Source organism: Streptomyces sp. NPDC058198, assembly GCF_042882605.1.
GTDB lineage: Bacteria > Actinomycetota > Actinomycetes > Streptomycetales > Streptomycetaceae > Streptomyces.
Genome location: NZ_JBHVVP010000001.1, coordinates 1,634,546 through 1,749,888, shown reverse-complemented (window position 1 = coordinate 1,749,888; position 115,343 = coordinate 1,634,546). Strand labels below are relative to the sequence as shown.

94 protein-coding genes and 2 pseudogenes (2 of these 96 running past the window's edge) are annotated in these 115,343 nt (G+C 68.7%); 47 read left to right on the top strand and 49 right to left on the bottom strand.

The genetic code is table 11. The annotated features are described in order from the left end of the window. On the top strand, positions 1-587 hold the 3' portion of the coding sequence (kdpC, locus tag ACFVWW_RS07695) for a potassium-transporting ATPase subunit KdpC (RefSeq protein WP_386876522.1). 43 nt of this gene lie to the left of the window's left edge; only the last 587 of its 630 coding nucleotides appear in the window; its start codon lies beyond the left edge, outside the window; its stop codon occupies positions 585-587. A 50-nt stretch (positions 588-637) separates the two neighbouring features. Here the strand turns inward: kdpC and ACFVWW_RS07690 are convergent, their stop codons facing one another. Then, complete coding sequence (locus tag ACFVWW_RS07690) at positions 638-1,285, bottom strand: ScbR family autoregulator-binding transcription factor (RefSeq protein ID WP_384329638.1); 648 nt, start codon at positions 1,283-1,285, stop codon at positions 638-640. 109 nt (positions 1,286-1,394) lie between these two features. Here ACFVWW_RS07690 and ACFVWW_RS07685 point away from each other — a divergent pair, with 109 nt between their 5' ends. From ACFVWW_RS07685 to ACFVWW_RS07675, 3 genes are all read left to right on the top strand, one after another. Continuing rightward, positions 1,395-2,315 (top strand): ScbA/BarX family gamma-butyrolactone biosynthesis protein, encoded by a 921-nt coding sequence (locus ACFVWW_RS07685; RefSeq protein ID WP_386876520.1) that lies wholly within the window; start codon positions 1,395-1,397, stop codon positions 2,313-2,315. A 226-nt stretch (positions 2,316-2,541) separates the two neighbouring features. Next, positions 2,542-3,234: an HAD family hydrolase gene (locus tag ACFVWW_RS07680; protein ID WP_384183253.1), complete on the top strand. Its 693-nt coding sequence runs from the start codon at positions 2,542-2,544 to the stop codon at positions 3,232-3,234. 103 nt (positions 3,235-3,337) lie between these two features. Then, on the top strand, positions 3,338-3,766 hold the full coding sequence (locus ACFVWW_RS07675; protein ID WP_384183250.1) for a hypothetical protein: 429 nt from the start codon (positions 3,338-3,340) through the stop codon (positions 3,764-3,766). A 34-nt stretch (positions 3,767-3,800) separates the two neighbouring features. Here the strand turns inward: ACFVWW_RS07675 and ACFVWW_RS07670 are convergent, their stop codons facing one another. From ACFVWW_RS07670 to ACFVWW_RS07640, 7 genes are all read right to left on the bottom strand, one after another. Further along, complete coding sequence (locus tag ACFVWW_RS07670; protein ID WP_386876518.1) at positions 3,801-4,667, bottom strand: endo alpha-1,4 polygalactosaminidase; 867 nt, start codon at positions 4,665-4,667, stop codon at positions 3,801-3,803. A gap of 137 nt (positions 4,668-4,804) precedes the next feature. Further along, positions 4,805-5,662: a ferritin-like domain-containing protein gene (locus ACFVWW_RS07665; RefSeq protein ID WP_386876516.1), complete on the bottom strand. Its 858-nt coding sequence runs from the start codon at positions 5,660-5,662 to the stop codon at positions 4,805-4,807. Next, positions 5,659-6,444 (bottom strand): ferritin-like domain-containing protein, encoded by a 786-nt coding sequence (locus ACFVWW_RS07660; protein WP_386876514.1) that lies wholly within the window; start codon positions 6,442-6,444, stop codon positions 5,659-5,661. The genes ACFVWW_RS07665 and ACFVWW_RS07660 overlap by 4 nt, the downstream gene beginning before the upstream one ends. Before the next feature lie 248 nt (positions 6,445-6,692). Further along, entirely contained in the window at positions 6,693-7,631 is a 939-nt protein-coding gene (locus ACFVWW_RS07655) for a carbohydrate ABC transporter permease (RefSeq protein WP_384183239.1), read from the bottom strand. Next, positions 7,628-8,776: a carbohydrate ABC transporter permease gene (locus ACFVWW_RS07650; protein ID WP_384329651.1), complete on the bottom strand. Its 1,149-nt coding sequence runs from the start codon at positions 8,774-8,776 to the stop codon at positions 7,628-7,630. The genes ACFVWW_RS07655 and ACFVWW_RS07650 overlap by 4 nt, the downstream gene beginning before the upstream one ends. A 5-nt stretch (positions 8,777-8,781) precedes the next feature. Next, a complete protein-coding gene (locus ACFVWW_RS07645) occupies positions 8,782-10,026 on the bottom strand; it encodes an extracellular solute-binding protein (RefSeq protein ID WP_384183234.1) in 1,245 nt (414 codons plus the stop codon). Between the two features lie 106 nt (positions 10,027-10,132). Continuing rightward, entirely contained in the window at positions 10,133-11,182 is a 1,050-nt protein-coding gene (locus ACFVWW_RS07640; protein WP_384183231.1) for a LacI family DNA-binding transcriptional regulator, read from the bottom strand. Positions 11,183-11,307: 125 nt separating this feature from the next. Here ACFVWW_RS07640 and ACFVWW_RS07635 point away from each other — a divergent pair, with 125 nt between their 5' ends. From ACFVWW_RS07635 to mmuM, 7 genes are all read left to right on the top strand, one after another. Next, on the top strand, positions 11,308-13,431 hold the full coding sequence (locus tag ACFVWW_RS07635; RefSeq protein ID WP_384329654.1) for a glycogen debranching N-terminal domain-containing protein: 2,124 nt from the start codon (positions 11,308-11,310) through the stop codon (positions 13,429-13,431). Between the two features lie 245 nt (positions 13,432-13,676). Beyond that, a complete protein-coding gene (locus tag ACFVWW_RS07630) occupies positions 13,677-14,072 on the top strand; it encodes a cell division protein SepF (RefSeq protein WP_384183226.1) in 396 nt (131 codons plus the stop codon). Positions 14,073-14,127: 55 nt separating this feature from the next. Beyond that, entirely contained in the window at positions 14,128-15,261 is a 1,134-nt protein-coding gene (locus tag ACFVWW_RS07625) for an ATP-binding protein (RefSeq protein ID WP_384183224.1), read from the top strand. Next, the gene (locus ACFVWW_RS07620; RefSeq protein WP_384183221.1) at positions 15,258-15,608 is read left to right on the top strand and encodes a nucleotide pyrophosphohydrolase; all 351 of its coding nucleotides are present in this window, start codon (positions 15,258-15,260) and stop codon (positions 15,606-15,608) included. Before ACFVWW_RS07625 ends, ACFVWW_RS07620 begins: the two co-directional genes overlap by 4 nt. A gap of 144 nt (positions 15,609-15,752) precedes the next feature. Next, positions 15,753-16,217, top strand: coding sequence for a DUF6099 family protein (locus ACFVWW_RS07615; RefSeq protein ID WP_384183219.1), 465 nt, complete (start codon positions 15,753-15,755; stop codon positions 16,215-16,217). 34 nt (positions 16,218-16,251) lie between these two features. Beyond that, positions 16,252-17,175, top strand: a complete 924-nt coding sequence (locus tag ACFVWW_RS07610; protein WP_386876509.1) for an LLM class F420-dependent oxidoreductase — start codon at positions 16,252-16,254, stop codon at positions 17,173-17,175. 9 nt (positions 17,176-17,184) lie between these two features. Next, positions 17,185-18,093, top strand: a complete 909-nt coding sequence (mmuM, locus tag ACFVWW_RS07605; RefSeq protein ID WP_386876508.1) for a homocysteine S-methyltransferase — start codon at positions 17,185-17,187, stop codon at positions 18,091-18,093. A gap of 67 nt (positions 18,094-18,160) precedes the next feature. Here mmuM and ACFVWW_RS07600 read toward each other — a convergent pair whose 3' ends face one another. From ACFVWW_RS07600 to ACFVWW_RS07585, 4 genes are all read right to left on the bottom strand, one after another. Next, positions 18,161-18,496, bottom strand: a complete 336-nt coding sequence (locus ACFVWW_RS07600; protein ID WP_384183210.1) for a DUF4333 domain-containing protein — start codon at positions 18,494-18,496, stop codon at positions 18,161-18,163. A 362-nt stretch (positions 18,497-18,858) separates the two neighbouring features. Beyond that, positions 18,859-19,029, bottom strand: coding sequence for a hypothetical protein (locus tag ACFVWW_RS07595; RefSeq protein ID WP_386876506.1), 171 nt, complete (start codon positions 19,027-19,029; stop codon positions 18,859-18,861). 17 nt (positions 19,030-19,046) lie between these two features. Then, positions 19,047-19,490: an ATP-binding protein gene (locus ACFVWW_RS07590; RefSeq protein WP_386876504.1), complete on the bottom strand. Its 444-nt coding sequence runs from the start codon at positions 19,488-19,490 to the stop codon at positions 19,047-19,049. After that, entirely contained in the window at positions 19,487-19,633 is a 147-nt protein-coding gene (locus tag ACFVWW_RS07585) for a hypothetical protein (RefSeq protein ID WP_386876502.1), read from the bottom strand. Before ACFVWW_RS07585 ends, ACFVWW_RS07590 begins: the two co-directional genes overlap by 4 nt. Positions 19,634-19,827: 194 nt before the next feature. On the opposite strand from ACFVWW_RS07585, the gene ACFVWW_RS07580 reads away from it, so the two are divergent. Together ACFVWW_RS07580 and ACFVWW_RS07575 are read left to right on the top strand one after the other, a co-directional pair. Further along, a complete protein-coding gene (locus ACFVWW_RS07580; RefSeq protein WP_386876501.1) occupies positions 19,828-21,183 on the top strand; it encodes a tetratricopeptide repeat protein in 1,356 nt (451 codons plus the stop codon). Position 21,184: 1 nt separating this feature from the next. After that, entirely contained in the window at positions 21,185-21,715 is a 531-nt protein-coding gene (locus ACFVWW_RS07575; protein ID WP_386876499.1) for an NUDIX domain-containing protein, read from the top strand. Here the strand turns inward: ACFVWW_RS07575 and ACFVWW_RS07570 are convergent. From ACFVWW_RS07570 to ACFVWW_RS07560, 3 genes are all read right to left on the bottom strand, one after another. Then, a complete protein-coding gene (locus tag ACFVWW_RS07570) occupies positions 21,675-21,935 on the bottom strand; it encodes a helix-turn-helix domain-containing protein (RefSeq protein WP_386876790.1) in 261 nt (86 codons plus the stop codon). The two genes, ACFVWW_RS07575 and ACFVWW_RS07570, sit on opposite strands and share 41 nt — an antisense overlap. Continuing rightward, positions 21,886-22,323, bottom strand: a complete 438-nt coding sequence (locus ACFVWW_RS07565; RefSeq protein WP_386876497.1) for an FAD-dependent oxidoreductase — start codon at positions 22,321-22,323, stop codon at positions 21,886-21,888. The genes ACFVWW_RS07570 and ACFVWW_RS07565 overlap by 50 nt, the downstream gene beginning before the upstream one ends. A 212-nt stretch (positions 22,324-22,535) precedes the next feature. Then, positions 22,536-23,216, bottom strand: a complete 681-nt coding sequence (locus ACFVWW_RS07560; protein WP_384329684.1) for a hypothetical protein — start codon at positions 23,214-23,216, stop codon at positions 22,536-22,538. A gap of 487 nt (positions 23,217-23,703) precedes the next feature. Here ACFVWW_RS07560 and ACFVWW_RS07555 point away from each other — a divergent pair, with 487 nt between their 5' ends. From ACFVWW_RS07555 to argF, 4 genes are all read left to right on the top strand, one after another. Next, positions 23,704-25,179: a 3' terminal RNA ribose 2'-O-methyltransferase Hen1 gene (locus tag ACFVWW_RS07555; protein ID WP_386876495.1), complete on the top strand. Its 1,476-nt coding sequence runs from the start codon at positions 23,704-23,706 to the stop codon at positions 25,177-25,179. Further along, positions 25,176-27,815, top strand: coding sequence for a polynucleotide kinase-phosphatase (locus ACFVWW_RS07550; protein ID WP_386876493.1), 2,640 nt, complete (start codon positions 25,176-25,178; stop codon positions 27,813-27,815). Before ACFVWW_RS07555 ends, ACFVWW_RS07550 begins: the two co-directional genes overlap by 4 nt. Positions 27,816-27,942: 127 nt before the next feature. Then, positions 27,943-29,175 (top strand): arginine deiminase, encoded by a 1,233-nt coding sequence (locus ACFVWW_RS07545; protein WP_384183184.1) that lies wholly within the window; start codon positions 27,943-27,945, stop codon positions 29,173-29,175. 135 nt (positions 29,176-29,310) lie between these two features. Further along, positions 29,311-30,327, top strand: a complete 1,017-nt coding sequence (gene argF / locus ACFVWW_RS07540; RefSeq protein ID WP_386876491.1) for an ornithine carbamoyltransferase — start codon at positions 29,311-29,313, stop codon at positions 30,325-30,327. Positions 30,328-30,366: 39 nt separating this feature from the next. On the opposite strand, the gene ACFVWW_RS07535 is transcribed toward argF, so the two are convergent. Then, positions 30,367-30,798 (bottom strand): ATP-binding protein, encoded by a 432-nt coding sequence (locus tag ACFVWW_RS07535; RefSeq protein ID WP_384183373.1) that lies wholly within the window; start codon positions 30,796-30,798, stop codon positions 30,367-30,369. A gap of 237 nt (positions 30,799-31,035) precedes the next feature. On the opposite strand from ACFVWW_RS07535, the gene ACFVWW_RS07530 reads away from it, so the two are divergent. Further along, positions 31,036-31,863: an enoyl-CoA hydratase family protein gene (locus tag ACFVWW_RS07530; protein ID WP_384183178.1), complete on the top strand. Its 828-nt coding sequence runs from the start codon at positions 31,036-31,038 to the stop codon at positions 31,861-31,863. Next, complete coding sequence (locus tag ACFVWW_RS07525; RefSeq protein ID WP_386876489.1) at positions 31,848-34,223, top strand: oxidoreductase; 2,376 nt, start codon at positions 31,848-31,850, stop codon at positions 34,221-34,223. Before ACFVWW_RS07530 ends, ACFVWW_RS07525 begins: the two co-directional genes overlap by 16 nt. Here the strand turns inward: ACFVWW_RS07525 and ACFVWW_RS07520 are convergent. Next, positions 34,210-35,034 (bottom strand): PaaX family transcriptional regulator C-terminal domain-containing protein, encoded by an 825-nt coding sequence (locus tag ACFVWW_RS07520; protein WP_384183173.1) that lies wholly within the window; start codon positions 35,032-35,034, stop codon positions 34,210-34,212. The genes ACFVWW_RS07525 and ACFVWW_RS07520 overlap by 14 nt on opposite strands. A 152-nt stretch (positions 35,035-35,186) precedes the next feature. Continuing rightward, entirely contained in the window at positions 35,187-36,842 is a 1,656-nt protein-coding gene (locus ACFVWW_RS07515) for an AMP-binding protein (protein WP_384329699.1), read from the bottom strand. Positions 36,843-36,941: 99 nt separating this feature from the next. On the opposite strand from ACFVWW_RS07515, the gene ACFVWW_RS07510 reads away from it, so the two are divergent. Together ACFVWW_RS07510 and ACFVWW_RS07505 are read left to right on the top strand one after the other, a co-directional pair. Next, entirely contained in the window at positions 36,942-38,105 is a 1,164-nt protein-coding gene (locus ACFVWW_RS07510) for an acyl-CoA dehydrogenase family protein (RefSeq protein WP_386876486.1), read from the top strand. After that, positions 38,102-38,500 (top strand): RidA family protein, encoded by a 399-nt coding sequence (locus tag ACFVWW_RS07505; RefSeq protein WP_384183165.1) that lies wholly within the window; start codon positions 38,102-38,104, stop codon positions 38,498-38,500. Before ACFVWW_RS07510 ends, ACFVWW_RS07505 begins: the two co-directional genes overlap by 4 nt. Positions 38,501-38,579: 79 nt before the next feature. Here the strand turns inward: ACFVWW_RS07505 and ACFVWW_RS07500 are convergent, their stop codons facing one another. Then, entirely contained in the window at positions 38,580-38,972 is a 393-nt protein-coding gene (locus tag ACFVWW_RS07500) for a hypothetical protein (RefSeq protein WP_384183161.1), read from the bottom strand. A 578-nt stretch (positions 38,973-39,550) separates the two neighbouring features. On the opposite strand from ACFVWW_RS07500, the gene ACFVWW_RS07495 reads away from it, so the two are divergent. The 10 genes from ACFVWW_RS07495 to ACFVWW_RS07450 all read left to right on the top strand — a co-directional run bounded on the left by ACFVWW_RS07495 (position 39,551) and on the right by ACFVWW_RS07450 (position 50,784). Beyond that, the gene (locus tag ACFVWW_RS07495) at positions 39,551-40,972 is read left to right on the top strand and encodes an ATP-binding protein (RefSeq protein ID WP_384183159.1); all 1,422 of its coding nucleotides are present in this window, start codon (positions 39,551-39,553) and stop codon (positions 40,970-40,972) included. Further along, positions 40,969-41,394, top strand: a complete 426-nt coding sequence (locus tag ACFVWW_RS07490; protein WP_384183156.1) for a roadblock/LC7 domain-containing protein — start codon at positions 40,969-40,971, stop codon at positions 41,392-41,394. The genes ACFVWW_RS07495 and ACFVWW_RS07490 overlap by 4 nt, the downstream gene beginning before the upstream one ends. Further along, positions 41,391-41,771, top strand: coding sequence for a DUF742 domain-containing protein (locus ACFVWW_RS07485; protein ID WP_384329708.1), 381 nt, complete (start codon positions 41,391-41,393; stop codon positions 41,769-41,771). The genes ACFVWW_RS07490 and ACFVWW_RS07485 overlap by 4 nt, the downstream gene beginning before the upstream one ends. Beyond that, the gene (locus ACFVWW_RS07480) at positions 41,743-42,369 is read left to right on the top strand and encodes an ATP/GTP-binding protein (protein ID WP_384329711.1); all 627 of its coding nucleotides are present in this window, start codon (positions 41,743-41,745) and stop codon (positions 42,367-42,369) included. The genes ACFVWW_RS07485 and ACFVWW_RS07480 overlap by 29 nt, the downstream gene beginning before the upstream one ends. Beyond that, complete coding sequence (locus ACFVWW_RS07475) at positions 42,366-43,658, top strand: cytochrome P450 (RefSeq protein WP_386876482.1); 1,293 nt, start codon at positions 42,366-42,368, stop codon at positions 43,656-43,658. Before ACFVWW_RS07480 ends, ACFVWW_RS07475 begins: the two co-directional genes overlap by 4 nt. A gap of 164 nt (positions 43,659-43,822) precedes the next feature. Then, positions 43,823-44,905 carry a polyprenyl synthetase family protein gene (locus ACFVWW_RS07470; protein ID WP_384183146.1) on the top strand — a complete coding sequence of 361 codons (1,083 nt, stop codon included), beginning with the start codon at positions 43,823-43,825 and terminating at the stop codon, positions 44,903-44,905. A gap of 63 nt (positions 44,906-44,968) precedes the next feature. Next, positions 44,969-46,597 (top strand): prenyltransferase/squalene oxidase repeat-containing protein, encoded by a 1,629-nt coding sequence (locus ACFVWW_RS07465; protein ID WP_386876479.1) that lies wholly within the window; start codon positions 44,969-44,971, stop codon positions 46,595-46,597. Next, complete coding sequence (locus tag ACFVWW_RS07460) at positions 46,587-47,948, top strand: cytochrome P450 (protein ID WP_386876477.1); 1,362 nt, start codon at positions 46,587-46,589, stop codon at positions 47,946-47,948. The genes ACFVWW_RS07465 and ACFVWW_RS07460 overlap by 11 nt, the downstream gene beginning before the upstream one ends. A gap of 44 nt (positions 47,949-47,992) precedes the next feature. Next, a complete protein-coding gene (locus ACFVWW_RS07455; protein WP_386876475.1) occupies positions 47,993-48,934 on the top strand; it encodes a terpene synthase family protein in 942 nt (313 codons plus the stop codon). A gap of 203 nt (positions 48,935-49,137) precedes the next feature. Beyond that, positions 49,138-50,784 carry a thiamine pyrophosphate-binding protein gene (locus tag ACFVWW_RS07450; RefSeq protein ID WP_386876473.1) on the top strand — a complete coding sequence of 549 codons (1,647 nt, stop codon included), beginning with the start codon at positions 49,138-49,140 and terminating at the stop codon, positions 50,782-50,784. A 170-nt stretch (positions 50,785-50,954) separates the two neighbouring features. Here ACFVWW_RS07450 and ACFVWW_RS07445 read toward each other — a convergent pair whose 3' ends face one another. Further along, positions 50,955-51,620 carry a maleylpyruvate isomerase family mycothiol-dependent enzyme gene (locus tag ACFVWW_RS07445; RefSeq protein WP_386876471.1) on the bottom strand — a complete coding sequence of 222 codons (666 nt, stop codon included), beginning with the start codon at positions 51,618-51,620 and terminating at the stop codon, positions 50,955-50,957. Positions 51,621-51,901: 281 nt separating this feature from the next. Here ACFVWW_RS07445 and ACFVWW_RS07440 point away from each other — a divergent pair, with 281 nt between their 5' ends. After that, positions 51,902-53,437, top strand: coding sequence for a carboxylesterase/lipase family protein (locus tag ACFVWW_RS07440; protein ID WP_386876469.1), 1,536 nt, complete (start codon positions 51,902-51,904; stop codon positions 53,435-53,437). 107 nt (positions 53,438-53,544) lie between these two features. Here ACFVWW_RS07440 and ACFVWW_RS07435 read toward each other — a convergent pair whose 3' ends face one another. The 3 genes from ACFVWW_RS07435 to ACFVWW_RS07425 form a co-directional block, all read right to left on the bottom strand. Then, on the bottom strand, positions 53,545-53,934 hold the full coding sequence (locus tag ACFVWW_RS07435; RefSeq protein WP_386876467.1) for a PPOX class F420-dependent oxidoreductase: 390 nt from the start codon (positions 53,932-53,934) through the stop codon (positions 53,545-53,547). A 61-nt stretch (positions 53,935-53,995) separates the two neighbouring features. Next, positions 53,996-54,250, bottom strand: a complete 255-nt coding sequence (locus ACFVWW_RS07430; protein ID WP_386876465.1) for a hypothetical protein — start codon at positions 54,248-54,250, stop codon at positions 53,996-53,998. Between the two features lie 111 nt (positions 54,251-54,361). Next, positions 54,362-54,757, bottom strand: a complete 396-nt coding sequence (locus ACFVWW_RS07425) for a hypothetical protein (protein WP_386876463.1) — start codon at positions 54,755-54,757, stop codon at positions 54,362-54,364. A 586-nt stretch (positions 54,758-55,343) separates the two neighbouring features. On the opposite strand from ACFVWW_RS07425, the gene ACFVWW_RS07420 reads away from it, so the two are divergent. Continuing rightward, positions 55,344-56,273 (top strand): endo-beta-N-acetylglucosaminidase H, encoded by a 930-nt coding sequence (locus ACFVWW_RS07420; protein ID WP_386876461.1) that lies wholly within the window; start codon positions 55,344-55,346, stop codon positions 56,271-56,273. A 536-nt stretch (positions 56,274-56,809) separates the two neighbouring features. Here the strand turns inward: ACFVWW_RS07420 and ACFVWW_RS07415 are convergent. Beyond that, positions 56,810-58,390, bottom strand: coding sequence for a S8 family serine peptidase (locus ACFVWW_RS07415; RefSeq protein ID WP_386876457.1), 1,581 nt, complete (start codon positions 58,388-58,390; stop codon positions 56,810-56,812). Positions 58,391-58,951: 561 nt separating this feature from the next. On the opposite strand from ACFVWW_RS07415, the gene ACFVWW_RS07410 reads away from it, so the two are divergent. Continuing rightward, positions 58,952-59,458, top strand: coding sequence for a hypothetical protein (locus tag ACFVWW_RS07410; protein WP_386876455.1), 507 nt, complete (start codon positions 58,952-58,954; stop codon positions 59,456-59,458). A gap of 67 nt (positions 59,459-59,525) precedes the next feature. On the opposite strand, the gene ACFVWW_RS07405 is transcribed toward ACFVWW_RS07410, so the two are convergent. Beyond that, the gene (locus ACFVWW_RS07405; RefSeq protein WP_386876453.1) at positions 59,526-60,800 is read right to left on the bottom strand and encodes a tyrosine-type recombinase/integrase; all 1,275 of its coding nucleotides are present in this window, start codon (positions 60,798-60,800) and stop codon (positions 59,526-59,528) included. A gap of 419 nt (positions 60,801-61,219) precedes the next feature. Between ACFVWW_RS07405 and ACFVWW_RS07400 the strand changes: the two genes are divergently transcribed. After that, positions 61,220-61,453 (top strand): helix-turn-helix transcriptional regulator, encoded by a 234-nt coding sequence (locus tag ACFVWW_RS07400; RefSeq protein WP_386876451.1) that lies wholly within the window; start codon positions 61,220-61,222, stop codon positions 61,451-61,453. Between the two features lie 159 nt (positions 61,454-61,612). Here ACFVWW_RS07400 and ACFVWW_RS07395 read toward each other — a convergent pair whose 3' ends face one another. From ACFVWW_RS07395 to ACFVWW_RS07375, 5 genes are all read right to left on the bottom strand, one after another. Beyond that, positions 61,613-62,413, bottom strand: coding sequence for a hypothetical protein (locus ACFVWW_RS07395; protein ID WP_386876449.1), 801 nt, complete (start codon positions 62,411-62,413; stop codon positions 61,613-61,615). A gap of 155 nt (positions 62,414-62,568) precedes the next feature. Further along, a complete protein-coding gene (locus ACFVWW_RS07390; RefSeq protein ID WP_386876447.1) occupies positions 62,569-63,222 on the bottom strand; it encodes a hypothetical protein in 654 nt (217 codons plus the stop codon). Between the two features lie 56 nt (positions 63,223-63,278). Continuing rightward, positions 63,279-64,406 carry a PD-(D/E)XK nuclease family protein gene (locus ACFVWW_RS07385; RefSeq protein WP_386876445.1) on the bottom strand — a complete coding sequence of 376 codons (1,128 nt, stop codon included), beginning with the start codon at positions 64,404-64,406 and terminating at the stop codon, positions 63,279-63,281. Between the two features lie 8 nt (positions 64,407-64,414). Beyond that, positions 64,415-65,176, bottom strand: a complete 762-nt coding sequence (locus ACFVWW_RS07380; RefSeq protein WP_386876443.1) for a hypothetical protein — start codon at positions 65,174-65,176, stop codon at positions 64,415-64,417. Between the two features lie 298 nt (positions 65,177-65,474). After that, positions 65,475-66,170 carry a transposase gene (locus ACFVWW_RS07375; protein ID WP_386876441.1) on the bottom strand — a complete coding sequence of 232 codons (696 nt, stop codon included), beginning with the start codon at positions 66,168-66,170 and terminating at the stop codon, positions 65,475-65,477. Positions 66,171-66,311: 141 nt separating this feature from the next. Here ACFVWW_RS07375 and ACFVWW_RS07370 point away from each other — a divergent pair, with 141 nt between their 5' ends. Together ACFVWW_RS07370 and cutA are read left to right on the top strand one after the other, a co-directional pair. Beyond that, positions 66,312-66,992 (top strand): hypothetical protein, encoded by a 681-nt coding sequence (locus tag ACFVWW_RS07370; protein ID WP_386876439.1) that lies wholly within the window; start codon positions 66,312-66,314, stop codon positions 66,990-66,992. Between the two features lie 279 nt (positions 66,993-67,271). Then, positions 67,272-67,598 carry a divalent-cation tolerance protein CutA gene (gene cutA / locus ACFVWW_RS07365; protein ID WP_386876437.1) on the top strand — a complete coding sequence of 109 codons (327 nt, stop codon included), beginning with the start codon at positions 67,272-67,274 and terminating at the stop codon, positions 67,596-67,598. 51 nt (positions 67,599-67,649) lie between these two features. Here the strand turns inward: cutA and ACFVWW_RS07360 are convergent. Next, positions 67,650-68,897, bottom strand: a pseudogene (locus tag ACFVWW_RS07360) (helix-turn-helix domain-containing protein). Positions 68,898-69,139: 242 nt separating this feature from the next. Between ACFVWW_RS07360 and ACFVWW_RS07355 the strand changes: the two are divergent. The 5 genes from ACFVWW_RS07355 (at position 69,140) to ACFVWW_RS07335 (ending at position 71,334) form a co-directional block, all read left to right on the top strand. After that, positions 69,140-69,547, top strand: a complete 408-nt coding sequence (locus ACFVWW_RS07355; RefSeq protein ID WP_386876788.1) for an ATP-binding protein — start codon at positions 69,140-69,142, stop codon at positions 69,545-69,547. Further along, a complete protein-coding gene (locus ACFVWW_RS07350) occupies positions 69,505-70,110 on the top strand; it encodes a hypothetical protein (RefSeq protein ID WP_386876435.1) in 606 nt (201 codons plus the stop codon). Before ACFVWW_RS07355 ends, ACFVWW_RS07350 begins: the two co-directional genes overlap by 43 nt. Positions 70,111-70,240: 130 nt before the next feature. Then, complete coding sequence (locus ACFVWW_RS07345; RefSeq protein ID WP_386876433.1) at positions 70,241-70,495, top strand: hypothetical protein; 255 nt, start codon at positions 70,241-70,243, stop codon at positions 70,493-70,495. A gap of 96 nt (positions 70,496-70,591) precedes the next feature. Next, entirely contained in the window at positions 70,592-70,840 is a 249-nt protein-coding gene (locus tag ACFVWW_RS07340; RefSeq protein ID WP_386876431.1) for a hypothetical protein, read from the top strand. Further along, positions 70,816-71,334, top strand: coding sequence for a hypothetical protein (locus ACFVWW_RS07335; protein ID WP_386876429.1), 519 nt, complete (start codon positions 70,816-70,818; stop codon positions 71,332-71,334). The genes ACFVWW_RS07340 and ACFVWW_RS07335 overlap by 25 nt, the downstream gene beginning before the upstream one ends. A 498-nt stretch (positions 71,335-71,832) precedes the next feature. Here the strand turns inward: ACFVWW_RS07335 and ACFVWW_RS07330 are convergent, their stop codons facing one another. From ACFVWW_RS07330 to ACFVWW_RS07275, 12 genes and pseudogenes are all read right to left on the bottom strand, one after another. After that, positions 71,833-74,160 (bottom strand): UvrD-helicase domain-containing protein, encoded by a 2,328-nt coding sequence (locus tag ACFVWW_RS07330; protein ID WP_386876427.1) that lies wholly within the window; start codon positions 74,158-74,160, stop codon positions 71,833-71,835. Beyond that, positions 74,160-81,008 (bottom strand): DEAD/DEAH box helicase, encoded by a 6,849-nt coding sequence (locus tag ACFVWW_RS07325; protein ID WP_386876425.1) that lies wholly within the window; start codon positions 81,006-81,008, stop codon positions 74,160-74,162. Before ACFVWW_RS07325 ends, ACFVWW_RS07330 begins: the two co-directional genes overlap by 1 nt. After that, positions 81,005-86,464 (bottom strand): hypothetical protein, encoded by a 5,460-nt coding sequence (locus tag ACFVWW_RS07320; protein WP_386876423.1) that lies wholly within the window; start codon positions 86,462-86,464, stop codon positions 81,005-81,007. Before ACFVWW_RS07320 ends, ACFVWW_RS07325 begins: the two co-directional genes overlap by 4 nt. Next, the gene (locus ACFVWW_RS07315; RefSeq protein ID WP_386876421.1) at positions 86,464-89,634 is read right to left on the bottom strand and encodes an SNF2-related protein; all 3,171 of its coding nucleotides are present in this window, start codon (positions 89,632-89,634) and stop codon (positions 86,464-86,466) included. The genes ACFVWW_RS07320 and ACFVWW_RS07315 overlap by 1 nt, the downstream gene beginning before the upstream one ends. A 143-nt stretch (positions 89,635-89,777) precedes the next feature. Then, a complete protein-coding gene (locus ACFVWW_RS07310; RefSeq protein WP_386876419.1) occupies positions 89,778-90,965 on the bottom strand; it encodes a protein kinase in 1,188 nt (395 codons plus the stop codon). Between the two features lie 495 nt (positions 90,966-91,460). Continuing rightward, the gene (locus ACFVWW_RS07305; RefSeq protein WP_386876417.1) at positions 91,461-91,913 is read right to left on the bottom strand and encodes a hypothetical protein; all 453 of its coding nucleotides are present in this window, start codon (positions 91,911-91,913) and stop codon (positions 91,461-91,463) included. 191 nt (positions 91,914-92,104) lie between these two features. Continuing rightward, positions 92,105-93,070 carry a DUF4238 domain-containing protein gene (locus ACFVWW_RS07300; protein WP_386876415.1) on the bottom strand — a complete coding sequence of 322 codons (966 nt, stop codon included), beginning with the start codon at positions 93,068-93,070 and terminating at the stop codon, positions 92,105-92,107. Between the two features lie 143 nt (positions 93,071-93,213). Then, positions 93,214-93,852, bottom strand: coding sequence for a hypothetical protein (locus ACFVWW_RS07295; RefSeq protein WP_386876413.1), 639 nt, complete (start codon positions 93,850-93,852; stop codon positions 93,214-93,216). A 2-nt stretch (positions 93,853-93,854) separates the two neighbouring features. Further along, a complete protein-coding gene (locus ACFVWW_RS07290) occupies positions 93,855-94,754 on the bottom strand; it encodes a hypothetical protein (RefSeq protein ID WP_386876411.1) in 900 nt (299 codons plus the stop codon). Positions 94,755-95,033: 279 nt separating this feature from the next. Further along, positions 95,034-96,375 (bottom strand): annotated as a pseudogene (locus ACFVWW_RS07285) (IS1380 family transposase). 784 nt (positions 96,376-97,159) lie between these two features. Continuing rightward, positions 97,160-98,689 (bottom strand): helix-turn-helix domain-containing protein, encoded by a 1,530-nt coding sequence (locus ACFVWW_RS07280; protein WP_384190224.1) that lies wholly within the window; start codon positions 98,687-98,689, stop codon positions 97,160-97,162. Between the two features lie 214 nt (positions 98,690-98,903). After that, on the bottom strand, positions 98,904-99,107 hold the full coding sequence (locus tag ACFVWW_RS07275) for a DUF4236 domain-containing protein (RefSeq protein WP_384329435.1): 204 nt from the start codon (positions 99,105-99,107) through the stop codon (positions 98,904-98,906). A 159-nt stretch (positions 99,108-99,266) separates the two neighbouring features. Between ACFVWW_RS07275 and ACFVWW_RS07270 the strand changes: the two genes are divergently transcribed. Further along, positions 99,267-100,802: a PLP-dependent aminotransferase family protein gene (locus ACFVWW_RS07270; RefSeq protein WP_386876408.1), complete on the top strand. Its 1,536-nt coding sequence runs from the start codon at positions 99,267-99,269 to the stop codon at positions 100,800-100,802. Positions 100,803-100,833: 31 nt separating this feature from the next. Here ACFVWW_RS07270 and ACFVWW_RS07265 read toward each other — a convergent pair whose 3' ends face one another. The 4 genes from ACFVWW_RS07265 to ACFVWW_RS07250 all read right to left on the bottom strand — a co-directional run bounded on the left by ACFVWW_RS07265 (position 100,834) and on the right by ACFVWW_RS07250 (position 104,268). After that, a complete protein-coding gene (locus ACFVWW_RS07265; RefSeq protein ID WP_384190217.1) occupies positions 100,834-101,829 on the bottom strand; it encodes an aldo/keto reductase in 996 nt (331 codons plus the stop codon). Between the two features lie 149 nt (positions 101,830-101,978). Continuing rightward, on the bottom strand, positions 101,979-102,284 hold the full coding sequence (locus tag ACFVWW_RS07260; protein ID WP_384329429.1) for a hypothetical protein: 306 nt from the start codon (positions 102,282-102,284) through the stop codon (positions 101,979-101,981). 108 nt (positions 102,285-102,392) lie between these two features. Continuing rightward, positions 102,393-103,532 (bottom strand): DUF4037 domain-containing protein, encoded by a 1,140-nt coding sequence (locus ACFVWW_RS07255; RefSeq protein ID WP_386876406.1) that lies wholly within the window; start codon positions 103,530-103,532, stop codon positions 102,393-102,395. Between the two features lie 109 nt (positions 103,533-103,641). Continuing rightward, positions 103,642-104,268 carry a TMEM175 family protein gene (locus ACFVWW_RS07250; protein ID WP_386876404.1) on the bottom strand — a complete coding sequence of 209 codons (627 nt, stop codon included), beginning with the start codon at positions 104,266-104,268 and terminating at the stop codon, positions 103,642-103,644. A gap of 215 nt (positions 104,269-104,483) precedes the next feature. On the opposite strand from ACFVWW_RS07250, the gene ACFVWW_RS07245 reads away from it, so the two are divergent. Further along, positions 104,484-104,825 carry a DUF1330 domain-containing protein gene (locus ACFVWW_RS07245; protein WP_386876402.1) on the top strand — a complete coding sequence of 114 codons (342 nt, stop codon included), beginning with the start codon at positions 104,484-104,486 and terminating at the stop codon, positions 104,823-104,825. Between the two features lie 122 nt (positions 104,826-104,947). On the opposite strand, the gene ACFVWW_RS07240 is transcribed toward ACFVWW_RS07245, so the two are convergent. Beyond that, positions 104,948-106,084: a PQQ-dependent sugar dehydrogenase gene (locus ACFVWW_RS07240; protein WP_386876400.1), complete on the bottom strand. Its 1,137-nt coding sequence runs from the start codon at positions 106,082-106,084 to the stop codon at positions 104,948-104,950. Positions 106,085-106,621: 537 nt separating this feature from the next. Between ACFVWW_RS07240 and acnA the strand changes: the two genes are divergently transcribed. Next, a complete protein-coding gene (acnA, locus tag ACFVWW_RS07235; protein WP_384190204.1) occupies positions 106,622-109,336 on the top strand; it encodes an aconitate hydratase AcnA in 2,715 nt (904 codons plus the stop codon). A gap of 113 nt (positions 109,337-109,449) precedes the next feature. Here acnA and ACFVWW_RS07230 read toward each other — a convergent pair whose 3' ends face one another. After that, on the bottom strand, positions 109,450-113,289 hold the full coding sequence (locus ACFVWW_RS07230; protein WP_386876398.1) for a GH92 family glycosyl hydrolase: 3,840 nt from the start codon (positions 113,287-113,289) through the stop codon (positions 109,450-109,452). 514 nt (positions 113,290-113,803) lie between these two features. Here ACFVWW_RS07230 and ngcE point away from each other — a divergent pair. Together ngcE and ACFVWW_RS07220 are read left to right on the top strand one after the other, a co-directional pair. Continuing rightward, positions 113,804-115,249: an N-acetylglucosamine/diacetylchitobiose ABC transporter substrate-binding protein gene (gene ngcE, locus ACFVWW_RS07225; protein WP_384193103.1), complete on the top strand. Its 1,446-nt coding sequence runs from the start codon at positions 113,804-113,806 to the stop codon at positions 115,247-115,249. Between the two features lie 88 nt (positions 115,250-115,337). Beyond that, positions 115,338-115,343 carry the start of a carbohydrate ABC transporter permease gene (locus tag ACFVWW_RS07220; protein WP_384193106.1) on the top strand. 918 nt of this gene lie beyond the right edge of the window, so the window shows 6 of its 924 coding nt (coding positions 1-6); its start codon is at positions 115,338-115,340; its stop codon lies off the right edge, out of view.

Sequence of the window (115,343 nt, the reverse complement as noted above, 5' to 3'; positions counted from 1 at the left end):
CGCTGCGCATGCTGTTGGTGTTCACCGTGATCACCGGCATCGGCTATCCGCTGCTGATCACCGGTATCGCCGCTGCCGCGTTCCCGCACCAGGCCAACGGCTCGCTGATCAAGGACAACGGCCGGCCGGTGGCGTCCAGCCTGATCGGCCAGGACTTCACCCTGCCGGGGGGGAAGGGCCGGGCCACGGCCCCGCCGGACCCCAAGTGGTTCCAGCCCCGCCCCTCGGCCGCGGGCACCACGGGGTACGACCCGACCGGCTCGGCCGCCTCCAACCTGGGCCCCAACAACCCGGTCCTGGTGAAGGCCGTCAAGGAGCGCAGGGCCGCGGTGGCCGCCTTCGACGGGGTCCGGCCGGACAGCGTGCCGGTGGACGCGGTCACCGCCTCGGGCTCCGGGCTCGACCCCGACATCTCGCGGGCGTACGCGGACGAACAGGTCAACCGGGTGGCCAGGGCCCGTGGGCTGAGCGCGGCAACGGTACGTGGACTCGTCGCCGGCCATGTCACGGGCCGTGACCTCGGTTTCCTGGGGCAGGACGCCGTCAACGTCGTTGAGCTGAACCATGATCTCGCCACATTGAGGTGATCACGGATCCGATCCGATCCGATCCGCAGCTCAGCTCAGCTCAGCTCGGCTCAGCGGGCGGTGTCACGGTCGTGCACCCGGGCGAGCAGAGCCGCCGGGCCGGGGTCGGCCTGCAGAGCTCTCAGGAGCAGCAGCCACAGGTCGTGCAGCCCCTCTTCGATCTGCCGCCGCCCCTCCAGGGCGTCGGAGACGGTGTGCAGCCCGAAGAACGCGGACACGAGGCCGTGCGCGGCCATTTCGGGTGTGACGCCGACGGCGAGGTCTCCCTCCCGGTCGGCCTCTTCGAGCAGTTCGGTGACGGTCTCGATCCAGCCGACGAAGGGGCGCGGCAGGGTGACGTCGATGGCCTTGCGCTCGGCCCAGAGCCGGGATCCGGCCCGGATGACGACATCGTCGCGGAAGGCCCTGGCCACGGCGAAACTCAGGCCGACCAGCCTTTCGAGTGCCGGAACTCCGGTCGACCGGTACTGATCGATCAGCTGCGGCCAGGTGGCGAAATGCGCCTCGACAATGGCCAGGGCGAGTTTCTCCTTACTGGCGTAATGGAAGTAGATGGCCCCGCTGGTACGGCCGGACCGTGCGCTGATATCACTGATGCTGGTGCCGGCATAACCCCGTTCATCGAACAGGTGTGCCGCCGCCTCCAAGAGAAACCTCCGCGTCGTTTCCGCCCGTACCTGCTTCGCCCGAACCTGCACGTGTACCCCGGATTCCCGTTCCGTCGATGACAGCACGCAATGTAGTGCTTTCCCAGCCGGGGTCAGCGGACAGGGTGCACTTTCATAAGAATTACGATTCTCTTATCGCATGGATACATCGGTTGGCCACCTCACCGAGGAAATCCGGCCACTCACCTGGTCGCGCACCGTCGCGCGTGAGCTGGTGCACCGGAGCTCCGTGGCGGAAGTACTTCTCACCGACGTACGGATGCTCGAAAGCGGCGACTACGAGGCCGCCGCTTCCTGGCCCCGGTCCCATCCGACCTTCCCGCGTGACGGCGCCGATCTGCACAGTCCGCTGATGCTCGTCGAGACGCTGCGGCAGCTCGGTATCTACATTCCCCTGCGGTATTTCGCGGTCCCCGAGTCGGCGCGTTCGGTCATCAGTGATCTGTTCTTCGAGACCGACCCGTCGGCGGAGCCCCGGGCCCTCACCGGCGCGACCGGCGTCACCTGTCTGGCGCGGGCGAGCGACGTACGCCGCGGGCCGGACGGCACCGTCACCGGCCTGCGGCTTCATGTCGGCTTCAGTGCCCACGGCGTGCCGTTCGCCCAGGCCGGAGGCGGTGCGCGCTTCCTGGACGGCGAGCGGTACGCCGAAGTGCGCGAGGGGCGTACGGAGTCCACCGCCCCGCACGCGGCGCCGACGGCCGAGGGAGACCGCCCCGACCCCCGGAGCCTGGGGCTGACCAGCGCGCACGACGTCGTGATCGGACGCGACGACGGCGGCCTCCTGGTGGCGCCGGCCGATCCGCGGCATCCGTTCTTCTTCGACCACGCCACGGACCATGTGCCGGGCATGGTCCTGCTGGAGGCCGCCCGTCAGGCCGTGGCCGTGGAAAGCCGGGGCGCGCTGCTGCGCCCCGTGGCCGGACGGCTGAAAGCGGCACGCTTCATCGAATTCAGCCCGCCCGCCCGCGTCCGGTGCGTGTCACACCACGAGACATGCGTCTTTCGATTTCTCCAGGACGGCGAACAGAAGGCTTTCGGCATCCTCCGCTACAGGTAAATCCTGAGAATACTCTGCGAAGCCACTTGACTACCGAGAGTTTACCTCTCTAGCGTAGCGATCGTTATGTTCTTCGGCGGACGCCGAAAACAGCCTTCTTCTTCAGGCTGCGCCCGCCTGGGACCGCACCCGCCCGAGAGTGGCTGACCAACGCGCCCACGGTGTTTCGTGCCGTCGCGGCGGCGAGCAGTGCCGCTTTCAGGGCTCTCCTGAACGGAACAATGGGATGACATTCCATCGCATCCATTCCTGGACTCCCTCGGCTGTCGTCTTCGACTGTGACGGCACGCTCATGGACACCGAATGCCACTGGCAGGACGCGCGAATTCTCGTACTGCGCGAGTATGAGTTCGAGCCGGCCCCGGGGTTCGCGGAGCGCGCCAAGGGGCTGCACTACACCGAATGCGGACGCCTCATGGCCGACGAGGCCGGGCGCCCGGAACTCGCCGCGGAGATGACCGGCCTGCTTCTCGCGCATTTCCGCGCCCTGGTCGACGAGAAGCCCATGACCATGCCCGGCGCCCGTCAACTGGTCGAGTCCTGCGCGAAGTTCGCGCCGCTGGCCGTGGCCAGCAACTGCCCGAGAGAAGTCGTCGAGTCCTCCCTCGGCAGAGCCGGCCTCCTCGATTCCTTCGAGCACATCGTGGTGCCCGACGACGAGATCCGGCCCAAGCCGCACCCGGACGTGTACCTCACCGCGGCCCGGCTCTGCGGGGCCGAGCCGGCCGACACGCTGGCGGTCGAGGACTCCCTCACCGGCATCCGGTCCGCGGTGCAGGCGGGGATGCGGGTCCTGGGGGTCGGCCCCTGGCCGGGCGAGCAGGTCGCGGCACTGGTCGACCTGTGGGTCCGCTCGCTGGACGAGCCGGAGCTGTCCGTCTGGGCCGGCGGGCGCGGCACCGCCAACGGGCCACGCTGATGGTCACCCCGCGACGCCGTTGGTCGGTCGGGCGCTGTCCGCCTACCATGACCGCATGGAACATATCCGTCCATAAACCTCAGCGCAGGGAGATGGCCATCGGATGGACGAGGAACGTGCCGGCCGTCTCGTGTCGTCGCTGCGCGCCCGCGGTGTCATGGCTCACCTGGCCCACCTGGGCGTCTACGAGTTCGGGGTGCAGGTCGTGCTCGCCGAGGGAGGTGAGGCGATCTGGGACGCCGACGAGGTGGTGGGCCTGAGAGCGGAAGTCGTCGAGGACGGCGTGCTCATGGGCTACGTCCCTCATGTGCCGGGCTCCGAGACCTTCACCGAGGAGCAGCTCATGCGGGTGATCGCCACCACCCGGTACGCCAAGGACGGGCTGCATCCTCCCTCGGACGAGCGCGCCGGCCCGAGCGCCGACGCCACGCCCCGGCACCAAGGTCCGGTCCCCGGCCCCGTCACCCCGCCGCGACGCGCGCATCACGGCCGCAGATTCCCCTGGCGCCCCCGACGCCCGGACAGCCCCTAGTTCCCGGTCGCGGCACTAGGAGCCAACGTGCGCTTCAGCAGCGCGCGTTGGCATGGCCCGACTGTCCTGCGGGCACGACGTCGCGGTCCCGCAGGACGATCGCCAGCCGGTCGCCCCACTCCCGGCAGGCGGTGGTGAAGTCCGCCCGCCGGTACTCGACCACGAACACCTTGTCGTCGTAGGCATCGGCGTACGCCGCGCATTCGTCGTAGCGCGCGCACTCCTCCGCGACGGCGAAGTCAAAACCGATGCCGGCCCGCAGCCCCGTCATCTCGGCCGCGTTCTTCTGGCCGATCGCCAGGCCCGCCCGGTGGGCCCGTTCGGCCAGCAGCCGGGCGAAGCCGGCCGCGTGTGTCCGGTCGAGCAGCCCGTCCGACCGCAGATAGGAGTCCAGATTGTCCGCCTCGACGGCGTCGAATCCGCTGTCGGCGCAGCCCTCGATCCAGCCGCCGATGACGCCCGCCAGCCGCTCGCGCCGGTCGGCGGTGGAGATGTCCAGCAGCGGTTCCCGCCAGTCCTCGTCGACGACGGACCCGCCGTCCGCGTCGCGCAGCAGCAGGTCCGGATGCTCCTTCTCCCACCACCGCACGGCGTCCGGCTGTGCCTGGTACGCGTTGATGTAGCAGATGTTGTACGAGCCGGGGGCCGGGTCCGCCGTACGGTCTCTGATGACCGTACGTACGCCGGCGGGCGGCTCGTACGGACCGCCGAGCTGGTAGTCGAAGGGCTCGTCCGCCGACGGCTGCCGCACCTGGCGGCCGGTGGGGGAGTCTCCGGTGCCGCCGCATCCGGAGAGGACGAGCAAGAGGACGAGCGACAGGGCGGGCAACGGCGCCGCCGACGCACGGACGGCGGACCGGCCGGCCCGGGAGCCGGACCGGGAGGCGGGAGCGTGCGGCAAAGCGGCGCCTCGGTTTCTGAGCAGGCGAAGGACGCGGCCAGTCTCGCACCGGCCCCGCCGGGGCAGGCGCCCGGGGGAAGCCGGTGCGTGCCCGCTCTCCGCAGATCCGGGACTCGCTCCCGGGCACGCACCAGCTCTCACACCGTCAGAAGGCTCGGCTTGGCCGCCAGGTCGACGGGCAGGAAGGCCTCGGGAACCGGGGTCTCACCGAGGAAGAAGTTCAGGATGGTGGCATGCATCGCCTCCACCGGCGCGATGGTGGCCGCGGTCCGGATCCCGGCCGCGCTTTTGACGTTGTAGGTCGCGAAGAGATAGGTCTGCGCGGCCTGGTCCTCCAGCTGGAGGGCGAGCTTGGAGACGGCCCCGACATTGGTGGCCTTGCCCAGAGCGGTGGTGACCTTCTTCTGGTTGGACAGCGGTACACCGGTGATCGCGGGCTTGCGCGCGCCGGTCAGTACGGCGTTCCACGCCTTGGCATGGTCGGCGTGCTGGGCCATCGCCGTGGTGACGAAGGTCGTCACCGCGGGTGGCACGGTGCCGAGCTTGCCCGCCTTGGCCGCGGCCAGCGTCCCCTTGTAGACGCCCACGGCCTGATTCTCCAGCGCGACCGCCAGCGCGACGATCTTCAGGTCGCCGGTGTACACGCTCTTGTCCACGACGGGCGAGGCCGATTTGGCGGCCGGCGGCGCGGCGGAACCCTTGTCGCTGGAGCAGGCCGCGAGCAGGAAGGCGGCCCCGGCGCCCGCGGCGCCCAGCAGGAAGCGGCGGCGCCCGGGACCGGCCGGGTCGTCCTGCGCCGGGTCGTCCTGCGCCGAGCCGTCCTGCGCCGCGTGGTCCCGCGCCGCGCCACCGGCCGTGATCTGTTCCGTGAGTTCGGCGGCGCTCGCGCGCATCGCGGAGAGCGTTCCGAGGTGGGCCTCCGCCATGCCGGCGGTGAGGCGGGTGAGTTCGTCCTCGCTGATGGGCAGCTCCCAGCCGCCACGGGCAGTACTCACTTGACGGCCCCTTCGGAGATCGGGGAAGCGTTGTCGGTCGGGTAGAAGGCATCGGGGAACCCGGCGCTTCCGACCTCGGCGGGCAGATTGGCGAGATCCGGCGACATCGCGAGCAGGTTGGTGTTGCCCACGTTGAGCAGGTCCTGCATGGCCAGCAGGATCGCGCGGTGCTGCGCCTCGACCGGGGCGACGGACGCGAAGAGCCGGCGCAGACGCGCGTCGCTGACCTGGCCGACGTTCTTGGTGTAGGTCTGCGAGGCCACGTCCTCCAGGGAGAGGATCAGCGAGACCACCTCCGCCGGGGTGGTCATGGACGGCACTTCCTCCTGGACCATGGCCTCGTACTTCGGGTCGGGACCGGGCTGCGCCTTACCGCCGGCCCGGGTGGCGGCGGCGTTGAACGCCTTGGCGTGCTCCTCGTGCTGCTGGGCGGTTCTGGTGACGAACTGCGAGATCAGCTTGTTGCCGTGCTTGATGAACGCCATACCGGCGGCGGTCCGGTAGACGCTCACCGCCAGATTCTCGATGGACGCGGCCGTCTGCAACGCCATGATGTCGTCGCGCGACGTGGCCGCCACCGCGCGGGTGGAGCCGAGGAGGGCCGCCGCGCCGGCCGCACCGGCGAGCACCCCGCCCCGTCGCCACCACCGGCCCGGTGGCTCCGCGGCCTCGGCGAAGTCTGCCAGCGCGCTGCCCGTCATCCTCAGGGCGTCGCTGTTCAGATCGTATGACTGCTCGGTGAGTTCTTTCAGCAGTCGGGTGTCGATGCGCTCCGCGCCCATCACGCCCCATCTCTCTCGGCGCCCGCGCCACCGCGGGTACTCTCACCGACACACTCGCGAGGCTGACCCGTGCCTCCTGCCGACCTCACCGGCATGGCGTGTTGTTTCACTCCATCAGCCGAACGGGCGCACCACCGGGTCGTACGAACGACCGGGCCCGGCCGCCCGCATCAGAAGAAGGGGCGGCCGGGCCAGGACCGGCGTTCGCGTCGCACTCCGGCGCCGTCAGCTCTCGACGGTGCCCGGCCTCACTCCTTGACCGCGCCCGCGTTGGCGCCGTTGACGAAGTAGCGCTGGAAGCAGAAGAACATCGCGGCCACCGGCACGGTGGAGAGCAGGGCCGCGGCCAGCTTCAGCGGATACTGCGTACCACCGCCGAGGCCACCCGAGACGAAGCGGGCCAGGCCCGTGGTGAGCGTCTCGTACTGGCCGGACTGGGTGGCGACGAGGAAGTGCGTGAACTCGTTCCACGACCCCTGGAACGACAGGATCGTCAGGGTGATCAGCGCGGGCCTGGCCATCGGCAGGACGACCGACCAGAAGATCCGGAACACGCCCGCGCCGTCGACCCGCGCGGCCTCCTCGACCTCGGGCGGCACCGATTCGAAGAACTGCTTCATGATGAAGATGCCCGCCGCGTCCACCAGCAGCGGCAGGATCATGCCGGTGTAGGTGTCGAAGATCCCGAAGGTGTTGAGCACCAGGAACTTCGGGATGAGCAGCGCCACGCCGGGCACCGCCATCACCGCGAGCACGAACGCGAACAGCACCGAGCGGCCCCGGAAGCGCAGCCGCGCCAGCGCGTACCCCGCCATCGAGTCGAACAGCACCCGGCCCGCGGTGACGACGACCGCCACCACCGCCGAGTTGCTGAGCCAGCGCAGGAAGGGCACCCCGTCCGCGGCCTCGCTCAGCCCGAACAGCCGCTGATACGCCGCTGTCGTCGGGGTGGTGGGCAGCAGGGCCAGCGGATGCGCGGCGGCATCCGGGTCCGTCTTGAAGCCGGTCACCAACTGGAGGAGGAACGGCAGCAGATAGAGCAGCGCCATCCCGATCACCAGGGCGTAGCCCAGCGCCCGCACCGGGACGGGGAAACGGCCCAGGACGGGTTGTGCCCGGTCGCGCGAGGCGCGACGGAGACGGGCCCGCTCGGCCCGGTCCCGTACGGCCGTACCTGCGGCGCTCATCGGTTCCTCCTCTTGCGTACGCCACGCTCCCGCAGCGCCCAGCGCTGGAGCGCGGTCAGGACGAGGATCAGGGCGAGCAGGATGAACGCGATGGCCGACCCTTGGCCGAAGTCCGCGTTGTCGAAGCCCGCGGAGTACGACAGGAAGGCGGGCGTGAGCGTCGTATTGCCCGGGGCGCCCTGGCCCATCACGTACACCTGGTCGAAGACCTGCCAGGTGGAGATCAGCCCCAGGGTGAGGACCAGGAACAGCACGGGACGCAGCGCGGGCAGCGTCACGTACCGCAGCAGCTGACGGCGGTTGACCCCTTCCAGGGCCGCCGACTCCTCCAGCTCCCGCGGGATGTTCTGGAGCGCCGCGAGGAAGATCAGCATGAAGGTGCCCGAGGTGGTCCACACCGCCAGCAGGATGATCGTGCACATCGCGACCGAGGGGCCCGAGAGCCACTCGAACCACGACAGTCCCATGACGGAGTGTTCGGCCAGCATCCCGGTGGGCCGCTCGGGATCGACGATCCCCAGACCGCCCAGGATCAGCGAGAGCACCCCGCGCGGGTCCGCGAACCAGTTCGGTCCCTTCACCCCGATCCAGGACAGCAGGGCGTTGACGGCTCCGCTGCCCTGGAAGAGGAAGAGGAAGACCGTGGAGACGGCGATGGAGCTGGTGACCGACGGGAAGAAGAACGTCGTACGCAGCGCGCCCCGCCCCCGCAGCAGCCGCTGATTGACGATCAGGGCCAGGACCAGCGCCAGCACGGTCTGCAGGGGCACGGTCAGCAGCACGTAATAGGCGTTGTTGCGCAGGGCGGTCGCGAACAGCGTGCGGTCGAGACCGTCCTGCGTGAACAGCGTCCGGTAGTTCTCCAGACCGACGAAATCGGTCTCACCGGAGAACGGGTTGGACTGTCCGTCCCAGTGCAGCAGGCTCACCCAGAGCGCCATGAGGATGGGCAGCACCAGGAACAGGCCGAGGATCAGCACCATGGGGCTGACGAACAGCCAGCCCCAGGCACCCTCCCCGCGACGGCCCGCGCGCAGGGCGCGGGCCGTCGCGGTCGAACCGGATCGGCCGGGTGCGCCGTCAGGGGCGCCAGGCGTACCGGTCGTACGGGGGGTACCGCTCGTGCGCATCGTGCGGATGGGCATGCGGCTCAGTTGCCCTTCGCGATGGCCTGTTCGCCGTTGCGCTGGAGGTCGGCGAGGATCTTCTTCGGGTCGGCGGTGCGCAGCGACTGGAGATCGGTGTTGAACTGGCTCAGCACCTTGTCGAAGCCGGCGATGGTCACCGGACCCTGTGCGTACGCGCTGCCGTCGACCCACGCCTTGGCGGCCGGCTGCTGCTCGGCGTACGTCGTCAGCGCGCTCGTACGCGACGGCATGACACCGAATCCTTCGGCGAACTTGATCTGCTGGTCAGCGGTGGTCAGGGACTTGACCAGGTCGACACTGGCCTCGCGGTGGGCGCTGTCGGCGGCGACGCCCCAGCAGGTGCTGAAGGCGAGGGTGCCCTGACCGGCAGGACCCGCGGGCAGCGGGGCGATGGCGTACTTCACATCCGGGTAGTCGAGCTTCATGCCGCCGTCGAGCCAGTTGCCCTCGATGGTCATGGCGGCCTTGCCCTTGCCGAGCGCCTCGCCGCCCCAGCTGGTGTCCACCTGCTTGGCGAACTTCATCGAGCCCGACTTGAGCAGGGACTGGACGAAGGTGAGCCCCTCGGCGTTCTCCGGGGTGTCGGCGGTCATCTTCTTCTGGTCGGCGTCGGTGACCCAGCCGCCGGCCTGCTTCATGAAGACGCCGAGCCGCTGGTACTCGTCGCTGGTGACCAGGCCGGTGACGCCGTCGCCCGTGAGCTTGTCCGCGACGGTCTCCAGGTCCTTCCAGGTCTTCGGGTAGTCCTTCTCCGTCAGCCCGGCCTTCTCCCACAGGTCGGAGTTGATGGCGAGGCCGAGGGTGGAGGTGTCCTTGGGCAGGCACACCAGCTTCCCGTCGTACGAGAAGGAGGTGCGCAGCTGCTCGGAGAAGTCGCCGGCGTCGGATATCTGGTCCCCGTACGGGTACAGGGATCCGCCCTTGGCGTAGTTGGCGAACTGGTCGGAGTTGACGTAGAAGACGTCCGGCGGCTTGTGCCCGGCGAAGGACTGGGCCAGCTGCTGGTTCATGTCCTTGGCGACCTCGACGGTGACCGTGTTGCCGGACTTCTTCGCGTACGCGGCGGCAGCGGTCTTGACGGCCTGGGTCTCGGCGTCCCCCGAGGTGGCGATCAGCACCGTCAGTTTCTGCTTGCCGGTCTTGGCCTGCTCGGGCTCCTTGTCGTTGCCGAAGCTTGATGAGCAGCCGGTGGCGGTCAGCAGCGCCGCGCAGGTGGCGAGGGCGGCGACGGCCGTACGGGTGACCATGAATTCCTCCAGAAGGGGTAAAACAAGCGGCTCAGCTGCCCGGGAGGGGCGTGCTGTGGATCGGTGGCCCGAGGGCCGTGGTGGCCCTTGGCAGGGCGCGGATGGTTCAGTCGCCGGACACGGGCGTGCTGTCGCGGACGACGAGGGATGGTTCGAGCAGGACCCGCTCGGGCGGAGCGTCGGGCTCCGACATCCGGGCGAGCAGGAGACGGACGCACTCGCGGCCGACGGCCTCCAGTGGCTGGGCGATGGTGGACAGGCCGGGCGAGAGGAGCGCCGCCGTGGGTGAGTCGTCGAAACCGACGACGGCGACGTCCGTGCCCGGCACGGCTTTTCGCTCGCGCAGCGCGTGGTAGCAGCCCAGCGCGAGCATGTCACTTGCGGCGATCACGGCCGTCGCGCCCGCTGCGAGCAGCGGTCCTGCGGCGGCCTGCGCCGAGGCGGTGTCGTCGACGCTCTGCGCCCGCCGGCCGCGCACCGGAAGGCCGTGCCGGCGCATGGCGCGCTTCCAGCCCTCGGCGCGGTCGTCACCGACCCCGGAGCCGCGCGGCCAGCCGAGAAAAGCGATCTTGCGGTGCCCCAGGCCCACCAGATGTTCGACCGCCGCGTCCGTGCCAGAGGCGCCGTCGACGTCCGCCCAGTCGCCTATCTGCCGGCCCGACCACATCCGGCCGAAGCCGACGAACGGCACGCCGCGCTTCTCCAGCCAGGCCTGACGCTGGTCGCCCCGGTCGGTGCCGCTGAGCACGAAACCGTCGACGCTGTGCAGGTCGAGGAGCTCCTCGTACCCGTCGAGACCGGTGGTGCCCGGGGGTGAGGCGAAGAGCAGGATCCGGTAGCCGGCCTCGTCGGCGGTCTGGGACAGGGCGTGCAGAAAGCGGTCCATGACCGGCGCCGAGGTGCCGGGGGCGGTGGGACGTATGCCGTAACCGATGAGTTTGCTGGAGCGGGTACGCAGGGTCTGAGCGGCCCGGTGCGGGCGGTAGCCCATCTCGTCGATGGTGCGGGTGACCCGTTCCAAGGTTTCGGGGCGGAGCAGTTCGGGAGAGTTAAGGGCATTTGAGACTGTTTGTGGAGATACCCCGGCCCGCCGCGCGACCATGGCCAAGGTCACAGGACCGGCCTTGGACGCAGGGGTGTTGGGCGAGCGGGGCATGACTGTCTCCGGAACGGGTTGTACGAATGGACGAGTTCATTGGAGCGTTCCAATACCGTTGTCAACGTCCTGAAGTCGTCGTTAGGCTTCTTGGAACGCTCCAATGCCTGAGAGGTTCTGCTCTGTTGGATACAACTGTCAAGACCGAAGACATAACGAACTCCGTCACGGAGGCCGGCCCCTCTGCCGAAGGCCTCCAGCCGTTCCTGCACGACGCCTGTGTGACGCTGTACGCGCCGAGTTTTGCGATCTCGCACGCGGACGGACAGATCGACGGCGGCGCCGACGGCTTCTACCACGGCGACAGCAGGGCGCTGGCCCGGCTGACCGTCGAGGCCGACGGCATCGTGATCGCTCCGGTCCGCGGAGCCTTCGACGGAGCGGACCGGGCAGCCTTCCGCGGTGTCCTGCGCGGCCTCGGCGAGGAGACGCCCGACCCGGCCGTCACCCTGCACCGGCGCCGCCGGCTGACCCCAGGGCGGCTGGAGGAGACCCTCGAAGTCGGCAACGCGGGACGGCAGCACGTCCGCGTACGGCTGATCGTCACCGCCGTCACCGACCTGGCCCCGATGGAGCGCGTCAAGTCGGGACAGGCGCAGCGCCCGGTCCCCGCAACCGCCACCGAGGGCGGACTCGACTGGGCCCGGGACGCGTTCGCCGTACGCCTCACCAGCACGCCGGAGCCCGCGGCCGTCGACCCGGCCGCCGGGCGGCTGGAGTACGACATCGAGCTGGCGCCCGGCTCGGCGTGGACCGCCGTGCTGCACTGTGACGCGGCTCATGAGGACGGCGACCAGTTCCCCGCGCCCGCGTCGGACAGCGTGCCCTGGCGCACCCCGGTCCTGCGCAGCGCCGACCGGCGCTTCGACCACTGGCTGAGCCAGTCCACCGCCGACCTCGACCGGCTGCGGCTGACCGATCCCGAGGAGCCCGCCGACCAGTTCCTGGCCGCGGGAGCCCCGTGGTTCCTCACCCTCTTCGGCCGCGACTCCCTGTGGGCCGCGCGGATGCTGCTGCCGCTGGGCACCGATCTCGCCGCCGGTACGCTCCGTACTCTCGGCCGCCGTCAGGGCACGAAGTCCGACCAGGACACCGAGGAGCAGCCCGGCAAGATCCTGCACGAAGTGCGCCGCGCCGCACAGCACTTCGACGACTCCTTCGCCCTGCCGCCCAGCTACTACGGCACGGTCGACGCCACCCCGTTGTGGATCACCCTGCTGCACGACTCGTGGCGCTGGGGCCTTGCTCCCGAGCAGGTCGAACAGCTGCTGCCGCGCGCCGAGTCCGCGCTCGCCTGGATGCGTGACCACGGCGACGCCGACGGCGACGGCTTCCTGAAGTACATCGACCACACCGGGCGCGGCCTGGCCAACCAGGGCTGGAAGGACTCGGGAGACTCCATCCGGCACCGCGACGGACGGCTGGCCACGTCACCGATCGCGCTCTGTGAGGTCCAGGCGTACGCGTACGAGGCGGCCCGCGGCGGCGCCGCCCTGCTCCGTGCCTTCGGACGGCCGGACGCCGACCGGTGGGAGGAGTGGGCCGAGCGGCTGCGCGACCGCTTCCGGAGCCAGTTCTGGGTGGAGGACGAGCGCGGACCGTACCCGGCGGTCGCCCTCGACCGGGACAAGAAGCCGGTGGACTCGGTCACTTCGGGCTTCGGCCATCTGCTGGGCACGGGTCTTCTTGACCATGACGAGAGCGCTCTGCTGGCCGCCCGGCTCAGCGCGCCCGACCTCGACTCGGGTCATGGTCTGCGCACCCTGAGCAGCGACTCCGTGGGCTACAACCCGTACGGCTATCACATCGGTTCCATCTGGCCGCACGACACCGCCATCGCCGTCCACGGGCTGGTCAGGGCCGGGTTCCCGGAGGCGGCCGCGCCGCTGGCCGCGGGCCTGCTGACCGCCTCCGCGGGCTTCGACGCGCGGCTTCCCGAGCTGTTCGCCGGCCATGGCTCGGCGACCGACGAGTGGCCCTCGCCCTATCCGGCGTCCTGCCGTCCGCAGGCCTGGGCGGCGGCTTCGTCCGTCATGGTCCTCCAGTCCGTCCTGGGACTCTCCGCCGATGTCCCGGGCGGAACGATCACGGTCGCGCCCGCCTTCGCGGAGGCGTACCGGCCGCTGAAGGTCGAGGGTCTCGACGTCGCGGGCGGGCGGCTGGACATCGCCGTCGACGCCGACGGCACGGCGCACATCGAGGCGCCGAAGGGCCTGGAGGTGAAGAGGGAGCACGCCACGCCCCGTTGACGGGGAGTGGCCGATCTCACGGTGGGGCCCCGGCGGGAGTGGGCGATCTCACGGGGCCCGGCGGGAGCGGCCGATCTCACGGGGCCCCGGCGACCGGCCGGCCGGGGTCTTTCGGCCCACGAAGGCCGCGCCCGGTCACGTTCGGTGAAGTCCGTCCCTGACTGAGCCGTGTCGCTGATGGGCCGAACGGGTGAGGGGCGGGAGGATGGCCGGATGGAGAAACAGCGCGCGACCGGGGTGGTCCGGTGAGCAGATACGACAGGTACGACGTCACCGACGAGCAGTGGGAGGGCCTGGCCCAGGTCGTCCCGCTGCGCGGCCGCAACGAGTGGCCCTCCCAGGTGGACCACCGGAGCTTCCCCCGGGAGTACGAGGCGGAGCACCGCCGCTTCATCGTCCTGCGGGTCCAGGTGTTCGCGGACGCGCGGGAGGTCGCCGACCATCTGATCGCCCGGATCCCGGTCCTGCTGGACCTGACCGGCGCCGAGGCCGATGTGGCCAAGCGCATCCTGGACTTCAGCAGCGGTATCGTTTTCGGCCTCGGCAGCGGGATGCACCGGGTCGACACGAACGTCTTCCTGCTGGCACCCGTCGGCACGGAGGTCGAGGGAGTCGCGGCGGACGTCGTCCCCCGATCGTAGGAAGGTCACCCAGGCGGAACGGTTCGGCACCTTTTGTGCCGCATACATTCCGGCCATGGAAGCAATCCGCACCCGCCCCGCCGTCACCGAACTGCGGCTCTCCGCCTTCACGTCGCACCGGGGAGCGGCCTTCCCGCTGGGCCCCATAACGCTGTTCACCGGGGCGAGCGGCAGCGGAAAGACAACGGCGCTGCGCGCGTACGAGTCGCTCGCCAGGCTCGGCGCCGGCGCCTCGCTCCGCGATGTCTTCCCGGATCCGGTGGCCTGCGTTCCGGAACGGGCCGCGGCCGACGCGCAGGGGCGGCGCGGATTCCGGATCGGCTGCACCGTCGACGGCCCCGCCGGTCCCGTACAGCTCGATATCGCCGTCCAGGCCGAACCCGAACTCCGGATCGTCGGCGAACGGCTGACCAGCGGCGGACAGACCCTGCTGACCACCGCACTGCGCGACCCGGGACGCCGTACGGTGCAGGCGGCCTGGCACACGGCGGGCGCGGTGCCCGTGACCCGCGCGCCGCTGCCCGACGACCGGCTGAGCACGGCGCTGCTGCCGTTGCGCGTCGCGGGCAGGACCGAGGGGCAGTTGCGGGTCCTCGCCGCCGCCGAACAGACCGTGGTGGCCCTGCGGTCCGTCTTCGTCTGCGATCCGCAGCCGCAGCTCATGCGGCAGCCGGTGGCCGTGGGGAAGGGGCGGCTGCGCCGTGGCTGCGAGAATCTGGCGGCGGTGCTCGACCGCACCCGGGACCAGTCCGTGGCACGGCACGACCGGCTGGCCGCCGCGGCCAGAGCGGGGTGCGCGGGGCCGGTGACGGAGCTGGCGGTCGAGCGGCTCGCCGACGGTACGGTACGGGCGCTGCTCGCCCGGGACACGTCGGGCGCCAGGGCGGCCACCCCCGTCGAGCGGCTCGGCGAGGGCGAACTGCGCTATCTGGCGCTGGCGCTCGTGCTGCTCACCGGTCCCGGGGTGCTGGCCATGGACCAGGCCGTGGAACTGCCCCCCGAGCTGCGCTCGCTCACCGTCCTCGCGGACGGATTCGACCGGAGCCTGGACCGGCGGCAGGCGCGGGAACTGCTCTCGCTGGCGGCGGCGGTCTGCGCGGAGGGACACCTCAGACTGGTGGGGGCGGTCGGCGATGCCTCGTACGCCCGTGGGGCGGCCGGGGTGACGGTGGTAGACCTGGACCCGTGACGGAACAGGATGTAGCGGGACTGCAGCGCAGGCTGGCCGAGTTCGCGGCGGCACGGGACTGGGAGCAGTTCCACACCCCCAAGAATCTGGTGGCGGCGCTGAGCGTCGAGGCGGCGGAACTGCAAGAGATCTTCCAGTGGCTGACGCCGGAGCAGTCGGCGCGGGTGATGGAGGACCCGGAGTCGGCGCACCGGGTGGCGGACGAGGTCGCGGACGTGCTGGCGTATCTGCTGCAGTTCTGCGAGGTGCTGGGGATCGACGCACTGGCGGCGCTCGCCGCGAAGATTGACCGGAATGAGGTCCGTTATCCGCCCAAGAAGCCCTCGGACGGGCCCGATTCCGCATGATCGTCACTCTGCGGAGTGAGTGAGTTATACACAACAAGCTCGCTGTCCCCAGATTTCCGCATTCCTCTGGCTTTTCTGTCGTCGCTCACTCACTCTGGGTAGTGGAGCGAGTGGGCAGGATGGGCGTACGAACGGGGGCGGCGGATGGATGCGGAACGACTCATCGGAGTGAGCCGGCATGCCCTGGCCGGGAGCGCGGACGCGCTGGATGTCATCGCGGAGGCCTGGCAGGCGCAGGCCCTCGCCCAGGCCATCGGAACCCACCTGGCGCTGGGTGGTCCGCAGGAGCTGAGAGGCGAGGCGCGCGAGCTGGGTGAGGCGGGCGGACGCGGCTGCGGCTTACCGGACCAGGCGGGGCTGCGCACCGGCGGGATACGGGCCGGGCGGCTCTCCGGAGTGCCGGACGCCCGCGGGGCCCTGACCGGGCTCGGCATGCTGCTGGGCGAGGTGGGGATCGCGCTGGTCGCGGTGGCGTGTGCCACGGACGAGGAGGGGCTGTACTGGCAGTGCATAGAGGCGATCGACGCCGCCGACGAGTCCAACGACCGGGTGGGCGGGATGCTGCGCCGGCTGATGGCGCGGGAGGAGGCGGGCGGGGTGGGACGGTGAGGGCGACGGCCTCGCGAAGGTGCAGGATGGATGCATGGATCTTCGAATCTTCACCGAGCCCCAGCAAGGGGCGAGCTACGAGACGCTGCTGACCGTGGCCAAGGCCACCGAGGACCTGGGGTTCGACGCCTTCTTCCGCTCGGACCACTATCTGCGCATGGGAGCGGCCGACGGGCTCCCCGGGCCGACCGACGCCTGGATCACCCTGGCCGGTCTCGCGCGCGAGACCAAGCGGATCCGGCTCGGCACCCTGATGACTGCCGGTACGTTCCGGCTGCCGGGGGTGCTGGCCATCCAGGTCGCCCAGGTGGACCAGATGTCCGGCGGCCGGATCGAACTGGGCCTGGGCGCGGGCTGGTTCGAGGAGGAGCACACGGCGTACGGCATTCCGTTCCCCAAGGAGAAGTTCGCCCGGTTCGAGGAGCAGCTGGCCATCGTGACCGGTCTGTGGGGCACAGAGGTCGGCGGGACCTTCTCCTACGACGGCACGTACTACCAGCTGACCGACTCGCCCGCGCTGCCCAAGCCCACGCAGAGCAAGGTGCCGATCCTGATCGGCGGGCACGGCGCGACACGCACCCCGCGGCTCACCGCTCAGTACGCCGACGAGTTCAATATGCCGTTCGCCTCGATCGAGGACACCGAGCAGCAGTTCGGCCGGGTGCGGGCCGCCGCCGAGAAGGCCGGGCGAAAGGCGGACGATCTCGTGTACTCGAACGCGCTGATCGTCTGTGTGGGCAAGGACGACGCGGAGGTGGCCCGCCGGGCCGACGCCCTGGGACGGGAGGTGGCGGAGCTGAAGGAGAACGGGCTCGCGGGCACGCCCGCCGAGGTGGTCGACAAGATCGGACGGTACGGCGCGGTGGGCTCCTCGCGGATCTATCTCCAGGTCATGGACCTGGACGATCTCGACCATCTGGAGCTGATCTCCGCCCAGGTCCAGTCCCAGCTGAACTGAGACCGGACAGTGAAGCCCGCCCGCACACTCGCCGCCGCCCTCGACGGGGGAACCGTCGTGCTCGACGGAGGTCTCTCCAATCAGCTGAAGGAACAGGGCTGCGATCTGTCCGACGCCCTCTGGTCGGCGCGGCTCCTCGTCGACGGTCCCCAGCAGATCGAGGCGGCCCACGCCGCGTATGTACGGGCGGGCGCACAGGTCCTCATCACCTCCAGCTATCAGGCGACATACGAGGGCTTCGCGCGGCGGGGTGTGCCACGCGACGAGGCGTCGGCCCTGCTGGCCCGCAGCGTGGAGCTGGCACGCCGCGCGGGTGAGGCGGGGGACCGCGAGGTCTGGGTGGCCGCCTCGGTCGGTCCGTACGGCGCGATGCTCGCGGACGGCAGCGAGTACCGCGGCCGGTACGGACGGTCGGTGGCCGAGCTGGAACGGTTCCACCGGCCGAGGATCGAGACCCTCGCCGCGGCCGGTCCCGATGTGCTCGCGCTGGAGACCGTGCCCGACGCCGACGAGGCGGAGGCGCTGCTGCGCGCGGCCGACGGCTGCGGGGTGCCGGTCTGGCTCTCGTACTCCATCGCGGGAGAGCGCACCCGCGCCGGACAACCGCTCGCCGACGCCTTCGCCCTGGCGGCGGACGAGGACCAGGTGATCGCCGTGGGGATCAACTGCTGCGACCCGGCGGACACGGACCGGGCCGTCGAGATCGCCGCGACGGCGACGGGCAAGCCGGTCGTCGTCTACCCGAACAGCGGCGAGCAATGGGACGCGGCAGCGCGTCGCTGGCACGGGGACGCCACCTTCGACCCGTCCAGAGTCCGAGCCTGGCAGACGGCAGGGGCGCGCCTGGTCGGCGGCTGCTGCCGAGTCACCCCCACCGCCATCGCCGAGCTCACCACGCTGACGACGGCGAGCCCGTGACGAAACCCGCTCGTCGTGACGGATCGGACACTCATGGACGCGCCGCCCCTCAGAACGAGCACGTCCGCTAGCCGATGAATCGCGCTGAGACTTCGCCCTGGTCGCTGACGACCTTGACCTCCACGAACTTCGAGTTATCGCCGTCCCGGAACCGACATTCGAACTTGTTGCCCACCTCGACCACGACGGAAGCGGGGCAGGACAGCCGGCCATCAGTGGGCTCCGGTCGGCCTTGGATGTCGCTGATCACCTGCTGCTCCAACGCTGCTTGGTCCATCACCCTCGGCTGTTCGACCTCGATGCCGGTGCTCATCGCCTTGATCGTCACTGCCACCGCGCAGCCGGCGACCACGATCGAGGAGAACGCCATGACGGTACGCGCGAAGTTCCGTTGATCAGCCACACGGACAGTCCTACCTATCGGACGGCGGACTGACAAGGCCTCACTTGATCCGGACCAGTCGTCAGAGGACCACGGTCAGCACGATGCGGGCCAAGCACCCGGTGCGCGGCTGTGTGCGCGTCGCCGACCTCCCGGCAGCGTGCTGGTGCGCCCGGCGGCGTCGGCGGCCGACTGCGACACACGGCCTAGGGCGTGTTGCGAAAGTAGCGCCGTCCGCCCGCAGGGCGGGGCTCGCGGCGTCCGGTGCGTGCGATCGCAAGGCGGAGGATCGTCCTCGTACTGGACGTACTTGGACGACTCCGACAACGCGGCGAGCGTGCGTGCCGGGCGTCGCGAGCCAGGCGGGACTTTCACAACACGGCCTAGAACCAGTCCCGGTCGCTGAGGGGCACGGTCACCGTCAGGCGGTCAACGTTCCTGTTCTCCCACTGCCCCGGGCCGTACAGGGGGCGGAGGATGTACACGGTGCCGCGCCGGACGTCCGTGACGATTCCCTCCCGCTCGGTGTCCTCGTCACGGATCTGGTCACCCACCCACGCTTTTCCGTTCTTCACGAGGCGTCACCGCTCTTGATCTCGCCCCAGACCTGCTTGCCCCACCGGTACAGGTCGGTGCCCCAGCGGTCGGTGAGCGCCTCGACCAGGAGGAGTCCACGGCCCCGGATCTGATCGCCGTTGGAGTCCGTCCGCATCATCGGGATGGCACGAGACCGGTCCACGACGCCGAGCCGGACGAACCTCTCGGTGGGCCGGGCCACGATGACTCTGATCGAATGCGACTCGGAGTGTTCGGCGGCGTTGGAGACCAGCTCGGTCATGACGAGCGTCGCGTCCTCGATCAGTTCCTCCAGGCCCCAGGCGGAGAGGGCGGTACGGACGAGCCCGCGGGCGACGGCCGCGCTTTGCGGCTCGCGCGGGAGAGTCTCGGAGTAGCCGGGGTGCCCCGTGGGGCGCGGGGTACCCAGGCCGGGTTGGCCGACGCGATGAACGCTCATGTGCGGTCACCCGGCCACGAGGGAACGGTGAGCGACCGGACGGTCCACAACTGGACGACGGGGAAGACCCGCAGGCGGCTCCAGCGCGGGTCGAAGGCGTCGGACAGCTCGACCGTGGTGGTCGCGATGTCGATGGTGGTCACCGTTTCTCCGTCTCTGATCGTCCGGGCCGGGGCACAGGAATGCCCGAGCCCGGTAGGGCGTAGGGAACTTGAGGGCCGCCCGGCCCGAGAGTGGGGCGGCTGTCGATAAGTGAACCGCCCGCTACACAGAGTGGGTACTGTGTGACCGATACCAAGCGGTATACGCGGTTTACAGCTCCGAAGCGGAAGAGATCGTGCCAGCGCCGACCCACCCCAACTCCCGCCTGCGCGACACGATCAACGCCGCCGGGTGCACGTACGAGGCATTGGCCAAGGACGTACGCCGTATCGCCGCCGAGAACGGCGACCTGCTCCAGACCAACAAATCGGCCATCTCGCACTGGGCGAACGGAACCCGCGCCCCGTCCGGCCGCACGGGTCAGTACCTCGCCGAAGCCCTCTCCCGTCGGCTGGGGCGCGTCGTGACCCGAACCGAACTTGGTCTCCACTCACCCGGCACGGAGTCGCCACCGGACACCGACCCCGTCACCACGGTCACGGACCTCGGCCGCGCGGATGTCGAACGCCGCCGCTTTCTCGCCATCGCCGCCTTCACCACGGCCGGCGTGGCCATGCCCCTCCTGCACGACCACGAAGCCACCTCCCGAATGCTCCGCGCCCGCACCGCACGCTCCCTTGTCGGCGGTGAGGACATCGACGTCGTACGAGAGATCACCGCGGCCTTCAGCGCCGCCGACGAACGCCTCGGCGGCGGCCACGGCCTGACCACCGTCACCGCCTACCTTGCCGACACCGCAGCGCCCATGCTGCGCGGACGCTTCCCCTCAGAACCCGCACGCCAGGCCGCCTTCGGCGCCGTCGCCGAACTCGCCTATCTCGCCGGCTGGAAGCACCACGATCTCGGCCACGAAGGCGCCGCTCAGCGCTACTACCAGGTCGGCTACCAGCTCGCCTGCGAAGCCGACCCCCACGGCCACGCCGCCTGGATGATGCGCGCCCTCGCCCACCAGTCCCTCAGCCTCAAGCAACCCCGTCACTGCGTTGACCTCGTCGAAGGCGCCCTCACCCGCGGTCTCGGCCACGTCGACGGCCAGACCGAAGCTCTCCTCCACATCACCCACGCCCGCGCCTACGCAGCCGTCGGCGAGAACCCCTCGGCCGCACGTGCCCTCCTCGCCGCCGAAGAAGCCCTCATACGGGAGGACTGGCCCCAGCCGAGCTTCTCCCGCGTCAGCGGCCCCGCTGCCGGCACCGTGGCCAGCCATACCGCACGCACTCTGACCGACCTCGCCGACCACCCGGGCACCGAGCAACAGCACCGCGACGCCCTCACCCGCTGGGATCCGGAGAAGTACAAGCGCGTCCACGCCCTCACGCACGCCGACCTCGGCGACAGTCTCGCCGCCCAGGCCCGCGCCGACGAAGCGGTCGCCGCCTGGACCCAGGCCCTCGTCCTCATGGAGGGCATGACATCCGACCGCACCCGCAAGGCGATCTCCTCGATCCGTTCCACCCTCGTGGTCTACCAGCGCCGCCGCGTCCCCGGCGCCGCCGAGCTCGCCCGTCGCGCCCGTGAGGCCCTCGCCTAGCATGCCCATCAACCCGGCCGACGAAGGGAACCCCGTGGCTCAGCAGACCGACGACCGCTCCCCAGCCCTCAAGCCGGCGCTCGACTCGATGACCCTCCTGGTCGCGGCTGTCATCGTCCATGACAAGGCCACCAACCGAGTCGTGCTCCTCCAGCGCAGCGAGAACGCCAAGTTCGCCCAGGGCCTGTGGGACCTGCCCGTCGGCAAGAGCGAACCGGGCGAGCCCATCACCGAAACCGCAGTCCGTGAGCTCTACGAAGAGACCGGCCTCACCGTGAAGCCGGAGTCCCTCAAAGTCGCCCACATCATTCACGGGGCCTGGGGCGTCGAGGCGCCCAACGGCTTCCTCACGGTCGTCTTCGCCGCCCAGGAATGGACGGGCGAACCCGAAAACCGCGAACCCCGCAAGCACTCCCAGGTCCGCTGGGTGGATACCGACGCCATCCCCAAGGAGTTCGTACCAACGACGGCCAGTGCCCTCAGCCGTTACTTCACCGGCGGCCCCCAGGTATCTGCTCATGGGTGGAGATAACTCGCGCCCTGACATCACGGGGGTCCTGAGAACTCCGCGAGCAGGGGCCCTCAAACGCAGTTGATCCAGTGGCGGGCCGCCCCGGGCGCTTGCGGTCGGCCAGTCCCGGCAGGCCCAGGTCGGCGTACCGGCCCCGCCACGTGCGCACGGTGTCCACGTGCACTCCCACCTCAACAGCGGTACGCGCGTGGGACCTGCCCCGAGCCGCCCGGAGGACGATCTGCGCCCGCAGCCTGACCCACGCCGGGAACGGCGACGGTGTCCGCGACGCTGCCCAGGCCGTAGACCAAGGTGTCGTAGCGCAGGACCCGGTCGTCGTCGATCCGGACGGTCTTCGCCTCGGGGTCGACGGCGGTGACCCAGCCGCGGACGAAGCCGGCCCCGGTGCCGTCCAACAGCTCCGGGATGTTCATCTCGGCCGTCTCCTGGCCGGTGGCGGTCATGTGCAGTCGGAGCCGCTCGGTGAAGGTGTCGTACGGGTTGACCAGCGTCACTCGCAGGTCACCACGCTTCCTGGTGCGGGCCGCGAGCTGGATCGCGGCGGAGAGGCCGGCGTAACCGGCGCCCAGGACCAGGACCTCGTGCTGTTGCGCTGCTGTCGCGTTCATCGCTCTGCTGCCTCTTTCGCGTCGGTCGTTCCCGCCGTGCGGACGACCACCAGACGCAAGCTGTCCTTCCGTCCGTGACATGAGGCTGATGTGACCCGCGTCACATTACGAAGGGAGAACGGGCGCGCAGCGTCAGCACCCCGAGCGCCGCGACGCGGCCTGTCGAACGGGGAGACCTCCTCCCTCCTGCCTGAACAGCCAGGCCCGTTGGCTCAGTTGCCGAGGTCGAGGCCGACGCAGACGACAAGCACGCAGATTCCCGACGAGTCCTTCTCCGGCTCCTCCGCGGTCGGGGGCGGCGGCGGGGGTGGCTGCGTGGGTGAAGTGGGCTCGTTCGACTGAGGGGGCGGTTCTTCGGCGGTGGCCGCGTTGTCGGGCGCGGCGGGGGCGATGGGCGACTGCGACTGTGCCTCCGCGGGGGGACGTGCGCCGCCCCTGCTGGTCTGCGGCGAGGTATTCCGCTGCGCGGGGGCGTCCACGGGGGTGGTCGCGGTGGCGCTCCCCGGAGCGTTGGCGGTCCCGGACGGGCGCGTACCGCTGCCGGAGGTCCGGGGATCGCGGGAACGGGGACGCTCGGTCTCCGGGCCCGTGTCGGCGCTGTCCGCCGACGGCGAGGCCGGGGCCGTCGACGGGTCCGGCGTCGGGGACGCCTGAGCCTCGCTGACGGAGGGCCGCGAGGACGGCATGAAGGCGAGGGTGAGACCGCCGCCGACGAGCGCGACGGTCGACGCGACCACGGCCCGGCGCCGCTGCTTCTTCCAGTCCGCCAGTCGGCGCCGACGGGCGGCGCGGCCCGTCGCCGAGGGAGTGGCGGGACCGATCGGCGCTTCGGCCTCCGGCTCCGGGAATTCTGGGAACGCGTCGAACTCGCGCGTATACGATATCTCCGACATCGACGCGACCATCGACGGAGTGTGGTGGGCAGGTGAGCCGTCGGGTGCGATGTCGGGGGCGTAGGCGCCACAACCGGGGCATACGAAAACCCCGTTGAGGATCCGCCGGCATGTCGAGCAGTAGTCCATCCGCGATCTTTCTGTGCTGACTGCGCCGCTGGGAAGCCGACGACCTGTCGGATTTCGCACTCGGGATCGAGCGCGAACAACGTAGCGACCTCCGCGGGAGGTCGTGCGGACCCCCTGTGACGCTCCTGCGAAGATCGCGCCTCACTCGTCCGCCGAGCAGGAGTAGCGGGTTCAGCGGACGGGCGGCGCCGACCGCCTCGGTCGGCCCTGCGGCCCATACCGGGTCCTGCGCCGGGCGTGGCCGAGCGGCTGTCGCGGGCGCTCTTCGAACTCCCCCTGCGCTGAACCCGGAACGCGGAGAAGCGGGCCTGACGAAAACCGCTCGTCGTGGCGGGGACGGCGGGCGATACTCGGGCGGGTGTTCTTGACGATCAGTACGACCGGCACCCCAGAGCGTCCCGCGACCGACCTCGGATATCTGCTGCACAAGCATCCCGACCGGGCCCAGACGTTCTCCACGTCCCATGGCACCGCCCATGTGGTCTACCCCGAGGCGTCCGTCGAGCGCTGCACGGCCGCGCTGCTGCTGGAGGTCGATCCGGTGGCCCTGGTCCGGCGGGGCAAGGGGAAGGGCAGGGGCGGCGCCCCCGACGCGGCCCTTGCGCAGTACGTCAACGACCGCCCCTACGCTGCCTCCTCGCTGCTCGCGGTGGCGCTGAGCACGGTCTTCAAGAGCGCGCTGCGCGGTGTCTGCGCGGCGCTGCCCGAGCGCGCCGAGAGCCCGCTGCCGCTGCGGATCGAGGTGCCCGCCGTGCCCGCGCGCGGCGGCGCCGAGCTGGTCGGCAAGCTCTTCGGGCCACTGGGCTGGACGTCCGTGGACGCACAGCCCGTGGCGCTGGACGAGCAGTTCCCGCAGTGGGGCGACTCGCGCTATGTGCAGCTCGTCCTGGAGGGCGAGCTGCGGCTCGCCGACGCGCTGCGGCAGCTGTACGTCCTGCTGCCGGTGCTCGATGACGCCAAGCACTACTGGGTCGCGCCCGACGAGGTGGACAAGCTGCTGCGGGCGGGTGAGGGCTGGCTGGCCGAGCACCCCGAACAGAAGCTGATCACCAGCCGCTATCTGGCCCGCCGCTGGAGCCTGACCCGGCAGGCCATGGAGCGGCTCGAACTGGTGCGGCTCGCCGAGGCCGACGACATCGAGGTCGAGGCGATCGACAACGCCGTCGAGGAGATCCCCGCCGAGTCCGACGAGAGCCCGAAGAAGGAGCCCTCGCTCGCCGACCAGCGGCGCGAGGCGATCCTCAGGGCCCTGCGGGACGCGGGCGCGAGCACCGTGCTCGACCTGGGCTGCGGGCAGGGGCAGCTGGTGCAGGCGCTGCTGAAGGATGTGCGCTTCACCCACATCGTGGGCGTGGATGTGTCGGTACGGGCGCTGACGATCGCCTCGCGCCGGCTCAAGCTGGACCGGATGAGCGAGCGCCAGGCCGCCCGCGTCACCTTGACGCAGGGAGCCCTCACCTACACCGACAAGCGGCTCAAGGGGTACGACGCCGCCGTGCTGAGCGAGGTCGTCGAACATCTCGACCTGCCACGCCTGCCCGCCCTGGAGTACGCGGTGTTCGGCACGGCACGGCCCAGGACCGTCATCGTGACCACACCGAATGTCGAGTACAACGTGCGCTGGGAGACGCTGCCCGCCGGGCATGTGCGCCACGGCGACCACCGCTTCGAGTGGACCCGCGAGGAGTTCCGCGCCTGGGCGGAGCGGGTGGGACAGCGCCACGGCTACGGGATCGCGTATGTCCCCGTGGGACCGGACGACCCCGAGGTGGGCCCGCCGACCCAGATGGCCGTCTTCACCGACAACACCACGAAGGAGGGAAAGACCGCATGACCGGCAACGACGAGACCAGTACCGCGACCACCACCGACCGGGCCGGCACCGCCGACCGCACCGCGACCACCGACACCCGCACCGCGACCAGCAACACCGGCGCCGGCGGCAACCGGCGCACCCTCCCGGTGCCCGATCTCTCCCTCGTGGTGCTGATCGGCGCCTCCGGCTCCGGCAAGTCCACCTTCGCCAGGAGCCGCTTCAAGCCCACCGAGATCATCTCCTCGGACTTCTGCCGCGGCCTGGTCGCCGACGACGAGAACGACCAGAGCGCGAGCGGCGACGCCTTCGACGTACTCCACTACATCGTCGGCAAGCGGCTCGCCGCCGGCCGGCTCACCGTCGTGGACGCCACCAGCGTGCAGGCCGAGAGCCGCAGGCAGCTCGTACGGCTCGCCCGCCAGTACGACGTGCTGCCCGTCGCGATCGTCCTCGACCTGCCCGAAGAGGTGTGTGCCGCACGCAACGCCGGCCGCCCCGACCGGGCCGGGATGCCCCGCCACGTGATCAAGCGGCACCGCGGCGAACTGCGCCGCTCCCTGCGCGGCCTGGAGCGCGAGGGCTTCCGCAAGGTGCACATCCTGCGCAGCGAGGCCGAGGTCGAGGACGCCGAGGTCGTTCTCGAACGCCGCTACAACGACCTCACCCACCTCACCGGACCGTTCGACATCATCGGTGACATCCATGGCTGCCGCTCCGAGCTGGAGACCCTGCTCGCCACGCTCGGATACGCCGACGGCGTCCACCCCGAGGGGCGTACCGCCGTCTTCGTCGGCGACCTGGTCGACCGCGGCCCCGACAGCCCTGGTGTGCTGCGCCTGGTGATGAGCATGGTCGCGTCCGGCAACGCCCTGTGCGTACCGGGAAACCACGAGAACAAGCTCGGCCGCTGGCTCAAGGGCAAAAAGGTCCAGCACACGCACGGACTCGCCGAGACCATCGAGCAGCTGGAGAAGGAGGACGACGGATTCCGGGCGCGGGTAGGGGAGTTCATCGACGGTCTGGTCAGCCACTACGTCCTGGACGGCGGCAAGCTGGTCGTCTGTCACGCCGGTCTGCCCGAGAAGTACCACGGCCGTACCTCCGGCCGGGTCCGCGCGCATGCCCTGTATGGCGACACCACAGGAGAGACCGATGAGTTCGGTCTGCCCGTGCGCTATCCGTGGGCCGAGGAGTACCGCGGCCAGGCCGCTGTGGTGTACGGCCACACACCCGTACCGAACACCTCCTGGATCAACAACACCATCTGCCTGGACACGGGAGCGGTCTTCGGCGGCAAGATGACCGCGCTGCGCTGGCCGGAGCGTGAACTCGTCGACGTACCGGCCGAGCGGGTCTGGTACGAGCCGGCCAGGCCGCTGGCCACCGAGGCACCCGGCGGCCGGGAAGGCCGTCCGCTGGACCTCGCCGATGTGCAGGGCAAGCGGATCGTGGAGACCCGCCACATGGCGCGTCTCGCGGTGCGCGAGGAGAACGCGGCGGCGGCCCTGGAGGTCATGAGCCGCTTCGCGGTCGACCCGCGGCTGCTCGCCTACCTCCCACCCACCATGGCGCCCACCGCGACCTCGGACGCCGACGGCTACTTGGAGCACCCGGCCGAGGCGTTCGCCCAGTACCGCGCGGACGGCGTCGCGAAGGTCGTGTGCGAGGAGAAGCACATGGGCTCGCGCGCGGTGGTGCTGGTCTGCCGGGACGCGGACGCGGCGCGGGAACGCTTCGGCGTGGACGGACCGACCGGCGCGCTGCACACCCGTACCGGCCGGCCCTTCTTCGACGACCCCGCGGTCACCGAGGAGATCCTGGCGCGGCTGCGTACCGCCGTCACCGCCGCCGGGCTCTGGCAGGAACTCGACACCGACTGGCTGCTGCTGGACGCCGAGCTGATGCCCTGGTCTCTCAAGGCCACCGGCCTGCTGCGCACCCAGTACGCCGCGGTGGGAGCCGCCGCGGGCGCCGTGTTCCCCGCGGTGACCAAGGCCCTCGAAGCCGCCGCGTCCCGGGGCGTCGAGAGTGCCGGGCTCCTCGGGCGGCAGCACGAACGCGCCGCCGACGCGGCCGCGTTCACCGAGGCGTACCGCCGTTACTGCTGGGCCACGGACGGCCTGGACGGAGTGCGCCTCGCGCCCTTCCAACTGCTGGCCGGCCAGGGGCGCAGCCTCGCCGGAGTCCCGCACGACCAGCAGCTGGCCTGGCTGGACCGGCTGGTCGAGCACGACCCGACCGCTCTGCTCCAGGTCACCCGGCGGCTCGTCGTCGACACAGCCGACGACGCATCGGTCCGCCGCGGTGTCGACTGGTGGCTGGAGATGACGGAGAGGGGCGGCGAGGGCATGGTCGTCAAGCCGCTCCAGGCGCTGGTCCGGGACGAGAAGGGCCGGCTCGTACAGCCGGGCATCAAGGTGCGCGGCCGCGAGTATCTGCGGATCATCTACGGCCCCGAGTACACCCGCCCGGAGAATCTGCGACGGCTGCGCAACCGATTCCTGGGCCACAAGCGGTCCTTGGCGCTGCGGGAGTACGCCCTCGGCCTGGAGGCCCTGGACCGGGTGGCGGACGGCGAACCGCTGTGGCGGGTGCATGAAGCGGTCTTCGCGGTGCTGGCCCTGGAGTCGGAACCGGTGGACCCGCGTCTCTGATCCCCGGCCCATGACCTGCCGCTCACACCGGCGGGGAGGCACCGGCAGCGCGCCGGCCGTGCCTCCCCGCCGGGTCCGCTCACGCATTCACCGCGTGAATCGCGCTCCGTACGGTGAGGATGGGGGCATGGGATTCCATGTCGACTCCGAGACCGGGCGGCTGCGCCGCGTCATATTGCACCGGCCCGATCTGGAGCTCAAGCGGCTCACGCCCGGCAACAAGGACACGCTGCTCTTCGACGACGTGCTGTGGGTGCGGCGTGCCCAGGAGGAGCACGACGCGTTCGCGGAGGTGCTGCGCGACCGGGGGGTGCGGGTGCATCTCTTCGGCGAGCTGCTGCGGGAGTCCCTGGAGCTCCCGGAGGCGCGGCGGCTGGTGCTGGACCGGGTCTTCGACGAGAAGGAGTACGGTCCGCTCGCCACCGATCACCTCAGGGCGGTCTTCGACGAGCTGGCGACGGGTGAGCTGGTCGAGGCGCTGGTCGGCGGGATGACCAAGCGGGAGTTCCTGGAGCGGCACGCGGAACCGACGTCCGTCCGCTTCCATGTGATGGCGCTGGACGATTTCCTGCTCGATCCGCTGCCGAACCATCTCTTCACCCGGGACACCTCGGCGTGGATCTATGACGGGGTGTCCATCAACGCCATGCGCTGGCCGGCCAGGCAGCGCGAGACCGTCCACTTCGAGGCGATCTACAAGCACCACCCGCTCTTCACCGGGCCCGGGGCCGGCGACTTCCACCACTGGTCGGAGGGGCAGGACGACTACCCGTCCACCATCGAGGGCGGCGATGTCCTGGTCATCGGCGAGGGCGCCGTACTGATCGGGATGAGTGAGCGCACCACTCCGCAGGCCGTCGAGATGCTGGCCCGTGGGCTCTTCGAGGCCGGATCCGCCACCACGATCGTGGCGCTCGACATGCCCAAGCGCCGGGCGTTCATGCATCTCGACACGGTGATGACGATGGTCGACCGCGACACCTTCACGCAGTACGCGGGTCTCGGCATGCTCCGCTCGTACACCATCGAACCGGGCAGCGGCGGCCGCGAACTCAAGGTCACCGACCATCCGCCGGAGCATATGCACCGCGCCATCGCGGCCGCGCTCGGGCTGCAGGACATCCGGGTGCTGACCGCCACCCAGGATGTGCACTCGGCGGCGCGTGAGCAGTGGGACGACGGCTGCAATGTGCTCGCCGTCGAGCCCGGGGTCGTCGTCGCCTATGACCGCAATGTGACCACCAACAGCCATCTGCGCAAGCAGGGCATCGAGGTGATCGAGATCCCCGGCAGCGAGCTGGGCCGGGGGCGCGGCGGGCCCCGCTGTATGAGCTGTCCGGTCGAGCGTGAGCCCGTGTAGACGCACCGTAGCGCCTGTATAGCAATACGAAGCATCGTATATAGTTCCGAAGTCCCGTTCGGCAGGGATGGTACGAGACAGCCGCCCTCCCTCAGTCCCCTTTCAGCCACCCTTCCCGCCCCAGGAGCAGCCATCATGGCGATAGACCTCGCAGGCCGCCACTTCCTCAAGGAGCTGGACTTCACGGCCGAGGAGTTCCGCGGCCTGATCGATCTGGCCGCCGAGCTCAAGGCCGCGAAGAAGGCGGGCGCCGAGGTCCAGCGGCTGCGCGGCAGGAACATCGCGCTGATCTTCGAGAAGTCCTCGACCCGCACGCGCTGCGCCTTCGAGGTGGCGGCGGCCGATCAGGGCGCGGCCACGACGTACATCGACCCGGCGGGTTCGCACATCGGGAAGAAGGAGTCCGCGAAGGACACCGCCCGGGTCCTCGGCCGGATGTTCGACGGCATCGAGTTCCGCGGGGATGCCCAGGCGACGGTCGAGGAGCTCGCCGCGTATGCCGGCGTCCCCGTCTTCAACGGCCTCACGGACGACTGGCACCCCACCCAGATGCTCGCCGACGTGCTCACCATGACCGAGCACAGCGACAAGTCCCTGACGGATATCGCCTTCGCCTATCTGGGGGACGCCCGGTTCAACATGGGCAATTCGTATCTGGTCACCGGCGCCCTGTTGGGCATGGACGTACGGATCGTCGCGCCGCGCGCCTACTGGCCGGCCGACGAGATCCTCGCCCTGGCCCGTAAGGCCGCTGAGGCCAGCGGAGCCCGGCTCACCCTCACCGAGAACATCGCCGAAGGTGTCGCCGGCGCGGATTTCGTGGCCACCGACGTCTGGGTGTCGATGGGGGAGGCCAAGGAGGTCTGGGACGAGCGCATCGCGGCCCTCGGCCCGTACGCCGTGACCATGGACGTGCTGCGCGCGACCGGCAACCCCGGCGTGAAGTTCCTGCACTGCCTGCCGGCCTTCCACGATCTGGGCACCCAGGCCGGCCGTGAGATCCATGAGCGCCACGGGCTGAGCGAGCTGGAAGTCACCGACGAGGTCTTCGAGTCGGCGCACTCGGTCGTCTTCGACGAGGCGGAGAACCGGCTGCACACCATCAAGGCCGTCCTGGTGGCCACCCTGTCCAGGGACGCCGCTTCCGAATAGTCATGCACTCCGAGCGTCCGGGTTCCGGATCCCGGACGCTCAGAGCGCGGGAAGCGTGAACCAGACCGCCTTGCCCTGAGCCGTGGTGCGATGACCGCAGTCCGAGCTGAGCGTACGGATCAGCAGCAGACCGCGGCCTCCCTCCTGCCAGGGATCCGGCATGGCCGCATGCCCGGGGACCGAGAGATTGCCCGGCGGAGCGGGGTCGCGATCGTGCACCTCGACCTGGCAGCCGCTCTCCATCAGCTCCACCACCAGCTCTATCGCGGCGTCCCCGTTCGTGTGTTTCACGGCGTTGGCGACCAGCTCGGCGGTGAGCAGCTCCGCGGTGTCACTGTCAGGCGTCTCCTGGACATGGGCGAGCGCCGTACGGACCACGGCGCGCGCGAGAGGCACGGCCTGGGCACTGTGCGGCAGCGCGACTCGCCAGGAGGTGGAGCCTGAGGCTTGGGGCACGACAGATGGTCCGATCAAGGTACAAGTGCTATTTCCGCCATCCTTACGGAGCGTAAACGCGTTAACAAGGGGCGGCGGCCTGCCGGGTTTGGGACCTCTGCCACATCGCGGACGGGACCTTTGGCCATATGCGAGAGCCGTATTGCGTGCTCGTGACGGAAGTCATATATGGGTGATACCGTTCCGGGGAAGGGTCCGGACGACGGTCCCGGGCGACCGGCACACAGCATCCGCTGAAGGAGGCCGCACTCCATGAGCCCTTTTTCCGGCTCCGCGCCCCGCACCCAGGAGTGGCGCCATCTGCGGCTGACGCGGGACGGCGGCGTCGCGACCGTCACCCTCGCCCGCCCCGAGAAGCTCAACGCGCTGACCTTCGGTGCCTACGCAGATCTACGCGATCTGCTCGCCGAGCTGTCGCGGGAACGGTCCGTCCGCGCCCTGGTGCTGGCCGGTGAGGGCCGCGGCTTCTGCTCCGGGGGCGATGTCGACGAGATCATCGGCGCGACCCTGGCCATGGACACCGCCCAGCTGCTCGACTTCAACCGGATGACCGGGCAGGTGGTCCGGGCGATCCGTGAGTGCCCCTTCCCGGTGATCGCCGCCGTGCACGGGGTCGCCGCGGGCGCCGGCGCCGTCCTCGCGCTCGCCGCCGACTTCCGGATCGCGGAGCCCTCCGCGCGCTTCGCCTTCCTCTTCACCCGGGTCGGTCTCTCCGGCGGCGACATGGGCGCGGCCTATCTGCTGCCGCGCGTGGTCGGGCTCGGACACGCGACCCGGCTGCTGATGCTCGGTGAGCCGGTACGCGCCCCCGAGGCCGAGCGGATCGGGCTGATCAGCGAACTCGCCGACGAGGGCCGCGCCGACGCGCGGGCCGCCGAGCTGGCCCGCCGGCTCGCGGACGGCCCCGCCCTGGCGTACGCGCAGACCAAGGCCCTGCTCACCGCCGAGCTGGACATGCCGCTCGCCGCCGCCGTCGAACTGGACGCCGCCACCCAGGCGCTGCTGATGAACGGCGAGGACTACGCCGAGTTCCATGCCGCCTTCACCGAGAAGCGGCCCCCGAAATGGCAGGGCCGCTAGCCATGGCCGGCGCCGGCGCCCTGCGCGTCGCGGTCATCGGTGGCGGACCCGGCGGGCTGTACGCGGCCGCCCTGCTCAAACGGCTCGACCCCGCGCGCGAGATCACCGTCTGGGAACGCAACGCCCCCGACGACACCTTCGGCTTCGGCGTCGTACTCTCCGACGAGACACTCGGCGGTATCGAGCACGCCGATCCGGTCGTCCACCGCGCGCTCCAGGGGGAGTTCGTCCGCTGGGACGCGATCGACATCGTCCACCGCGGCCGGACCCTCACCTCCGGCGGCCACGGCTTCGCGGCGCTCGGCCGGCGCAGACTGCTGGAGATCCTGCACGAGCGCTGCGCGTCCCTGGGCGTACGGCTCCGCTTCCGCACCGAGGCCCCGCCGGCCGCCGAGCTCGCCTCCGCGTACGACCTGGTGATCGCCGCGGACGGGGTCCACAGCCTCACGCGTGAGGCGCACGCCGAGGTCTTCGCCCCCACGGTCACCACGCACCGCTGCCGCTACATCTGGCTCGCCGCCGACTTCGCCTTCGACGCGTTCCGCTTCGAGATCGCCGAGACCGAGCACGGCGTGATGCAGCTCCACGGCTATCCGTACGCAGACGGGCGCGAGACCGCCGACGGGTGCGACACCGACGACGGACGGGACGCCGCCGACGGGCGCGACACCGCCGAGGCGCGCAGCACCGTCATCGTCGAGATGCGCGAAGAGGTCTGGCAGGCCGCCGGATTCGCGGAACTCGACGAGCAGCAGTCCACCGAGCAGTGCGCCAAGATCTTCGCGGACGCGCTCGGCGGCCGCCCGCTGCGCTCCAACGCCTCGTCCTGGACCGCCTTCCGCACCGTCGTCAACGAGCGCTGGAGCCACGGCAACACGGTGCTGATCGGCGACGCCGCCCACACCGCCCACTTCTCCATCGGCTCCGGCACCAAGCTCGCCGTCGAGGACGCCCTTGCGCTCGCCGCCTGTATCGAGGAGCGGCCCGACCTGCCGGCCGCGCTCGCCGCGTACGAGAGCGAACGCCGCCCGGTCGTGGAGTCGACCCAGCGCGCGGCCGCCGCCAGTCTGCGCTGGTTCGAGGAGCTGGCCACGTACACCGGCCAGCCGCCGCGCCAGTTCGCCTTCGGCCTGCTCACCCGCAGCCGCCGGGTCACCCACGAGAACCTGCGGCTGCGTGACCCCGGCTTCACCCGGGCCGTGGAGGCGGACTTCGGCTGCCCGGCGGGCACGCCTCCGATGTTCACGCCGTTCACGCTGGGCGGTCTCACCCTGCGCAACCGTGTCGTCGTCTCCCCGATGGACATGTACAGCGCCGTGGACGGCGTCCCCGACGACTTCCATCTCGTCCATCTCGGGGCGCGCGCCCTGGGCGGCGCCGGGCTCGTCATGACCGAGATGGTGTGTGTCAGCCCCGAGGGCCGGATCACCCCGGGCTGCACCGGCCTCTACACCCGCGAACAGGGGGACGGCTGGCGCCGAGTGACCGACTTCGTCCACGCGCGCTCGCCCGGCACGGCCATCGGTGTGCAGCTCGGTCACTCCGGCCGCAAGGGGTCCACCCGGCTCATGTGGGAGGGCATGGACGAGCCGCTGCCGGCGGACAACTGGCCGCTGGCCGCCGCGTCACCGCTGCCCTACCGGCCGGGCGTCAGCCAGGTACCGCATCAGCTGGACCGCCCGCAGCTCGGCGCGATCCGTGAGCAGTTCACCGCCGCGGCCCGGCGGGCCCAGCGCAGCGGCTTCGACCTGCTGGAACTGCACTGCGCCCACGGCTACCTGCTCTCCGGCTTCCTCTCCCCGCTCACCAACCGGCGCACCGACGCCTACGGCGGCTCGCTCGAACGCCGGCTGCGCTTCCCGCTCGAAGTCTTCGACGCCGTACGCGCCGACTGGCCCCACGACCGGCCCATGACCGTCCGTATCTCCGCCACCGACTGGGCGCCGGGCGGGACCACCGCCGAGGAGGCCGTCGAGATCGCCCGCGCCTTCGCCGCGCACGGAGCCGACGCGATCGACGTCTCGACCGGACAGGTCGTCCCGGACGAGCGGCCCGAGTACGGCCGCTCCTACCAGACGCCCTTCGCCGACCTGATCCGTAACACCCTGTCTGTCCCGGTCATCGCCGTCGGCGCCATCTCCTCCTGGGACGACGTCAATTCACTGCTCCTGGCGGGCCGGGCCGACCTGTGCGCCCTCGCCCGGCCGCATCTCCACGATCCGCAGTGGACGCTGCACGCGGCCGCCGCCCAGGGGTACGAAGGCCCCGCCGCGCCCTGGCCGCTGCCGTACCGCGCGGGCAGCCGCACGCCCCCCGCGGGACGCACCGACGATCCCAAGCCGCGTCTCACCCTGCGGTGACCGGCGGCTGTACGAACCCGAGCCCCGCGTCCCTGAGCCGGGTGTGCAGCTGGGCGAAGACATCGGCGGACCGTTCCCCCGGCCAGTCCCGCGGCAGCAGTTCCGCGGGCAGGCCGGGGTCGGCGTACGGCAGCCGCCGCCAGGAGTCCAGCGCGAGCAGATAGTCGCGGTACGCCTCCTCGGACGGCACGGCCGCCCGGGTCTCCCAGCCGCGCAGCACCGGCTCGTGCGCCGCCAGGAACTCCCTGTGCTGAGCGGCGATCGACTCCAGGTCCCACCAGCGGGTCACGGCCCGCGCCGTCGGTTCGAAGCCGAGGTGCTGGCCGCCGAAGAGGTCGACGTACGGATCGAGCTGGAGCCGCCGCAGGGTGTGGCGGGTCTCCTCGTGGAGCCGGCCGGGCGCGATCCAGACACCGGGCGCGGCCGTTCCGAAGCCGAGCCGGCCAAGACGCGAGCGCAGCAGATGACGCTTGTGGCGCTCGGCCTCGGGGACGGAGAAGACAGCCAGCACCCAGCCGTCGGACAGCTGGGGGGAGGGACGGGCGTAGATACGGCGGTCCCCGTCGTCCAGCAGCTGGCGGGCCTCCGCCGAGAGCGCGTACCCGGCCGCGCCGTCCGCCGTGCGCTGCGGGACCAGCAGTCCGCGGCGCTTGAGCCGGGAGACCGACGAGCGCACGGAGGGCGCGTCCACGCCGAGGGCGCCCAGCAGACGGATCAGCTCCGCCACGGGGAGCGGGGCATCGTCCGGTGTGCGGCCGTACGCGCCGTACAGGGTGACGATCAGGGATCGGGGAGTGTGCTGCTCGGCCACGTGATCATTTTAGACCGTCCACCAATTGGGGGGTGGCGTCGCGTGCCGATGGCTGTCGCCCGGCGGCGTTGCTGTCGGTCGCCTACGCTCCGCGTGGGCTCCCTCCTCCGCCTTGCCGGACTCCGCCCTCGACCCGCTCCTTGACCCACCCCCTAATCGCCGGACGGTCCAAGACCGTCCGCCGATTGGGCGGCGGCGTCGGGATCGCGTAGTCGGAAGCGCTGGAGTTTGCCGGTCGGGGTGCGGGGGAGGGCGTCCAGGAAGACGATCGCGCGCGGGCATTTGTACGGCACCAGCCGGGATCTGACGAAGTCCCGCAGCGCCCCCGCGGTCTCCTCGCCCCGCTCCACCCCGTCCCGCAGCACGACATAGGCCGCGACGATCTGGCCGCGCAGCTCGTCCGGGCGGCCGACCACCGCCGCCTCCAGCACATCGGGATGGGCCAGCAGCGCGTCCTCGACCTGCGGTCCCGGGACGTTGTACCCGGCCGAGATGATCATGTCGTCGGCGCGGGCCACATAGCGGAAGTAGCCGTCCGGCTCGCGTACATACGTGTCGCCGGTCAGATTCCAGCCGTCCCGGACGTACTCCAGCTGGCGCGGATCGGCCAGATACCGGCAGCCCACCGGGCCGCGGACGGCCAGCAGTCCCGGCTCCCCGTCGGGCACCGGCACGCCCGACGCGTCCACGACGCGGGCCTGCCACCCCGGCACCGGCACGCCCGTGGTGCCCGGCCGGATCGCCTCGTCCGCCGCGGACACGAAGATATGGAGCAGCTCGGTCGCCCCGATGCCGTTGATGATGCGCAGCCCGGTCCGCTCGTGCCACGCCTGCCAGGTGGCCCCGGGCAGATTCTCGCCCGCCGAGACACAGCGCCGCAGGGAGGAGATGTCGTACGCCGCCAGTTCGTCGAGCATCACGCGATAGGCGGTCGGCGCGGTGAACAGGACCGACACCCCGTGCTCCGCGACCGCCGCCAACAGCTGCGTGGGATGGGCCTGTTCGAGCAGCAGCGCGGACGCTCCCGCGCGCATCGGGAAGATCACCAGACCGCCGAGACCGAAGGTGAAGCCGAGCGGCGGGCTGCCCGCGAACAGGTCGTCGGGCTCCGGCCGCAGTACGTGGCGCGAGAAGGTGTCGGCGACGGCCAGCACATCCCGGTGGAAGTGCATGCAGCCCTTGGGCCGGCCCGTCGTCCCCGAGGTGAAGGCGATGAGCGCCACATCGTCCGCCGCGGTCTCCACCGGTGTGTACGGCTCCGGCCTGCCGTCCGCCAGCCGCAGCAGATCGTCCGGCGCGTCCCCGCCGTAGGTCGTGATCCGCAGCCCGGGCACCTCGGCCTTGACCAGATCGTCCACCGACCGGATGTCGCACAGGGCATGGCCGACCCGGGCGATCTCGCACATGGTGGCCAGCTCATGCGCACGCTGCTGGGCCAGGACGGTCACGGCCACCGCGCCCGCCTTCAGCACCGCCAGCCAGCAGGCCGCCAGCCAGGGGGTGGTCGGACCGCGCAGCAGCACCCGGTTTCCCGGCACCACGCCCAGATCAGAGGTCAGGACATGCGCGATGCGGTCGACATGTCCGCGCAGCTCCCCGTACGTCCAGACCTCACCGGCGGCGGTGCGGAAGACGGGCCGGCCGGCGCCGAACCGCTCGACCGTGCGGTCCAGCAGCTCCGCGGCGCAGTTGAGCCGGTCGGGGTAGCGCGGTCCCGGCGGCAGGGGGAGGAGCGCCGGCCACTGCTCCGCGGGCGGGAGATGGTCGCGCGGAAACGTGTCTCTGTGGGCCGACGGGGTCAGCTCCATGGTTCGCCCCCTTGTCGTGGTGGGCTCGCCCATCGAGCGTATCGTGAAGATGACGACAGTCAACGGTCCGCGATAGACGCGCTGGAAGTGGGGGCTCGGATGCCCGTATTCTCGCTCGATCCGGTACAGACCGCCTGGTGTGCCGAGCTGCGCGCCCTCGCCGTGGAGCGGCTGCGGCCGCTCGCCGAGAAGGGCGAGCCCGGCCGGGTGAACCGCTCCCTGATCGCCGCCCTCGGCGAACTCGGCCTGCTGGAGCGGCTCTTCGGGTCGGAGGCCGACAGCGGGGCCGGGCGCGGGACCGGGTCCGGGGGCAGGACGGGGACCGGCGCAATGGAGCTGTGCCTGCTGCGCGAGTCGCTCGCCCGTGGGTGTACGGAGGCCGAGACCGCGCTCGCGCTCCAGGGCCTCGGTACGTACCCGGTCGTCCAGGCGGGCACCGACCGGCAACGGGCCCGCTGGCTGCCCGAGGTGAGCGCGGGCCGCGCGGTGGCCGCCTTCGCGCTGAGCGAGCCGGGCGCCGGGTCCGACGCCGCCGCACTGGCCCTGCGGGCCGTGCCCGACGGCGACGGCTGGCTGCTGACCGGCGAGAAGCGCTGGATCTCCAACGCCCCCGAGGCCGATTTCTACACCGTCTTCGCCCGTACGGACGAGGGCGCGGGAGCCCGTGGGATCACCGCCTTCCTCGTCCCCGCCGACCGTCGGGGACTGACCGGCTCCCCGATCGAGATGCTCTCGCCGCACCCCATCGGCGCCCTCTCCTTCGACGCCGTACCCGTGACCCGAGGCGATGTCCTCGGCGAGGTGGACCGCGGCTTCCGGGTCGCGATGAACACCCTGAACCTGTTCCGCCCCAGCGTCGGCGCCTTCGCCGTCGGCATGGCGCAAGCGGCCCTGGACGCGACCCTGGAGCACACCGCGGAGCGCACCGCCTTCGGCGGCCCGCTGAAGGACCTCCAGTCGGTCGCCCACCGGGTCGCGGAGATGGCGACGCGTACGGAGGCGGCGCGGCTGCTCGTGTACGCGGCCGCCGAGGCGTACGACGCGGGCGCGCCGGACGTGCCGCGACGCTCGGCCATGGCGAAGCTGTTCGCGACCGAGACCGCGCAGTACGTCGTCGACTCCGCCGTCCAGCTCCATGGCGCGCGCGCCCTCCAGCGCGGTCATCTGCTGGAGCACCTCTATCGCGAGGTCCGCGCCCCGCGGATCTACGAGGGCGCCACCGAGGTGCAGCGCACGATCATCGCCAAGGAGCTGTACGCATGAGCCTGGAGCGCGTCAATCCCGCCGGGCTGTCCCCGGCCACCGGCTTCTCGCACGCCGTCACCGCCACCGGCGGCCGGCTGGTCCTGCTGGCCGGGCAGACCGCGCTCGACCGGGACGGCGCGGTCGTGGGGGAGACCCTGCCCGCCCAGTTCGAGACGGCGCTCACCAACCTGCTCACCGCCCTCGCGGCGACGGGCGGCGCCCCTGCCGATCTCGCGCGGGTGACGGTCTACGCGACCGATGTCGCGGACTACCGCGCGCACGCCGCCGAACTCGGCCGCGTCTGGCGCCGGCTGGCGGGCCGCGACTATCCGGCCATGGCGGTGATCGGAGTCGTACGGCTCTGGGACGAACAGGCGCTGGTGGAGCTGGACGGGATCGCCGTACTGCCCTGACCGGCCGACGGCAGGGCCCCTCGGGCCCGGTCGTGGGCCCAAGGGCGCCCCGTCTCGTCGGGGAGCACGCCGTCGGCGGCTACGGGACCAGGGCCAGATCTACCTGAAGTGCCTCGATGGCGCAGTCGATGAGGAGGTCGCACTGCTCCTGGCCGGTGATGCGGTGGGCCGCCAGGAAGATGTTCCAGACGGCGTCCTGGCGCTTGTCGTGTTCCGTGGCGAAGTCCCTGGCGAGAGCCTGGGACAGATGGTCGCTGTACAGAGTCGCCCGGTTGCTGGGCTCCTTGAACGCCCTCGACGCCGCCTCGGCGCAGCGCAGGAAACGCAGCATGCCCACCTGGCCGAGCTGCGCGTGGATCAGGTCGAGCAGTTCGCGCGCCACGCGAATGCTGTAGGGCCACTCGGACTTACGTCCAATGCGGGCCGTAAGGGAGTCTCTCAGTTCGAATTTGAAGTCGAAACATTCAGTCATGTCGTGTTCCTAGCGGACATTTAGGGGTTTGGGCGACCCGCCATACCGCTCCACACCGATGTTCATCCCCACGGGGACATATGACGTCAACCTGGGCTTCCGTCGCGGGGGTTAACCGGAACGCGGCGAGCGCCCCCTCCGAGGTGGCGGTCACAACAGGCCACCCAGGCTGCACGGACTGATCAACTCCCCTAAACTGAACACGCTTTGACGTGACATCACCAAGTAACGACAGGGCTTGATGACGGAAGCATCAGCCGTCGGCCGTCTGTTCTCAATGGAGCTCTGATGATCCTGATCGCCTGTGATCGACAGTCGGCCCGGCCCAGCACCCCTGTCAGAGAGCGTCAGTTGTCAGGGCAGTGACGCGGGCGGATCAGACGCAGTGGGCGATCCGACGCAGTGGCCCAGGGCGGTTATCCGCCGTTCCCCGGCCGTGCGGCCCCACCGCGACATCACTTCTGCGCCCTTCGCCGCGTTTTCACGCACCCATGGCGCCGCCGCATCGCGGCCCCTGTCCCTCCGCCGGCTCTCCGGCAGGCGGACGCCCGACCCCAACCCCTAGGACCCCTCCTCCAGTGACCTCACTCTCAGAACCTGCCCTTGCGCTCGGCGCCCTGGCTTTCGCCATAGCCGTCGTCGCACTGCTGCTGGCGCTCTCGCGCCGCAAACACGTGCGCCGCGGCAAAGGACTGGCCGCGGACAAGCAGGCAGCGGACTCCCGCGCGATGTCTGCCACCGCGCTCGCACAATCCGCGGAGTCCCGCGTGAAGACCGCGGAGTCCCTCAGGAAGGACGCGGAAACCCGCGAGACGGAATTCCGCGAGGAAGTACGTCACCTCACCACCGCACAGCTTCCCGCCCTCGCGCTGAACCTGATCAGCTCCCACCACCCCATCCCGGGACCGCTGCACGCGAACCGGGCGGAGCCCGAAGGCGCGGAACTCCTCGACTCCCTGCTCGAGCAGGTTTCCGGCATCGTCCTCAAAGAGCGCCGTCGCGTGGACGCCGCCGCCCGGGCGGCCCTGCGCGGTACGAGCCAGGACTCACAGGCCCTGTCGTACCGTCTGCAGACGGAGATCGAAGCCCTCCAGCACGAGTTCAGCGCGCCGCGCAGCCTGACCAACAGGCTGCTCGCGGCGGACCACCTCAACGAGCAGAATCTGCGGCTCATCCAGCGGACCGCCATCGTGTGCGGCGCCTGGCCGGGACATGTCCGTAAAGACACCTACGTGGCCGAGATCGTCAGTGGCGCTTCCTCCCGGCTGCGAGGCTTCGACCGCATCAAGATCAGCTCCCGGCTCCGGGTCGCCGGTGTCGGCATTGTGGGACGCGCCGCCGAGCCGGTGGCCGTGGCCTGCGCCGAGCTGATGGCCAACGCCCTGGAGCATTCCCGTGACGACCTCGCGGTGGATGTCAGTCTGCTCCAGACCGAGAACGGCAGCGTCTGCATCACGATCGACGATGCCGGCAAGGGCATGACGGCGGAGGCGCTCGCCCGCGGTGTACGGCTGACGTCGGCCGAACAGCCGGAGGTGATGCTCACCGAGCTCGGCGACCCGCCCTCCCAGGGCTTCGCCGCCATCGGCCGCCTGGTCGCCGACTACGGCTTCCGCGTCTCCATCGACAATCCGTCTCCCTACGGCGGGGTGCGCGCTGTGGTGTCCATTCCCCCGAACCTGCTGACCTCGATCGATGAGGAAGCCGAGCCCCCTTCGGCCATGGCCCCCCTGCCCGCGCTCGCGCCCAAGGTCCACAAGCGGCCGGCCCTCGCCGCGGAGAGCGACTTGCCCGCGCGCACGCCCGCACCGGCAGCGGCCTCCTCCGCCGCGTCGCAGCTGCCCCAGCGTCGCCGCCGTGCCTCCGCGGTGAGCGCAGGCCAGGGCACGGATCCCACGCACCGTGCCCTGGACCCGGAGCGGGTCCGTGACAAGTGGAGCGATTTCCAGGAAGGCTTCAACAGCGCCCGTAGCGGCACCGATTCGAAGGAAGAACTGTGACCACGCGCAATACCCAGGACCAGACCGACGGCTGGATCCTGACTCCCATCGTCGAGATCAGGGGGGTCCGGCATGCGATGACCATGACGCTCGACGGGATGGTTCAGACCAGGTCCGGGGACCTCACGGTCGACGAGGCGGACGGTATCGCCGCCATGACCTCCGCCCTGCACGCCGCCTCTCGCGCCGCCGCCATCACGGCGCTGAGGGCCACGGAGGGCACCCCCATCGAGATGGTCACCGTGAATATCGCCCAGGGCATCTACATGGTCATGCCGGCCGGTGAAAATACCCTGATCGCCACCGCGGGTGATGACGCGATGCCCATGGGCGTGGTCGCCAACACGATGGCCCGCCAGGCAATGAAGCTCGGGGAGCAGCTCATGTCCGTTTCCCCCCGTACCAGCGACGGCGCGCCGTGAGCCGCGGCCAGGAACAGCGACGGCTGCTTCCGGCCTATCTGGCGACCGGAAGCGGCGGTCCTTCCCTGCTCAGCACCCTCGATACGCTGACCGCCCTCCGCGCCAAGGGCCTGCCGCTCGCCTCGTACCACACGACGGCTCACCAGCGCGTCGTCGAGATCGTCACCGACGGATCCCTCACCCCCGTGGAGATAGCCGGCTATCTCGGCCTCCCGGTGAGCGTATGCCTGGTGCTCGCCGAGCAACTCGTCAGTGACGGCCTGTTACAAGCCACCGTGCCGACCCCGGACGCGCTCGCCCCGTCGCGCGCCGGCCGGCCGTCGAAAGAACTCATGGAAGAGGTGCTGAGTGGACTCCAATCCCTCCTCGCCGCCTAGCCCGCGCCCGGTTTACCTGCCTGAGGGAAACCACCAAAGGGTCAAGCTCCTTGTCGCCGGTCCTCTCGGTGTCGGCAAGACAACGGCGATCAAGACGCTGTCGCAGATCCCCACCCTGCACACCGATGAAGTCATGACCGACGCCGCGGCCGGCACCGACGATCTCAGTCTCATCGGCCTGCGCAACAAGACCACCACCACGGTCGCCATCGACTTCGGCCGGCTGACCCTGCCCGGCGACCGGGTCGTGCTGTATCTGTACGGAACTCCCGGACAGCGACGGTTTCTTCCCCTGTGGGAGGGAATCGCCACCGGAGCTCTCGGTGCGCTCGTCCTGGTCGACACCCGGCGGATGGACGAGTCCTTCGAAGTGATGGATCTCATCGAAGAGCGTGGTTTGCCGTATGCCGTCGGAGTCAATATCTTCCCTGATTCCCCCGACTACGACGTGAATCTTCTTCGTTCGAAGCTCGATCTCGCACCAGACACCCCACTGGTCACCTGTGACGCCCGCCAGAGGGACAGCAGCCTCAACGCCCTCATCGCGCTCACCGCTCATTCCATCGCCGCCGCCGGAGCTGGAGCCATCGCCTCGTGACCATCGCCTCAACCGCGGCGCCTGTGCCCCTGTACGGGGCCGAACACGCCGCCAACCCCCAGCGCAGCTATGAACTGCTCCGCAAGCAGGGGCCCGTCGGCGTCGCCGAGATCGCACCTGATGTCGTGGTCAACCTGGTCACCGACTACCGCGCCGCACTCGATCTCCTGCTGGACGCCGAGACCTGGACCAAGGACACCCGTGACTGGCTGCCCCAGGTGCCGGAGAACAGCCCGATCAGGCCTCTGGTGCAGTGGCGCCCCAGCCTCCTCTTCGCCGACGGAGAGACCCACGCCCATCTGCGCAAGGTCATCACCGACAGCTTCAGTCTGCTCGACCCGTACGACGTACGCCTCGTGACGTTCCGCTACGCCGACACCCTCCTGCAGGAGTTCGCCGACGCCGGAACGGTCGACCTGGTCAGCCAGTACGCGCATCAGTTGCCCCTGATGGTCTTCAACGCCCTGTTCGGGATGGCGGACGAGTACGGCCCGAAGCTGGTGTGGGCCCTCGACGCGACCATGGATACCGATCCGGAGAGGCAAGCTGAGGGCGGGCAGGAGTTCGGCGCGTACCTCGAGACCCTCTACACCACCAAGGTCACGCAGCGAGGCCATGACCTGACCTCCTGGTTCATCGACCACCCCAACGGGCTGGACCAGGAAGAGGCGGTCAACCAGGTTCTCATCACCCTCGGCGCGGGGAACGAGCCGACGGCCAACCTCATCGCGAACACCTGCGTGCGCATGCTGAGCGACGAGCGCTACTTCGGCACCCTCACCACCGGCAGCCTGCCCGTGCAGCACGCCATCGACGACGCCCTGTGGAATGACTCGCCCCTGGCCAACTACAGCTTCCACTTCCCCAAGAAGGACATCACCTTCCACGGCACCCGCTATCCGGCCGGCTCACCGTTCATGGTCTCGTACGCCGCCGCCAACACGTGTCCCCACGCGGGCGCGCCCTCCGACGGCTACCGCTCGGGCACCAAGGCCCATCTGGCCTTCGCGGCCGGTCCGCACTCCTGCCCGGGCCGTGACCTGGCCCTGCTGATCGCCACCGCCGCGATCGAACGGCTCGTCAGCTATCTGCCGGACATCCAGCTCGCCGTACCGGTCGATCAGCTGACCTACCGCGACGGGGGGGTCCACCGAACGCTCACGGCGCTTCCCGCCCAGTTCACCCCGCTGGCTCCCGACGCCGACGGAGCCACCCCCTGGAGCCGGGATCCCTCCCGCCCCAGGACGGACGCGTCATCTCCCCTGAAGGCAGACAGCCTCCAGGCGTAGAAGCCGTTTCCCCAGCCTGCCGCGCAGTCGTGCCGTGGTGGTGCCGCCACTGGAACGGGGCCGGCACCACCACGGCACCCCGGGACGTCTGCGCCCCTGGCCCCGTCCTCTGCCCGAACAGAGCCGCCATGACGGTTCTCGACCGATAAGGGGATCAACCACCGATGACTGACATGCTTTCCGGCACCGGCCTGCTGGACCTGCCCTCCCTACGGCACGAGGTGGGCGAGGCTCTGACCGGATTCCTGGACTCCAAGGACCGGGCCGCGCCGGGTGCCGAGTTGACGTACCTGACCGGCACCCTCCGCGGGCTCCTCGCCGGCGGAAAACGGCTGCGGGCCCTGCTGTGCGTGACCGGCTGGCACGCCGCAGGAGCGACCGGCGACGTGACGGCCGCCGTACGCGCGGCCGCCAGCCTGGAGCTCTTCCAGGTGTTCGCCCTGATCCACGACGACGTGATGGATGACAGCGATGTCCGCCGCGGGCAGCCGTCCGCCCATCGCGCGCTCGCCGTCGCGTACACCGACAGGGGCGGCCCACGCGGCAGGGCCCAGGCGCATGGCCTGGGAGCGGCCGTCCTGCTGGGAGACCTGGCGCTGGTGTGGTCGGACGAACTGCTCCACACGGCCGGCCTCGCCCCGGGCCGGCTGGCCCAGGTGCAGCCTCTGGTGGCCGCGATGCGCAGCGAGATCATGTACGGGCAGCTCCTGGATCTGCAGAGCACCGGCCGGCTCTCCGGTGACGTCGAAGGAGCCCTGCGCGTCATCCGGTACAAGACCGCCAAATACACCATCGAACGGCCTCTGCACATAGGGGCGGCCTCGGCCGGAGCCTCATCGCTCGTACTCAACGCGTGTAGCGCGTTCGGCATACCGCTGGGAGAAGCGTTTCAGCTGCGCGACGACCTGCTCGGGGTGTTCGGTGATCCCGCCGAGACAGGCAAGTCGGTCCTGGACGACCTGCGTGAGGGCAAAGCCACCGTACTGATGGCGCTCGCGGTCCAGCGCGCCTCTTCCGCCGAACTGGACACCCTGCGCGGTCTGGTCGGCCGGAGCGACCTGGACGAGGCCCAAGCCGCACAGGTCCGCGCGATTCTGGACTCCACCGGCGCCAGGCAGACCGTGGAAGAAATGATCACCACGAGGCGGGACGCCGCCCTCGCCGCCCTGGACGAAGCCCCCTTCCCGGCGGCGGCCGCCGTCCGCCTGCGCCAGATCGCCCTGGCCGCGACGACGAGACAGACATGACCGCCCGCCAGAACACCAGCCCTCGCAACCGTGAAGTGGAAAAAGCCCTTGAGTGATACGGCCGTGAGCACGACCTACGCCGAACAGGCCATCCGTCTGGTGGCCAGGACCGACCAGGACAGGTGGGGCAGCGTCCGCCCCTCCCTCTACGAGACGGCCCGGGTCATCTCGGCGGCGCCCTGGCTGCCCGGGGAGCCGCGCCGGATCACGTACCTGCTGGAAGAGCAGGCGTCCGACGGCAGTTGGGGTGAGGGGCCGCAGCCGTACCGGCTGCTGCCGACGCTCAGCGCGGTGGAAGCCGCGCTGGCGGTCCTGCGGCGGGGCGCCATGTCCGCCGAGGTCACCCAGCGGCTCGCGGGAGCGGTCAACCGCGGGCTCGCCGCACTGCGCGCCCTCCCGGCGGCGGGCCCGTGGCCCGACACCGCCGCTGCCGAGATCCTCGTCCCCGGCCTCGTCGCCAGGATCAATGAGCAGCTGGACCTGGCCGCCACCGACGGGATACCGGGTCTCGGGGAGTGGCGCCCCGGCGAGCGGGCGACGGTCCCGGACGGCTATCACGAGGCGGCGCCCGGGTACGTGGCGCAGCGGTACGGGTCGGCCGGCAGCCTTCCCGTCAAATTCCATCACACGTTTGAAGGCATAGCCGGGCACATTCCCGGGGAGCTGCCGTCCGACGCGCAGGGCCTCCTCGGCAGTTCGCCGGCCGCCACCGCCGCCCGCGCGGCGGCCTCGCGGACACCGGCCGCCATCGCCCGGGCCGTCGCGGACCTCGAGCCCGTGGCACAGCGCTACGGAGGCCTCTTTCCCGAGGCTGCCCCGATCCTCGTCTTCGAACGGCTGTGGGTCGCCGCCGCGCTCGCCCGCGTCCACCTGCCCTCCGCCACGCTGCCCGCCGTCCGGGGGTGGGCCGAGCAGCTCTACGATCCCCGAGGAGTGCGCGGCGCGCCCGGCCTCATGGTGGACGCCGACGACACCGCCATGGCCGTGCTGGTGGCCGCGCTCGTGGGCCGCCCGCGCGACCCCGCGCCGCTCGACCTGTTCCACAACGGCAGCCACTACGACTGCTACATCGGCGAGGACACCGGCTCGGTCACCGCCAACGCCCACGCCCTCCAGGCCCTGGACAGCTACCTGCGCCGGCACCCCGGAGAACAGCACACCTATGGCCCCAAGGCCGACAAGCTGTGCGACTGGCTGGTCGGCTGTCAGCAGCCCGAAGGACCGTGGCCCGACAAATGGCACGCCTCCCCGTACTACGCCACCGAGCGATGCGTGACCGCGCTCGCGCGGTACGACGGCGACCGTACGTCCCCGGCCGTCGACGCCGCCGCCGCGTGGACGCTGGACACCCAGCGCGAGGACGGCTCGTGGGGCGTGTGGGACGGCACCGTCGAGGAGACCGCGTACGCCGTGAAGATCCTGCTGGCTGCCGACACCCACACGGGGGAGCCGCGCCACGCCCGCGCGATGGACCGCGCCGAGGCGTATCTGGACGCCGCGTGGGCCCCCGGCCACCGGCACCCCGCCCTGTGGCACGACAAAACCCTGTACGCCCCCGCCGCGATGATCGAAGCGGAGGTCCTCGCCGCGCGAGAACTGCTGAGGACACGTCACACCAGAGCCGGAGCGGCCACCCCACGCGTACCCCGGACAACCGACCAGATGCGACAAGGACAGACACGTGACTGCTGACATACACGTTCCGCCGACCGCCCCCCGGCGGGTGCCGCTCATCGGACACGCCCTCCCCCTGCTCAGGAACCGGCTGGAGTACGTCCAACGCCTGCGCACCTACGGGCCCATCGTTCGCCTCGCCGTCGGCCCGAAGTCCATCACCGTGATCAACTCGCACGAGTTGCTCCAGGAGATGCTCACCCGCAAGTCCCAGCACTTCAACAAGGGACTGCTCTTCGACAAACTCAAGATCTTCGGTGGCGACCCCCTGCCGGTCGCGGAGGGACGACAGCACCTCAACCGGCGCCGCCTGATGCAGCCCGCGCTCCACCACAAGCAGGTCGGGGGCTACATCGCGACCATGCGGGACACCGCGGAACCCTCCGTCGCGGCCTGGCGCGACCAGGAAACCCTCGACGTGTGCAACGAAATGCAGCTCATGGCCCAAGGCGTCGTCATGGCCGCGCTGTTCTCCTCGAACCCGGATCGCGGCCCCGCGCAGACGATCCTCAACGGCGTCGACACGGTCTTCAAGGCCGCCCTGCGGCACGCCATGGTGCCCATCTCCGCCCTGGAACGGCTGCCGACCCCCGGCAACCGCAGGGCCTGGGCCGCCAACACCGTGCTGAGCAACGCCATCGAGGCCATCATCGCCGACCACCGGGCACACCCCGACGCCTACGAAGACCTGGTCTCGCTGCTCCTGACCGTCCAGGACGAAACCGGCGCGACACTGACTGACCAGGAAGTGATTGCGGAGGTCACTGCGCTGCTCGCCGCCGGCTCCGAGACCACCGCGGTCACCCTGGCCTGGCTGTTCCACGAACTGGGCCGCAACCCCGACCTGGAGCGCAGGCTCCACGAGGAAGTCGACTCCGTGCTCGCCGGAGAGCCGCTCGCCGCCGCGCACATTCCCCAGCTCGCCTTCACCCGCAGGCTCATCGACGAGACCCTGCGCCTGCACAACCCCGCCTGGATCCTGACGCGGCGGACCATCTCACCCGTACAGCTGGGGCAGTTCAGCCTGCCTGCGGACACGGACGTGATGTGGAGCCCCTACGCGATGCACCGGGATCCTGACCTGTTCCCCGATCCGCTGAGCTTCGACCCGGACCGCTGGCTCCCCGAGCGTCCTCAGCCACCGAGGGGGGCCTTCATGCCGTTCGGGGTCGGCAAACGGATGTGCATCGGCGATCAGTTCTCCGTGACCGAGGCAGTCGTGATCACGGCGCTCGTCGCGTCGCGCTGGCGCCTGCGGCCCACACCGGGCGCCACCGTCCGGCCGGTACCCGCGATCACCGTGCACCCCTCGTCCCTCGACATGATCGCCGAGGCCAGGGTCCGGGTGGGCGCGGGAAGCGCGGCATGAACGGTCCCGGCCGCACAGGCCCGTGGCCGCCCGCCACCCTGCCGATGCCCGATCTTCTGGGCTCCTTCCCCGGCCCCTTCCCGGCCAGCCCGTACGCCGACGACATCGAGCGGCAGACCACCGGCTGGCTCGACGACTTCCCGCTGATCGGCTCACCCGGCGGGCGGAAGGCCCTCTGCAACATCACGGGCCAGGGAATGGCCCGCACCTTCCCGACGGCCGACCGGGACGGTCTCTTCCTCTGCGCCGACCTTCTCCTGTGGCTCACGGCGTTCGACGACACGCACGGCGAGGCCGCGGGGGCCGAGGACCCGGCTCGTCTGGTCCGCCGGATCAGCGAATGCGTCCACCTTCTCGCCGGCCACGCTCTCGCCGGCCACGACGACCCGCCGAGCGCGCCCAGCGTTTTCGGCGCCGCGCTGGACCAGCTCCTGACCCGGTTCGGGGAACGGGCCACGCCCACCCAGTACCTGCGCCTCACCGCGCACCTGCGGGACAACCTCTTCGGCATCCTCTGGGAGGCCCATCATCTCGACGGACCCGACCACGTCACCCTGGACGACTACCGCGCGATGCGCCCGCACACCGTCTTCGTACGGACCGTCATGGCAGTCGCCGACATCACGCTTGGATACGAGCTGACCGAGCAGCAGCGGTCCTCGGCGGCGGTTCGGGAACTCGAAGCGGCCGTCGCCGACCTCGCGGGCTGGATCAACGACCTCGCCTCGTACCAGAAGGAGGCGGCCCACGACGGACCGAGCCCGCTCAGCTTGCCCACGCTCCTGATGCGGCAGCACGGGTGTGACCTCGAAGAGGCGTTCCGGCTGGCCTCCCGCATGTGCGAAGAACGAGCCGCCGTGGCCGGCCTCCGCATCACCGAACTGACCGCCGACGGCGACAGCCCGCTCGCCACGCACGCACGGGCGATCGAATCCCTCGCGTCCTCGTACGTCTGGCACATCGAACACGCCCGCTACCGGTCCTGACCGGCGCCGCCGCGCCCCCTCCTGACCGGCATTCGTGCCGGTCAGGAGGGCATACGGATGTGGCCGTGTCGACACAGCGACGTCTCAGCCCGGTGGTTATAGTCACGAGCGAACAGGGCCGAGTTACGCCGTTTCCCACGATTAGTCCGAGATCTGCAGCCTTCCGGTGCCCGACCAGCAATCCGACTGAGAGGAAGTCTCCGATGAAGGCGTTCCAAGCCGTGTCTGATGCGGTCGCTGCCGAAGGACTCGACCACCTCTTCGCCGTAATGGGTGACGCGAACCAGGACTTGATTGTGGACCTGGGCGAACGGCATGGTGTGAAGTTCGTCCATGCCCATCACGAGTCCGGTGCGGTGGGCATGGCCGACGGTTACGCGCGGTTCAGCGGAAAACCCGGCCTCGCCTCGGTCACCCAAGGGCCCGGCCTTACCAACGCGACGACTTCGTTGGTAGCGGCGCGGCTGCATCGGACCCCCCTTCTGGTGCTTGCCGGGCACTCTTCTCTCCGTGACCCGTACAACCCCCAAGGCATGGTGGACCAGCACGCACTCGCGAAACTCACGACCGAGGCCACCGTTCGGCTCGATTCGGTCCACAACGTCGACTACTGCCTTGGTGAGACGTTCCGTCAGGTCAAAGTGCGTAAAGGGCCGTTCATTCTGAACCTGCCCCAGGATATTCAGCAGACAGAGATGCCCGACACCGGCTGGGACTATCAGCCCATGTATAAGTCCGGAGCCCCCCAACCGCCGACTTCCCAGGACGTCGAAGAGGCGGTAAGGATTCTCTCCTCCGCCAAGCAGCCGAGCATTCTCTGCGGACTCGGCGCGGTGAACTCGAAAGCCCAGGCCGAGGTGCGCGGATTGGCCGAGCATCTCGGTGCGCCTGTCGCGGTCTCTCTTCTCGCATCGGGATTCTGTGCGGATTATCCGCTGTATCTCGGAATCAGCGGCGGACTGGGGTCCGACCTGACGGTGAACACACTCGCCGACAGTGACGTCATGGTGGTCGTCGGCGCGAGCCTGAACGAGTGGACCACCGACTTCGGCAAGATCATGGAGAACGGCAAGAAAATCATTCAGATCGACGACCGGCAGGACGCCTTCGGCTGGTTCGCGCGGGTCACGGTGGGCATAACCGCCGACGCGAAAACGGCTGTGGCGGCCCTGACGGACCGGCTCGGTGCGGCCTCGGCGTCGCGCCAGGCCGATGCGGGGCTCCGGCAACGTATCCAGGACAGCAAGCACGGGGACATCGACTACGCGGACGGGGATTCGTCGGATCCCCGCCGAGCCGCGGAGTATTTCGAAGACGCGCTGCCGAAGGACGACCGCATCCTGGTGGTGGACGGCGGCCATGTCGGCATGATCTACGCGAAGATGCTGACCGTACCGTGCGCCGAGAACTGGGGGCTCGGCTGGGACTTCGGCGCTATTGGCCAGGGACTGGCCACCGCCGTCGGAGCCTGCTTCGCGCGGCCGGGTGAGCGTGTCACGCACGTCACTGGAGACGTGTCGTTCATGATGAACGTCGCCGATTTCCAGACGGCCGTACGCCACAAACTGCCGCTCACGGTCGTCATCTTCAACGACAACGCGGGCGGCCAGGAAAAGCACGACCTGGTCCACAAGAAGCTGAACCCGTCGTACGCCGACACCCCCCAGCCCGACTTCGCGAAACTGGCGGCCGGCTTCGGCGCCAAGGGCTTCACCGTGCGCAACCCCGACGACTTCGGCGAGATCGACAAGGCACTGGCGGTCGAGGACGGTCCGGTCGTGATCGACGTGAGAATCAACGGTGATGTCGAACTGGCGGCCAGCTGGGAGATCGCGAAGCACCTCAGCTAGAAGAGCGTTCGATGCCGCCGCGCCCTGCCTGACCTGCGTTCTCCCAGGTCAGGCAGGGCACGGCATCTGCTGCCGGCTGGGAAAGAGGAACACAACCGCTGCCACCGAAAGGTCCGCGCCCGCGTCGAGCACACCTTCGCCTCACCCTCGCCGGGTGACCGGGACCGCCGTCACGCTGTTTCACAGCGCTCGCGGAGGCGTTCAACACCGTCGCCTTCCAGCTCTTCGAGGTACGCCGCGCGTCCGGTCATGGCCATCATCAGCGCCAAGGTCCTGCCGGACACGAGCGCCCCGGACCCGGTCCTGAAGGGACCGTCATCTGCGACCAGTCGCAGGCCACCGATGCGTCCTTTGGCAGGGACCACAAGATCCGATCCCTGGTAGTACTCAGCTACCCGTGTGACCGTCTCCATCGGGTAGTCGCGGCGAATGCCCAGCGGGCGCCGGATGTCCTCCGCATGCACGATTGTCTCGCCGAGCATGGCCGTGGCAGGGACGGGAGGCTTGGTTCTGCTGGGGACAACACGCCGGAACCGCTCAAGTGTCTCGGCCGGGGTTGCACCGAGCTGTTCGGCCAGTCTCATGGCTACCTGCTTGTCGAAGTCGAATCGGCAGCGGATCACACCCGCCAGCCAGCGCACCGAATTGAGACTCGCCGACGCGGTGAGGTGCGCCAGCACCTCGCGCACGGTCAATTCGCTGCACAGTGAGGCCGTCGCCCACTGATCGTCAGACAAACCTTCAAGATCGGCTACCAGTGCCGCTCGCTCAGCGTGGATCAGTGGCCAGACTCCCGCCCCCGGGCTGCGATCTGCTGCCAGTTCCGAACCAGTCATGTGGACGGCCTCCTGATACGAGTCGTGCCCCGCACCGCACCGGAGCACGTGGGTGCCCGGCAGGGCATTCGATGAAGAGACTCTCACCCCTGGAAAAAAGTCATCGCCACGGGACACTCCTTCTCAACCGAATGACGGCCGACGAAGTCCGGGACGGCGGATACCCGGCTCCAGCAGCCCAAGCCATCCGTAAATCGCTGGCGCGGCATCCCACCCGTGGTGGACTATCTGCGGGTCCGGGGCCGCCGCGTGCCCTCTCCTCCCGCTTGAGGGAAGTTGTGATGACCGTTTCCGAGTCCCAGCCATCCGGGCCCCGACCCGAAGTCCGCGCGGTGGCCGGGAAGCTGCGCGGCGCCCGGGAGGCGGGTGTGGCGGTCTTCCGCGGCATCCCGTTCGCCGAGCCCCCGGTCGGCGCGTTGCGCTTCGCCGCGCCGCGACCGGTACGGGGCTGGAGCGGAGTGCGGGAGGCCCTCTCGTACGGCCCGCCGCCCCCGCAGGGCGGGCATTTCGGCGCGGACGCGGCGTCGCAGGACGCGGGCGACGACTGGCTGACGGTCAACGTCTGGTCGCCCGAACCCGACCCGGACGCGGCACTGCCGGTGATGGTGTGGATCCAGGGCGGCGGTTACATGATCGGCATGTCCGGCCTCCCCGAGTACGACGGTGGCCGGCTCGCGCGGGACGGTGGCGTCGTCGTGGTGACGTTCAACTACCGCGTGGGTATTGAGGGCTTCGCGCAGATCGAGGGCGCTCCTTCCAACCGGGCTCTGCTCGACCAGGTCGCGGCTCTCGAGTGGGTGCGCGACAACATCCGGGCTTTCGGCGGCGACCCTGACCAGGTCACGCTTTTCGGCGAGTCAGCGGGTGGAGGATCGGTCGCCGCGCTGCTGGCCATGCCGCGGGCAGCCGGGCTCTTCCGCCGGGCCGTCGCACAGAGCGTGCCGGGCACGTTCTTCTCGCCGGAGCTTGCCGCGGACATCACTGCCGCCTGCGCCGCCGAGCTGGGACTGCGGCCCACGGTGGCCGACCTGTCCAGCGTTGCCCCACGCCAACTGTCCGCCGCCGCTGACACGGTCAGCGCCAAGATGGACCAGTGGGCAGAACGCTGGGGGCAGCCCGCGCACAGAACAATCCTCTTCTCTCCCGTCGTCGACGGCGAGGTCCTGGCTGTCACACCGTGGCAGGCTTTGACCGACGGCGCCGGCCGCGACATCGAACTCCTCGTCGGCCACACTCGCGACGAGCAGCGCCTGTTCACCGCCATCAGCGGTCTGCTCGGTGAGGTCAGCGAGGAGCAGGCGGCGAACGCCCTCCATGTCTTCGCACCCGGCCCGGACGGAGCCCGCCGCTACCGTGACGCCTTCCCGGCAGCGGGCCCGGACGAGCTGTACGAACTGGTCCATTCCGATTGGCTGTTCCGCATGCCGTCGCTCCACCTCGCCGAGGCCCAGACAGCTGCCGGCGGCCGTGCGCATGTCTACGAGCTGACCTGGCCGGCCCCCGGAATGGGCGGCGCCTTCGGCGCCTGCCACGGCCTCGATGTACCACTCGTCTTCGGCAACCTGGACCGCGGCCAGCCTGCCATGCTGATCGGTGAAACGCCTTCACCCGAGGCTGAGGCCCTGTCCGCCCGGATGCGCGCCGCATGGACTTCGTTCGCCACCCACGGCGACCCCGGCTGGCCCGCCTACGACTCCGATCAACGCCTCGTTCAGCGCTTCGACACCCCGTCGGCTGTCACCGCCTACCCGGAAGAGCCCTCCCGCCTGATCTGGCAGAGCCACACTTTCCCCGTGCTGCCGCTGATCTGCCAGTAGCGCGTTGTGCCTCGCAGGAGGCCAGGCTGTCTGTAGGTCCTCGCCCAGGTCACAAGCTGTCCGGCATGGGCGGAGTCTGCTCCATGCCTCGCACCGGTACCGCCCGGTCAGTCGAGGGTGATCCGGATGCCGACGGTCCCGTCCAGGCCCCGCCGCAGGCGGCTGCCCAGGAGCGTGAGTCTTCCCGGCAGCCCGTACTTGCGGCCCAGGAGACTGCGGTAGTGCCGAGTCTGCCCGCCGTCGAGGATCTCTGCCTGTCCCGGGACCGGCTCGCCCGAGGGGTTGCCCCGTATGTCGCAGGCAGAGACCAGAACGTCGGCGCGGTTGCGGATCCGCTTGACCTTGCCGGAGGCGGCGACCGTCCAGATACCGAGGGCGTCACCGTCACGGATCACCCATACCGGGGTCGGGACCTCTCTGCCGTCCCGACGGAAGGTGGTGATCAGGACGTATTTGCCCGATGCGAGAAGTTCGAGGTCCGCTTGACCATCTGCCATGGCGAAAGGCTATGCCACGGACCGGGCGCCCAACCCTGGGCCTTCTCGGCACGGGCCCGGCTCAGGGCGGCGGCCTCGGTCGCCGCAGCCTGGCGGCGGCGCTGCGTACGGACCGCGTCGAGCGGGCCGGCTCGACGTCCGGTACGGTCCCGGGCTCGGGGAACGCGTGGCGACTGAGCGCGCGCAGCACGCGGGTCTGCCGTTCCACCGCTTCCGCGATGCCCGGGTCGGCGCTACGGACGGGCGCGGCGGCCGCATGCGCGGCGAGCGCCCGGCGGTAGCCCTCGCACGCGTTCACCCGAGTACTGCCCGCCACCCCGCGCCCGGCGGTACCCCTGACCGACTCGCCGGCTTCGAAGGCTGAGTGTGTGCTGCTGAAGTCCAAGTGCCTCGGCTGTCAGCCGAGCGGGGCACCGACTGACGCTGGCTATGTGTAGATACGCCACCACCGGTCCGCCTCCACGCGAGCCAGTTCGGCGTCGTACTGACAGGCTTCAAAGTGGAACTCCAGTGGCGGGTCCTCCAAGGATGGAACCCGCCAGTCCGACCACTGCACGATGTCGCCGATTCGCTGTACGACCACGGACAGGAAACCGCAGCAGCCACCTGTGCACACGGGTTCGCCCAGCTCCACACGCCGCGGCATGCCTGTCGCACGGAGGGGACTGCGACGGCCGGCAGGCAACACGTCATTGGCCAACGGGCCGCAGCCCCCTTCGCCAACCGCCCCTGCCACCACTTCCTCACCGTTGACCCAGAAGCGCAGATGGACACCGAACCGGGGCCCCGGCGGCAGCACACTGATCTCCAAGCGATCGAACACCAGGCCACCCTACGGCGAGTGCCGGCGCGGATTCCGCAGCCGCCGTCCCGGGAGCATGACTTCCACGCCCTGCGTCACTTCTACGTCTCCGAGGAACTGGAGGCCGGTGAATCTGTCGTCTCCCTGGCGCGCCGGCTGGGTCACTCCGACCCCGGGTTCACCTTGCGGAAGTACTCCCATTCCTACCCCGGGCGGGCGGACGAGGCACCGCCGCCGTTGACGCGATCTTCGCCCAGCCGCAGCCCGGACGGCGGCGGGCCCGGACGGAGGTCCGCAGGGGCCGCGGCTCAGACGCGAAGTGCCGGTGATGCGGGCGGGCGTGATGGGTTCGCGCTCCTCGCCCGGCTTCCGACACGGCCTGGATTCCGGAGGGCCGGCCGATCTCCCTCGGGAGCATGTGGACCGTGGAACTGGACGCACCAACTCCCTTGTTCAGATGGCGGGTTGGGGTGGAACGTACGTGGAACTCGTGAGAGTTCGTACAAGGTTCTCGGGATTCGGTCACGGGAGCGGAAACCTTGGAGCGCACACTCGGCACTTTCGAACAGGCCGGGCGCCGGCCCATGCGATGGGAGACCGATCAACGATGTTCACTCTGGTACGGAGCAGAGTGCGGACGGCCGCGCTCGCGCTCTCGGCCGTCGCCGCCCTCGCCTTCGGCACGACAGCCACGACCGGCGCGGTAGCTGCCCCCGCTCCCGCGCCCGCTCCCGCGAAACAGGGGCCGACCTCGGTGGCGTACGTCGAGGTGAACAACAACAGCATACTCAACGTCGGCAAGTACACCCTCGCCAGCGGCGGCGGCAACGCCTTCGATGTCGCCGTGATCTTCGCGGCGAACATCAACTACGACACGGGCACGAAGGCGGCGTATCTGCATTTCAACGAGAACGTGCAGCGCGTCCTCGACAACGCCGCCACGGAGGTACGGCCGTTGCAGCAGAAGGGCATCAAGGTCGTCCTCTCGGTGCTCGGCAACCACCAGGGCGCGGGCTTCGCCAACTTCCCGACTCAGCAAGCGGCTTCGGCGTTCGCCAAACAACTGTCGGACACCGTGGCCAAGTACGGCCTCGACGGCATCGACTTCGACGACGAGTACGCCGAGTACGGCAACAACGGCACCGGCCAGCCCAACGACAGCTCGTTCGTCCACCTGGTGACTGCGCTGCGCGCGAACATGCCGGACAAGATCATCAGCCTCTACAACATCGGCCCGGCCGCGTCGCGGCTCTCCTACGGCGGCGTCGACCTCTCGTCCAAGTTCGACTACGCCTGGAACCCGTACTACGGCAGCTGGCAGGTCCCCGGCATCGCACTGCCCAAGTCGAAGCTGTCGCCGGCGGCCGTCGAGATCGGCCGGACCTCACAGAGCACGGCCGCCGACCTCGCCCGCCGCACCGTCAGCGAGGGGTACGGCGTCTATCTGACGTACAACCTCGACGGCGCCGATCGCAGCGCCGACGTCTCCGCGTTCACCAGGCAGCTGTACGGCAGTGACGCCGTCTACACGCCGTAAGGCGACCGTACGCCCCGGCGCGCGGTGCTCCCTCGGGGTTTGCCGCATCCCGTAGGGCCGCGATCTGTGCAGGCCGCGCCTTCGACAACGATGTCGGAAGCGCGGTCGCACGAGGAGATCGAGGCTGCGCGCAAGCGTTGGACGGAGAGCACCCGCATCCGCGAGGTGTGACCTTAGCTGCGCCCTGCACCGGACCGGCGAGGGGGCGCAGTTGTGCCTGCTGTTGGTCGCTTCTGGGAGATCGCGGGCCGTTGGTTCCGCCGTCGAGGGTGCGGCCTGGTATCGAAGTCGGCGACGGCGTCCTGGGACGTCTTCGTTGCCTCGGCCGCGCTCGGCGCAGTCCACCCTGAACCGGCGCGATGCCTGATGGACCGTGCGGTCCATCAGGCATCGGCCATTTCCGCAGGACGGTGAAGCGCTGATCCAGGAGGTCGGCACACTCGTGGACGCCGGGCCTCTGCAGACCGGCACAACTCGCACGTCACCGCGATGACTCCGCCCCGGTCAGATCCCCTGCCGGGACGGAATCCTCTCTTCTAGAACTGGAGCGCCCAGGAGTCGATGTACCCGGTGTCGGCCGTGGCGTTGTCGGTCACCCGCAGCTTCCACGTGCCGTTGGCCACCTCCGAGGAGGCGTTCACCGAGTAGACGGTGTTGATGTTGTCCGCGCTGCCGCCGGTGCCGAACGCCTTGAGCGTGTAGGCGGAGCCGTCGGGGGCGATCAGCTGGATCTGAAGGTCACCGGTGTAGGTGTGCACGATGTTCACGGGCACACTCAGCGAGGCCGGGGCGTTGCCCGCGACACCGCTCACGGTGACCGGCGACTCCACGGTGGCGTTGTCGCTGATCGTGTAGTTGGCGGTGTTCTCGAACTTCGCGCCGGGCGGGGTGACCGTGCCGCCGGGCACGTTGAGCAGGCGGTTCGGCGAACCGCTGCCGGGGTTGGAGACAACGCCGGTGCTGGCCAGGGAGATCAGGCCCGAGGAGACCTGGGCCGGTGTGGCCGTCGGATTGGCCGCCAGGTACAGGGCCGCGGCGCCCGCCACATGCGGGGTCGCCATCGACGTACCCGAAATGGTGTTGGTGGCGCTGTCGCTGGTGTTCCACGACGACGTGATCGACGAACCCGGCGCGAAGATGTCCAGCACCGTGCCGGTGTTCGAGAAGCTGGAGCGGGCGTCGGTGGAGGTCGTCGAGCCGACCGTGATGGCCTCGGTGACCCGGGCGGGCGAGTAGCTGGAGGCGTTCAGGCCGTCGTTGCCGGCGGCGACCGCGAAGGTCACACCGGCCGCGATGGCGTTGCGGACCGCCGTGTCGAGCGCGCTGTCCGCGCCACCGCCGAGCGACATGTTGGCAACGGCCGGCTTGACGGCGTTCCGCGCCACCCAGTCGATGCCCGCGACGACGCCCGCCGTGGTGCCCGAGCCGTTGTTGTCGAGGACACGCACGGCGACGATCTTCGCCTTCTTGGCGACACCGTACGAGGTGCCGGCGACGGTGCCGGCGACATGCGTGCCGTGGCCGTTGCCGTCCTGGGCGACGTTGTCGTTGTCGACGGCGTCGTAACCGTTGGAGGCGCGTCCGCCGAAGTCGCTGTGCGTGATCCGCACGCCGGTGTCGATGATGTACGCCGTGACGCCCTGGCCCGCGGAGTCGGGGTAGGTGTACCTGCTGTCGAGCGGGAGGTTCTTCTGGTCGATCCGGTCCAGACCCCAGGACGGCGGGTTGGTCTGGGTCGCGTCGGCGTGGAAGGTCCGGTTCTGGACGACGGAGGCGACCGACGGGTCGGCGGCGAACTTCTTCGCCTGCGCCTCGGAGAGGTTCACCGCGTAGCCGTTGAGGGCCTTGGTGTAGGTCCTCTCGATCTTGGCCCCGTACTCCTTGGCCAACGCCTTGCCGGAGGCCGAGCCGGCCTTGGCGGCGGAGCCGTGGAAGGTGACGATGTAGCTGTTGGCTATAGAGCCGGCGGCGCCGGCGTACTGGATCTGGCCCTCCGGCTGCTGGGAGGCAGCGCTCGCGGGGAGCGCGGAGACCGCGCCGAGTACGAGCGCCGAGGCGGCGGCCGTACCGATTCCGGCAAGACCGAGTCTTCGCCGGGCGTGACGCATTGCTGCCATGTGAGAGTCTCCTCAAGAGGTGGTGCGCTGATGGTGGGGTGGGGCCGAGGCGCGGGGAGGCAGCGCACGCCACTGGGGGCCGCTCGCTGTGCTTCGCATCCTCCGTAGTCCGATTACGACAGGAGCATGTCAATCGGAAATACAGGGCTGATCGGACAGTTCCAGGTGGGGTGCCAACTCGGTGCGCCAGCCGAAAGATTGATGGTTCCGCAGGAATTCCACAAGAGGTCGCGGGAGACGTAACACACCCGCCACAGAGTCAACACGGTGTCAATCCAGGCGCAACATCACCAAATGAGAGACTCTGTCGGGGATCTAGAGAGTCCCAGGCGGAAGGGGCCCGGGTGGCCCGGGCGAGCAATCCCCGGGGTGCGACCGCGATGTGGGTACGGGACCGGCTGGACGGCCTGTGGCACGACGAGGACTTCGACGCCCGGTACCCCCGGGACGGGCGGCCCGGCCTGACTGGGCTCTGCGCTACGGGCGGCAGCCCAGTACGGGGCTCCGACGTCGGGGTCCGCAGACGTCACGCTCGTCGGGGTGGCGTACGAGGGGGCGGAGGTGACCTTCGACGTCGCCGGCGCGAGCTGCATCACCACCGGAAGGGGCATCTTCCTCAAGGACTACATCGCGACGCACTGGTGGCCGACCCAGAGCGGAGAGCCGTCCACCATCGAGCGCATCGAGCAGCGGGTGCGCCGGCACATCCTTCCGTATCTCGGTGCCCAGCAGCTGAATGGCGTGGGCACGGAGACGCTGCGCAACTGGAAGAAGCGGCTCGCCGACTCGCACGCAATCCGTGCCGCTCCAGCACGGTCGGTCCGCCGGCTGCCGCATCCGGCAGGGTCGATGCGTGGGCGCCCGAGCGTGTGCCGGCCGCGCGGCAATGGCGGAACGGTGCCGTACTCCCACTTCCTACCTCGGGCGGGCGCACGGGCTCAGACGCACAGTGCCAGAGAAGTCCCACGGATGCCGCCGCGCCCCTGCCTGACCTGTGTTCTCGCAGGTCAGGCAGGGGCGCGATATTCGTCGGTCAGATGTCCCGGAACTCATAGACAAAGCTTCTGACCTGCGCAAACGCCCCCTCCCGAAGATCATCTTGCACGGTAGTTGCACAAGCCGAACGGAGCAGGAGTCACGCGGCCCTGGTGTAGGCGCTCCGGACCGCGACGCGGACCTTGGAACCGGCTCCCACGACCCAGTGCACGTATTTACGCAGGGTAAACGCAGGATCGGCGTGTCCGAGTCGGTCCGCGAGCGTGTACACGTCTACCCCGCCGTTGATCATCATCGACGCGTACAGGTGTCGGAGCGCGTGCATCATCACGTCGCGGGACTTCTCCCAGCGTCGTCCCTTCGCGCCGGGCTCAAGGGGCTTGATGAGGCCGGCCGACGCCAGGGCGGGCTTCCAGCGGTAGGAGTTGAACCAATTCGACTGAATGGCGGTCTTCTCCCGGGTGTAGAAGATCAGCCGCACCGTGACCGGGTCGCCGCCTTTGCTGCCCCACGGTCGGGTCACCTCGACCGGCGGGTACTTCTGCATGTGCTCGCGCAGGGGAATGGCCACGTCGTCGGTCAGCTCGACCCACCGGTCCTTCGGGTCCTCGTCGTCTCCGCCCTTGGGGAGGGCGTATACGAGGAACGAGCCGTCGTGGACTACTTGCCGTTGCACGTGCACCATGGCGCCGTCTGGATGCGCCCAGTCGATATCTTCTGGTGACAGGCCGAATATCTCTCCTTGCCGAAGACCCAGGCCGCGACCACAGTCAACAAGTGCTTTGTAGCGGTCGGGAAGTTCGGCACGGATCTTCTCGGTGTCCTCCCACGTTAGGGTCAGCTCTGCCCGGCCGCCACCTCCTCGCTTCGGCTTGGCGTCCTGCACCGATTTGGCGAGGCACGGATTTTTGTGTATCAGGCTGTCGTCCACGGCCAGGTCAAAGACAGCCCGAAGATTGTCGAAGACCAGGCGCAGCGTGGAACTTTCGAGCAGCCTGCGACGGTCGTGCAGCCAGTCCAGCAAAGACGAGGCGTTCACGTCCTTTACGCGCATCTTCCCGACTGCGGTAGGAACGACGTGCAGGAAAATTCGCTCCTTGTGGCGTCGGTAAGTTCGTGGATTCTTGTATTCGTGCCCCTTGAGCCATGTAAGGGCGAGTTCACCGACCCTGACCTCTCCGGCGCGAGGGTTGATATATGAACCGTCGTCCACTCCGGACCGCATCTTGGTCTCATGCCTGCGGGCTTCGACCTCGGTGCGGAACAGCTCCGTCTGCTGGACATCTTCCCGGTTGCGCCATCGAGCCTGCCACCGCTTCCCCGTCCCGTGATCCCGCGTCGGAACTTTGCCGTGTTCCTTGCAGGTCGACTCCCCGTCTTTCGGGCGTGACTTGTGCCAGCGGTCGTACGGCATCGACTCAACTCCTAGGTTCCAACGGCCCTTTGAGTCTATTTGTGGACTCTTTTGAAGCAGGGCCATCGTCGACGGCGAGATTGTCTGCCCGTTCATCGCGCCCCTGTGTGAATTGGATGTTGATCCAGGAGAGCTGAAGATGTCAAATGCATTCTTGGGGTCTTCGCGACAAAGGGCGCAGAGTGGTAGAGAAGATTTCACCTAGACGAATGCTCGCTGAGGGTTCGACGAGGGCTCGACGAGGGCTCAGCGAAGATTCGCCTGTGTCCTTCGAGAGTTCGCAAGAGTCGTAGGCATTTCGTCGAAAGGCCCTCTGTTTGGTCCGGCCGGAATTCAATGCAAACGTTCGGCCCACCACCACGGCGGAGTACCGCTCACGTGGGTCTTTCCTGCCCGCTTCGAACCGTTTTGGAGTGCCCATGCGTCGAACCACTGCCCGTGCGGAAGAAGCCGCCAGTGGCGCGGGGGACCGTTGTCCCTTGATGAGCGCGGAGGAGCTGGCCGACTTCCTGGGCGTACCTCTGAATACGGTCTACATATGGAATCACCGACACCAGGGGCCGCGAGCCCACAAGGTCGGCCGCTATTTGCGCTACCGCTGGCTGGAGGTAGAGGCATGGCTGGAAGCTCAAGCGGTGAATCGCGCGACCTGATCGGCCAAGATTGGCTGGTGCCCTTGTCCTTGGTCGGGCGACAGAACCCGGCGTACAGCCCGACTCGCCTGACGCCACCAGCGGCTTTGCCTTGGAGAAGGCCTCCGACGCAGGTCGGAGGCCCCTTCTAGTGACGCGCCATCCTGAAACGGCACGGCCCTACGCCCGGTCGCGCCTCAGAGTCGTCTCGCTGAGCCCGAGGGCCATGCTGCCCATGAGCTGACGAGCGAAGTCCTCCAGAATCGAGGGGTTGGTAGCGAGGAACTCCATGACCCGCTCGGTTCGCTGCTCAGGCGAAAGCTCTTTCAGATCCTGCTGCCATGCCAGGGTGGCAGCACCCCCATCCTCGACCTCGGCATTCACGATGAGGCTCCAGAGCGCCTGCTGGGCGTCCTCACGAGCGAGCCAAGTCATGAACATCTGCTGGAACTGCTGGCTCGTCACAGTGACCTTCGGGTCGCTGGGCGCGGTGGCCAGATCTTGGGAAGGCGCGTCCGCCTCGACCCCCGGGACGGCAGCAGGAGGTGTCGTCGTGGCCCCGGCCCGCAAGGCCTTCTTCTGGGCTCTGCGGGCCTGTTGCTTCAGCACCAAGGCTTCGCCCTTGGCAACGAGGACCGGCGCGACCCGGGTGTGCCACCAGTGGGCAACGTGAGGTTTTGCGATTTCTACGAGACCCTCGATGATCTGGCCCGTGATGTCAGCCACGGCCTGTTGGCCGGGGGTGAGCTGAGGACGCTGATCCTCCACGTACTCGGTGACGTAGACGATCTCGGGCTTTTCTGTGAAACCTGACTCCTTTTCGGCCTTCAGGCGGATCTCGACGTGCTCCGGTCCCTTGTCACTCGTCTTGGGAGTGAACCCACGGCTCCAGCCTTTGCTCTTCCGCGAGTCGGCGAGGTGCTCGCCCTTGGGGATACGAACAACTGCGTCGACCTCGTCGTACTCCTGGTCCTCGGCCATGCGTCCTCGTCAGTGCTCGGGTCTTCCTCGGCGCTCGGTCGACGAGGAAGTCGCGGTAGTAGAACCTCACTCATGACCGTAGCTGCAGCGTCCGACGATTTGGCAGGTTCGGCGAGCATCGCATCAGCCGCCACAGAGCCGCAGGTCCAAGGTTGTCACCAGTCCCCTTGCCGGATCCGCTCGTCGGACACGATCCCGTAGACGTACCGCCCAGAACGTTCGGGGCATCGTGGAATCTCCGACGGCCCCGCGATCGGCCATGCCTCCAGCGCTGACCTGATCTCGTGCCACTGCACGTTGCGCCGGCTCTCGACGATGACCAGGGTGTAGTGGTTGGTCCGGTAGGTGAAGGGCTTGCCGGTCTTCGTGTAGAAGACCTCGCCCTGGTGCTCCTCGATCCGAGGCCTCGCCGTCTCCATGTTGGGACCGACCGGCACCGGCTCGGGCGGAGGTGGCGGCGGCACTGGATGCCCTGCCCACCGGAGCCGTTCCTCCGGCGTTGGCTCCCGGTTACTCCGATGCCAGGATGCGCTCCCCGGCACGGTGGTCGAGGTGACTGCCAGCTCTGTTCCGTCCGGCAGCGCCCCACGGCCAGGCTCTCGGTAGGGCTCCGTAATCCTGATGTCACGCCGCTCATAGCCGAGCCTGCTGGCAACTGACTTCAGGGTCCCCATCTGAGTGTTCCCGACGTACGACCACTGGTCCTCGCTCGCATCGTCCGAGAACTCCACGACGCCGACCAGGTAGACCCCGTTCTCGTTCGGGTCGCCGAAGAGCTGCCGCAAGCGGTCGGGTCCAAAGTCGCCCATCATCTATCCGTCCACCCCTGCATCGCCGCTGTCAGATTCTCCGTCGATCAATGCGATCACAGTCTCCCTTGCGGCTGAGTCGCGTGCTGTGCCATCCGGGACCCGATCACAGCCACCCTGCTGAGTACCTCGGTGGCTTCCTTGAGTGTGGTTGAGGGCAGCAGCACGAAGCGCGCGCCGAACTCGACTTCACCGCTGAGCTTGGCCTGCTTCTCGCCGTAGCCAGCGCCGAGGAACGCTGGAGCACCGAGCGCCTTGAGTCTAGCCACGCCATCCTTCTCCCACTGCAAGGTCTTGCGCGGCGGATGGGGTCTCCACGGAATCCAGTCCTCTCGGGCGAGGTACTCCTGCCAGAGCAGCGCCAGGTGATCCCAGTCGAAGGCCTTGGAGGAGGTGACTCGCTGCTGCACGAGGAAGAAGCGGAAGTCGACCCCGTGAAGCCCGCTGCTGTCGACGAGCTTGCCAACCTCCTGAGTCGGCAAGCTCTCGGTGGCGTCCCAACGGACGGTGTAGCCGCTGCCCGGAATCGGGGCGTCCACGATCGCGACGTACAGGCCACCGGAGCCGATCTCCCGGATGGCCTTCGATGAGCCGCCGGGCAAGGCGACGTTGTCGTACATATAGGCAGCACGAAGCCGGAGGGCGAGGTACAGGTCGATACCGTCGATCTGATTCCAGATTGTGTGGCCATCCACCTCCGGCACCTGGGACTGGATGTGGCTCGTCCAGGCTGGCGCGGTCGTCGCGGCCCACGGTACCGGGGACGAGGCGAAGGGAGCGATGAGCTCCTCCCAGGTGAGGTTCTGCCAGTCCTGGGCATGGGTGGTGTCGAGACGGATGCGCTGAAGCGAGACCGCCACGAACCGGCAGTCGTCTCGGTCCTCCTCGGCGACGTATCTGTAGTACCGCTCCAACTGTTCAATTCCGAGGCCGGCAAGCAGCTTCACTTCGACGACAGCGACAACCTGACCGTTCGCCTCCACCACCAGGTCGGGGCGATCCGATGCCTTCCGGCCCCGCGACTTCGAGACCTCCCGACGGATCTGGAGCGGGCCAACAGCGTCGATGCCGAGGACGGAGCGGGTGATCGCCTGGTCGGCATTCATGAGGGTGGCGAGCAGATCGCTCCACGCGTTCTCGCTGTTGATCGAGAGCAGGAAGCGAAGGTCCGGAAGACTGCTCACTCGCTGCCCTATCCCAGCTCCGCGTCGATGTTGAGCACGCGGATCCTGGACTGCGACTGCGCGAGGAGCACCGCAGCGTTCTCGGCAAGGCGACGGGCGGACTTGAGCCGCAGGTCCAGCTCGACATCGTCACCCCAGCGGACTGACGTTGCGATGGCGAATGCGATCGAACCACCGGACTCCAAGTGGCCGACGATCTCCTTGTGGATGCGGCGGCTGGTGCGCTGACTAGAGCGATCCGTCTTGGCGTTGCGGTAGTTGCTGGCTCGCCTGGCCAGCTCCACGGACTCCCCGATGTAGAGCACGCGGATGCCGTCGTCGTCCACACCGAAATCGTAGCGGTAGAGCCCTGGCGCTCGCGGGAGTCCGGGAAACCTCGGCAGGCCGGCTTCGTCCAGCGTGATCGGGCCGGCGCTCAGCCACGAGAACGCAACGCGGACGTCGAGTGCCTCCAGTTCCTTGAGCTGGGACTCGTCGAAAGGCCCACGACGAGACGCGCCGGTCAGCCGCGGGATTGAGCCGCTCTCGGTGGCCGAGGATCCGGCACCGATCAAGAACCCGAGGTTCTGCAGCCACCGCCGAGAGGCATGCGACTGAAACCGGCTGCGTTTGGCACCTGTCGCAAGGGAGATGACCTGCTTGACCGGCCAATGCACACCATCTACTTCGACCCAGTACTCGCGGATCTCCTCGGGCACGTGACCAGCGAGACGCCTACGAACAAGGGTGGGCGTCAGCTCGAAGGATTCGCCATCGAGGGTGAACTGCATGGAACGGAGGTTAGCTTCAATCGTTCATGAGTTCTCATCAGTTCGCTGACGGGGACGCTGTGCGTGTGGGGTGCGGCTTTCCGGGGGTGAGGCCGCTCCTCCCGGACGACCAGCCGCATCCCTCTGGGCCAGGTGCCCAGGTCGGGCATATCGGTGATCTCCGCGGCCCAGGCGCCGGGCCGTTCGGTGCCGCCGGGGTATTCGGGCTGGCGTCCACGCCTTCTTAGGGATCTTCAGTACGGCCTGGTGGATGGCGTCGGTGATGGTCATTCCGACGGAATACGACAGCCACTGCCCATCAGGCGTGGATGCTGCCGCCGGAGTCGGTGCGGATCAGTGTCTGCCGTCCCAGCCGCAGAGCCTTGAGGAGTTGTGCCAGGGCGAGTCGGGCGGTTTCGATGTGGTCCGCGGCGGTGTTGAAGCCTGCGTTGCCGGGCCGCAGCAGGGAGGCCACCGGCTCCGCGGACCCGGCCTGGCCGTGGTCGACGAACGCGACGAGGGGGTGGTGGCCGAAGGTCTTCATCCGGGTCGCGGTGGCGTCCTGTTTCTCGGAGTGCGCGAGGGTTAGCACTCCGCCGATGTCCACGATCACCTGGCCGTCGGTGGCCGGATTGTTCGCACCGACCAGCTCCCAGACCCGCCCCGTGCTCGGGAACGTGCGTCCCGGATCGCCGCGTGGGCTTTCGGGCCGGATGCGGCGGGTCTGTCGATGACACGGGAGACTGTGGGATCGGAGGCCACCGGGCCGAACATCCGGCTCGGCCCGCAGCATGCCGATGTCGGCCAGACAGCCCCCGCCGAGTACGACGGCCAAGGCCACATCCAGCAGGATCTTCCCCGGATCGTGCACGGCCCGCGGCTTGCGCCACGGCGTGAGTGCCACCGATATCGCGGTGTTCAGACCGGACTTGCGGACCATCTCGGCCAGCAGCACCGACCCGGCCTGTGAGTGGAGCCTTTCGCCATTGTTGAGGGCGAGCTCGGTGATGGCCAACAAAGTAGAGAAGCCGTATTCTTGCTGTTCAGAAGCGCGTCTCGCCTACGTGACCACCCGTCGGACAGCTCGCTTCATGAAAGCGCGAGGTTAGCGGTCAAACTGCGGGGCGGCGCAGAACTGACCCAGAACGGAGACGCCGTGACGGACCTCCCCGAAGAGGGCCAGCCCATCGAGGCCGTATCGACGGTGTACAGCGGCACCACCTTCCGTTCTCGGCTCGAAGCCGACTGGGCCCGCACCCTCGACACCCAAAGCATCCTCTGGCGGTACGAGCCCGAGCAATTCACCTTGCCGTCAGGGGCGCATTACCTGCCGGACTTCTGGCTGCCCGAGATCGGGACATGGCTTGAGGTCAAGGGGCCAGCCACCCCCCGCAAGGAGAAGGCCGTCGAGCTGGGCAAGGCGCGCGCCTGCCGTTGCGACGGCCCCTGCGCCTGCGCGTGGCCCGGTGGCGAGATGGTCCTCCTTGGCTGGGTCGCGGAACGCGCCCACGGCGACATCAACGTGGCTCGTAGCCGGTCGGGCTACGCCAGTTGGGCTGCCGCTCACGGGCCCAGCGCGTACTTCGCGTTGTGCCCCTGGTGCGGGCTCAGACAGTGGATCACCCTGCGCCGTCCGTGGAAGTGCCGCGCCTGTCGCCGCAGTCTGGAAAGCGAGGAGCTGTACCAGCCCCACGACCGTGTGCTGCCTTTCGGGAGCGGCTCGGGGTGGTCTCCTGCGGACACGGTGGCCATCCGCAGGGAGATCGCCGAACAGATAGCTGAGGCAGAGGCCGCTGACTCGGAGGACTCTCGCTCGGAGGCCCCGTACGAAGCGTGAGGGCGCGGGCGCGTAATGCTCGCCCACTCGCGGGTGAAGGTCCACTCTCGCCCGGCACCGACTGGGCGCCGTGCTGCCGCCACGAGGCGGCGACACTTCGACTGCTCCCCAGGGACGGTCGGCTGGGGGCGCTGAACCCGGCAGGCCTGGAACAGATTCGCGCGCCCGGCGTTTTCAGATCATGGCGGCTCGAACACTGCGGGCCGCCTCCGCCCCTCTCGCTGGCCTGCGTCGAACACATGGGTAGGGTCGTGGTACCCGAGGTGGAGAGGTAGCCGCATGGACCCCGAGATCGTGATCGCGCAGACGACGAGTGACGACGAGGAGCAGGCGAAGACCCTCGCCAGAGGCGCTGTTGAGAGCAAACTGGCGGCGGGCGTTCACATCGATGCGCCCATCACCGCCTTCTACTGGTGGCAGGGGAAGGTCGAAGCGGCTCAGGAGTGGCGGATCTCCTACATGACGTCGGCGGATCGCCTCCCCACGCTTGAGGCATGGCTGCACGAGAGGCACCCGTACGACGTCCCCCAGTGGGTCACGCTGCCTGTGACCGGAGGGTCGGAGGCGTACTTGTCCTGGGTCGTCGACGAGACGCGTCCGCAGTAGAGGTCACCACCGCAGCGCCTCGCTCTCACCGAGCCCGTGCGCTTGGACGCTTCACAGCGTCGCGAACGTCAGCAGGTGGCTGGCCAGAGCATGCTCGGTGTCGGGAAGCCCGGCAGCGATGGTCTGCGCCCGCTGACGGCCCATGGTGTTGGGCTTCGACTCCGCCGCTGCTGCGAACTGGTGCGCGACGTAGGCCCCGCGGTCTACGTCGCCGCCGCGCAGAAGTGCGGACGCCAGGTCCCCCAGGACGACCACACCGGACTCGGGTAGTCCACCGCCGAGGCGCTCGACTGCGGAGTCGGCCGTGGCCGTCAGCTCCTGACGCTTGAGTTCGCCGTAGACCGAGAGGGTCAAGGAGTCCATCCGGTACGGCGTCACGAAGCGGACCCACGCCTGCTCGCTCGTATGGTCGGCGAAGTCATAGGCGAACCTGGCCTGGTCCAGCGCGCGAAGGGCGGCGGCGTCATCGCCCGACTGAGCGGCCTCCTCCGCGTACCGGCCCAGGGCCCATGCTGCGGCGGTTGCATTGCTACGTCCGCGTACGTCCTGAGCTGCCTGCGAGAGCATCTCCAGCGCCCTTAGCAGGGCTGGGCGCACCGTAGCTCGCGTAGCCCAGAGCCAGGGCGCGCAGAGGGGGTGCCCAGCCTTCTTCGCGCACTCCGAGGTCACTCCGTAATAGGAAGTGGCCTTGTCGTGCGCGCCGAGGTCCCAGGCAACCCATCCGGCAAGAGCAGCGGTCTCTCCCGCCGCGATGGTCAGCGCTCGCTCGTGGGTTCCGGCGCGGGGGAGGGCTGCGGTGATCGCGTCCAAGTGCGCCTCGACCCGAGACTGCAGGCTGAGCGCGCTCTCGTTCAGCTCGTCCACGTGCAACCGGGCCGCATGATCGATAAGCACCCCCGCGGACTCAGGGTCGATCTTGGAACCCTTGCTGAGTGCGTAGGCCAGCCGGCCCCACGGCTCGGCAGCCGCAGCCGCACCGATGACTGCACCTCCCAGCAGCGTTCGGCGTTTCACGTCGTCCAGGTCCTCCGCCTCGGCCTTGTTCTTCTCTCGCCGCCTTGCGCGGGCGGCTTTCGCCTCGCGCAGCAGCGGCTCCAGCGGGACGCCACAGGCCAAAGCGATGTTCCCCAGGGTGTGGTCCGTCGGAACGTTGGCACCGTTCTCGTACCGGTTCACCTCTCGGCGGGTCATCGTTGCCCGGCCGGAAGCGGCGTTGATCGCACCGGCCTGCTCGTCCTGCGTCCGATTCGCGTTACGCCGCAGGTGACGGAGCAGCTCGGCAAATGGATCCACTGCCATGAGCCTGACCCCTATCCGTGGGAGAAAGCCAATACTCCCCTCAACTCCCCCCTGATTTTCCCCCCTTGACAAAAATTTCCCCCCTCCGGTTTCCCCTGTTCCGGATCGCGCAGCCACGGTGCGATGTGCGCTTGACCACGCACCGGACAGCAACGCCACCCCGACCTGGGGGCGACGACGGTGGCGCCCACGTCGTCGGCGCCGCGACCGCTCGGTGTCCGCTGGCCTCTCACGTCTTCGAGATGGCCATGGAGCCGATGGATGTGCACGTCGCTCAAGCACGACGAACCACGGCCACCGTCCTGAAGCAGTGGTCGTTGCCGGAGGCGCCGGCAGAAGACGCCCGGCTCGTCGTCTCGGAGTTGGTATCCAACGTGATCATCCACGGTTCCGGGGATGTCCGACTGCGACTGCGACACGACGACCACGAGCTTCGAATCCGAGTCACCGACGACAGCACCGCACCGGCGAGGCGACGACGTGCAAGTGCCGCCAGCCTCGGTGGTCGAGGGCTGCACCTCGTCGCCTGCCTGTCGCTTCGGTGGGGCGTCGCGGACGGCGGCCGAACTACGTACGCGGTCATCCCCACTCTCACGGAGGCACCCCCATGTCGCCGCACGACGCAGTCAAGCACGGACCCGACGTGTTGAGCCTCGTTGCCTTCGACCGGGGGCGTGAGAAGCATACGGGCGGTGGGTCGCCGATTGCTGGCAATGACACCCGAGAGGGCCCCGCACCTCTCCCGGTGAAGCGCCAGTCCCGAGCTGGCCAACTCCGAGGCATCCGACAGCACTTCTACCGACAGGTCGTTGACACGCAGGACGATCAGCCGCTGCGCGTGCTGGCGTACAGCTTGGTACCGAGTCCGAGAACCCGACCTGACGAGGACTGGGGGACGCTGCAGGCTGAGGCCGACCAGCTCGGTTACGCGATCGCCGCCCGGCTCCACGATGTGGCTGTCCCGGTGACCACGACGTACTTCCCGGCGTCCAGTGCGAGCCAGGGCGTCTACACGCCGCCTTGGGATCGACCTGGTTGGCGGGAAGCCGAGCGGCAGCTCCGAGAGGGCTTGGCCGACGGCGTGATGGTCCTCGACCGGCACAACATCAGCTCCGATGACGACGAGTACCACGCCGTGATCAAACACCTGGGCGAGCACTGCCGGGCGTTTCTCCACCTCGTGATCTCCGAGGAGCCCGTCGCGCCGACTTGAAGGCGTCCACTGCTCTGGATGGACAGGAAGGGCTGGGGCTGGCGGCAGATCAGCGCCCAGATCGCCCTGATCGCCACCGTGAGCGTCGCGCTCGCCTTCACCTTCAAATACACCTGACCGAGGGCTGGCCATGACTTTCGAGAGACACACCGATCGTGCGCCGCGCCTCCTGCCGCACCGCGAGCAGGGCGAAGCGCTCCTCGCCATCCGGGAGGCCGCCCCGTCGGCGCCCAGCGAAGAGGGCATCGATCTCTTCGCCGTGCCCGCCGGTGAGGTTCAGGGGCGTGGCTTCAACCTCTCGCGCTTTCACCGGCTCTCGCGCCTGCCGGTCGCGCCGAACGGATCGGTCTCGCCTTCGGCTGACGGCCCGCCGGACGCGGCCTGACTCTCCCCAAGCGAGCACGACGGCGACCACCGCTGCCCCGGATACCGTCGCCGGTTGCCCTACACCGCCCCATCCATCCGTGAGCAAAGGTCGCAGATGAACCGCTCTGTTCTCGCTCTGGCCACCACCATCGCCCTCGCGTCCGAGGTGCACATCGCCCAGCGGCACCTGCAGCACCGCCAGTCCCTGGAGCTGGCGGTGCACCAGGCCCACGGCCGCATGCTCGAAGTCGCCACCACGCACCCGGACTTGGATCCGATCTCATGTGCCTCCGTGCCCTTGTCGAGGTCGGCGAGGTCGAGCGAAAGTGCTCCAGGCTCGTGGCAGCCGACTCTGTGCTGCTGAAGCGGGCCTCCCAAGATGCCATCTCCAGCTTGCGGAAGGACGAGGACGTGATTGTCGCTGCCTTGCGCCCGTTGCAGCTCTCGGCAGCGTGCGGCGTGTCCGCTAATCAGGTCAGCGAAGCCGTCCCCGTCCACGACACATACGTGGTGTCCTCTATCGCGCCAATCCGCAGCGGTCACCAACTTCTGGCTGTACTCCCGTTGTGTGTCGGTTACAGCCTGGCTGGCGAGATCGCCATGGACAAAGACCGTGACCTTGCGGGAGAAGTCGGGCTTCCAGTTTGCACCGAGTTGTTCGGCTATCTCCCTGCAGTCCTTTCGGACCGTCCACTCGCCATCGATGAGCACTCTGCCCGTGAAACACAGCGTCTGACCGCTGAGCAAGTGGACCCAGCCATCGCAGAGCTCGCCGTCCATGAGACCCCCCTCTATGTCCTCTCCCGTATCTTGCCGCATAGTGGCACTGAGGTTTGGGGTCTCGGGTGTTCATCATGAGGATGGTGTCCTCTTGGCGGGAATGCCGAGATTGACGACGGATGAGCGCCGGTCGAGTTGCGTGAGTCTCTTCTCCACTCCGGCAAGGCTCAGCTGCAGCCCTTCCACCTCGCCGAGCCCTCCTTCGCGTTCGGCCTCGGCGATGCGCGCGAGGAGGTTGTCGCGGATCTCGACGAGTCGGTCGTGCTGAGCGGGGTTTGGCCTCAAGTGAGCCCGTCGAGCTGTCCTTTACTACGCCGACGTTGCCGAGCAGCGACTCCGCGCGGAGCTGACGAAGGACGCCTTCACCCTGGCTGGACCGGAGGCATGAGCATCAGACCAACCAGGCCGAAGTCGACGGAGCGCGACGCAGAGGGACGGATGGGGAATCGGCTCGAAGACTCCAGCTGACTCGTCCGGCCAACGACCTCCGGTTCAGCGTCACGCGATGCAGAGCCTTGTAGGACGGTCATGAGGCACAACCTTTGCGCCTCCCGCCGGACAAGCCTTCGTCTTTCACTATCGGGAGATATAGGGGCTCGGTGCCCCGTGCCAGCTGATGCGGAGTGTGTCGCGGGCGCGGGTGGCGGCGACGAAGAGGAGGGAGCGGGCCTTGCGTTCCTCGCGGGCGTAGCGCTGGGGGTCGGATTCGCGGTAGCGGTCGATGACTGCGGTGCGGGGAATGACACCGTCGCGGGCGCCGACGATGGCGAGCTTCTGGTATTCGAGGCCCTTGAAGCGGTGCATGGTGCCGACGTGGACTTCGCCGTCGCCCTTGACGCCGTCCTTGGTGAGTTCGGCTACGGTGATGCCGGCCTCGGTGGCGAGGTAGTACATGACCTGGTTGACGGAGTCGCGGTCGGCGACGCAGACGGCGATATTGCCGCGGGGGTCGCGGCGCGGGTTGTTGCCACCGTCGCCGGAGGTGAGTTCCTCGCGCCAGGCGTGGAGGGTGGTGGCGAGTTGGGTGAGTTCGTCATCCCAGGTGTCGCAGGGGGCGAGTTCGGGGATAGGGCCGCGAAGGACTGAGCGGTAGCCAGCGAGGGTGTCGGTGCCGTCGTCGAGGTCGTCGTAGGCGGGGGCGTTGCCCGTGCCGTCGACGACCTGCATCGCGCGGGCGAGGATTTCCTTGGTGGTGCGGTAGCTGAGGGTGAGGCGGGAGGAGCGGCCCCGGATGTTGACGCCGACGGTGCCGAGTGTGACCTGCTGGTCGTAGATGCGCTGGTAGGTGTCGCCGGCGATGAACATGTCGTCGGGGCTGGGGGCGACCATGGAGCGGAGCATCTTCCAGTGGGCGGGGCGCAGATCCTGGGCCTCGTCGACGACGACGTGCTGGTAGCGGTGGGCGATGTAGCGCATGCCGGAACTGTCGTCGCGGTGGATGAGGTCCTTGCCGCCGACCTCGTCCTTACGGTCCTGCCGGGCCTTGATCTTGGCGGCGCGTTCCATCTCGAAGCGGGCCGCACGTTCGGCTGCCTGGCCCCACGTTTCGCGGTTCTCCTTGTCGAGGCGGGCGGTGAACTGCTCGAGGATCTTCCAGATCTGGGCGCGTTCGGGGCGGCTGACGGACCGGCCGCGGCCTGCGCGGCGGGCGTCGAAGTACGCCTTGCGGTTGCCGAGCGACTGGCCGAGGATCACCTGTTCCCATTCCTCGTAGAGGAACTCGGGCTCCCAGCGCTTCTCGTCGAGTTCGAACAGGAGGCGCTGGAGGATGCCGATCGCGACGCTGTCGTAGATGCGCTGCTTGCCGGTGCCGCTGAGTGAGTTCTCGTTGAGGACGCGGGCCGCGAGCTTGTCGATGTTGGTGATTTCGACGCGGGCGACGAGGTCGGGTTCGAGGAGGGAGGAGAGGCGCGCGCGGAGGTCGACGGTGAGGTTGGTGGTGAAGGTCGTGAGCAGGATGGGCTTGTTGTGGCCGGGAGGGAGCTGCTGGGCCAGGTGTTTGACCCGGTGGAGGGCGACGATCGTCTTGCCGGTTCCGGGGCCGCCTGAGACCCGGGCGGGACCGTTGTAACGGCGGTCGACGAGCTTGGCCTGGGCAGGGTGGAGGAAGACCTTCCAGGCCCGGAAGTCGCCTTCTTCCAGTACGACGCGGAGGTCGTCGTCGATGGTGGTGACGGTGGTGCGGGCCAGCGCCGCGCCGAGGTCGTCACGTTCGGTGTCGGCGAGTTCGACCTCGACGGGGGCCGTGATCTCGCGCCGAACCTCGTCGATGGACATCCCGGCGGCCAGGCCGTAGAGGATGTCCTTGGTCAGGAGTGGGGCGCCGGAGACCAGCTGGTCGAGCTCGCCGCTCTCGGTAACGGCGAGTGCGAGCTCGATGAGCTGTGCCGCGACGCCGAGCGACCGCAGGTCCTCGCCGGTGATCCCGGAGAGGAGCGGTGCGGCGGGCTCTACGGCGACCGACTCGTGAACCTCCGGGGGCGGCGCCGGCTGCTGGAGCTCGGCCTCGGGCGTCGGGTCGACCGGGGTGAGGGTGACGCCGGCGCGCTGCAGCACGCTCTGCCCGACGACGGACAGGTCGACGAACTCAATCTCACCGGTGACGCGGTTGATCGCGACGGAGAGTTCTTCGTAGACGTGCTTGCGGTGGCGTACCGCGACGACGAGCCACCGCTCCTGGCCCTGCTCGTCCACGCCGGCCTTTGCGAGGAGAGCCCGGTAGGACTGGTCGATCTTCGCGCGGAAGACCCGTCCGTCGCCCTTTAGGGGCTTGAGGTCGAGGCCGGGGTGGTCGGGGTTCTGCCGGAATCGGTGGCAGAAGTCGTAGAACTTTCCCTTGACCGAGCGGTCGAGCTTGTACAGCTCGTGTTCGGCCTTCTCGTACAGGCTGAGCCGGGCGGTCATCAGGAGTTGGAGCCTTCCGTGTCGGGGAGGAGCGTCAGGAGGGTGTCGAGGTGGTCGAGCCAGTCGGTGGCGGTACGTACGGTCCAGCCGTCGGCGGCGTAGGCCTCGTCGCGTTTGCGGCGTTCTTCCTCGGCTTGTGATCCGTGTGTGTCCGGGGCCACGACGACGGCGATCTTGATTTGGGAGTCGTCCCAGGCGAAGTCCGTCGGCCAGCCGCGTTCGCCCAGTTCGTAGCCGAATACGGGGGCTTTCTTGCCCTTGGCGGCGATCTTCTTGGCCAGCCGGGTGAGGTCGGATTCCGGTTCGTCCTCTTCCAGGAGCTCGAGGATGTCCTCGTCCCAGGCCCGGTCCCGCAGGACGCCGGCGACCATCTTCTCCAGGGAGGACTCTTCCGTCGATTCGGCGTCGGCCGCACCAGCGAGCACCGCGGTGCGGCTGTCCACCACCGAACTCACCTCGTCGGCAGCCGGGTTCCGCTGGACGATCAGCGATTCGAGTTCGCCGATGCCGCCGCCGATGGTGAGGACCTCCACCGGGTAGTCGGCGGCCTGGCTGCTCGCGAGCTGGATGCCGTCGCTGCCGGCGAAGGCCAGGAACTGCAACAGGTTCGACCAGTACAGCCAGGACCGCCACATCAGCTTGTGTTCGGCGGTGCCCAGGTTCTCGGTGCGGTCGTCGAGTACGGCGATGGCGCTCCACCCCGGCTCCTGGCCGGAGGCGTCCACGGTGTAGATCAGCGGCAGCCCGTTTTCGTCCAGGGCGTGCAGGACGAGGATCGCTCCGTCGCCTTCCCCGGCTTCCGGCCCCGGCGCCTGACCGCGGCCGAGGGCGGTGAGGGCGGCACGTACGGCTTCGCGTGCCTGGCCTCGGTCGGCCTGCTGTACGAGCGGCTCCGGCGCGCCCATCAGCCCGCCGACCAGCGCCTTGGCCCGCCGCCCCCATGCGGTACGCAAGGGCTGGCGCAAGTAGGCGAGGAGCGTATCGATGGGATTTGCGAACACCGCAGCCGAGAAGTGGGCGCGGTCACCGCCCAGCTCCTCGTACCACTCCTTGGCGGTGTCCTGGCCGATGCGCCGGTAGGGCGGCCACACCGGCTGCGCCTTGGCGGCGTCGCCCTTTTCGAAGAGCTCCAGGTCGTCCCAGGTGATCTGGAAGACGATGTGCCCGTCGGCCCGCAGCTGGTTGCGCTTGGTGCAGTCGGGCGCGATCCGGTTGTGCTTGCGGCTCGCGTGGTACCTGTGGCCGTCGAGGTAGACGGTGACGAGTCGGCGAGGGCCGTCGGTGGATTCAAAGGTGAAGTCTGTGCGGGTGTGCTCCATGCTGCGCTGGGCGGTGAGCCGCCAGCCGGTCGAGCGTACGGACTCGGTATCGGCGGCCTCTCCCGCACTGGCCGTGGGACCGGTGAAGCGGAGGTATCCGCTGTTCGTTCCACTCTCGTCGAGTGCGGCGTCGTCCTGGTTCTCGCTCCACTTGCGCAGGGCGGCCAGGAAGCGGGCCTCCAGGTCGGACTCAACCTGCTTGTCCAGGCCGATCAGTTCGGTAGACGCCACCTTGGTGACCGCCCAACCGTCGACGGGGTTACCGTCGGCGTCGCGCAGCGGCTCGCCGTTCTCGTCTACCGGGCCGAGGAGGTCACCGAGGATCTCCAGGGCCTCGTGGCGTGAGACGACGTCCTGGTGGCGTTCCTCGGTGTAGCGGTGCAGGCATCGGTGGCAGGCCCGCAGGCCCTCGTCCTGACAGGGGCATTCGAGGAGCGCGGCACGAGCCTTGAGGAGCATTTCCTTGAAGTCGCCGGGGTCGGTCAGCCGGTCCAGATATCCGGTGCCGCCGGGGAGCCGGTCGAAGAGCACCAGGAAGTGGCGCTTCTCGCCGGTGGCCTGGTCGGGCATCCGGGCCAGCGTGGTGTCCAGGTGCGCGGGGTCGCCGCCGAACTGCCGGTCGACGCCGAGCCGCAGTGCGCTCTTGAAGGAGTAGATCTTCTCCTCGACGAGCACGGTGGCCGCCGGAAGGAGCACCCGAAGTGCCTCGGTGTTCAGCTGGTGGGCGAGGAGCACCGGCTGCTGGGGCACGGTAGAGGCCTTCTTCCCACGCCGCAGCGGGCACCACGGCTGGTGGTGCTTGACCTTCGGGTTGCGGGCGGCCGAGGAGTCCAAGGCGTCGGTGGCGTGATCGAAGACCGGTTTGCCGTCGGCGGTCGCCGCTCCGCACGCGGTGCACACGTGGAACGGGGCCATGCGGACGTCCTGCCCGGCGAGCTCGTCCTCGCTCTGGCTGTCGAACCGCATCGGGCCGACGTTGATGCGGCGAATCACCGCCTTGCGGCAGTAGTCGACGCCGAAGGTGTGGTGGGCGTGCCGCCAGGACGCGCCGTGCTTGATCTCCTCCCGGGGGATGTCCACCGCGTCGATGACGGTGTAGAAGCGCTGTTCCCGGTCGTCCTTGTCGTCGCCGATACGGGCGTCCTCGCGTTTGTCGCGGGAGGTGACGGTCGTGGGCTCGATGACCTGGTGCAGGCAGGAACCGTCGTCCGCGATCCCGGCGCTACCGCAGCGCGGGCATGGCGAGCGGTCGTCCTTGGCGTCTTCGGTACGGACGTAGCCGCACTCCTGGCAGAACCGCCAGGCCTTCCAGTCCGGCTGAGAGGGGCTGCCGATGTCGATGCCGGTGATCTCGTGCTTGTAGCCGTTGACGTAGAACGTGTTGCCGGGAGCGAGTTCGGACAGGGCGTAGCGCCGGGGCCGGTCGTAGGAGCGAATCTTGGAGTCGAAGCGGTCCCGGCCGGTGTTCGGATCCATACCGTCGACCCAGTACAGCGTCGCGTTGAGGGTGGTGACGGAGTCGATGAGCGCGTAGTTAGGCAGCAGCCCGAGATCACACAGGGCCTGCTGGGCGGTGATGAGCCCGAGCTTGCTCAAGCGCTTGCCGAGCGCCCGGTGTTCGGCGTCGAGTTCGGCCTTACGGTCGCGCTGCTCGTCCTCGGTGTCGTGGAGTTCGTCGCGGGCCTCCGCGATGTACCGCAGTCGCCGCCGCAGCACCTCCTCGGCGTGGAGCCACTGCCGCTCGGCCCGCTCCACCGCGCTGCGCAGCCCACGCCCGGCGAAGGCCCGCAGGTCGTCGGCGGCCTGCTCATTGACGCCGACGGGAAACAGGTCCAGGAACCCCTCGACCAGGTTCGAGGCGTCAGCGAGCGCCGCTTCGACGAGATCGGCGAGGTATCCGGACGGGCCGAAGAGGGCCGGGGCCTCCCGTACGACTGCGGGCAGCGGACGGCCGTCAGTGCGCGACAGCCGGCCCCGCGCGGCGAGGTCGAGGAGGTGTGCGAGGTACTGGCGGCGCAGGATCTCGATGGCCGACAGGTGACTGCCCGGCGGCACGATCTGCCCGGCGATCATCTCGCGCGGCTGCTCCAGGTAGTACAAATCCCGGCGGCTGCGGTCGGGGATGGTCAGCAGGAACGCGTTTCCGGTACGGCGCCCGGCCCGGCCCACCTGCTGGGCGTAGTTGGCAGCACGCCTGGGCAGCGCAGCGAGCACGACGGCCGACAGGTCGCCGATGTCAATGCCCATTTCGAGCGTCGGCGTACAGGACAGCACGTTGGGATCCTTGAACCCGCTGCCGTCCTTGAACGCCGCCTCGACCCGCTCCCGCTCCGGCCGGGTCAGCATGCCCGTGTGCTCAGCCGTGATGACCTGGTACGTGCCCGCCTTCCGGTACAGCCTGCGGTAGTAGTCCTCGCGGTAGTTACGGTCCCGCTGGTGCTTGCCGAGCCCCTCGGGCCGGTCGCCCGCGACGAGGAGGCCGGTGCGGCAGCGGTAGGACGGGCAGCGCTGCCCGTCCCACTGTGCGAGTAGGCCGGGGTGGACGGTCTGCTCCCAGAAGCAGTCCGGGCAGCGGACAAACGCCTCGTTCACCTCGGCGTCCCTCAACAGCTGTACGTCGATCGCGCCCGGCTTCAGACCGTAGACGCGCAGGCTGCTGTCGGTCGGAGTTCGCACCGAGAGCAGGCCCGCCTCGACCAGCGCGGGCAGCAGCCGCGACCAGAACTCCGCGGCCTGCTCTCGCGGCAGCCCGAGCGTGCGCTGCGCCCACCGCTCGTTCCAGGAGAGACGGCCGGTCGCGAAGTCGAACTCGCTCTTCGTCTTGGGGGCGCTGAGCAGGAACACCGGGGCCGCGATGCCCTTGGGGAAGGCGCGCATACCGGGAGGCCGCTTGCCCCAGATGAAGTACCGGCTGGTACCGGCCTCCGAGAGGTACCCCTCCAGCCACTTGTGACCGATCGCGCCACGGGTCCGCAGCCGCTCCAGGAAGATCCGCAGGAACCCGAGGTAGCGGGCGTCGTCCTGCTCGATGACCGGCAGCCCGCCGCCGCGCCCGTACGGCTCGGTGTGCGCGGCTTTGACCAGGGCGATCGCGGAGGCAGGGTCCTCGATGCGCACGTGGGCGGCGGCGGTGCGGGTGAGTTCCAGGGTGCGGCCGTTGCGGGAGCGGAAGCCGAACTCCATCAGCGCCTCGAACGCGAAGCGCTCGCCGATCAGCTCCCAGGTCTTCTTGTCCCCGCCTCGCCCCTGACCGGACAGGAGACGCTTGACGCCCTTGAAGTCGTGCAGGTCGGTGGGGACGACGGCGGCAAGGGTCTCGCGGTCGGTTGTCGCCGCGACCACGTCGGCGATCAGGTCGTGCAGCGCGGTCGGCGTCTCCTCCGACAGATGCTTCTTGAACAGTGCGCGCAGAGAGAAGGTGTACGAGCGGCTGGCCACGAATCCGGCCCGGTGTGCGGCATCCTGCACCGAGTCGTTGAACATCAGGGTCTTGTCCTCACCCTGCGACCTGTCCATCTCGCCGCCGGTGAACAGCTGGGTGACCGAGGCCGCGGCGAGGGCGGCGGCACCGGTACCGAGGAAGCGGATCGCGTTGTGCGAGCCGCAGGCCGGGCACCAGTCGTCCTCTGCGGCGGTGGTCGCGGTGTCCCCGAGGTAGACGAGGACGAAGGCTGAGTCGGAGCCCGCCAGCCGGGGCGCGCCGGTCTCCTGGTCGTAGTCCTCGACCGGATCGGGCAGCCGCAGGCTTCGCTTCGGCCCGTCCAGTACACGCAACTGCCCGGCGTTGGTGGCCGCGAGGGCGGTGCCGCCGCGGCCCGCACCGCGCCCGGCCTCGTCCATCGGGGCGGCACCGGAGCCCTCCTGGGCCTCCTTCTCGGTGGCCGCTATCAGGTTCCGGACCCGCATCTTGTCCTGGCTGACCGAGGCCCGCCGGATCTTGTGCGTGTCGACGTGTACGTCCGCGTCGTCGGTCTCTGGGGAGAACACCGCCCAGCCCGAACGGCCGCAGTCACGGCAGTAGACGGCTGGCAGAAACAGGTTCGCGGCCGCGCCCGCGGTCGCCGTCGTCACCGGGGCGGTACGGGCCGGCTGCTCGCCCGAGTGGTGGGCGGAACCGGCCGAGTCCCACTGGAACTCGGCCTTGGGCCACGGCAGCACACCGCGCACGACCCGCGACACCGACCGCGCCCACTGATGCACCTCGACCTGCACGAAGGGCCGCGGCCGCTCGGGTGGGGAAGACGGATCACGAGCCACCGAGAGCAGCGCCAGGAGCCGGGCGAGGGCGGACGCCGCCACCTCCGGCTGCCGGGTGATCGCCTGCCCCCAGGAGAACGCGCCCCGCCGCCACATCAGGTCCAGCACCTCGGGCACGGTCCGCACCTGCCCGTCCAGGGCATGCATCACTGCCGAGGTCAGCATGTGCTTCTTCAACAGGCCGCCGAGCACGAGCGGGTCGGTCTCGCGGGTGCCGGTGACGGCCTCGACGAGGGCGAGGAACTCGTCCTGGCCGAGTGAGGGGTCAGGGAGGGTGGCCAACTCGTCCGGGACCGGGATCGGCAGCATCGGATCGAAGCCGCTCGGCGGCACGAACTCGTCCACCGTCTGCCGGTGCTCCCCGACGATCGAGGACACGTCGAACTCCGTACCGAACACTTGCGTCGCGACGTCGAGCAGCTGGCGGACCCCGTCCTGGTCAGTGCTGTCGGAGGCGAGCGTTGCCGAGGTCGCCACCGGGCAGATCCGCCCCAGCGGACGGCCCTTCTCCGCCACACCGACCGCCGAGGCGAGGCGGCGCAGGAGCATCGCGACGTCCGTGCCCTGCGCGCCGTCGTAGGTGTGGAACTCATCCACGATCACGTACCGGATGTCCGCGTCCGCCCACAGCGGGGCGTCCTGGGCCCGCTGGAGCAGCAGGTCCAGCATCTTGTAGTTCGTGATCAGGATGTCGGGCGGCGAGATCTGCATGTCCGACCGGCGCGTGTAGACCCGGTCGTAGTGCGTCGCCGCCTTGTCGCCGATGTAGAGCCCGGCCCGCACCTTCTTCAACGCCTCGTGCTCACAAAGGAGTTCGTTGATGCGCTGGGCCTGGTCGGTGGCGAGCGCGTTCATCGGGTAGAGGATTACGGCCTTGACCCCGGCCCGGCCGGCCGCCCGCTCACGCGCACAGTGGTCGAGTACGGGATAGAGGAACGACTCCGTCTTGCCGGAGCCGGTACCGGTCGTCACCAGCGTGGGCTTCGGCGTACGCCCGCCTGCCGAGGACAGTCGCTCGAAGGCCTTCGCCTGGTGCGCGTACGGTGTCCAGCCGTCGGTCCGCCGCCAGTCCAGATACCTGGTCCAGGACGCGTCGGCCGCGACGAAGGGCGTCCGCAGACGGAGGAACGGGCCCCGGAACATCCCGGAGTTCTCGTCCCCCAGGAACCGGTGCAGCGCCTGCCGCGCGCCCTCGTCGGTCAGCGCGTACGTGGTGGACAGGTACTGCAGCAGGCTCTCCTTGAGCCCCTGCGCCTCGAGCGTCGGCCTCACGGCTTGGGCACCTCCTGCGTGACCGGGTCCCACTTACCGGCCTTGACGGCGGCGTCGAGACGCTTCTGGAAGTAGGCGTGGGCCTCGCGCATCTCGGTCTCGCGGTCGGCCTTGTAGAAGGGAGCGGTGTAGCCATCAGGGGGCGCTACGCCTTGTGGGTTCTCAAGATGGCGCAACAACTGCTTGTAGTCATCGGATGTCTGCCCCTGACCGAAAACTCTACTGTCAGCCGCCAGGCGTCGTCCCCTCGAGTCAAACCACATGTGCGACTCACGCTCGTACAGCAGGGGAAACCTCGTCTGATAAATCAGACACAAAGTTTCAGAATCAATCCCGAGGATTACCGCAGAAATGGCATCGAGCTCGACCAGTGCCATTCGCCGGGATGCCTCATCCCTGAGAGGCGTATCGATATTCCAAGTAGAGGACACGTCGCCCAGTGCGCAGCGCCCCTTGAAGTCAACAGCCCAGCCCTCTTGCTGCCAGGATTCTTCGTAGGAAGCTTCCCAGGCATCGGCATAGGGTTTGACCAGGAAATTCAGGCGGGCGACTCTAATGTGCAGCGATGGAAGCAATGGGTGTGAAGGTTGCGGAATTGGGAGCTTGCTAATATCGCGATCATGAAGATTCTTCTTCCCGATCAAGCGAACTAGATATTCAACTGGAAGCGAACTCCACAATCCTGCGGTCGAAAGGTCTGATTCTAGATTACCGCGAGACAGCGAATAGATCCCATCCACATGGCTAGGGCCGGGGGGAAGCAGGGCTACATTGAAGCAGCGCTCCATGTCGAAAGTCATCATCTTGCGCCACGAGACACGCATAAAGTCCACATATGGAATCTCGCCCCACTTTTTCATTCCTCCTCTAAGATCGAAGGTAGAAGCCTTGCGTTGGAAGGCTGTAGCGGGTACGAATGACTCGTCGATCTTGAGGAGGTCTGTAGGCTTCCCGTGGCTGGATAGATTTGGACTTTGCTTAGCGATGGGAGTGGCCACCGAAATGTGTGGACCGCTCAGGACTGCGTCCTCCCACGTGGCTGGCTGCCCGTGAATTTTTGTAATCAATCCGCGCTTTTGGGAGATAGTTTCGTTAAAACCGGAACTGACCCAATCCTGGTGCCCCAGTCGAGTTGGATGCTTCCGGAGTGCGGTCATGGCCGCCGCCTCTTGCGTGGTGACGGGATTGAATAGCGTGGTGTGCTCAATGGGCTCGCCGACCTGCCCCGAGAGCTCTTGCCATTGACTGAGAAGGTCCGGTGTGACCGTGATGACTCGCGCCTTGTGCGGGCGCAAGTCATAGGACCCATTCAATTTTACGCCTGGAGCGCTACCTTCCCCACTATGACCCATAGAGGGAACCACGACCGATGCGCCATATAGGTTACTCAGGTGCAGAAATTCAATATTCTTAATTTCGCCATACACGTGCACGCCGAAGGGGGTCGTGTGGCCTACCGGGTTTGGGAAAGCCCAATGTCCGCCGTTGACGAAATGGCAGTGGATTCGGAGTCGACGAAGCGCCGCGCCGCGAATCTTTTCGAGTCCTTCGCTCGAAAGGTGTGCCTCAGAGTGTACGAGGCCAGAAATGCCACCAGCTCCCGCATGGCTCCACACCTGGCACATGAAGACCAGATAGAGGTCTGCTTGATCCTCGCCGAGATGGGGGTAGTTCGCCGTGGATGCAAGAAACGCAACGGTTCCAAGTTGTTCGCTGTAGTTCTTGGTAATTTTCCCTCGCAGACCTTCGCTGTCAAGGATTGTGATGATCTTTTCTGTTGCTTCAGGGTGCGAAGTTCCGCCAATTAGTGTGAACCATGGGTCAAGTTCAGAAAATTCGGATGCGGAACTCCATTTCGGCTGCACCCACGGCGGGTTCCCCACTTGGAGGTCGAATCCGCCACCTTCGGCGAAGGCCAGCGCAAAGTCCAGTTCCCAGTGCAGGAACCCCTGGCCCTCCGCAATGTCGCGGACCGCTCCCATCCACGGAAAGCGCGCCTCCGGATCCCGCTGGTCCATGTCCATCTCAGTCTCCTCCTGGATGAGCTGCTCGTAGTCGCTCAGCTCCTCCAGGGTGTTGAGGGAGCCGATGAGCGAGCCGGCGTCCGGGACCGGGCCACGTCCGAGCATGGCTTCCAGGAAGTCCAACCAGTCGTCGAGGTCCTTCAGCGCGATGAGCGGGCGACGGGCGGGGCGGGACTGGTCAGGAGCGGGCCGCTTCCTGGTCTTCACCGTCGTCTTCGACGGGCCGACCTCCTTGACCTCCACGTGCATCACCCCGTCGGAGTACGCGTCGATGTCGGACATCGAGATCTGATCGCCCTCCATGGCGAAGAGCATGGTGTTCTCTACGAAGCGCGGCGCGCTCGTGGGCATCGGTGGGGGCGGGGGCGGGATCACCCCGGCTTCAGTTGCCGACGGAGCCTCTACGGGCGGCACCGAATCATCCGGGGCCACCGGCGCGGACATCGCGTCGATCAGGTCACCGATGCTGCCCGCACCCTCACGCCCCACCACCGGTGCACCCGCATACACGTCGTCCGACCCGTCAAGCAGCCCCGACTTTCCCACCGGCCAGAACCACAGCGCACACCACGCGTCCATGACGCGCTTGAGCCGCCAGTACGGGGTTCCCGCCGCACGGAACAGGTCCGCGTACACCTTCTCCTTCGACATCCGGACGGCGGCGACATCCGAACTACTTCCCTCGCCCTCGGACCGCCGCAGGAAGGCGAACTCCTCGTCCTTCGTGTCCGCGCCCCAGACGTCGATGCTGCGGGCGATCTCCCGCTCCGACAGCTCCATCCGCTTGACGACCAGCGACCACAGGAACTCCGCCCGCTGCGCCGCATCCCGCAGCCGCGTGTACTGCGAGGCCGCCTCGTCGCCGGACTTCCGGTCGAGGATCGGCTCGCCGGTCTTCTTGCTCAGCCGCCGTGCCGGCGTCTTTAGGATCCCCTTCTTCCACTCCGCGAGATCCTTCACCCCACCCTCGGCCAGCTGCACGAGCAGCTTCTTCGCGTCACCGCTCGCACCCGTGACCGCCGCCCACCCCGGTGTCGGCAGCAGGAACTGGTGCACCGCCCCGTCCGGCAGCGGCTGCTCGACCCCGTCCTTCAGGAACGGCAACGGTTCCGGCGCGAGCGGCTTGGCGTTGAGCCAAGGGGCCTTGCCCTTCAGCGGGGCCACGTCCCCCGCCGCGTACACGGCACGCCGTCCGCCAATCAGAGAGTTGCCGCGCCGCAGATGCAGCCCGAACCAGGGGGCCCGCATCCCGGGATGCATGGTGTTCAGCCACATCGAGACCTCGGCCAGCTCAACGCCGGTCGCGTTGAGGTCAACACCGTAGGCGTTGTGCAGGGCGATGTACGCCTTGGCCTTCTGCTTCTCCGTCAGCGCGTCGCCCGTCGGCACGGAGACACCCAGTTCGTCCTGCCGACGCCGCAGGTACTCCTCGGCGACCTGGTTGATCGCCTCGTTGAGGAACGCGCCCGAGCCAAGCGCCGGCTCACAGATCCGGTATTTGAGGAGTTCCGAGGCACGCGTCTTCACGACGTTTCCGTCGGCGTCCCGCTCTTGGTCGAGTCGGTGCTTGAGCGCCAGCTCGACCGTGACCTTCGTCAGCGACTCCGGCGTGTAGTACGAGGCGGACGTCTCCCGGTCACGGCCCGCCAGGCGGTACACGAACCGGCCCGGCGGGTACTTCTTCGGGCCGCGCAGCCCCTTCACCGCGTCCCGGTCGTCGTACGTCACCCAGGTGCTCTCGGGGTACTCCTTGAGCCGCTGCGAGGGCACCAGCCAGGAGCCCTTCGCCGGGTCGCCGCCCTTGGCAACCTCGCACAGCTCTTCCTCGGCGATGATGCCGGTGTACGACATCAGCCCCTCGTACACGGCGCCGAGCTGGTTGATGCCGAGGTTGCGGTAGGAGATGAACCCGGCCCGGCCCCCGCCGCGTTCGGCCTTCTTCATGGTCAGCAGGCGCAGCACCTCGTGCAGGGCGCTGTTGCGCGGCCGCAGGTCCAGCCAGCGTGGCTCGTTGTCCTCGTCGCTGCGTGGGTCGCGGGTCTCGTTACCGATGAGGCGGACGGACCCACGCTCGAAGAGCTCGCTGCGCAGGGGCTCGAAGCGCAGTCCGCGGTCCTCGCTCCGGTACCTCGCCTTTCGACGACGGGTGTCCTCGTCGTCGCCGGGCAGGTCGTCGTTCGGCTCGGTGCCGTAGGGTCGGTAGCCGTTGTTGACCTTCTTGAAGAGGACGTCGAGCGAGGCGTGCAGATGGAACCCGTTACGGGCGGTCTCCTCGGTCAACAGCTCGTCGCGCTCGACCAGTTCGCGCAGGCGGGCCATCGAGTAGCCGGCCTCGTACGAGCCGTCGTCGGCGGGGAGGATGCCCAGCTCGGGGCGGGCCTCGGCATACAACAAGAACAGAATGCGGTAGAGGTAGCGCAGCGACTCCCGGGTGAGCTGCCGGGCGAATGTCAGGTCCGGGCGCTCGATGTCGCGCGGGTCGAGCCCGGAGTCCTCCAGGCGTTTCAGGACCGCGTTGGCGATGGTCTCGACGGACTTCTGGAGTCCTTCGCGAAGCTCTCCGGAGACGCCGACCGCGTTGTCGCGGGACGCCTTGACCAGCGCGTCGATGGCTGGCGGCTTGCCGTCCTCGGACGGTGCGAGCACGTCGTGGCTGAACAGGCCTGCGATCGTGGCGAGTTCGCCGTGTTGGCGGCGGTCGTTGCGCTCCAGGGCGGCGTCGAGGTTTGCGGAGAGGTAGCGGCCCTCGCCCCAGGCATGCCGGTCGGCGAGGACGATGACGCCGCCGCACAGGAGCAGTACGAACCGCGGGGCCGCGCCACCCTCCTCACGCAGCTCGCTCTGGAACAACCAGGTGGCGAGCGCCTGCCCAGTCTCGTAACTCTCACCGCTGCCCGCCTGCAGCGGGTGGACCAAGCGGCCGTACCCGTCCGCGTCGAGCGCCGTGTCGTTGCTCGCCGACCAGCCGCAGTCCAGGGCTACGATGCCGTCGCTGTGCCAGGCCACGGTCACCTCGTGCTCGCGCCCGGCGCGGTGCACGGTCAGGGTCCGTGCGGTGGGTTCCGCTGAGACGGAGGGGAAACCGAGCGCAGCGAGGACCTGCCGGTGCCAGTCCTGAACGCGCTCGCACCACTCCGCGTCCCCGTAGGTGTTGAGGCGGGCCTCGAAGGCCGCAGCTTCCGGGTACTCGTCATCCTGCTCGTCGGCCTTGGCCTGCTCGGCGAAGAAGCCGCGGTACTTCTCGTCCAGGTACGTCGAGCGCAGTGCCCGCACCGACTCGCGCGGCGTGGGGCGCGGGTCGTGCTCGTCGCTCTCTCGGTTGGCCCAGGTGGCAAAGACGCCCTTCTTGAGGCCGTCGCCGAGCTGCTCGGCGAAGTAGAACGCGGACAGGTACTCGCCGCGGTTGGAGAAGGAGTCGAAGTCGGTACTCATCAGGCGATCGTCTCTCCGGCAACAGGCGCAGCGGATACATCGGTGACGCCAGCAGGCGCCGCGGACAGCGGTTCAAGGACGCCGAGCAGGCGCAGCATCGGCGCTCCGGAGGTCCGCAGCGACCGGATCATGGACTTGCGACGGCTCGCCGTGAGGTTCACGTCCTGCTTGGCCTTCTGCGAGCGGGTCGAGGCGGCGAAGAGGGCGTCCTGCTGCCACTGGGCGACCCGCTTCTCGTACGGGGCGAGCACCGCGTCGATCGCCTCCTTGTACTCCGCCGCCCGGTCGGTGAGGAACCCAGTCGCCGCGTCGACGGCCGCCGGCACCAGCGTCTGGAGCCCCTCTCGGTCGGCGGGGGTGGCGCGTCCGGGCATCTTCGGGCCGACCTTGCACGCGGCGAGGAAGGCGTCGTCGATCCGCAGGACGCGCGGTGCGGTGGGCAAGCCGACGACGGCCATCCACTCCACGACGGTGGGGCGGCCCACCGCGTTGGAGTAGATGCCCTGGACCAGATACACCGGACCGGCCAGGTCGGCCGGTAGCCGCGCGTCCAGCTTCCCGGCCGCTTCAAGATCGGGGGCGAAGGCGAGGACGAACGCCTCGTCGTGGCGCAGGGCGGCCAGAGCCTTGTCGGTCACCCAGTCCAGGACGGGATGGACGTCCGACACGTAACTGACGTTGGGCCACTGGCTCTCGGTGGTCTCCCGGGCGACCTCAAGACGCTTGGCCGCGAGCCCCTTGTCGAAGGTGAGCCGCAGTCGGCCCTCCTTCTTCGCGGTCGGCAGGATGCCCTGGTCGGTCAGGTACGACTTGGGCAGCGACTTCAGCCGGTACACCAGGTCCGGCGGCGGTTCGAAGGCGATCGTGCCGTCGTCCTCACGGCGCAGCTTGAGCACGTTCTCCGGCTTGTCGGGGAAGTACGTCTGGCGCAACGCCTCGTCGAAGTAGGCGGCCGTGGAACCCGACGCACCGAAAAGGCTCGGCACCGTGGCGGCAGGCACGTCGTCGGTCGGCTTCTTGGCACCGACATTGCCCATCAGCCGGCCGAGCATCGCCTTCGCGCCGCCGCTGGACTTCTTGATGGACTCCTCGACCGTCCGCCCGGAGATCAAGTCCCGCGTCAGGCGGTCCTCTTCCTCCTTCGCCCGGTAGATACCGGTGACGGCCTCCGCCGAGCCCTCGATTCGGTGCGCCTTTTCCTCACGAGCCAGAAGCTTGGACCCCACCAGGCGATCGTCCAGATACAGCGGATCGCCCTTCTCACCCGTGCGCCACTCCACATCGCTGGTGAGGACCATGGCCCGGAACCGAGGGGCCTTGCTCTGCCCGTAACGGTCGATACGGCCGTTACGCTGCTCGATGCGGATCAGCGACCACGGAAGGTCGTAGTGAATCAACTGGTGGCATTGCTGGTGGAGGTTGACGCCTTCGGAGGCGACATCACCGGTGAACAGGATGCGGACCGGGTCGGTCTTCAGCCCGAACTTGGAGACGATGTCCTTCTGCTCGTCCTCGTTGCTGGCCTCGCCGTGCATGACCTGGACGGCGCCGCCGTAGGCCAGCCAAGGCTTCGACTCTGCCACGGACTCCGCCAGCTGTGTCCCGGCCCGGAAACCGAGCCTGGACGGGACACCTTCAGCGAGCCACTTCAAGGTGGGGATGCGCTCCGAGAAGACCACGACCCGCATGTCGGACCCCGGCCCCACACCGATTTTCTTCAGCTCGCGCACCAGAGCGTCGAGCTTCGCGGAGTCGTCGTCGCCGATGCCGGCGGCAAGGCGCTCAAGATCCACGATGGCCTCGCGCTCGATACGGCGCTCGTTCTCGCGGGCCGCCGGATCCTGCCCCCTCCTGACCTTGAGCGGAGCTTCCAGAACCTTCCGCCGGGCCGCGACCGAGTCCTGGAAGGCTCGGTGCGAGGACAGGAACGACTTCAGCAGGTTGTAGGCCACCATCGTGTCCGCGCACACCGAGGAAGCGGCCGGATCGCGCGGTGTCCACCGCGCGGCGAGCTCCTCCAGGACCGCCCGCTCCTTCGCCCCGGCTTCGCAGATCACCGGCTGGGAAGGGCAGCGGTCGGCCCACTTGTCCTTGCTCTTAAGGGAGTCACGGACCTCGTGGTCGGTCTTGGTCCGCCGGATGTACAGGTGGCCGAGGTCCTTCACCTCGTACTCCGACGTGTTCGCGATCGCTGTCTTGTCCAGCATCCGGATCAGCTCGGCGAAGGACTCCGTCGCACCGTTGTGCGGGGTCGCGGAGGCGAGGATCAGCGCGTCGGTGTGATCGGCCAGGGCACGGGCGAGATCGTTGTTCTTGGTGCCCCGGTTGACCAGGTTGTGTGACTCGTCGATGACCACCGCGTCCCAGTGGGAGTTCTCCAGGTGGTGGGCGTAGACGTCGCTCTTCAAGGTGTCCACGGAGATGATCGCGCGCTTGAAATACGCGAACGGGTTGCGGCCGGCCGGGATGTCCCGCTGGATGCGCTGGATACCGGTGGAGTCCAGGCGGACCAACGGGATGGAGAAGCGGGTCCACAGCTCGCGCTGGAACTGCTCCAGGACATGCGCCGGAGTGACCACCAGGATGCGCTCGCCCCGCCCGCGGCGGATGAGCTCGGCGAGCAGGATGCCGATCTCCAGGGTCTTTCCCAGCCCCACCACGTCGGCGATCAGAACCCGCGGCTGCGGATTCTCCTTGGACAAGGCCAGCTCGGCGGGGCGCAGCTGGTGGGTCTGCTGGTCCATGAGGAAGTTGTCGGCCAGCGCGAGACCGTGCTCGGTCTGCGGGAGCGCGGTCTTGCGGATGACCGCCTCCAGGTAGAGGCGGGCCTTGCGGTGGTTCGGGGAGTCGTCCGGGACCAGGAGGGTTTTCTTCGGGTCGAGGGCCTCGATGTAGTCGAGCTTGTCGTAGAAGACGGCGTCGGTCCCGCGGACGAAGGAGGAGACTCCGGTCGCCTCGACCATCCAGTCCTCGTCACCCACCGGCGTGACGGTTTTGACCAGCCATTGCTCGTCCCGGACCCGGACCTGCGCGCCCGGCGCGTACTTGGCCTGGCGGGTCAGGGAGGCGGCCCCCGTGGGGCCGGGAACGGCGGGGTCCACTGCTTCATCCGCAGCGTCCTCCGTGTCGAACGCGCCCTGACCGTCACCGGTCTCCGTCACGCTGGTCACGTACCGCTCCATTCCTTCATACTGCTGTTTCGCATGCGCTCCGGAGAAGCCCGGAGGTGAGGTACGGCGACTCGATCATTTGCCGTTGTTTTACCGCATTGCACTGACATTGCCTCCGGCGGACGATGTGCCTGATAGGCGAGCTACAGCGCGGACTGCATCGCGTACCGCTTTCGCAAGTCCTCGGAAACCGTCAGCGAGGCCGGCTTCCGACTTCGCCTCGGCTTCTGGGCCGGTAGCTCCGCATCGGTCATTTTCTCGGCTTCCCGCACGACGTCTTTCGTGAGATCGGCAGGCGCCTCAGCGCCGGAGTCTGCTGAGACCGGGAGAGGACGGTCGAGCGGGCTGTCGTGGTCGTCCTCGTCCGCAGTGCCGGTATCGCCGACCGGGGCCGCGAATTGTTCGATGCGTTCCCACACCGAGGAGGACGGGCCATTGTTCTGCGCCGCGCGGGCACTGTCCTCGGAGGAAGCCGTCGCATTTACCAGTGCATGGCGGGCTTGTGCCGCAGACAACCCCGCATCCTCTACGAGTGCCACACACTGCCGGGTCACCTCGGCCAGCATGGGACGGTCGGCCGGCGCGTACGCGAGCATCGCCGTGATCAGCGGGAGAAGGGCGTCAGGCAGCCCGGCCAGATTTGGGAACTGTTCCTCGTCCGCCACCTGAGTGGCGATTCCGAGCCAGTCCGCGCCCTCGTACGGGTAGTGGCCGGTCGCCGCATAGAGCAGCACTGTGCCGAGCCCGTACACATCGGCAGGTTCTTTCGGCTTGGTGCGGGCGAGCGCTTGCTCGGGAGGTATACACCGAATGGTGCCGATGATCATCCCGGCCTGCGTCAGGTTGTCCTTGTCAGCGTCAACGAAGGCCCCGAGACCGAAATCGATCAGTATCGGACCGTACTCGCTGAGCATGACGTTCTGCGGTTTGAGGTCGCGGTGGAGCAGGCCCACCTTATGAACTGCTTCGAGCCCTTCGGCGAGCAGCGCGCCGAGGCTGGCGACGAGCGGGGTAGGGAGCGTGCCCTGGCCCTGTACCTGCTCCTGAACCGTATGTCCTGGGACGTACTCGACGGCCATCCAGGGCTGCTCGGCGTACGGATCGGCATCGAGGAAGCGTGCCACTCGGTTTGTACCCACGACCGTTCGCGCGATGAGCGCTTCCTTCTCGAATCGGGCACGCGTGGCCTGGTCGAGGCGATCCCGTCGAATCACCTTCACCGCGACCGGGTCCCCGCCGGGCGAATAGGCCAGATAGACCTCTCCCATGCCCCCCGAGCCCAGCTCGCGCTCGACCACGTAGCGGCCGATCTGCGCGGGCACCTCTGCCATGTTCTCTGAGTCACCCTTTCGCGACCGCGTCACGTGTTGCAGCATCACCGAAGGTCACCTTATCCCTGCGGCTACGGGGACAGGGTGGGTTTCTGGCCCTTGACGTGCGCAGACGTCAAGGGGCGGACGAGCTGGCCCGACGGGAAGCCAACGTAGTCACGAAGCAGGTCGGCGAACGCCGCCCGTTCGCGCAGGTCCCGCCGCAGTGAGGGTGTCGCTATGGGGCTCGGCGCGGCCGCTGCGGCCGTTGAAGGCCAGGCGCTGCTTCGGCGCCCCAGCGAAGGCGGTACGTGTCTGACAGAACTAGCCCGCAGCGCAGAGTGCTGCCGGTAACGTCGCCCCATGTCGTCAGCGGCGGCCCGAGTGCGGCCGAAGTGTAAGAGGGGGCGCTGAGCCATGGGGAAATCAGCACGGGACACCCGGAGCTGGACCCCCTGCTCACCCGGACGGACTACGTCCGCGCTCGTGCGTGTGCCAGCCGTTCCGCTGGAGTGATCACTCGCTTTCGCGGTCGTCGTCGGCCGTGTCATCTGGCCCGTCTGCGCGGGCTCCCGAGGGATCAGAAGGGGCCGACTGTTCAACTTCATCAACGGCTTCGTCACGACCGCTTGGCCGGTGCAAGTCGGCAGCGACGTCCAGCTTGGGCATGGAATCTGCCACTTGTCGGGCGATACGGTGCATCGGGTTGTCGATCAGCGCCAGCTGCTCGGCCGCGATCTTCTGAGCGAGACGCTGGGCGGGGGTGTCGATCAGGTTCAGATGGTCGGCCGCGACCTTCCGAGCGAGACGCTCGGTGGGGGAGTCGATCAGATTCAGATGGTCTGCCGCTTGTCGGGCCAGGTGCTGGGCCTGCGTGCCGAAGAGATTGTGCCGGGCCGCCATCTGCTGGGCGATGCGCTGCGCGGGCCTGGTCCGCGGCCGCGATCCGGTTGGCGAGGATTTCTCCACCGATCAGCAGAGACCTGGCGATGCGAGCGCGCCCGCGCTGCCGGTAGGCGCTGTCGACGGTGGAGACCAGCACCCCCAGCGCCCAGTCCAGTTCACACCGCCGTTCCAGCCCTCGCCGTACGGGATGCCGTGGGCGTCGGGGGCGCAGCCGTCCAGTTCCTCCACCCAGAAGTACGCCCCGGCGGCCCGGTCTACGATCTCCTGTTCCTCGATTCCGACGCCGACGCGCGGTAGGGGCTCACGCGGTCCGCTCGCCACCGCTTCGCCGCCTCTCTCGCGAACATCTCGAGCCTTGTACTCCGAGGGTGCATATAGACGTAGCAATCGGCAGCGCGGATTTGCACGATGTTGATTTGGTCCATGAGGGCCCGAGGGATGGTGCTAACGATGTTGTTCCTTCCCAGGGCCAGGAGATGTCGGGGAGTGATCGGCAAAACGATGGAGTGTGCGTCACCGATGGCCATGTTGTACGACCAGGGCCTGGTATCCGTACGCACGGTCACCGCTGGATTGTCGCCGATCAAGAACTGCCCGTTTTCTGGCGTCAACACCTCCAACTGCCAGTTCGAAGCCGTGGCACGCACTCTGTTGAACATGCTCTCGATGCTGGTGCGAAACAGTGCGCCTGTTCCGAAGCCCTGGGTGACCTCGGACTGTTCGACGAGACGCTCAGCGAAGGCATTGAGGGCGCCCTCGCTGGCAAGGTGCAGCCCGGTCTGCCGCAACGCCTCACGGCGCAGCGGTTCCGGGAACCGTCCGACGACCTCACTGCGGACCTTCACACGCACGGTCTCAAACGCGTTGGTGTACACGTCGCGATAGCGGTGTGACCGCACGTAGTGGAGCACGATCAGGTCACGCAGAGCCTCGACGTGCAGGGGATCGGCGAACGGTGTGCCTGCGTACACGGCCTCGATGGCAGCGTGAGCGCCCCTCTCTACGGAGTCCCATAACTTCTCAGCAGACGCGGAGTCGAACGCCACGAAGGTGTCGGCCCAGCCGCACGTCCGTGTGCTCGCGAGCTTGTTCCGACGCTCCGGGTTGCGCACATCGACGGGACGCAACTGAAGGCCGCTGCCTTCCGGCCCGGCTGTGGTGAATTGCTTGAGCAGGACCTGCGAGACGAGGTGCTGCCGGCGTATCTGAGTTGCCTTCACCCTCAAGATTCTGGCAAGGTCCGGGCGCATGGGCCAACGGTTTCCAGAAGTCAGAATGGGTTTGCACTGTCCAACGACACGACACCCACCCTCTGCGTAACGCGGCGGCAGCTCCGGCACTTCGAGAGCGTAGGAAGGCTGGGTCAGGCGGAGCGGTGCTGAGGGTCGGCGTCCTGTGCTTCGGCGAAAGTGCCGTAGTCGGTGGACCGGTCGAGGAAAGTGAAATCCATGTCTCCAGCGGTAAAGCGGCTCGTGTAGTAGTGACCCGAGGCGACCTTGGGAGACAGACCAGTGACCGCTATGCGGCAAGCCCCCTCGTGTCGAGGACTACGGTGCTGATGCTCGACACGAGGTCTGTTCTCGTAGAGGAACCCGATTTCGCACGTACTGGAGTTCTCGGGGGCATTGAGAGTGGCGTTGCTGGAGTGGGAGGTGCTTTCCGCGGTGCGGAGCGTCGCGTGCAGGCTCCAGAACGTCTGCTCGATGGTCATGTATGTCGTGATCGGGCCCCGGTTACCGCCTTCGGGGATGTGGCCGTCGGGGCTGGGGGACAACACAACACGCCATGTCCCCGTGACCCACGGGCGGCCAGTAAGACGGTGGATACCAGGCCAATGCCAGGCCCATTTGTCGAAGGCGAGTACGCCATAGCCGACGACAGATGGGACGTAGGCGAACAGGTAGCGAAACTCGGACGGGTACAGGCCCAAGGCCACTAGTACGCCGGTGTAGATCGTGGTGGCGATGGTGGCGCCGGTCCGAAGGGCGGTGGCCTGGTTCATCCTCAGCCTCCGTAATTCAGGTAGCGCCAGCCGTGGAGGATCAGGTCCAGGGCATCCTGCTCGCTCCACTTCTGCTCCGAACCGAAGAGCATCTTGATCTCGTTTGGTTCCTGCATGAGCTGGCGTTCGGTGGCTGAGTCGAGCTGTCGGTAGACCTCAGCCAAGCTCGCGCGGACGGCGTCATCGAGGTCCCCGTTCAAGAAGACGGGATTGGGCACGTTGTAGATCAGACACTCGGAGAAGTAGGAGGGCAGGGCCTCGATGACGCCCTCGGCTGTGAGGTCGTTCTCCACGTTCTTCAGCACTCGCACAACGAACTTGTACCGCTGGTGGGTCGCGGTGTTCTTCGCGCGCCCATTGGCGAACTGAAGCTCGGGCCAGTTCACGATCTTCTTGCCATCTCGGCCGAAGACCACGCTTCCTTCATGCTTCCCGCCCGGTGCTGCACCGTCATACAGAACGTACTTGAAGCACGGCACGACGTCGGTGCTGGGACGGCTACCTGGGACTTCGGGTACGTAGAAGGCTATGTTGTGATCCGACTCCACGTTCCCGAACGCGGCGTCCAGTGCTGCGTAGACCTCGCGGCGAAGGACGTCTTTCGTCCAGGACCCCGTGTAGTCCGGGCCGGCGAGAATCGGCACCTGCCCGTCGTAATAGAAGCACTCGTTCAACTGGACCTTGATATCGACGTCACTGTCTCCACGGACGTTGGTGTTGTTCGGGTACGAGCCCTTGGCCTCCACGTGGATGTTGACGTCATGGAAGGCCGCATGCTGATCAATCGCAGCCCGCACCATGCCCTCTGCCCGCTTGAGGCGACGCTCCTCTGACGGCCCCGGCGGACTCTTCCACTTACTGATCAAGGCCAACCGCTCGTACGTCGTCAACTGCCGTGCCACGGAATCCTCCACCCCATCGGTCAAACGCCGAGAGCAGCTTAGAAGCCGGGACTGACAACGAGCCGTGGCTAACTCACGGTCAAGTGCGCCACGTACTTAGTGACCGTCTCCGGGTTAGCCTCGATCTTTCGTGACGGCTCATCAGTTTAACTGGTGGGCCATTTCGGCGTGTTGGTGTGATCGTGGGCATGGTGGGAGCCCGGCTGTCGCGTCGGGTGGGCGTCGGGTTCCACGGGCTCCAGAGGGCCGTTCGGGTTCGTCGGGGCGGGTTGGTGCTGGTCAGCCGGGGTTCGGGAGGGCGTCGAGGCGCTGGATCGCATCGGTGATCATGTCGGTCCATGGCCAGTGCCGGGCGAACCGCAGGTGCCGACGGCGGGCGGTGGTAACCAGCTGGGCGGCGGCGGAGAACAGCCGCAGTCGCAGGCGGCGGGGTTCCCAGAGTCGGGGTCTGCCGGTCAGGGCCAGCATCGGCAGCCAGGCCAACAGGTCGAGTGCGAGCTGGACGATCTCCAGCCAGATCTGATTCTGGGCGGTGTCGTGCAGCGGCAGATTGCGTAGGCCGGTGGCCCGTGCGGCACGGATACGATCTTCGGCCCGCGCGCCTGCGGTGTCGCAGTTCCAGGTCCCCGATTTTCCCGCTGGCGGTGTTGGTGGCGAAGGCGGTGAGGCGGAGTCCGTCGGCGTCGGTGATACGCAACTGGGCGCCAGGGTGGGGTCGTTCCTTGCGGACGATCAGCCGCATCCCCTTCGGCCAGCCTTTGAGGATGTCGCCGTCGAGTTCGGCGGCCCAGGCACCATCGCGGATCTCGCCGCCCGGCTCGATCGCCGGAGTCCAGGCGGTGGCCGGAACCTTCAGTACGGCCTGATGAATCTGCTCGGTGATGGTCATCCCGACCGAGTACGACAGCCATCGGCCCCGTTGCGTGAGCCAGGCGAGGAAGTCATGGGTGCCGCCCGCCGAGTCGGTGCGGATCAGCGTGGACCGTCCGCGCCGATGTTGCTTCGGGAGCTGGGCCAGGGCGAGTTGAGTGGCGGTGACGTGGTCGATCGCGGGCCGTAGCAGGGCTGCGACCGGCTCTCCAGTGCCGCCGCTGCCGTGGTCGACGAAGCCCATCAGCGGGTGGTGGCCGTAGGTCCTCTTCCAGGTCGCGGCCGCGTCCTGCTTTTCGGAGTGCGCCAGGACCAGGACTCCGTCCAGATCCACGATCACCTGGTCGCCGGTGTCCGGCGCGGAGGTGCCGGCCAACTTCCAGACTTGTTCGCGAACTTCGGATCGTGCCGACTGGATTGCGTTCAGTCCCTTTGGCCCCGCCGCGGCGAGAGTGTCTATGAGCCGGGAGACGGTCGGATCGGAGGCTACCGGGCCGAACACGGCCGGCTCAGCCCGCAGCATTGCCACATCCGCGAGGCAGTCCCCGCCCAGTGCCACGTCCAACAGGATCTTGCCCGGATCGTGCACCGCCCGCGGCCGTCGCCACGGCGTGAGCGCAGCCGATATCGCCTGATGCAAACCGGTCTTGCGGACGGTCTCGACCAGCAGTACCCCACCGGCCTGGGAGACGACCGCCCGACCGCCGCCCTCGGTACGGACGCGCGGGTAGCACCCGATACTCTGCTTCACCTGGGAAGTGCCTCCGACGGTGGCGGGAACAAGGGCCTCAACAATCCTTATTCTCGCTGGTCAGAGGCACTTTCTGTTTGCGCGATCACCCACCGGACAGCACTCCACGTGAAAGCGCGAGGTTAGCAGGCAGCGGCCGCCGACCAACGCTCGCGCACCAGGCAATGAAGGCGGCCATGTCGGAGGAGTACATCAGGCGGGTGGAGTCGGTCAGCTGGCGGTCGGTCTCGGCCGTCCCCACGGCTATGTGCTGAGGGCCAGAGCCTGGGGCGCGGAGACTTGTCACGCTGCTCATCGTAGGGCGGCCCGACACCCCGTCGGCCCGGACGTCGCAGCGGGTGCTCCCACGAGGTGGGCGCAGGCTCAGGCCGTGACACGGCGCCCGTCTACGACAGAGGACGCACCCGCGTGGTGCGGGTCCTCTTCTGCGTGGCGAAGTGGTCAGCCGGAGGACTTGGATGCGCGGTCGGACCCCGGGCTGCGTCGCGAGGCCGGAGCCGTCGGGCAGATGGCGGTTCACCTCGTCGCCCAGACGCGGTCGGCGTGACCCGACCGACATCGGATGTTGCGAGGCCATTTCGGCGACAACCCTCCGTAAAGGCTGACGGTTACTCAGGTTTTCCTGATGTCCAGTCAGTCATTCAAGATCATCTTGCACGTGCGTTGCACAAGGTACTGAAAAGCAACAGTGATCAGTGAAGGGCCGTGAAGGTAAATATTCGCAGGTCAGATGGATGCTGCGGTGTTGTGCCCCTAGGGCTCAAGGGGCACAACACCCCGCCGGTCAGATGTCGCGGAAGATCTCGATCTGCGCGCCCACCGAGTTGAGGCGCTCCGCCAGGTCCTCGTAGCCCCGGTTGATGACATAGACGTTGCGCAGTACGGACGTACCCTCCGCCGCCATCATCGCCAGCAGGACGACCACGGCGGGACGCAGGGCCGGCGGGCACATCATCTCGGCCGCGCGCCAGCGGGTCGGGCCGTCCACCAGGACGCGGTGGGGGTCGAGGAGCTGGAGCCGGCCGCCGAGGCGGTTGAGGTCCGTCAGATAGATGGCCCGGTTGTCGTAGACCCAGTCGTGGATCAGGGTCTTGCCCTGGGCCACCGCCGCGATGGCCGCGAAGAACGGCACGTTGTCGATGTTCAGGCCCGGGAACGGCATCGGGTGGATCTTGTCGATCGGCGCCTCCAGCTTGGAGGGCCGTACGGTCAGGTCCACCAGCCGCGTACGGCCGTTGTCGGCGGAGTACTCGGCGGTGCGGTCGTGGTCGAGCCCCATCTCCTCCAGCACCGCCAGCTCGATCTCCAGGAACTCGATCGGGACGCGGCGGATCGTCAGCTCGGACTCGGTGACCACGGCGGCGGCGATCAGGCTCATCGCCTCGACCGGGTCCTCGGAGGGGGAGTAGTCCACATCGACGTCGATGCTCGGCACGCCGTGCACGGTCAGGGTGGTCGTGCCGATGCCGTCGACCCGTACGCCCAGCGCTTCGAGGAAGAAGCACAGGTCCTGGACCATGTAGTTGGACGAGGCGTTGCGGATGACGGTCGCGCCGTCGTGGCGGGCGGCGGCCAGGAGGGCGTTCTCGGTGACGGTGTCGCCGCGTTCGGTCAGCACGATGGGACGGCCGGGCGAGACCGAGCGGTCCACCTGGGCGTGGTAGAGCCCTTCCGTCGCGGCGATGTCCAGGCCGAAGCGGCGCAGCGCGATCATGTGCGGCTCGATGGTGCGCGTACCGAGATCGCAGCCACCGGCGTACGGCAGCCGGAAGGTGTCCATCCGGTGCAGCAGCGGGCCGAGGAACATGATGATGGAGCGGGTGCGGATGGCCGCCTCGGCGTCGATCGCCTCCATGTCCAGCTCGGCGGGCGGGACGATCTCCAGGTCCACCCCGTCATTGATCCAACGGGTGCGGACGCCGATGGAGTTCAGCACCTCCAGGAGCCGGAACACCTCCTCGATGCGCGCCACCCGGCGCAGCACCGTACGGCCCTTGTTGAGCAACGAGCCGCACAGCAGTGCCACGCACGCGTTCTTGCTCGTCTTGACGTCGATGGAGCCGGAGAGCCGGCGGCCGCCGACCACCCGCAGATGCATGGGCCCGGCATAGCCGAGCGAAACGATCTCACTGTCGAGCGCCTCACCGATGCGCGCGATCATCTCAAGGCTGATGTTCTGGTTGCCGCGCTCGATGCGGTTCACGGCGCTCTGGCTAGTGGCCAGTGCCTCGGCAAGTTGCGTCTGTGTCCAGCCCCGGTGCTGACGGGCGTCTCGGATGAGCTTGCCGATGCGTACGAGGTAGTCGTCTGCCATAGATGCAGGTTATCTCAGATGTGAGATAAGGGCATTGCGGGGGTGCGCTGTCGGGGTGACGGCCATCCGGGCGGTCGGCCGGGTCGGTACCCGGGCGATATGCCCGGGGCGGCCGCCCACGCTCCGATCCTCGGAGCCGGGGGCCGCGCCGGCAACCGCTGCGCCGCCGTCCGGGTGCTCGATGACCGGGACGGCGGCCGACCGGGTCACCCGCTCAGTGTCCGCGCCGCTTGGTCGTCGTCTTGCGCCACCCGAACGGCCCCGGCAGATCCATGGACGTCGTCCGCCGCCCGGTGCTGCTGGACGTCTGTCGCGGCCCGTGCTTGCCGCCACCGGTGGTGATGGACCAGGAGCGCTTGTTGATATTGAGCCGCACCCCCGGCAGGATCCGGAAACTCTTACGGAATGTAATCGGCATCTGCGCCTCCTCTGTCAGGAGTACGGGTTTCCCGTGCGGGCCGATGCATGTCTGCGTTTTCCGAGGGCCGGTCAGAGCGGTACGTACGGAGTAGGGGTGACGGTCGGTCACCGCCTTCGCCCCCCGGCCCGTCCGGCGTGATCGGTAGCATCGGGCTCCATGGCACACGACCGTACGGATCCGGCCCGGGGCACGCTTCTGGACCTGGACCTGGACCTTGACCTGGAGTTGGACCCGGACGGGGAGCAGGGCGGGGAGCCGGGCGGGCGGTCCGCGGGCCCCCTGCACCTGCGGCTCGCCCGGGCGCTTCGGGCAGCGGTGACCGGCGGTCGTATCGTCGCCGGCAGCGTCCTGCCGCCCAGCAGGGCGCTGGCGGCGGACCTGGGCTGCTCGCGATGGGTGGTCACCGAGGCCTACTCCCAGCTCATCGCGGAGGGGTATCTCGAAGCGCGCAGTGGCTCGGCCACCAGGGTGTGCGCCGGGGCCGTTCCCGTACCCGGGCGCGGCCGCGCCGGACGGGAGGCGCCCTGGAATCCGGAGTACGACATGGTGCCCGGCATGCCCGACCTGCGGGCGTTTCCGCGTAAGCGGTGGGCCGACGCGGTACGGGAGGCGGCCGGCAGCCTCCCGTCGGCCGAGCTCGGCTACCCCGACCCCGCGGGCCACCACCGGCTCCGGCAGCGGCTCGCCGCCCATCTCGTCCGGGGGCGGGGCGCGTCGCTGGACGCCGACCGCCTCATGGTCTGCGGGGGAACGCTCGACGGGGTGCTGCGGCTGTGCCGTGCCGTGCGCGCCGACGGACATACCCATGTGGCGCTGGAGGACCCGGGCTGGTCGCGACTGAGTGCGGCCGTCGCGGCGGCGGGACTCGTCCCCGTCGCCGTCCCGGTGGATGGCGACGGCCTGCGGGTCGAGCTGCTCAGCCGCATGCCGCAGGTGCGGGCGGTGATCGTGGCACCCGCTCACCAGTTCCCGACCGGGGTGGTCCTGACACCGCCCCGCCGCGCGGAACTGATCGCCTGGGCCCGGTCGGTCGACGGGCTGGTGATGGAGGACGACTACGACGCGGAGTTCCGCTACGACCGTCACCCGGTCGGCAGCCTTCAGGGCATGGACCCGGAGCGGGTCGCGCTGCTGGGGTCGATCAGCAAGACGCTGTCCCCGGCGTTGCGGATCGGCTGGGTGGCGGCGCCGCCCCGCTGGATCGACGGGCTCCGTGCCGCGAACGCCGCCGTCGCGCCGCCGCCCGTCATCGACCAGGAGGCGTTCGCCGGCTTCCTGGACGCGGGTGCCTACGACCGGCACCTGCGGGCGTCACGGCTGCGGTACAGGCGACGGCGCGATGCCCTCCTGGGGGAGATCGCCTCGTCGCTGCCGGGCCATCAGATCTCCGGCGCGGCAGCGGGGTTCCATCTGCTGCTCCACCTCACGGACTGCGCCGCCGCGGATGTCGTACGGGAGGCCGCGCGGCGCGATGTACGGCTGGCGGATCTCGACGAGTACCGCATGGCGGCGGGGCCGCGCGGCGCGACGTTGGTGCTCGGGTACGGCAACCTGGCCGACGCGGCGGTGCCGGGCGCCGTCCGGCGTCTGTCGGAAGCCGTCCATGTGGCGGAAGCCGTCCATGAGGCGCGGCGGCGGGCCGGCCCCCCGCTTCGGCCCGCCGCCGGGGACGCGTCGCGCGCAGTCGTCTGAGGCTGCGCGTGGACGGGCGTCCGCCCTCGGGTTACGACACCGGCGTGGCGGACACCGGCAGGGCGGCTTGGTCGAGCCGCGCCCTGAGGTCCGGTGCCAGCTCCACGGCGAGAGCGCCGAGTACGTCGTCCAGTTGCTCGACGGAGCTCGCGCCCACGACGGGAACCACCGGCGGGTCTCCGCCGAGCAGCCAGGCAAGAACGACCTGGTTGGGGGTCGCGCCCAGCTCCGCGGCCACCTCGCGCAGCACGGCGAGGCGCTGTCCGGTGCCCGGGTGGTCGTAGGCCGCCGCCAGCGGCTTGTCGGCCCGGGTGTAGGCACCCGAGAGGAGCGACGAATAGGCCATGACCGTCAGGTCCGGCTCGCTGCGCGCATAGTCCAGCAGCTCCGGCGTCACGTGGACGTGCCCGGACTCCGGCAGGCTCATGTCGAAACGTGGCTGAAGGTAGGAGTGGCGCTGCTGCACACAGGTGTAGCCCGTCCAGCCGTTGGCGAGGGCGACGGCACGCGCCCGCTCGGTCCGCCAGGTGGCGTGGTTGGAGCAGCCCAGGATGGACACCTGGCCGTCCGACACCAGTTCATTGAGCGTGCCGAGAGTCTCCTCCAGGGGGACGGATCGGTCCTCGATGTGCGTCCAGTACAGATCGATCCGGTCCGTGCCCAGGCGCCGCAGACTCTCCTGCGCGGCCTTCCGTATCGCGGCCGCGGAGAGCCCTTCGGCCGTTTCCAGTCCGGTGCCAGGGACAGTGGGACGAGCGCCGGCCTTGGTCGAGATCAGCACCTCGTCCCGCACCCGGCGGCTCGCCATCCACCGGCCGATGGTGGTCTCACTCTCGTCCCCGGTGGTGCCGGGGTGCCAGAAGACGTAGTTGTTGGCGGTGTCGATCAGGTTCCCGCCGGCCTCGACGAACCGGTCGAGGATGGCGAAAGACGTCTTTTCGTCCACGGTGCTCCCGAAGGGCAGCGTCCCCAGGCACAGCACCCCGGCCGAGACCCCGGACGGCCCGCCGATACGACGTCGTTGCATGTCGAACTCCCTTGGTCCTGCGTGTTCTTCGCATGGCGCAGTCGACCCCTTCGGGTGTTGACGTGCGGTGACTTCAACCTAGGCGTCGATCGGTTCGGTGTACCGGTCCGATTGAGGGCCAAAAAACCAGACCAATTCTCCCGGTGGCGTCAGCCCGAGGACATCGCCACACCCAGCAGCACCGCGTACAGCAGCGGGAGTATCGCCAGAGCGAGCGCGCCGCCGGCGGTCATCATGCGCAGCCCCCGCATGGACCGGCGGTGCGGCAGAAGCCAGGCGACCGCGAGCAGGGCCACGCCCAGAAGGATCCCGATTTCGATGCCGCTGGTGTAGCCCTCGGAGTAGAACATGCTGAGCTCCCCGACCAGCAGGGGCAGACCCGGCAGGGTGGCGGCCATGGGCGCCTTCCACCAGGTGCGGTGGGCAACGGGGAGCCGCGAGTCATTCGTGATCATGTTGCCCCATGGAATCAGCGCCGGGCGGCTGTGGGGTCGGGGAACGTACTCATCTTCCGCGCGCAGGTACTCAGCGCCGTTTCCTTGGTGCGGCCTGAGGGCCACCGGTCACCGGCCGCGCCCGAGCGTGCTCGTGGCCGCGCGGATCGGGGCCGGTCGGTGGAGGAAGTCCGTGTTGTCCGCCCACTGGTCCACGCCGCCTGTCAGCGGCAGTTCTCGCAGGTCCGGATCGGTGACCGTCCCCGCCAGCGCCTGTGCGAATCGGTCGGCGCGCAGCACCAGGAAGGGCCGGCTGTGGTACGGGCGGCGCCGCGGATCCACCGGTTCGACGAGCCCGGACTCGTTCTGCAGCGAGGCCACCGTCTCGTACGCGTCGCAGAGGTGGCGCTCCCGCTCCGGGTAGGCCGTCGCCGCCAGGGCGCCCCGCAGCGACGGCATCAGCTCCTCGGCCACTGCCAGCCGGCCGAACGCGCTGCCCAGCCACTTGCCGTACGGCGCGTACCGCCGCTCCAGGAGCAGGCACAGCCGCATGAGATCCCGCACCAGCCGTCCCGCGACCACCGCCGAGCCGAGATCGTCCCCGGCTTCCGCGCAGCGTCCGACGAACGCTTCCTCCTGGGAGATCCGCTGCCACTGACAGGCCAGCAGATACCGCCAGACCTGATCGGGGTACCAGGCGAGCCGGCGCCGTACGGCGGTGAGGGTGCCGGGCCCGTCATGGAACACCGCACCGGCGGTGGCCTCGGCGAGTTTCTGCTGCGGCGTCGCGAGCCAGTCCCGGACGGTCGGTTCGGTGCGCGTCGGATCCAGTCCGGCCAGTTCAGTCAGTCCGGTCAGTCCGGTCTCCCGGGTCAGCCAGGCGCCCACATCCTGTGTGGAGACCCGGTGGTTGACCGGGCCGCCCGTCGGCTCCATGAGCCCGACCGGATCGAGCGGATCGTCCGCCTGCCGGAAGTGGGTGGGCCAGCCCCGTACTTCCTTCGGCAGCCGGTCGGCGAGGAGCCGGCGGATACGGGCGCCGTGTTCGGCCACCTCGTCCGGTGCGAGGAAGAGCTCCAGCCGTGGCCCCCACTCGTGATCGGCCGACCTCGCGGTGTCGAAGCCGAGTACCTCCGAGCCGGTTCCGACCCGCGCGGCGGCGTGGCGCAGGCCGGGGAAGGCGTCATCGAGGAGGGGCCGCACAGCCTCCTCGTACAGAATCCTGGCGAGCTCAAGTCCGGGCAGGAACGGGGCATCGGGCGTGGGCATCCGCCCACTGTGGCGGGCGTGGTGCCCGCGGGCCAGCGGATATCGGGTGGGACGCCGCGAGACGACGCCCCGCCGCACCGGATGTCGGGCGCCGCCCGGGAGCGGTGTCTCAGCGGGTGTCCGGGCCGGCCCGGGACCGTTCCCGCCTTCCGAGCGCGATCTTGATGGGGACGAGCGACAGCCACGTCCACAGGGCCGCGGTGGGGGAGACGAAGGCGATCGGCACCGTTGCCGCGAAGACCAGGACGGTCGTGCCGAGGTCCGTGAGGATGTTCCGGGCGACGCGGTCGGAGATGGGGTGGGCCATCTGCGGGCGGCGCCAGATCGTGAGGAACACCGCCAGTTCCAGCAGGTCGATGACGCAGATGGTCGACGCGTACACGGCGACGGCCAGGGGTTGCGAGGCGTACTCGGACAGCATGGTCGTCGGGAAGGGGACCAGTGCGATGGCTCCCAGGCCGGCGAGTGCGAGCCGCAGGGACAGCCCGTCCACGCGCCGGGCCAGTCGCAGGATCCGGCGGTGTTCGCGCCAGAGCGCGGCGAGGATGGTGAAGCTCAACGCGTAGGCGCCGAGCGCGGGCAGCGAATCGCGGACCGCGTCGCGGAAACCGTCCGCGTCCAGTCCCGATGCCACATGGATGTCGAGCACCAGCAGGGTCATGGCGATGGCGAAGATCCCGTCGGACAGGGCGATCAGCCGGTCCGGGCTCTTCTCGTCCGCTCTGCCGTTGCTCACCCGGCCCAGCGTGATCGGGCAGCGGCGCGGGGCCCTTCATTACGCCGACGGCGGGCAAGCCCCGGCCTCACCGGCGCGGTGCGGTGTTTCAGGGTCGGCCCCGGAACGTGCGGCGCGCTGCGAGCCGGGGCCGCTTACCTCTCAGGTCATCGACCCCGGCTCGTACGCCTGCCACGATCGCCGCTGTACGGAGCCCGACCGACCGGAAGGACACCATGCCCGCCTACGCCATAGCCAACCTGCAAGAGGCCGCCCCGCACCAGGAGATCGCTGAGTACATCGAGCGCATCACCGCCACCTTCGAGCCCTACGGCGGCCGCTTCCTCGTACACGCCACGCAGCACGAGGTGAAGGAGGGCACCTGGCCCGGGAACGTCGTGGTGATCGGCTTCCCGGGGATCGCCGAGGCGCGGGGCTGGTGGGACTCTCCCGCGTACCAGGAGATCGCGCCGTTCCGCTCGCGGCACATCCAGGGCGACATCATCCTGCTCGAAGGCGTCCCCGAGGGCTACGACCCGACTACCACCGCGAAAGCGATACGGGAGGCCCTGCCCTAGCCCTCGGGCCTGCTGCGCCTCCGCGATCAAGGCCCCTCGACTTCCGCCGCCGCACAGCGGATCAGGCCCGGTGCTGATTTCGCAGCGCCGGGCCTGACCTGGTGTTTTATGCGTCGGGCTGGTTACGCCGGGTCGATGCGGGAGACGGTGCCACCGATGGCGAGCACGTACAGCTCGCCATCGCCGCCCTGTACGAACGAGATGACCTCGCCGCCGTTGACGCCAAGGTCGCTCTCGCCGGTCACCTGGCCGTTCTCTATCTGCAGAGCGCGGACGGTGCCGTCGCAGTAGTCGCTGAACACGTACTGCCCCTTGAGGTCCGGGATCGCCTCGCCGCGGTAGACATATCCGCCGGTCACCGAGCAGCCCAGCCCGTTACGGTCGTACTCGTGGATCGGCGGCACGTGGTTCGCGGGCTCCGTGCCGCCCCGGAAGGTGTGGGTGCCCTCCATCGCGGACCAGCCGTAGTTCTCGCCGCCCTTGCTGTCCGCCGAGGCCCAGTCGATCTCCTCCCAGGCGCTCTGGCCGACGTCGCCGATCAGCAGGTCGCCCGTGCCCGCGTCGAAGGAGAACCGCCACGGGTTGCGCAGCCCGTATGCCCAGATCTCGCCCTTCGCGTTCGGGTTGTCCACGAACGGGTTGTCCGCCGGGATCGCGTACGGGTCGCCGCCGCTCGGGTCGATCCGCAGCAGCTTGCCGAGCAGCGTGTCGAGGTTCTGCCCGTTGCCGTGCGGGTCGCCGCCCGAGCCGCCGTCGCCGAGCGCGATGTAGAGGTAGCCGTCGGGGCCGAACTTGATGTCGCCGCCGTTGTGGTTGGAGTACGGCTGCGTCTGGGTGAGGACGGTGCGCCGGGTGTCCGGCTGGATCGCGCCGTCCTGCACGGCGAACTCGTCCACGGTGCTGGTGCCTTCGAGGTTCGTGAACGAGATGTAGAAGTGCGCCAACTCCTTGTCGAACGCGATGCCCAGCAGGCCGCGTTCGCCGTCGGTGGTGGTCTCGCCGGATATGTCGAGGACGGGCTCGCCGAGCCCCTGATCGCCCAGGACCCGTACGGTGCCCGCGCGTTCGGCGATCCAGACCGTGTCATCGGGCCCGGCGGCGCCGGCGATCGGATTCTGGGCTGTGGCCACCTGTTTGAGCGTGACTTCCGCCGCCTGACGTGGGGCGGCGGGCTCGTCGGCGGACGCTGTGGCTAAGGCGAGGGAAGCAATGAGGCAGATGGCGCCGATGATTGCCGAGCTTCTGGTGCGAACTTTCACCGTGGCTCTCCTAGAGGAGGCGAGTGGGGGGAACCCGGCTGCTGGGGGCAGTGGTGTGGGAGTCGCCCGCGCCAGCACGCAACCTGGGTGGGGGGATTGTGTGCTACTGGCTACGGATGAGGATACAAGGACAGGGGCGGTTGGCGTAGACCAATGCGCCCATCCATGCGCCTCCGTTCCGCTCTCCGTCGCGCCCTCCGACTCCGCGTTCCCCGGCCCCCGGGGCGCGCGCCCCGGCCTGGGCGCAGGCGACCCGTGTCACAGCTCGACGTACGGCCCCCGCACGATCCACCCCAGCCGGTACAGCCACTCGGCCCCCCGGTGGCACGCCCGGACATGACCGGGCGGCGGTCATGTACTAGAGTTATCTCGACATCGAGATATCTGCCGAAGGCGCACCGCGGCCGCCAAACGGTAAGGGTTACCTAACTAATCCTTACCTTAGCGGATCGGCGAGGAGCCGTGTGGCACCACGCGGCGTAGCCGCAATAAGAGGTACAGCGCGGTAGTCCGCGCACATTGATGAAGGAGAATGTCGTGTCGGCGAACAGCTTCGACGCCCGCAGCACGCTGCGCGTGGGTGACGAGTCGTACGAGATCTTCAAGCTGGACAAGGTCGAGGGCTCCGCGCGCCTCCCTTACAGCCTGAAGGTGCTGCTGGAGAACCTGCTCCGCACCGAGGACGGCGCGAACATCACCGCCGACCACATCCGCGCGCTCGGTGGCTGGGATTCCCAGGCGCAGCCGAGCCAGGAGATCCAGTTCACGCCGGCCCGCGTGATCATGCAGGACTTCACCGGTGTGCCCTGTGTCGTGGACCTCGCCACCATGCGTGAGGCCGTGAAGGAGCTCGGCGGCGACCCGGCGAAGATCAACCCGCTGGCCCCGGCCGAGCTGGTCATCGACCACTCCGTCATCGCCGACAAGTTCGGTACGCCGGAGGCGTTCGCGCAGAACGTGGAGCTGGAGTACGGCCGCAACAAGGAGCGCTACCAGTTCCTGCGCTGGGGCCAGACCGCCTTCGACGAGTTCAAGGTCGTCCCGCCCGGCACCGGCATCGTCCACCAGGTGAACATCGAGCACCTGGCCCGCACCGTCATGGTCCGGGGCGGCCAGGCGTACCCCGACACCCTCGTCGGCACCGACTCGCACACCACCATGGTCAACGGCCTCGGCGTGCTGGGCTGGGGCGTCGGCGGCATCGAGGCCGAGGCCGCGATGCTCGGCCAGCCCGTCTCGATGCTCATCCCGCGCGTCGTCGGCTTCAAGCTGACCGGCGAGCTGCCCGCCGGCACCACCGCCACCGACCTGGTCCTCACGATCACCGAGATGCTGCGCAAGCACGGCGTCGTCGGCAAGTTCGTCGAGTTCTACGGTGAGGGCGTCGCCGCGACCTCCCTCGCGAACCGCGCCACCATCGGCAACATGTCGCCGGAGTTCGGCTCGACCGCCGCGATCTTCCCGATCGACGGCGAGACCCTCAAGTACCTGCGGCTGACCGGCCGCAGCGACCAGCAGGTCGCCCTCGTCGAGGCGTACGCCAAGGAGCAGGGCCTCTGGCTCGACCCGGCCGCCGAGCCCGACTTCTCCGAGAAGCTGGAGCTCGACCTCTCCACGGTCGTCCCCTCCATCGCCGGACCGAAGCGCCCGCAGGACCGCATCATCCTGGCCGAGGCCAAGCAGAAGTTCGCCGAGGACGTACGCAACTACGTCTCCGAGGACGAGGAGGCGGGCAAGGAGTCCTTCCCGGCCTCCGACGCCCCGGCCTCCGCCAATGGCGTGCCGACCCGTCCGACGCTGGTCACGGCCCCCGACGGCTCGACGTACGAGATCGACCACGGCGCCGTCACCGTCGCCGCGATCACCTCCTGCACCAACACCTCGAACCCGTACGTCATGGTCGCCGCCGCGCTGGTGGCCAAGAAGGCGGTCGAGAAGGGCCTCACCCGCAAGCCGTGGGTCAAGACCACCCTCGCCCCGGGCTCCAAGGTCGTCACCGACTACTTCGACAAGGCGGGCCTCACCCCGTACCTCGACAAGGTCGGCTTCAACCTCGTCGGCTACGGCTGCACCACGTGCATCGGCAACTCGGGCCCGCTGCCCGAAGAGGTCTCCAAGGCCATCAACGAGCACGACCTGGCCGTCGCCGCGGTGCTCTCCGGCAACCGTAACTTCGAGGGCCGGATCAACCCCGACGTCAAGATGAACTACCTGGCGTCCCCGCCGCTGGTCGTCGCGTACGCCCTCGCGGGCTCCATGAAGGTGGACATCACCAAGGACGCCCTGGGCATCGACCAGGACGGTAAGCCGGTCTACCTCCAGGACATCTGGCCCACCGAGGCCGAGGTCAACGACGTCGTGGCCAATGCCATCGGCGAGGACATGTTCAACAAGTCCTACCAGGACGTCTTCGCGGGCGACGCCCAGTGGCAGGCGCTGCCGATCCCGACCGGCAACACCTTCGAGTGGGATCCGCAGTCCACCTACGTCCGTAAGCCCCCGTACTTCGAGGGCATGACGATGGAGACCACCCCGGTCGCGGACATCACCGGCGCCCGCGTGCTGGCGAAGCTGGGCGACTCGGTCACCACCGACCACATCTCCCCGGCCGGTGCGATCAAGGCCGACACCCCGGCCGGCACGTACCTCACGGAGCACGGCGTCGAGCGCCGCGACTTCAACTCGTACGGTTCCCGCCGTGGCAACCACGAGGTCATGATCCGCGGCACCTTCGCCAACATTCGCCTGCGCAACCAGATCGCGCCGGGCACGGAGGGCGGCTACACCCGCGACTTCACCGTCGACGGCGCCCCGGTCTCCTTCATCTACGACGCCTCCCAGAACTACCAGGCCGCCGGCACCCCGCTGGTCGTCCTGGCGGGCAAGGAGTACGGCTCGGGCTCGTCCCGCGACTGGGCCGCCAAGGGCACCGCGCTGCTCGGCGTGCGGGCCGTCATCGCCGAGTCGTACGAGCGCATCCACCGCTCGAACCTGATCGGCATGGGCGTACTCCCGCTCCAGTACCCGGAGGGCGCCTCGGCCGAGGCCCTGGGCCTGACCGGCGAGGAGACCTTCTCCTTCACCGGCGTGACGGAACTGAACAACGGCTCGACCCCCCGCACGGTCAAGGTCACGACGGACACCGGCGTGGAGTTCGACGCGGTGGTCCGCATCGACACCCCGGGCGAGGCGGACTACTACCGCAACGGCGGCATCATGCAGTACGTGCTCCGAAGCCTGATCCGCAAGTAGCCCTTACGGCGGTGAGTGGCGAGGGCCGTGTTCCGTACACACCAGTACGGAACACGGCCCTCACGAAACGGGCCACCGGCTTGCGCCGGTGGCCCGTTCGGTTGCTGAGCGGACTACCGCAGGAGTTCCACCTCCGCCAGGGTGGACGGGGTCGTGGTCACCAGGCGGTACTTCGTGTACGTGCCTGGATCCGTCACCGTGAAGGCGCGGGTCTGTTTGTCCCAGGCGAAGGACTGGGCCGACCTGGTGTCCAGCGTCTTCCAGTCCGTGCCGTCCGTGGAGCCCTGGAGGGTCCAGCCCGTCGGTGCCTCCGCCGCCTTGGACGACGTCAGCGTGTACTGGACCGCGCGGGTCGCGGACGCCACCGGGAGGTCGGCCGACTCGACCTGGCCCGCCGTGCGGGAGGTGTTGTCGAAGAGCGGGCCCGTGCCGGTCAGGGCGTCGGTGCGCGGGGAGGGCACCTTGTCGTCCTGGGTGATCGAGACCGGCGCCGCGTCCTTGCCCGTGCCCCACTTCGACGGCTTGGAGCCCATCGCGAACTCCAGCGTGCCGCCGCGCGCGAGCAGGTCGTGCGGAAGGGCCGTGGAGTTCCACGCCGTGCCGTTGACCTTCAGGCCCTGGACGTAGATGTTCTTGGCGCTGTTCTTGGGCGCCTTGACGACCAGCTTGCGGCCGTTGTCCAGGTGCACGGTCGCCTTGGTGAAGAGCGGCGAGCCGACCGCGTACTCCCCGCTGCCCATCACCAGCGGATAGAAGCCGAGCGCGGAGAAGAGGAACCAGCCGGACTGCTCGCCGTTGTCCTCGTCGCCGTGGTAGCCCTGGCCGATCTCGCTGCCGGTGTAGAGCCGGGAGAGGACCTCGCGGACCTTCTCCTGGGTCTTCCAGGGCTGCGAGGCCGCGTTGTACATGTACGTGACGTGGTGGGCGACCTGGTTGGAGTGGCCGTACATGCCCATCCGTACGTCACGCGCCTCCGTCATCTCGTGGATGACGCCGCCGTACGAGCCGACGAACTCCGCCCCGGCCGTCTCGGGCGTCGCGAAGTAGGTGTCCAGCTTGTCCCCGAGACCCGATCGGCCGCCGTACAGGTTGGCCAGCCCCCGCGAGTCCTGCGGGGCCGTGAAGGCGTATCCCCAGCCGTTCGTCTCGGTGTAGTCGTAGCCCCACACGCGCGGGTCGTACGTGCCGGAGGGCACCCGCCAGTCGCCCTTCAGGTCGCGGCCCTGGAAGAAGCCGGCCTTCGAGTCGAAGAGCGAGACGTACTCCTGGGCGCGGTTGAGGAAGTACGCGGCCTCCTCCTTGTAGCGCGCCTTCTTGGTCTTCTTGTAGAGCGCCTCGCCCATCTTCGCCAGGCCGTAGTCGTTGAGGTAGCCCTCCAGCGACCAGGAAAGGCCCTCATGGGTCTCGGTGGAGGCGTAGCCGAGGAACGGGGACGTCTCCATGCCCTTGCGGCCCACGCCCGAACTGGGCGGCGCCACCGTCGCGTTCTTCAGCGCCGCGTCGTACGCCGCCTCCGCGTCGAAGTCGACACCCTTGACGTACGCGTCCGCGAAGGCCACGTCCGAGCTGGTGCCGGTCATCAGGTCGGCGTAGCCGGGCGAGGACCAGCGGGAGATCCAGCCGCCGTCCTTGGACTGCTGGACGAAGCCGTCCACCAGCTCGCCCGCCTTCTTCGGGGTGAGGAAGGAGTACGCGGGCCAGGTCGTCCGGTAGGTGTCCCAGAAGCCGTTGTTGACGTACACCTCGCCGTCGACGATCTTCGCCCCGGTCTGCGTCGGCGTGTCGGGTCCGGTCTGCGGCGAGAACGGGCTGGCGTACTGCTGCTTCGGACGGGACTTCGAACCGGTGTTCTCGAAACCGGAGTTGGGATACAGGTAGAGCCGGTAGAGGCTGGAGTAGAGCGTGGTCAGCTGGTCGTGGTCCGCACCCTCCACCTCCACGCGGCGCAGGATGTCGTCCCACGCGTTCTGCGCCCGCTTCTCGACCTGCTCGAAGCGGCCGTTGGCCGGGATCTCGTCGGCGAGGTTCTTCTTCGCCTGGTCGACGCTGATCAGCGAAGTCGCCAGGCGCAGCGTGACGGTGCGGTCCTTGCCGGCGTCGAAGCGCATGTAGCCGGTGACGTCGTCGCCCCCGCCGCCGGTGAGCTTGGAGCCCGCCGTGACGGGCGCGTCGAAGACGCCGTATACGAACAGCCGCGTGGCGCCGGTCGACAGCCCGCTCTTGACGTCGGAGAACGCGGTGAAGGAACGGGTCGCCGGATCGAGCGTCAGCCCGCCGTCGTTGGAGATGTTGTCGAAGACCAGGCTCGCGTCGTCACCGGGATAGGTGAACCGCATCATCGCCGCGTGGTCGGTCGGGGTCATCTCGGCCTTCAGGCCGTTCTCGAACGTGACGCCGTAGTAGTGCGGCTTCGCGGTCTCGTTCTCGTGCCGGAACGGGAGCGCCCGTGCCGTACGGGACGCGTCGGGCGTGCCCGCGGCGGCCGACGGCATCATCTGGAAGGTCTGCCGGTCGCCCATCCAGGGGCTGGGCTCATGGCTGGCGCTGAACGCCTGCAGGGTCGGCAGATTGTCGGCGTTGTTGGCGCGGGAGTACTCGTACAGCCAGCTGTTCGAGCCCGCGTTGGTCACCGGCGTCCAGAAGTTGAAGCCGTTGGGCACGGCGGTCGCCGGGAAGGTGTTGCCGCGTGAGAAGGAACCGCTCGAGTTGGTGCCGCGCGTGGTGGACGCGTAGTCCGACAGATGCGCGAGCCGCTTCTCCGGCGCCTTGGGGGCCAGGGTGAGGTCGTCGATCCAGCCCTGGAACTTCCCGGGGCCCTTGGGGGCGTCGTACGCCACCAGGATCCGGTCGACGGTCTTGCCGGCCGCGACCGCTCCGATCCGGGCGTCGACCTGGTTCCACTGGTTGACGTAGAGCCGCTTGGAGGCGCCCTGGCCCTGCGGGGTCAGCAGCCCGCCGTGCGTGTCGAGGGCCTTCAGATCACTCAGATAGGTGCCGTCGGTGAAGGCGAGATCGACCGCCACGTTCGTGGCCGGGTAGTTCAGATCCGTCTCCGGGAGGGAGGGATAGATCCGGTACGAGAGCGCGGTGTCGCGCCGCACGGCCGTGTCGACGTCGAAGACCTTGTTGTACGAGTACGCCCGCCCGTCGGGCTGGTGCTGACCGGCGTACCGCAGCGCCTTCTTGCCGGTGAATCCGACGCCGGACTTGGCGGTGGGGGAGCCGGACGGGCCGCGGTCCACCTGGGTGCGCATGTCCTGGGGCGCCGGGGTGCTCGTGTCTCCGTTGGAGAACTGCACATCGGCCAACTGGGTCGCGTCCGAAGCGCCGTTGTTCGCGGTGATGTCCAGCCGGTAGTGCTGGTAGGCCGCCGGTTCGCCGATGTCGTACGACTTCGTCTGGAAGCGTTCCCCGAAGGTCTCGCCCGTCCGGGAGTCCAGGTCCTTCCATTCCTTGCCGTCGGCGGAGCCCTGGAGCTTCCAGCCCTTGGGATCCCGCTCGGCGTGGTCGTTCGCCGAGGTCAGGGCGTACGTGACGACCTTGACCGGCTCATCGAGGTCGAACTCGAGCCAGCCGGCCGGCTCGAACGCCAGCCATTTCGTGGCGGGCTGCACATCGATCAGGTTTTCCTTGACCTCGCCGCCGCTTGTGTTCTCGTCGCTGGCGCGCAGATCCACGACCCTGTCGGTGACATTGCCTGGAATTCCGGTGGTGAAGCCGCCATCGACACCCGATGCCCGCTTCTCTCCGTCAGATCCCACTTCGACGGTGTTCCGCCAGTCCGGCTGAGGTTCGTCCGCCTCGAAAGAAGACGTGAATTCCTTTTCCGCCGGACGGGGTTGGGCGGGTTGTGCTATGGCGGCGGACTGGGCCGTTACGACGAGCAGTGAGGCGGCCGCCACGAGGGCGGCTGTATGCCATTGTCTGCGCCGGGGTCCGGTTCTCTCCTGCATACCGACCTGCATACCGAGCCTTTCCTCCTGCGTAAGCATGTTGGACAACGTTGTCAAACGGGAAGCGCGGGGTCCAGTAGGAGCCAAGTGCAGGATGGTGTCAAGGGTGTTGGTGATGCGGGGTGATGCGGGGTGGCTGGAATCGGTCAGTCGAGGAGAGACCGAGGTGGTCGAATGGGTACACAACCGGCTCAGATATCCGCGAGGTCTCAACTAGGGAAAGACTGCCGTCCAAACCCGCTTTCGATCTTGCTCAGTTGACGGGAAGTGGACTATACCTGTCGGCGTCCGCCCCAGGCGTTTAACTCGGTGGCGGCGGACCGGGGGGCAGGGGCGGCGGGGAGGGCTCTGCCCGCGGCCGGCCGGCCATTCGGGCCGTACTCCCTGCGAGCGAGCACGACAATCCTGCACGACCCAGCTTCATTTGACCGCGGTGGCGGGGCCCTTCGCCTCAGGCGAGAAGGACGGGCGACCGGTACACCGCCTGAGTCCTGGAGAAGGCGAGGACTTGAGCATGGGATCCACCTCCGCTCAGAACAACGAGGGCCTTGGCCGTCGCGATGTGATCAAGCGTTCCGCTGCGATCGGCCTGATCACCGTCCCGACGATGGGCTTCCTGTCGTCGTGTGCGAGCAGTGACAGCGGGAGCGACGACAAGGTCGAGAAGGGCAAGACGTCCGCGAAGAACCCGCTCGGGGTCAACGAGAGCGCGGCGCTCGACTTTGTTCTGTTCGACGGCGGCTTCGGCAGCGAGTACGGGACGGACGCCGTCAAGAAGTACGAGGCGGCGTTCCCGAAGGCGAAGGTCAAGTTCACCCCGACCCAGAAGATCCAGTCCCAGCTGCAGCCGCGCTTCAACGGCGGCACCCCGCCGGACCTGATCGACAACTCGGGCGCCGAGCAGATGGACATGGGCGTTCTCGTCGGCAAGCAGCAGCTCACCGACCTCACACCCCTGCTGGACGCCCCGTCCTTCGACGACCCGGCCAAGAAGGTCCGCGACACGCTGCGCCCCGGCATCGTCGAGATGGGCCAGTTCGACGGCGACCCGGTGTGGATCATGTACTACGCCTACACCGTGTACGGCGTGTGGTACTCGCAGACCGCGCTGGACAACCTCGACGCGGAGTATCCCGAGGACTGGGACGCGATGCTGGCCCTCTGTGCGAAGGCCAAGAAGAAGGGCATCGCGGGCTGGACCTACGCCGGCAAGTACCCGTACTACATCCCCTTCTCGCTCTACCCGTTCATCGGCAAGATCGGCGGCCGCGAGGTCCTCGACGCCATCGACAACCTGGAGCCGAACGCCTGGAAGCACCCGGCCGTCAAGGCCGCCTTCGAGGCGTACTTCGAGCTGTACAAGAAGGGCTACATCCTCAAGGGCACCCCCGGTCTCGACCACACCCAGTCGCAGACCGCGTGGACCGAGGGCAAGGCGCTGTTCATCCCGAACGGCTCCTGGGTCGAGAACGAGGCGGCGAAGACCACGCCGGAGGACTTCCAGATGAAGGTGGCCGCGCCGTCCAGCCTGGACGCCTCGGACAAGCTTCCCTTCGGCGCCATCTGGGCGTCCGGCGGTGAGCCCTTCATCGTCCCGAAGAACGCCAAGAACCCCGATGGCGGCATGGAGCAGCTCCGCATCATGCTGAGCGAGGCGTCGTCGAAGAACTTCACCTCCAAGGTGAAGTCGCTCAGCGCCTTCAACGGCGGCACCGATGGCCTCACGCTCTCCACCGCGATGCAGTCCGGTGTCGACGCGCTGGCCAAGGCCGGCGCCAATGTGCTCAACCCCCGGATGCAGGACTGGTACGTCGCCCTCCAGAAGGAGAAGCTCGGCGTCGGCGCGCTCGGCGAGATGATGGCCGGACGCATGACCCCGGCCGAGTGCGTCAAGAAGTGCCAGGAATACGCCGACGCGGCCGCCAAGGACGACTCCGTCAAGCACTACAAGCACCAGTAGGAGCGGAAGTGACCGGAGGCCCCGCCGGGGCCTCCGGTTCCCCCAAGGCAGTACGGCGGCACCCGCCGGAGATTCGGGGTCGGGAGACATGCAG

Bases quoted from the DNA above. Each gene is read 5' to 3' on its own strand.
- ACFVWW_RS07260 (WP_384329429.1), bottom strand. From the start codon at position 102,284: ATGATCACGAATGACTCGCGGCTCCCCGTTGCCCACCGCACCTGGTGG.
- ACFVWW_RS07405 (WP_386876453.1), bottom strand. From the start codon at position 60,800: ATGCCGTACGACCGCTGGCACAAGTCACGCCCGAAAGACGGGGAGTCG.
- ACFVWW_RS07275 (WP_384329435.1), bottom strand. From the start codon at position 99,107: ATGCCGATTACATTCCGTAAGAGTTTCCGGATCCTGCCGGGGGTGCGG.
- ngcE (WP_384193103.1), top strand. From the start codon at position 113,804: ATGGGATCCACCTCCGCTCAGAACAACGAGGGCCTTGGCCGTCGCGAT.
- ACFVWW_RS07625 (WP_384183224.1), top strand. From the start codon at position 14,128: ATGGAAGCAATCCGCACCCGCCCCGCCGTCACCGAACTGCGGCTCTCC.
- ACFVWW_RS07395 (WP_386876449.1), bottom strand. From the start codon at position 62,413: ATGGCCGAGGACCAGGAGTACGACGAGGTCGACGCAGTTGTTCGTATC.
- ACFVWW_RS07280 (WP_384190224.1), bottom strand. From the start codon at position 98,689: ATGGCAGACGACTACCTCGTACGCATCGGCAAGCTCATCCGAGACGCC.
- ACFVWW_RS07655 (WP_384183239.1), bottom strand. From the start codon at position 7,631: ATGAGCGCCGCAGGTACGGCCGTACGGGACCGGGCCGAGCGGGCCCGT.
- ACFVWW_RS07330 (WP_386876427.1), bottom strand. From the start codon at position 74,160: ATGACCGCCCGGCTCAGCCTGTACGAGAAGGCCGAACACGAGCTGTAC.
- ACFVWW_RS07435 (WP_386876467.1), bottom strand. From the start codon at position 53,934: ATGGCAGATGGTCAAGCGGACCTCGAACTTCTCGCATCGGGCAAATAC.
- ACFVWW_RS07445 (WP_386876471.1), bottom strand. From the start codon at position 51,620: ATGACTGGTTCGGAACTGGCAGCAGATCGCAGCCCGGGGGCGGGAGTC.
- ACFVWW_RS07550 (WP_386876493.1), top strand. From the start codon at position 25,176: ATGACCGGCAACGACGAGACCAGTACCGCGACCACCACCGACCGGGCC.
- ACFVWW_RS07660 (WP_386876514.1), bottom strand. From the start codon at position 6,444: ATGGGCGCGGAGCGCATCGACACCCGACTGCTGAAAGAACTCACCGAG.
- ACFVWW_RS07310 (WP_386876419.1), bottom strand. From the start codon at position 90,965: ATGGCAGAGGTGCCCGCGCAGATCGGCCGCTACGTGGTCGAGCGCGAG.
- ACFVWW_RS07455 (WP_386876475.1), top strand. From the start codon at position 47,993: ATGCCCGATCTTCTGGGCTCCTTCCCCGGCCCCTTCCCGGCCAGCCCG.
- ACFVWW_RS07415 (WP_386876457.1), bottom strand. From the start codon at position 58,390: ATGGCAGCAATGCGTCACGCCCGGCGAAGACTCGGTCTTGCCGGAATC.
- ACFVWW_RS07565 (WP_386876497.1), bottom strand. From the start codon at position 22,323: ATGAACGCGACAGCAGCGCAACAGCACGAGGTCCTGGTCCTGGGCGCC.
- ACFVWW_RS07265 (WP_384190217.1), bottom strand. From the start codon at position 101,829: ATGCAACGACGTCGTATCGGCGGGCCGTCCGGGGTCTCGGCCGGGGTG.
- cutA (WP_386876437.1), top strand. From the start codon at position 67,272: ATGGACCCCGAGATCGTGATCGCGCAGACGACGAGTGACGACGAGGAG.
- ACFVWW_RS07355 (WP_386876788.1), top strand. From the start codon at position 69,140: ATGGCCATGGAGCCGATGGATGTGCACGTCGCTCAAGCACGACGAACC.
- ACFVWW_RS07645 (WP_384183234.1), bottom strand. From the start codon at position 10,026: ATGGTCACCCGTACGGCCGTCGCCGCCCTCGCCACCTGCGCGGCGCTG.
- ACFVWW_RS07350 (WP_386876435.1), top strand. From the start codon at position 69,505: ATGTCGCCGCACGACGCAGTCAAGCACGGACCCGACGTGTTGAGCCTC.
- ACFVWW_RS07230 (WP_386876398.1), bottom strand. From the start codon at position 113,289: ATGCAGGAGAGAACCGGACCCCGGCGCAGACAATGGCATACAGCCGCC.
- ACFVWW_RS07390 (WP_386876447.1), bottom strand. From the start codon at position 63,222: ATGGGCGACTTTGGACCCGACCGCTTGCGGCAGCTCTTCGGCGACCCG.
- ACFVWW_RS07685 (WP_386876520.1), top strand. From the start codon at position 1,395: ATGGATACATCGGTTGGCCACCTCACCGAGGAAATCCGGCCACTCACC.
- ACFVWW_RS07470 (WP_384183146.1), top strand. From the start codon at position 43,823: ATGACTGACATGCTTTCCGGCACCGGCCTGCTGGACCTGCCCTCCCTA.
- ACFVWW_RS07545 (WP_384183184.1), top strand. From the start codon at position 27,943: ATGGGATTCCATGTCGACTCCGAGACCGGGCGGCTGCGCCGCGTCATA.
- ACFVWW_RS07575 (WP_386876499.1), top strand. From the start codon at position 21,185: ATGCCCATCAACCCGGCCGACGAAGGGAACCCCGTGGCTCAGCAGACC.
- ACFVWW_RS07525 (WP_386876489.1), top strand. From the start codon at position 31,848: ATGGCAGGGCCGCTAGCCATGGCCGGCGCCGGCGCCCTGCGCGTCGCG.
- ACFVWW_RS07650 (WP_384329651.1), bottom strand. From the start codon at position 8,776: ATGCCCATCCGCACGATGCGCACGAGCGGTACCCCCCGTACGACCGGT.
- ACFVWW_RS07420 (WP_386876461.1), top strand. From the start codon at position 55,344: ATGTTCACTCTGGTACGGAGCAGAGTGCGGACGGCCGCGCTCGCGCTC.
- ACFVWW_RS07500 (WP_384183161.1), bottom strand. From the start codon at position 38,972: ATGACTGAATGTTTCGACTTCAAATTCGAACTGAGAGACTCCCTTACG.
- ACFVWW_RS07560 (WP_384329684.1), bottom strand. From the start codon at position 23,216: ATGTCGGAGATATCGTATACGCGCGAGTTCGACGCGTTCCCAGAATTC.
- ACFVWW_RS07450 (WP_386876473.1), top strand. From the start codon at position 49,138: ATGAAGGCGTTCCAAGCCGTGTCTGATGCGGTCGCTGCCGAAGGACTC.
- ACFVWW_RS07680 (WP_384183253.1), top strand. From the start codon at position 2,542: ATGACATTCCATCGCATCCATTCCTGGACTCCCTCGGCTGTCGTCTTC.
- ACFVWW_RS07515 (WP_384329699.1), bottom strand. From the start codon at position 36,842: ATGGAGCTGACCCCGTCGGCCCACAGAGACACGTTTCCGCGCGACCAT.
- ACFVWW_RS07505 (WP_384183165.1), top strand. From the start codon at position 38,102: ATGAGCCTGGAGCGCGTCAATCCCGCCGGGCTGTCCCCGGCCACCGGC.
- ACFVWW_RS07270 (WP_386876408.1), top strand. From the start codon at position 99,267: ATGGCACACGACCGTACGGATCCGGCCCGGGGCACGCTTCTGGACCTG.
- ACFVWW_RS07245 (WP_386876402.1), top strand. From the start codon at position 104,484: ATGCCCGCCTACGCCATAGCCAACCTGCAAGAGGCCGCCCCGCACCAG.
- ACFVWW_RS07675 (WP_384183250.1), top strand. From the start codon at position 3,338: ATGGACGAGGAACGTGCCGGCCGTCTCGTGTCGTCGCTGCGCGCCCGC.
- ACFVWW_RS07440 (WP_386876469.1), top strand. From the start codon at position 51,902: ATGACCGTTTCCGAGTCCCAGCCATCCGGGCCCCGACCCGAAGTCCGC.
- ACFVWW_RS07530 (WP_384183178.1), top strand. From the start codon at position 31,036: ATGAGCCCTTTTTCCGGCTCCGCGCCCCGCACCCAGGAGTGGCGCCAT.
- ACFVWW_RS07400 (WP_386876451.1), top strand. From the start codon at position 61,220: ATGCGTCGAACCACTGCCCGTGCGGAAGAAGCCGCCAGTGGCGCGGGG.
- ACFVWW_RS07510 (WP_386876486.1), top strand. From the start codon at position 36,942: ATGCCCGTATTCTCGCTCGATCCGGTACAGACCGCCTGGTGTGCCGAG.
- argF (WP_386876491.1), top strand. From the start codon at position 29,311: ATGGCGATAGACCTCGCAGGCCGCCACTTCCTCAAGGAGCTGGACTTC.
- ACFVWW_RS07615 (WP_384183219.1), top strand. From the start codon at position 15,753: ATGGATGCGGAACGACTCATCGGAGTGAGCCGGCATGCCCTGGCCGGG.
- ACFVWW_RS07610 (WP_386876509.1), top strand. From the start codon at position 16,252: ATGGATCTTCGAATCTTCACCGAGCCCCAGCAAGGGGCGAGCTACGAG.
- ACFVWW_RS07255 (WP_386876406.1), bottom strand. From the start codon at position 103,532: ATGCCCACGCCCGATGCCCCGTTCCTGCCCGGACTTGAGCTCGCCAGG.
- ACFVWW_RS07380 (WP_386876443.1), bottom strand. From the start codon at position 65,176: ATGCAGTTCACCCTCGATGGCGAATCCTTCGAGCTGACGCCCACCCTT.
- ACFVWW_RS07340 (WP_386876431.1), top strand. From the start codon at position 70,592: ATGAACCGCTCTGTTCTCGCTCTGGCCACCACCATCGCCCTCGCGTCC.
- ACFVWW_RS07345 (WP_386876433.1), top strand. From the start codon at position 70,241: ATGACTTTCGAGAGACACACCGATCGTGCGCCGCGCCTCCTGCCGCAC.
- ACFVWW_RS07295 (WP_386876413.1), bottom strand. From the start codon at position 93,852: ATGAACCAGGCCACCGCCCTTCGGACCGGCGCCACCATCGCCACCACG.
- ACFVWW_RS07590 (WP_386876504.1), bottom strand. From the start codon at position 19,490: ATGAGCGTTCATCGCGTCGGCCAACCCGGCCTGGGTACCCCGCGCCCC.
- ACFVWW_RS07320 (WP_386876423.1), bottom strand. From the start codon at position 86,464: ATGAGTACCGACTTCGACTCCTTCTCCAACCGCGGCGAGTACCTGTCC.
- ACFVWW_RS07640 (WP_384183231.1), bottom strand. From the start codon at position 11,182: ATGCCCCGCTCGCCCAACACCCCTGCGTCCAAGGCCGGTCCTGTGACC.